Here is a 115,343-nt window from a genome sequence, read left to right on the forward strand (position 1 = left end):
ACCTCGTCCGCCGGCTGCAGGCCGCTCTCAGCGACCTCCCCCCACGCGTGGTCCGGGGACGGTTCGAGATCCTCGGCCCCATGACCCTGGGGGTCTGCGCCGAGCACGAGGCGCGCGTCCACGACGGGACCCCGCCGGCCTGGACCGGGGTCGGCTACTTCCTGATCGACGCGAGCGCGGGCATGCTCGCGGCGCCCGTCACGCACCCCGACGACTACCTCACGGTCCCCAGCACGCCGTTCCTCCTGTGAGGCGGCAGGTCGCCCCGACCGTCCCGACGCGCTCTCTCACCCCTGCGCGTCCAGCCACGCCCGGACGTCCTCGAGCTGCGTCAGGATCGTGGTCAGGTCCTGCGTGAGGTGCTGGCCTCGCGCCACGGCGACGCACCGGTCAACCTCGTCGAGCATGCGCCGCGCCGTCCCGGCGTCGTCGAGCCGCACGGCGAGCTCGGCCCGGTAGGCCTGGGCCTCGACCCGGTCACGCGCCGACGCGCCGGCGTCCCCGAGGGCCTCGTCACGCCGCAGTGCGCCGTCGAGGATCTTCGCGGCCTGCTCGACGTCGCCGCGCGAGTCCGCCTGGACCACCGCGTTCGAGACGGCTCGCAGCAGGCGGGACTCACCTACCAAGGCCTCGCCGATCCCTGCCGCATCGACGTCGCCGGCCGGCACCTCGGGCACCGGGCCGGCCGCCCTGTCGGCCGCGACCCCCGCCGGTTCGCTCGCGGCCCTCCGCACGACGCGGATCCAGTTGCCCGCGGGGTCCACCAGGCTGAAGCCGCTCAGACCGTCCGCGTTCGCCCGACGGCGAGGCCGGGTGATCCGGGGGAACCCGCTCAGCGGGAGCCTCCCGTGGACCGCGCGCAGGCCCGCAGCCCACGCCTCGTACAACGGCTCGGTGTCGTCGACCACGACCAGGCACGAGCCGTACGAGTCCTCCGGACGGAAGCCGTCGATGCCGAAGTAATGCAGGTCGATCCCCTCCCGCCGGAGCGCGAGGTACGGGTTCGGTCGGGTCTGCCGGAAGGTGACCTCGAACCCGAGGGCCGCGGCGAAGTCACCGATCTCGTCGATCGAAGCGCACGGCAGCAAGGGGACCATCGACTCGTTCGCCATGTCCCCATCCCACCACCGGTCGCAGGAGACGACCACCGCCCAGGCGCCGGACGACGCGACCGGAGCGCGCGGTGACACGGCTGCGCGCGGAGGGGACGTCGTCGGGCAGAGTCTGCCCTGGGTGGCGGGGACTCCCGCGGCTCAGGCCGCAGCCGCTGCCCCTTTTCAGGCCGCAACCGCCTGAGCCACCCGCACCAGGTTGCCCGACGGGTCCCTGAACGCGCAGTCGCGCGGGCCCCAGTCCTGGTCCATGGGCTCCTGGAGGACCTCGGCACCCGAGGCCCGGACGGTCTCGAAGAGCGCGTCGACGTCGTCGGTCTCGAACACGAGGATCGGCAGGACGCCCTTGATCATGAGCTCCTGGAGCGCGTCCCCGTCGGCCTGCGACCGGCCCGCGTGCGGGGCCGAGAGCACGATCCCGAGCCCCGGCTGCACGTCGGACCCGAGCGTGACCCAGCGGAACCCGCCGGCGCCCACGTCGTTGTGCACCTTGAGGCCGAGCGCGTCGCCGTAGAAGGTGATCGACTCGTCGACGTCGTTGACGGTGATGTTGCAGAACTTCAGCGAGATGGTCATGTCGGCGACTCTAGGACGAGGCCCGTGCGCTCGCTTCTCCGATCCTGCTCGATGCTCCGGCCGCACCTGCGGACGCGCCCGTCCCTCCGCGGGCCGGGCGCGTGAGGACCTGCGCGACGCACGGCGGCATGGCCTTCACGGCAGCGTGCTCCCGGCTCCGGTACACCGACGGGGGCTCGCCCACGATCTCCGCGAACTTCGCGCTGAACGAACCGAGCGACGTACACCCCACGGCCATGCACGCGTCCGTGACGCTCGCGCCGCCGCGCAGCAGGGCCATGGCGCGCTCGATCCGGCGCGTCATGAGGTAGCAGTAGGGCGTCTCGCCGTAGGCAGCGCGGAACCGGCGCGAGAAGTGCGCCGGAGACATGAGGGCCTTGCGCGCCATGGTCGGGACGTCGAGCGGCGCCGCGTACTCCCGGTCCATCAGGTCCCGGGCGCGGCGCAGCAGGACGAGCTCCTCGAGCTCCTGCGGGGTCATGCTCCGAACGTAGCACCGGGCTCCCCCGCCAGACAGGGCGGGCGTCGGGGAGCGGTACGGGCCGCCCGTCGGCCACGCCTCGGCCCCCGGCCCAGGTCCTGACGACCCGAGGCCGGGTCCTGGTCCGCCGTCAGACCGACGGCGACCCCGGACCCGGCCTCGGGTGTCAGGAGCGCGCGGGCGTCAGCCCTGCGCGAGCCTCGTGAGCAGCAGCGCCTCGGCCAGGACGACCTTCTCGAGCTCGCCCAGGTGGACGGACTCGTTGGCTCCGTGCGCCCGCGAGTCCGGGTCCTCGACGCCCGTGACGAGGATCGACGCGTCCGGGAAGACGTCGAGCAGGTCGGCGATGAAGGGGATCGACCCGCCGATGCCGATGTCGACCGGAGCCGTGCCCCACGACGTCTCGAAGGCCCAGCGCGCGGCCTGCATCGCCACGGAGTCGGTCGGCGCCTGGAACGGCTTGCCGAGCTCGCCGTCACGGACCGTGACCTGCGCTCCGAAGGGAGCGTTCGCCTCGAGGTGCGTCCGCAGCGCGGCGAGCGCGGCGACGGGGTCCTGGCCGGGCGCGATGCGCAGCGAGAGCTTGGCGGTCGCACGCGGGGTCAGCGTGTTGGACGCGTGCGCGACGCTCGGGGCGTCGATCCCGATGACCGACAGCGCGGGCTTGGTCCACAACCGGCCGGACAGGGCACCCTCCCCCGCGAGACGGACCCCGTCGAGGACCGAGGAGTCGGCGCGGAAGTCCGCCTCCTCGTAGTCGACGCTCGGGTCCGGCGCGGACACCAGCCCGTCGACCGCGACGTTGCCCTGGTCGTCGTGGAGCGTCGTGATCAGGCGCGCGAGCAGCGTGAGCGCGTCGAGCACCGGGCCGCCGAACATGCCCGAGTGCACCGCGTGGCCCAGCACGGCGACCTCGACCTCGCAGTCGACCAGCCCGCGCAGGCTCGTCGTGAGCCCCGGGACCCCGACCTTCCAGTTCGAGGAGTCCGCGACGACGATCACGTCGGCCGCGAGCAGGTCCTGGTACTGGTGCAGGAAGGGCAGGAAGCTCGGCGAGCCGACCTCCTCCTCGCCCTCGACGAAGACCGTGACGCCGATCGGCAGGTCCTCCCCGAGCGCGGCGAGAGCCCGCAGCGCACCGACGTGCGCGACGATCCCGGCCTTGTCGTCGGCCGCACCACGACCGAACAGGCGACCGTCGACCTCGGTCGGGACGAACGGGTCGGTGTCCCACGCGGCGGCGTCGCCCGGGGGCTGGACGTCGTGGTGCGCGTAGAGCAGGACCGTGGGCGCGCCCTCGGGGGCCGGGCGGCGCGCGACGACCGCGGGCGCGCCGAGCGGGCCCGCGACCCCGGTCGCCTGCAGGATCTGCACCTCGGGCAGACCGGCCCCGCGCAGGAGCTCGGCCACGGCCTCGGCGCTCGCCGCGACGTGGGCCTGGTCGAACGCCGAGTTGGACACGGACGGGATGCGCACGAGCGCCTCGAGGTCCTCGCGCAGGGCGGGGAAGAGCTCGGCGACCCGGGCGCGCAGGTGAGCGACGTCGTCGGGCTCGGAAGGAGTACTGGTTCCAGGTGTGCTGTTCACCCGGCCAACGCTACCCGTCGGTACGTTCTCGCTCCGGCCCACGCGCGTGACGAGGCAGCCCCCGTCCTCGACTACGCTGGACCTGTGTTCTCACGCAACAAGTCCTCCGCGCCCTCGTCGAACGACGCCCCCGATCCCGTTGCCGCTGCAGCCGAGATCGAGAAGGCCGGCGGCAAGGGCAGGCCGACGCCCAAGCGCAAGGTCGCCGAGGCCGCCAACAAGCGCCCGCTCGTGCCCTCGGACCGCAAGTCCGCGGCCAAGACGGCGCGCCAGCAGCAGCGTGACGCACGCGACCGCCAGTTCCAGGCCATGCAGACGGGCGACGAGCGCTACATGCCCGCCCGCGACAAGGGCCCGGTCAAGCGCTACGTGCGCGACTACGTGGACGCCCGCTGGAACCTGGGCGAGTTCTTCCTGCCCGTGGCTCTGGTGTTCATCGTCCTGACGTTCGTGTTCAACCAGAACCTGAACATGGCGACGATCATCATCTTCGTCCTCTACGGGATCGTGCTCATCACGATCATCGACGCGTTCATCATGTGGCGTTCGCTCAAGAAGCGCCTGATCGCCAAGTTCGGGCCGTCCGCCCCCAAGGGCAACGCCATGTACGCCGTGATGCGCGCGTTCCAGCTGCGTCGCGCGCGCCTGCCCAAGCCCATGCACAAGAAGCACGGCACCTTCCCCGAATAGCCGCCCGCCGGTCCGCCGGACGGGCCGGAGTTGCACCGAGGTGCCCCGGGCAACCTAGTGTTGTCCCCATGCCCAACTATCGCTTCCTCGGCAACTCCGGTCTCAAGATCTCCGAGATCACCTACGGCAACTGGCTCACCCACGGCTCGCAGGTCGAGAACGACGTCGCCACCCAGTGCGTCCACGCCGCCCTCGACGCCGGCATCACCACGTTCGACACCGCGGACGTCTACGCGAACACCAAGGCCGAGCAGGTCCTCGGCGACGCCCTCAAGGGCCAGCGCCGCGAGTCGCTCGAGATCTTCACCAAGGTCTACTGGCCCACGGGCCCCGGTGGGGCCAACGACTCGGGCCTGTCGCGCAAGCACGTCATGGAGTCCATCGACGGCTCGCTCCAGCGCCTCGGCACCGACTACGTCGACCTTTACCAGGCGCACCGGTTCGACCAGTCGACCCCGCTCGAGGAGACGATGCAGGCGTTCGCCGACATCGTCCGCCAGGGCAAGGCCCTCTACATCGGCGTGAGCGAGTGGACCGCGGACCAGATCCGTGCGGGCCACGCCCTGTCGAAGGAGCTCGGCTTCCAGCTCATCTCGTCCCAGCCGCAGTACTCGATGCTGTGGCGCGTCATCGAGGACGAGGTCGTCCCGACCTCGCGTGAGCTGGGCCTGTCCCAGATCGTCTGGTCCCCCGTCGCCCAGGGCGTCCTGTCCGGCAAGTACCTGCCCGGCCAGCCCGCCCCGGCGGGTTCGCGTGCCACGGACGCCAACGGCTCGCGCTTCATCCAGCAGTTCATGACCGAGGACGTGCTCACGCGCGTCCAGCAGCTCAAGGCCGTCGCCGACGAGCTGGGCCTGACCCAGGCACAGCTCGCGGTCGCGTGGGTCCTGCAGAACGACAACGTCGCTGCCGCCCTGATCGGCGCCTCGCGCCCCGAGCAGGTCGCCGAGAACGTCAAGGCCTCGGGCGTGGTCATCCCCGCCGAGCTCATGACGAAGATCGACGAGATCCTCGGCGACGTCGTCGAGCGCGACGCGGGCAAGACCGCCGCCGGAGCCCCCGGACCGCGCTGACGCTGTTCGCTGTTCGCTGTTCGCAGGACCTGAGCGAGTTGTCAGAAGTGCACCGGGGAATACCCCGGTGCACTTCTGACGACTGAGCGCGGGCCTCCGCCCGCACCCCCGCCGGACCCCGCCAACCGGAGCGCGCCGGTTGGCCGGTGCGCGGTACACCCTGGCCCCACAGCACCCCCTCCCCCGACCTACGGTGTGAGGGTGTCCTCACCTTGCTTCCCGGCCCGCGTCGTCACGGCGACGCGCATCACGCCGCACATGGTCCGTGTCCACCTCGAGGCCGTCGGCGACTGGCGGTGGACGACCGACGGGCAGGGCGACGAGCGCATCGACCTCGCCTTCCCCGTCCCGGGCGAGACCGTCGCCGAGATCGACTTCTTCAACCAGGACGACTACGGCGTCGTGCCCGTCGAGGGCACCGAGCCCCCGTGGCGCCACTACACGGCCCGCCGCGTGCACGACGAGGGCCGGACGATCGTGGTCGACCTCGCGGTGCACGACGGCGGCCTCGCGTCCGACTGGGCCGTCCGCGCCGAGCCGGGCCACGTGCTCGGCGTGTTCGCGGGGGGCGACTCGCGCAGCTACTACGACGCCCCGGCCGACGCCGGCTGGCGCCTGCTCGTCGCCGACCCGACGGGGCTGCCGGGGCTGGGGCGGATCGTCGAGGAGCTCGCGCCGGGTGCCGTCGCGCACGCGGTCGTCGAGGTGCCCACGCTCGAGGACCGCCAGGAGCTCGAGACCCGGGGCGACGTGACCTACACCTGGCTCGTCACGGCCGAGGGCGCCCGCACGGGCGCCGCACTCGTCGAGGCCGTGCGCGACCTGCCCGTCCTGGAGACCCCGGGCTACGCGTGGGTCGCGTGCGAGAGTGCCGCGAGCCGCGACATCCGCCGCACCCTGCGCACCGCGTGGGGCATGCCGCGCGACCGGCACCAGGTCGTCGGGTACTGGACCGCGGGAGCGGTCAACGTGCGGGCCGACCGCGACGACGAGGACGCGCCTCCGCACGACCACGAGCACGACCACCCCGAGCCCGCCCACCAGCACTAGGCCCCGTCGGGCGCCCTGACGGCGTCCCGGCTACCTGACTGCCCGACGACGGAGCGCACCCGCGCGCCCGGGTGCGCTCCGTCGTCGGGCTTCCCCCTCGTGGGGGGACCCGTTGTCAGAAGTGCACCGGGGTATCCCCCGGTGCACTTCTGACAGCTGATCGCGTAGCCGCGGCGAGCCGGACCTAGGCCGCGTGGGGCTCGGGCTCTCCCGGCACGCCCTCCGGGGCGACGTCCCCCGGGAGGTGCGCGACGCCGTCGAACACCTCGACCGGCACGACCGCCGGACGCAGGTGCGGTGCGAGCCACCTCGCGGCGACCTGGACGACAGGTCCCACGCCCAGCGCGTAGAGGACCGTCGCCCACCCGAGCGTCCCGCCCAGCGCGAACCCGATCGCGACCACGAGGACCTCGATCGCGGTCTTGACGCGGCGCACGGGCCAGCCCGTGCGGGCGACCAGGCCCGTCATGAGGCCGTCGCGCGGGCCGGGGCCGAGTCGCGCACCGAGGTAGGCGGCGGTCGCGATCCCGTTGAGCACCACGCCCGCGACCGCGAGCGCCACCCGTCCGGCCGTCGTGGGCTCGGGGTCGATGCGCTCGAGCAGCAGCAGGAACGGGTCGAGGGTCGCGCCGATCACGACGATGTTGGCGATCGTGCCGATCCCTGGGCGTTGGCGCAGCGGGATCCACAGCAGCATGACCACGACGCTCGCGGCCACGACGACCACACCGAGCGGGAGCCCCGTGCGCAGCGCGACCCCCTGGTGGAAGACGTCCCACGGCATGGCGCCCATGCCCGAGTGGAGGAGCAGGGCCATGGTCAGCGAGAAGCCGAAGAGCCCGAGCACGAGCTGGACGGTGCGGCGGAGGGGGCCGAAGCCCTGGTTGATCGACACTCCCCCACTGTGAGGCACGAATGGACTGGTAATCCATAGCCAATTCGGCGAGAGTGGCCCCATGCCCACCTCGCTCGCCGCGCCCGCCCCCACGCTCCCCCCGGTGCACCGCCGGCTCTCGGCGCCCGCGCTCGGCGCGCTCATCGCCGGGTGGCAGACCGAGGGGCCCGCATACGTCGCGCTCGCCGACGCGGTCCGTGGCGCCGTCCTGTCCGGCACCGTCGCCCCGCACACGCGCCTGCCGAGCGAGCGCGACCTGGCCGGGGCCCTGGGCGTCTCGCGGACCACCACGGCCGCGGCGTACGCGGCGCTGCGCGAACGAGGGTTCGTCACGAGCCGCACGGGCGTCGGGACCGTCGCGGTCCTGCCGCGCCCCACGCGCCGCGCCCAGCCCCGCTGGTGCGGCGGTGACGCCCCGGTCCCCGTGGGTGTCGAGCCGCCCGACGACCTCGTCGACCTGGGCCAGGCCGCCCCCGCCGCCCCGCCCCAGCTCCACGCGGCCTACGGACGGGCTCTCGAGGCCCTGCCCGACTACCTGTCCGGCCGCGGGTACGAGCCGCTGGGCCTGCAGCCTCTGCGCGAGGCGATCGCGCACCGGCTCACCGAGCGCGGCACCCCCACGACCCCCGACCAGGTCCTCGTCACCACGGGAGCCCAGCACGCGATCTCGACCATCGCGCAGTCGGTGCTCGGCCCGCGCGACCGGGTCGTGGTCCAGTCGCCCACCTACGCGCACGGCATCGAGGCCATGGTCGGGCGCGGGGCGCGCGTCGTCGGCTTCCCGGTGGGCGCGGGGCTGCCGGGCGACGGTCCGGGCTTCGACGTCGCACTGTTCGAGTCGACGGTCCGCGCGGCCACGCCACGGCTCGCCTACCTGATCCCGGACTTCCACAACCCCACGGGGTACAGCCTCACGCCCGACGAGCGCGCCGAGGTCCGCCGCATCGCGCTGCGCCACCGCGTGACCGTGATCGGCGACGAGACGCTCACCGACATCGTGCTCGACGGGCCCACGCCCGAGCCGCTCGCGGGCGACGGGTCGGCGACGAGCCACCTGCTCACCGTGGGCTCGGCGTCCAAGACCTTCTGGGGCGGGCTGCGCGTGGGGTGGGTCAGGGCGCACCCCGACGTCGTCGCGCACCTCGCCCGGACCCGCGCGGCGAGCGACATCGCGACCTCCGTCCTCGAGCAGCTCGCGGTGACCGAGCTGCTCGCCCTGCGCGAGGAGGTCCTCGCCGAGCGGCTTCCCCTGCTGCGGTCCCAGCGGGACCTGCTGCGCTCGGCCGTCACGGCCGCGGTGCCGTCGTGGCGCGTGGCGTCGCCCGCGGGCGGCCTGTCGCTGTGGATCGACCTGGGGCGCCCGCTCGCGCACGCCCTGACCGCGGCGGCGGCCGTGCGCGGCGTGGTGATCAACCCGGGTCCGTCCCTCACGCCCGACGGCGGAGCCTCCTCGCGCGTCCGGCTCACCTTCGCGCCGGACGCCGAGGCGATCGGACGGGCCGTGCCCCGGCTGGCGGCCGCGTGGGAGCACGTCGCGGGGTAGGCGGGGTGGAGCCGGCAGGCCGGGGTCTCGGTGCCCGGGTCTCGGTGCCGAGCATGCGGTTGTCGTCGCGAGTCGCCTCCTGCGCGACGACAACCGCATGCTCGACCAGAGGCAACCGCATGCTCGGCGGGACCGAGGAAGGTTCGGGCGCCGCCTCGTGCGCGGCCGCTAGGGTGACCCGATGCCGACCGCCGCGACCTTCCGCGCCCCGACCGACCTCGACCGCGGGTCTGCCGAGTACCTCGGGCTCCTCGAGTCGGCCAGCGGCCATACCGGCGCCGCGTTGCAGAGCCTCGCGGCCGAGGTGCAGGACCACCTGACGACGGTCGTCGCGCTCGTCGACGGCCGACTGGTGGGCCTCGCGGCGTACGAGACGGGCCGCACGAGCACGGTCCTGCGCTACCTCGCGGTCGAGGGCACCCGCCGGGAGGACGGGCTCGGTCGCGCGCTCGTGTCGGCGGTGCAGGCCGCCGCGCCGGATGCGCCGGTGGTCGCCGAGACGGACGACGACGCCGTCGGCTTCTACCGCCGGACCGGCTTCGCCGTCACGGCGTTGCCGCGCGATCCGCGCCGGACCGACGTCCAGCGATACAGGTGCCTTCTCGCTGCGGGCGGGCGCTGACCCGCTCTGGGGCGGCGGCTGGGCAGGATGGCAGCCCGGCCATGCTCAGCCCGGTCGATCGAGGCCTTGCCCCACGAATCGCCCGCCCTCGAGCACCGGGATCAGGTGCGAGACGTCAACCTCTGCCGCGATCTCGACGTCCGATCCGAATCCCTGGGTGATGAGCTCGCGCCCGCTCACGCATCGGCTGAGCCGCTCGTGCAGCGTGCCGGGTCCCCGGTCGCGCGCCGACCGATAGGCCGCTGCCGCCATCTCCGCCTCCGGGGACGCCTCGTCGTCGTGCCCCACGATCGCGTCGGCGACCGCTCCCGCTCCCCAGAGGTCCTCGACCGCCGGGCGGAGCGACCCGTCGGGACGACGCTCACCGCCCGCGACGATCGCCACGGCACGCCCTGGTGCGCGGTCGAGGAAACGCCTGGCGAACTCACCGACGGCCCGCGCGTTGCGCAGGCAGGCCGTGACCACCGTCCCGCCCGACTCCGCGAGCGAGAGGGCGATCGTCGAGCCGTTGGGCGAGGGGAGGACGACGCGTTCGAGGCCGGGCGCGTTCTGCAACGACGTCGGGGACAGGCTCACGTCACGCTCCGACCGCGCACGCGCGAGGACCGCCTGGTGCCGTCGAGCGTGCTCGGCTGCCCGATCGTCGCGCCAGGGGAACGGGAGGACCTCGATCCCTCGCTCGGCCGCGACGCTGACCGCGGTCGAGAAGGAGAGCACGTCGACCACGACGAACAGGACGCGTCCCTGGTCTGCACCGGGGCTCGCCATGGCCCGCGCTCCCGCCAGCCCCCAGTCGAGGCGGAGTCGCGAGGAGTGCTGCCCGAACACGTCGTCGTCCATGGTCCGCGAGTCTAGGGAACCGGACGCGAGATCCGTCGGCCCGAGCGCGGACACCCCTCTGCCTGCACCGGCGTCCGGTGGCCGGTCGTAGCGCGCGACGAAGACGACCGGGCGTCGCGTTCGACGCCTGACCGGCTCACGCCGTGCGCAGCTCCACGGTGGCCGTGGCCTGGGCGCCGTCGTTCAGGAGGCGCGCCGCGGTCGCTCCCTGTGCCGCGAGGTCGCGCCAGCTCTCGCCGAGCCACTGCTCGGCGTCGAACTGGTTGGTGAACGCCGGGCTGACGGGCGTCGCGAGCGCGCGCCCGTCCGCGTCGTCGAGCTCCCACACCCACTGGGGTCGGATCATCGTGCGCCTCCACCTCGGGTTCCTCGGACCGCGTCGCGGACCAGGGACCGGTTGATGCTCGCGGCCCAGAACGGGCCGTTGTAGATCATGCCGGTGTAACCCTGCACGAGGTCGGCACCGGCCGCCAGGTAGGCGCGCGCGTCGTCGGCCGTCGAGATGCCGCCCACGCCGACGATCGCGACGTCCGGGCCGAGCCGGCCGCGGAGGCGAGCGACGACGTCGAGCCCGCGCTCGAGCAGCGGGGGCCCCGAGAGCCCACCGGGGCCCAGGTCGTGCCCGATCGTCGTGTTGACCGCGATGACGCCGTCGAGGCCCAGCTCGAGCGCGAGGTCGGCGACCGCGTCGACGTCCTCGTCCGCGAGGTCCGGGGCGATCTTGACGAGCAGCGGGATGCGGCGCGCCCCGGCGGCACGCGTCGCGTCGTCGGCCGCCTCGCGAACCGCCTGGAGGATGGGTCGCAGCGCCTCGGTCGACTGCAGGTCGCGCAGGCCCGGGGTGTTGGGCGAGGACACGTTGACGACCAGGTAGTCGGCGTGGGGCGCGAGGAGCGCGGCGCTCGTCGCGTAGTCGCCCGCGGCGTCCTCGGCCGGGGTGACCTTGGTCTTGCCGATGTTCGCGCCGATCATGACGGCCCGCCCGGACGCCGAGCGCCGCAAGGACTCGAGGCGCTGGGCCGCGGCCGCCGCGCCCTCGTTGTTGAAGCCCATCCGGTTGCGGATGCCGCGCAGCGACAGCTCGCGCCACATGCGCGGCTTCTCGTTGCCGGGCTGCGCGTGCGCGGTCACGGTGCCGATCTCGATGAACGCGAAGCCCAGCATGGTCAGGCCGCGGATCGCCTTGGCGTTCTTGTCGAACCCGCCTGCGAGACCGAACGGCGCGGGGAACGAGCGGCCGAGCGCCTGGACGCTGCCGGGGCCGTTCGCGCCGCGACCCAGGTAGGGGGCCGCGGCCCCCTGGATCACGTCGCCCACGACGGGCGTGCGTCCCGCGAGGGAGATGACCGGGAACACCACCTCGTGCGCCTTCTCGGGGTCCATGTGCCTGAAGACGCCGTTGAAGAGGAGGGAGTACAGCCGGCTCATGCGGGATCCTTCGGTTCGGTGGTGGAGTTCTGGGGCGGGCGCGTGCGCCACAGCCAGGTGAGGCCCACGACCGGCAGGACCAGCGGCACGAACCCGTACCCGATCCCGAAGTCGGACCACACCGTGGGCTCGGGGAACGCGGCCGGGTCCAGCAGGGACCACGCGCCGACGGCGAGCACGCCCACGAGCTCGACGCTCACCGCGGCCCAGGCGACGGTCCGCGAGGTGCGCGACCCGCGCGCGAGCGCGACGGTCGCGACGATGTACACCACGGCCGCGAGCGCCGACAGGACGTACGCGACAGGCGCCTCGTGCCAGTCGCGCAGGAGCTGGACGGAGGCGCGTGCGGTCGCGGCGACTGCGAAGATCCCGTAGACGAGGACCAGGACGCGGCCGAAGCCGCTGCCCGTGGTGCGCGGCGTGTCCGGGGAGCGGGTGGTCCGGGACGGCCCCGGGCCCGACGACGTCGCCGGGGTCGCGGGGTCGGGTGCGGTCTCGGGGTTCTCGGGGTGCGTCACGCCATCTCTCCTCAGGCGGTCCAGATCTGCCACAAGCGCCACTCGAGGAACGCGACCGTGATCGCGGCGACCGCGAGCACGACCGAGCTCCAGCGGGTGCGTTCGGCGAACGCCCACACGGCGGCGACGGGCAGGATGAACAGGGCGGTGATCAGGTAGCCCCAGAGCTTCACGGGGTCGCTCGCCGTGCTCCCGGTCGCCGCGAGGACGCCCGCGACGATCATCTGCACGACGATCACGCCCTCGATGACGGCACCGCCCCACAGCTGCTTGAGGATCACGGCGCGGTCGCGGGCGACGAACCACCCTGCCCAACCGGTGAGGGCCGCGCACAGCGCGACGGCGAGGAGGACGAGGGGGAGGACCACGACGCCGAGCCTACCGGCGAGCGGCCCACGGGCAGGAATCGCCCGTCCGTGCTCGCCCCGCACGGCCTGCCGTGCCGGGTGCGTCGGGGCGCGCTCGTCCCGCCGGTGGCCCGCGGCCCGGCAGCGGCTAGCATCGAGGCGTGGCTGAACTCACTCTCTCCAGCAAGAACCCGACCGGCGTGAAGGTCGACGCGCTCGTCGTCGGGACCCAGACGACGTCAGACGGCGTGGCCGTCGTGGGGGACGACCTCCCCCGCGACGTCGTCGCCGAGCTCGAGGCCCTCGCTCCGGCGCTGGGCATCACGGGCGCGCGCGACGAGGTCCGCACGGTGCCCGCGGGCGCCCACCTCAAGGCGGGCGTGCTCGTCCTGACCGGTCTCGGCGCCCGGGACGGCTCGGGCTCGTTCCCGGCCGAGACCCTGCGTCGCGCGGCCGGCGCGGCCGTCCGCGAGCTGACCGGGGCGTCGTCCGTCGCGGTCGCGCTGCCCGCGGCCGACGAGGCCGAGGTCGCGGCGATCGCCGAGGGCGCGCTCCTCGGGGCGTACTCGTTCACGCGCTACCGGGACGCGGCGGGCGCCGCCTCGACCAAGACTGCCGGCGGCGTCTCGACGATCGAGGTCCTCACCTCGCTCGCCCGCGGGGCCAAGGCCAAGGCCGCGGTCGAGCGCGCCGCGACGATCGCCGCGGCGGTCCACGCGACGCGCGACCTGGTCAACACCGCCCCGAACGACCTGTTCCCGGCGGCCTTCGCCGACATCGCCAAGGCCGCGGCCAAGGGCACGGGCGTCAAGGTGACCGTTCTCGACGAGAAGGCCCTCGCGGCCGGCGGCTACGGCGGCATCCTCGCCGTCGGGCAGGGGTCCTCGCGCGGCCCGCGCCTCGTGAAGGTCTCCTACTCCCCCTCGCGCCCGCACGCCAAGGTCGCGCTCGTGGGCAAGGGCATCACGTTCGACTCGGGCGGCATCTCGATCAAGCCCGCCAAGGGCATGGAGGCCATGAAGTCGGACATGGCCGGTGCGGCCGCCGTCCTGCACACCGTGCTCGCGGCCTCGAGGCTCGGCCTGCCGGTCGCCGTGACGGGGTGGCTCTGCCTCGCGGAGAACATGCCGTCCGGCACGGCCCAGCGCCCCTCGGACGTCATCACGATCCGTGGCGGCAAGACCGTGGAGGTCCTCAACACCGACGCCGAGGGCCGCCTGGTCATGGCCGACGGCCTGGTCGCCGCGATCGAGGAGAACCCGGACGTCGTGCTCGACGTCGCGACGCTCACCGGGGCTCAGATGGTCGCCCTCGGTACCCGCGTCTCGGCCGTCATGGGCACCGAGTCCGTCCGCAGCGAGGTCGTCGCCGCGGCAGAGTCCGCAGGCGAGCAGTTCTGGCCCATGCCCCTGCCCGAGGAGCTCGCCGCCTCCATGAAGTCGAAGGTCGCGGACATCGCGAACATCGGCGACCGGTTCGGCGGCATGCTCGTGGCCGGCCTGTTCCTGCAGGAGTTCGTCGGGTCCACGCCGTGGGCCCACCTGGACATCGCGGGCCCCTCGTTCAACGAGGGCTCGGCGTTCGGCTACACGCCGGTCGGCGGCACGGGTGTCGCGGTGCGCACCCTCGTCGAGCTGCTCGAGGCCCGCGCCGCGAAGTAGGCCTTCCGGTGCACGACAGGGCGGGCACGACCTCGAGGTCGTGCCCGCCCTGTCGTGCACCCGGGACCGGTTGGGCGAGAGGCCCGCTCGGAGCGCTCAGCGTCGTCGTTGCTTGGAGTTCCAGTCGCGCATGCGCTGCGGGTAGCCCGTGAAGTTCACGTCGTAGACCGGCAGCTCGAGCTGCTCGGCGAGCTTGCGCGCGGTCCTGGCGTCGGGGACCCGGCGCCGCGTCCACTCCCCCGTGGTCGCGATCAGCATCAGGGTCGTGGGCGTGTCGTTCGTAGGCGGCTCGATGTACGCCTCGACCCCGACCCGGGTGCGCGCGAACTCGGCCAGGTGCTCGACCGTCGCCCGTCGCTGGTCGGCGGCGGACGGCGAGCCGGCGCCCCCGGGCGACGCGGGACCGTTCGCGGGCTTGCGGGAGAAGAGCTGGGACAGCCTGGACATGGAGGCAGAGTACTTGCTCCGCCTGGAGCGGGCCTGAGATCGCCCGCCCTCCGGTCCGTGTCGTGGTCGGGCGGGGTCGCCCGCGCCGGCCGGTGCGCTCAGCCGGCTCGCGCGGCGAACCATCGAGAGACCGGGCACCCGACGGCGCGCCCGGGCCCTGGCTGTTCCCTGCCTCACCTGTCTTGAGCATCACACCGCCGACCGTGCGTTCCGATTGGGGTACGGGTGCCCAAAGTGCCAAGATGTCACAAGAACTTTGCTCTCCCTCTTTTCGTATGCCCCTAAGGAGCTGCACGTGGCCGAGACCGGCACACCTTTCGACGTCGTCGTCCTGGGCGGAGGCAGCGGCGGTTACGCCACGGCGCTGCGCGCCGCCGAGCTCGGCCTCGACGTCGCCCTCGTCGAGGCGCACAAGCTCGGCGGGACCTGCCTGCACAACGGCTGCATCCCCACGAAGGCCCTGCTGCACGCGGCCGAGCTCGCCGACAACGCCCGCGAGGGCAGCGCGTACGGCGTCCTGAGCCAGCTGCAGGGCATCGACATGAACGGCGTGAACTCGTACAAGGACGGCGTCATCGCCGGGCTGTACAAGGGCCTGCAGGGCCTGATCAAGTCGCGCAAGATCACGGTGATCGAGGGCCACGGCACGCTCGTCGCCGCGGACACGGTCGAGGTCGCGGGCCAGCGCTACACGGGCAAGAACGTCGTGCTCGCCACGGGCTCCTACGCTCGCTCGCTCCCGGGCCTCGAGATCGGCGGCCGGGTCATCACGTCCGACCAGGCGCTGAACCTGGACTACATGCCCAAGAGCGCGATCGTCCTGGGCGGCGGCGTGATCGGCGTCGAGTTCGCGAGCGTCTGGAAGTCGTTCGGCGCCGACGTGCAGATCATCGAGGCGCTCCCGCACCTCGTCCCCAACGAGGACGAGTCGCTGTCGAAGGCCCTCGAGCGCGCGTTCCGCAAGCGCAGCATCGGCTTCACGCTGGGCGACCGGTTCTCGGGCGTGACCCAGGACGACTCGGGCGTGCACGTGACCCTCGAGTCCGGCAAGACGTTCGACGCGGACCTCCTCCTGGTCGCCGTCGGCCGCGGTCCCCGCACCGCGGACCTGGGCTACGAGGCGCAGGGCATCACCATGGACCGCGGCTTCGTGATCGTCGACGAGCGCCTCCACACGGGCGTCGGCAACATCTACGCGGCCGGCGACATCGTCCCCGGGCTCCAGCTCGCGCACCGCGGGTTCGCTCAGGGCATCTTCGTGGCCGAGCAGATCGCGGGCCTGAGCCCGACGCCGATCGTCGAGTCGGGCATCCCCCGCGTGACGTACTGCGAGCCCGAGGTCGCCTCGGTCGGCCTGACCGAGGCCAAGGCCAAGGAGCTGCACGGCGCCGACGGCGTCGAGACGCTCGAGTACAACCTTGCCGGCAACGGCAAGAGCAAGATCCTCGGGACCACGGGCTTCGTCAAGCTCGTCCGCCAGAAGGACGGCCCCGTCGTCGGCGTGCACATGGTCGGCGCCCGCGTCGGCGAGCTCATCGGCGAAGGCCAGCTCATCGTGAACTGGGAGGCGTACCCCGAGGACGTCGCCGCCCTGGTCCACGCGCACCCCACGCAGAACGAGGCTCTCGGAGAGGCCCACCTGGCCCTCGCCGGCAAGCCGCTGCACGCCCACAACTGACCCAACGATCGAAGGAGACCCGAGAGGTCATGTCTGACAACGTGCAGATGCCCGCACTGGGCGAGTCCGTCACCGAGGGAACCGTCACCCGCTGGCTCAAGGCCGTCGGCGAGAGCGTCGAGATCGACGAGCCCCTGCTCGAGGTCTCGACCGACAAGGTCGACACCGAGATCCCCTCGCCGTTCGCCGGCGTGCTCGAGCAGATCCTCGTCCAGGAGGACGAGACCGTCGAGGTCGGCACCGACCTCGCCGTGATCGGTTCCGGCGCGGGTGCAGCCCCCGCTGCCCCCGAGGCGCCGGCTGCTCCCGCCGCCGAGGCCCCGGCACCGGCCGCTGCTCCGGCAGCTCCCGAGGCCCCCGCCGCCGAGGCCCCGGCACCGGCAGCCCCCGCCGCAGAGGCGCCTGCCACCGAGGCGCCCGCCGCCTCGGGCGGCGAGGAGATCAAGCTCCCCGCGCTCGGCGAGTCCGTGACCGAGGGCACCGTGACCCGCTGGCTCAAGGCCGTCGGCGAGACCGTCGAGATCGACGAGCCCCTGCTCGAGGTCTCGACCGACAAGGTCGACACCGAGGTCCCGTCCCCCGTGGCCGGTACCGTCCAGCAGATCCTCGTCCAGGAGGACGAGACGGTCGAGGTCGGCACCGTGCTCGCGATCGTCGGCTCGGGCGCCGCGGCTCCCGCACCGGCCGCAGCAGCACCGGCACCCGCCGCTGCCCCCGCCCCCGCGGCACCCGCAGCGCCGGCGCCGGCACCGGCTCCTGCCCCTGCTCCGGCACCGGCCGCTACCCCCGCCCCGGCTCCGGCTCCCGCCGCAGCCCCGGCCTCCGCCGCTGCAGCCCCGGCCGCTCCGGCGGCCCCGGCCTCGCGTGCCACCTCGGGCGCGACCGGTGGCTCCTACCTGACCCCGCTCGTGCGCAAGCTCGCCGCGGAGAAGGGTGTCGACGTCGCGTCCCTCACGGGCACGGGCGTCGGTGGCCGCATCCGCAAGGAGGACGTCCTCGAGGCGGCCGCCCAGGCGGAGGCAGCCAAGGCGACTCCTGCACCTGCCGCTGCTGCGCCGTCGGGCACCGCGCCCAAGGCCCCCAGCGTCCCGGCCGTCTCGCCGCTGCGCGGGACCACCGAGAAGATGTCGCGCCTGCGCAAGCTCGTCGCGACGCGCATGGTCGAGGCCCTGCAGACCCAGGCCCAGCTCACCACGGTGGTCGAGGTCGACGTGACCAAGGTCGCCAAGCTGCGCGCCAAGGCCAAGAACGACTTCAAGGCTCGCGAGGGCGCCAACCTCACGTTCCTGCCGTTCTTCACGCTCGCCGCGGTCGAGGCCCTCAAGGCCTACCCGAAGATCAACGCGAGCATCGACGGCGACTCGGTCGTCTACCACCCGCAGGAGAACGTCGGCATCGCGGTCGACACCGAGCGCGGCCTGGTCGTGCCGGTCATCAAGGACGCCGGTGACCTCAACCTCGCCGGGATCGCCCGCAAGATCGCCGACCTCGCCGGCCGCACCCGCATCAACAAGATCGGGCCGGACGAGCTGGGCGGCGCGACGTTCACGATCACGAACACCGGATCCGGTGGCGCGCTGATCGACACGCCCATCGTCCCCGGCGGCCAGGTCGCGATCCTGGGCACGGGCACGATCGTCAAGCGCCCTGTCGTCGTGACCGACGCCGACGGCAACGAGTCGATCGCGATCCGTTCGATGAGCTACATCTTCCTGTCCTACGACCACCGCCTGGTCGACGGCGCGGATGCAGCCCGCTTCCTGGGTGCGATCAAGAACCGCATCGAGGAGGGCGCCTTCGAGTCCGAGGTCGGTCTCTGACCCTCGGAGCTCGCTGAGCCCACCACGACGGCGGCCCCTCGACCCTCACGGGTCGGGGGGCCGCCGTCGTGCTCGGGGACCTCAGGCACCGGACACGCCGGACGACGCGTGGCCTGAGCGGCGCAGGCAGGCCGCGTGGGCCGTACCGTGGTCGCATGGACATCGTCGTGGCCGGCTCGCACGGCCTGATCGGGACCGAGCTGCTCGAACGCCTGCGCGAGCGCGGGGACACCGTGCGCCGCCTGGTGCGCCGTCCTCCCCAGGCCGCGCACGAGGTCTTCTGGGACCCCGACGAGGACGCGCTGGACCCGCACGCGCTCGAGGGCGCGGACGCCGTGGTCAACTTCGCGGGCGCGGGGGTCGGCGACCATCGGTGGACGACCGAGTACAAGCGCACCATCCTCGAGTCCCGGACCAGGACCGCAGGACTGCTCGCGCGTACGCTCGCGCACCTCGACGCTCCCCCGCCCGTGCTCCTGCAGGGCACCGCGGTGGGCTACTACGGGGACCGGGGTGCAGAGGTCCTGACCGAGACCTCGGGCCCGGGCACGACGTTCCTCGCGCGCGTCGTCACCGAGTGGGAGGCTGCCACGGCGCCCGCGCAGGACGCGGGGGTGCGTGTGGCGCACCTGCGCACGGGGATCGTGCTCTCGCCCGACGGCGGCGCCCTCGCGCGCATGCTGCCCCTGCTGCGGCTCGGCGTCGGGGGGAGGCTCGGGAGCGGCACCCAGTACTGGAGCTGGATCACGCTGCGCGACCACGTGTCGGCGGTGCTGCACCTGCTCGACGCCGACGTGCACGGTCCCGTGAACCTCACGGGACCCGCCCCGGCGACGAACGCCGAGGTCACGCGCGCGCTCGCCCAGGCGCTGCACCGACCCGCGGCGCTGCCCGTGCCGTCCGTGGCGCTCAAGGTGGTCCTGGGCGAGTTCGCGTCCGACGTCCTGGGGTCTCAGCGCGCCCTGCCACGCGTCCTGGAGGCGAGCGGCTTCACGTTCGAGCACGACGACCTGGAGTCGGCCGCCCGATGGGTCACGAGCGGCTGAGCGCCCTCACCCGACCTCCCCGACGCGCCACGCGCCGTCGGTCCAGCGCAGCGTGAGCACCGCGACCTCGGGCTCCTCAGCGGGGACCTCGATCACCGTGCCGTCCGCGGCGCGTTGCGTGTGGGCGCCGACGACGTAGGTCACCTCGACGCTCGCCTGGTCCGGGCTGCCAGCGTCCGCGCTCACCGCGTCCAGCCCGCCGGTGGCGATGTTCCGGGCGTCGAGGACCTCCGCTCGGGCGCCCTCGACGACGACACCCGTGTCGGCGATGCGCTCGAGCAGCTCGGCGTCGGCCTGCTCCGCGGGTGAGCCCGGCACCACGACCTCGGCGAGAGCTCGGTCTCCCGACAACAGCTCGACCCTGCGCTCGGTGAGCTCGACCGCCGCGGCGAGCGGGTCGTCGTGGTGACGCGTCGGGTCGTCGCCCGAGGCGTCCTGGCCGCCCGTGCGGGGTCCGGCGAACGCGGGGTCCTGGGCGTCGGACGTGTCCCCGGCCCAGGACCGCAGAGCCAGGCCCCCTCCCGCGAGTGCCGCGCAGACCGTGAGCACGAGCGCAACGACGAGGGCGGGATGGCGCGGCCCGCGCGACCGGCCACCGCCTCCCCGGCGGCCGCTGCGGCCTTCGGGTCGACGCGCGGTCGGCACGGCCCGACCGGACGGCTCCCCACCGCGACGGGGCCGCTCGGGGGCCCTCGCCCGCGTCGCGGCACGGGTGGCCGGCGCGGGCGCTCCGCCGTCGCGGACGCGCGCCGGACGGACGACCGCACCGCCGGCCTCGGCCTCGTTCCGCGGCGGAAGGCCGGAAGCCTCCCCGACGACCGCTCGGCCCGCAACCGGTCCTCGGGGGCCCGAACGTTCCGCGATGGCCGCGGCCGCGAGGCGCGCAGGGTCTGGGAGGACGAGCGGAAGAGGCGGGGCGGCCTCGTAGCAGAGCGCCGCGAAGGTCCCGGCCTCTGGGCGCCCGCGGGGGTCGGCGCGCTGGGCGGCGGCGAGCTCGGCGTGCAGCGCGGCGAGCGCCGCCTCGTCGTTCCCTTCCCCCGGCCCGACGGCGCCGCGAACGCCCGGGTGGAGCGTCGCCGGGGGCGGCACGAGCCCCGTGACGAGCGCGGCGAGCGCCCGGACGTCCTCCGCGGGGCTCGCGGTCGAGGCGACGAGCGGTGCGCGCAGCACCGCACGGCCGTCGGGACCGACCGTCACGTCCCTGCGCCCGAGCGCGCCGTACGTCTGGCCCGCCTGGTGGAGCGCGGCGAGCGCCTGCGCGAGCGGGACAAGGAGCGTCGCCGCCTCGCCGGCGCTCAAGGGGCCACGGCACCTCAGGAGAAGATCCAGCCCGGTCCCGTGGGGACGTCGGGTCAGTATCCCGAGGTACCCCGGGTCCACCTCGACGATCTCGTCGATCGCGGCGAGGTGCTCGTGGTCGAGCGCCCGCAGCACGCCGAGGCGCTCGACGACCAGCGCGCGCTCGCGGTGCTCGGCGGGCACGGGCACGAGCGTCAGGTCGTCCTGGTGCCCGGCGCGGTCGACGACGACCCACCCCTGACCGCCGGCGCCGCCGCCCGGCGCTTCGCGCGACGTCTCTCGGTCGACGATCCTCCAGCCGCGGCTCACGAGCTGTTCAGCGAAGGCAGGAGGGAGCACCGGTCCGTCCGGTTCGTTCCGCCTCCCCGGTCGCCGGGGAGGTGACTCGCGGACGGGGCGTGCACTCGACATGTCCCCATCCCACCAGGGCGCAGCGGCCGTCCCGGCTTGTCCACAGGCCGGGCGTGTGCGCCGGCCTCGGGCTCAGACGTCGAGACGGCGCCCGCTGCGCGCGCTCTCGCGCGCGACGTCCAGCACGTGTGCCGTCCGCACGGAGTCGGCCGGGTCGACGGGTGCCGGCCCGCCCGCGAGCCACGCGGCCACCGCGCGGTAGAAGTCGGCGTGCCCCCCGGGGGCGCGCGGCACGGGCGTCCTCTCGCGTCCGCGGGTGATCCACCCCTCCGTGCCCTCGGGAGCCGCGTCGTCGAAGACCTCGAACGGGGAGGCGTCGTTCTCGAACGTGGTCACGACGTACGCGCCCGCGGTGCCGAGGACGCGCGTGCGCGGGCCGGGCGCCCCCACGACCGAGGCCGCCCAGAGCCGGCTGACGACCTCCCGCCCCTGGTGGCCCTCGTGGTGGAGGGTCAGGAAGACGTCGTCCTCGGTCGGGGTCGTCAGGGCGCGCAGCTCGGCGTAGACCGAGCGGACGGGTCCGAAGAGCTGGGTCGCGGAGTCCACGAGGTGCGGGCCGAGGTCGAGCAGGAGCCCGCCCCCGACGGGGTCGTTCTCCTTCCAGCGTTGTTGGGGTACGGGTCGCCACCGCTCCCACCGGCGCTCGAACGTGTGCACCTCGCCGAGCTCGCCCGACGCCAGGACGGCCTCGAGCGTGAGCTGCTCGGGGTCCCACCGACGGTTCTGGAAGACCGTGAAGGGAGTCCCCGCAGCCGCTGCGACCGCGACCACCTCGGCCGCCTGCGTGCCGTCGAGCGCGATGGGCTTGTCGAGCACGAACGGGACGCCCGCTGCGGAGACCTGCGCGGCGTGCTCGGCATGGAGCGCCGACGGGCTCGCGACGACCACCACGTCGTAGGTGCCCCGGTCCGCCAGCAGGCCGGCGAGGTCGTCGTGCAGATGCACCCCCGGCCAGTCCTGCTCGGCCTCGGCGCGACGTCCCGGGTCGCGCGCGACCACCGCGGTGACCTGGAGCCCCGCCTCGCGCGCGAGGCGGGCGTGGATGCCTCGGCCCGCGCCGCCGTACCCGACCAGCCCGACGCGCGCGACCTGTCCCTGCGTGCTGCTTCCGCTCATGGCGACCAATCTAGCGGCCGTCCCGGAGCACTCCCGAAGACTGGCAGAATGTACCGAATCCTCCTGGAACTGTCGTTCTCGGCATGTGCCCGAGTTCGGGAAGGTCGTCCGTTGAGCACCAAGAGCTCGAAGAGCCAGAAGAGTCACAAGAGTGCGCGCCTGCGCCGCGCCGTACGCATCACCCTCATCGCCCTGGCGCTGGGCGTCGTCATCGCCAACGCCGTGAACCAGCAGACGATCGAGGCGCACGAGGCACCCGCCTCGGGGACCGCGCTCGCGGCCCTCGCGACGCTCGACGTCAAGGGACCCGCGGCATCGACCGGGTACGAGCGCGAGAACTTCGGCTCGGCCTGGGCGGACGTGGACGGCAACGGGTGCGACACGCGCAACGACATCCTCGCGCGCGACCTCACCGATCTCACGTACTCGACGCGCGACAAGGCGTGCGAGGTCCGGACGGGCACGTTCGACGACCCGTACACGGGCCAGGTCATCAGCTTCGTGCGGGGCAACAAGACCAGTGCGGCGGTCCAGATCGATCACGTGATCCCGCTCATGGACGCCTGGCGCAAGGGCGCACAGTCGTGGGACGCGCAGACGCGCCTGCGCTTCGCGAACGACCCGCTCAACCTGCTCGCGTCGGACGGCTCGGCGAACCAGTCGAAGGGGGCACGCGACGCATCGGCCTGGCTGCCGCCCAACAACGCGTTCCGCTGCACGTACATCGCCCGCCAGATCGCGGTCAAGGTGACCTACGACCTGTGGGTGACCCCCGCCGAGCACGACGCCATGGCCACGGTCCTGGACGGGTGCCCGTCGGAGCCCCTGCCCGTCGCCTCCTGAGCCCTCGGATCGCGGGTCCCGCCGCGCTCCTCTGGGCGCGCCGCCGCCGGGCGCCCGATCGACGCCCCGATCGACGTCCCAGGCACCGCCCACGTCCCCCGAGCAGGTCCCGGGCGAGCCGCCTGACGCGAGGCGGCCCGTCCGGGCCTGCGGCTCAGGGCGCGGCGCGGCGGAGCGAGCCCGGCCACCAGACGACGCGTCCGACGTCGTGCACCAGGGCCGGGACGAGCAGGCTCCGGACGATCAGGGTGTCCACCAGGACGCCGAACGCGACGATGAACGCGAGCTGTGCGAGGAAGAGCAGCGGGATCACCCCGAGCGCAGCGAAGGTCGCGGCCAGGACCACGCCCGCCGACGTGATGACCGAGCCCGTGACCGCGAGCGCCCGCAGCGTGCCGCGGCGCGTGCCGATGATCCCGGACTCCTCCCGGACCCTCGTCATGAGGAAGATCGAGTAGTCGACGCCCAGCGCGACGAGGAAGCAGAACGCGTAGAGCGGGACGGTGGGGTCGGCGCCCGGGAAGTCGAGCACGTGGTTGAACACCAGGGCCGCGACGCCCAGGGCCGCACCGAACGAGAGCACGTTGGCCGCCATGAGCAGGACGGGCGCGAGGATCGAGCGCAGGAGCAGCATCAGGATCAGGAGGATCACGACGAGCACGACCGGGACGATGACCCGCAGGTCGTGGTCGCCCGCGATCTGGGTGTCGAGCCGCTCGGCGCTCGCCCCGCCCACGAGGGCATCGGGCGAGACCTCGTGCACCGCGTCGCGCAGCGCGGCGACGGTCTGGGTCGCGGCGTTGGTGTCGCTCGGGTCCTCGGTCACGACGTCGACGCGGACGTCACCGTCGACCACGAGGGGCGGGCCCTGCGCGGGGGCTCCCGGCGCCCCGCCCGTGCCGGCCTCGGTCACCGCGGCGGCCGACGCGACGCCGTCCGTCCCGGTCGCAGCCTGCAGCACGGCGTCGAGGTCCTCCTGGGGGGCGATCACGATCGCGGGCTGGACGCCCACTCCCCCGAAGTGCTCCTCGAGCGCCTGCTCCCCGTCGACCGAGTCGACCTGGGTGAGGAAGACGTCGGAGTCGCTCGTGCCCTCGGCCTGGAACGTGGGGACGAACGCCGCGCATCCCGCGAGCACGAGTGCCGTGACGATCCACACCGCCCGGTCGCGGCGCCCCACGAAGCTCGCGACGCGGGACCAGATCCCGTGCCCCGCGACGTGCACCTCGACGTCGTGGCTCGCGGCGAGCGCGAGGTCGCGCGCGCCCTCGCCGGCGGCCTGCGAGCTCGGGTCCGCGGCCACGGGCGCGGGGGTCGCGCCCTCGTCCGCTGCGGCGGGGTCGTAGGTGGGCTTCTGCGGCCAGAAGATCCCGCGCGAACGCCTGCCACCGAGCACGAGCATCGCAGGCAGGAGCGTCAGTGCGGCCAGGAAGGCTGCCGCGATGCCGATCGCCCCGACGGGGCCGAGGCTCCGGTTGGACCCGAGGTCGGACAGCAGGAGGCACAGCAGGCCCGCGATGACGGTCCCGGCCGAGGCCGCGACGGGTTCGATCGAGGCGCGCAGGGCCCGGCGGACCGCGGTGTACGGGCTCTGCACGACGCGCAGCTCCTCGCGGTAGCGGGCCACGACGAGCAGCGAGTAGTCGACCGCGGCGCCGACGACGAGGATCGACAGGATGCCCTGCGCCTGACCGTTGAGCGTCAGGACGCCGGCGTCGGCCAGGAGGTAGACGACCAGGCCGGCGAGGCACAGCGCGAAGACCGCGGTGAGGATCACGATGAAGGGCAGGATCGGCGAGCGGTAGACGATCGCGAGGATGATGAGCACGGCACCGAGCGCGACGAGCAGGAGGACCGTGTCGATCCCGCCGAACGCGTTGACCAGGTCGGCGACGAACCCGGCGGGCCCGGTGACCCAGGCCTGCAGGCCCGAGTCGGCCAGGGCGGTCTCGAGCTCGGCCCGCACCTCGGCCACCACGACGTTGTTGACGCGCTCGTCGTCGGCCATGAGGTTCGAGGCCTGCGACGCGTCGAGCGAGGCGACGATCATGGCCGCCTCCCCGTCCTGCGAAGGCACGACGACGGGGTCCCCCGTGAGCGCGTCCCCGACGGTCTGGGGGTCGTCGGGTCCGGCGCCGGGAAGGGGCAGGCCGGGCAGGTCGGCAGCGACGTCCTGGAGGAGCTGGAGCTGCTCGGGCGTGACCGCTCCCCCGGCGGTCGGCACCGCGACGACGAGCGCGGGCAGGCTCTCGTCGGACACGAACGCCTGCGCCTTCTCGGCGGCTCGGGTCGACTCGGCGCTCGAGGGCAGGAAGGCCGCGGAGTCGTTGGTCTGGACCGTGCTGAGCTTGCCCTGCGCCTGCCCCCCGATCGCGCCGATGGCCAGCCAGACACCGAGTACTGCGACAATGACCAGGCCTCGGAGCACACCACTCCAGCGATTACTCAGCATGCTGAGTACTATTGACGACGGAGGTCTCAGAAGCAAGTGGACGCCAACCCCGTGAGCAGGGAACCGAAGGACTGGCCGACCGGCCGGCTCCTGTCGGCGGTGACCCGGCGGATCGAGCGTGAGTGGAACCATCACCTCGACGGCTGGGACCTCAACCACGCCTCGATGCCCGTCCTGCTGCACCTCCTCGCCGGCCCGCGGACCCAGCGCCAGCTCGCGGCAGAGTCGCACATCACCGAGCAGACCATGAGCCGCGTCCTGGCACGCCTCGAGCGGTCCGGGTACATCACGCGCGAGGACGACCCGTCCGACCGCCGACGACGCGCCGTGGCCATCACCCCGCCGGGACGCCAGGTCGCGCTCGCGGCCGCGAGCCCCCGGCCTGCCGAGGAGCTCAGCACCCGCGGCCTGAGCGACGACCAGATCGCCACGCTGCGTGAGATCCTCATCACCATGGTCGAGGCCCACCCGCGCCCGGGCGAGGACTAGCCTGACCGCATGCACTTCCGCACCGAGGGGCCCGGTCTGACCGACTACCAGGACGCCTGGGACCTGCAGCGCCAGGTCCACCAGGAGGTCGTGGACGGCATCGCGCCGGACACCGTGATCCTCGTGGAGCACCCGAGCGTCTACACCGCGGGCCGGCGCACCAACAGGGCGGAGCGGCCCGACGACGGCACGCCCGTGGTCGACGTCGACCGCGGCGGGAAGATCACCTGGCACGGTCCGGGCCAGCTCGTGGCCTACCCGATCGTCCGTCTCGCCGAGCCCGTCGACGTGGTCGCCTACGTGCGCGCCCTCGAGGGCGCGGTCATGGACGTGTGCACGAGCCTGGGCGTCGAGACCTTCCGGGTCGAGGGGCGCAGCGGCGTGTGGCTCGCCGCGACCCCGACCCGGCGAGAGCGCAAGGTGTGCGCGATCGGGGTACGCGTCGCACGCGGCGTGACCATGCACGGGCTCGCGCTCAACTGCTGCCCGGACCTCGGTGAGTTCTCCCGGATCGTGCCGTGCGGCATCGCCGACGCCGACGTCACCTCGCTCTCGCTCGAGACCGGCCGCCATGTCACGCTCGACGAGGTCTCCCCGCTGCTCGTCGCCGCACTGCGCACGCACCTGGCGCCCCTGCTCGCGGAGCACGAGGCGGCCCCTCTCCCCTTCTGAGGCGTTCGCCGCTAGAATGGGCCTCACCTCAAGGGAATCCTTGCGCAACCGGAGTACGGGTGGGTCGGTGCGCGGATCGGTTGACCCCTGAAGGACCCTCATGACCCGCACTCCCAGCCCCCTCGCGCCCGCTCGGCGCGACGTCGGGCCTGCCGCGACCGACACCCTCGGCTCCCCCGCTCCGGCTCCTGACGACGTCGAGCCCCGGCGCGGGACACTCGCCACGTACGGAGAGCTGCCTCGCCTGGCCGGCAAGGCCTTCCTCCCCATCGCCTTCCTGGCGCGGCTCCCGTTCTCGATGATCACGATCGGCACGCTGCTGCTGGTCAGCACGACCACGGGGTCGCTCGCGCTCGGCGGGCTCGCGAGCGCGGCCGCCGCCGTCGGGACGGCGCTCGGTGGCCCCACCCAGGGGACCCTCGCGGACCGCATCGGGCAGCGCACGGTGCTGCTCGTCGTCGTGCCCCTCAACGTCCTGGCCGTCCTGGGGCTCGTCCAGGCCGCGAGCGCCGGGGCCTCCTCGGCCGTCATCCTCGGAACCGCCGCGCTCGTGGGAGCGTTCGCCCCGCAGGTCGGACCGCTCGCGCGCGTGCGCTGGATCGCCATGACCCAGCACCGCCCCCGGACCCTGCTCGCCGCGATGGGCTACGAGTCCACGGCCGACGAGATCGGGTTCGTGCTCGGGCCGGCGCTCGTGGGCATCCTCGCGAGCGTCTGGTCGCCCCAGGCGGCGATGCTCTTCGCCGCGGGCGTGTGCGCGGTGTTCGGCCTGGCGTTCGCGCTGCACCCCACCGCGACCCCCGGCGCCCCCAAGCCGTCCCCGGAGGCCTCGGCCGCCGCCGGGCAGGACGCCCACGGCTCGTTCGCAGGGCTCCTGCGCCGGGTCCTGGTGCCCGTGCTCGGCATGCTCGCCATGGGCATGCTCTTCGGCAGCACCCAGACGGCCGTCACGTCGTTCATGCGCGACGCGGGGTCCGAGTCGCAGGCGGGCCTCGTCTACGCCGTGCTGGGCTTCGGTTCGGCGATCACGGCCCTGGCCGTCGTGGCGCTGCCGGCCCGCTTCGGTGCGCGCTCGCGCTGGGTGGCCTTCGCGTCGGGCCTGACCGTCGCGGCCGTCCTGACGTTCGTCGCAGGCGGCAGCGGGTCCCTCGGCACCCTCATCGGCGCTCTCGCGCTCCTGGGCCTGTTCGTGGGTCCCGTCATGGTCACGATCTTCACGGTCGGCGGAGACCTGAGCCCCACGAGCCGCAGCGGGGCCGCCATGACGATGCTCGCGAGCGCGAACGTCGTCGGTGTGGCCGTCGGCGCGAGCGTCGGCGGCCAGGTCGCCGAGGGGGTCGGGACCGCAGCCGCGTTCGCGCTGCCCGCGATCGCCGCCGCGCTGCTCGTGGTCACGGGACTGTCGCTCAGGTCACGTCCGGCACCGGTGGACGCTCCGGCACCCTCCGCGGCTCCTGGCGTACGCTGACTTTCACCCGATACCGGGCACGACTCCAGGGGGCCACCGCCCACCACGGACTGGGAGAGACCGCGTGACGATCGCACCTGAAGGGCGGCGCATGCTGCGGGTCGAGGCCCGCAACGCTGCGACACCCATCGAGAAGAAGCCCGAGTGGATCAAGACCCGGGCGACCATGGGACCCGAGTACACCGAGCTCAAGGGCCTCGTGCGCAAGGAGGGCCTGCACACGGTCTGCGAGGAGGCGGGCTGTCCCAACATCTTCGAGTGCTGGGAGGACCGCGAGGCCACGTTCCTCATCGGCGGTGACCAGTGCACGCGTCGCTGCGACTTCTGCCAGATCGACACGGGCAAGCCCGCCGACTTCGACGCGGACGAGCCGCGCCGCGTCGCCGAGTCGGTCCAGGCCATGGGTCTGCGCTACTCGACCATCACGGGCGTGGCCCGCGACGACCTGGCCGACGGCGGCGCGTGGCTCTACGCGGAGACCGTCCGCCAGATCCACGCGCTCAACCCCGGTACGGGCGTCGAGCTGCTCATCCCGGACTTCAACGCGATCCCCGAGCTGCTCGACGCGGTCAACGAGTCCCGCCCCGAGGTGCTCGCGCACAACGTGGAGACCGTGCCGCGCATCTTCAAGGAGATCCGCCCGGGCTTCCGGTACGACCGCTCGCTGTCCGTCATCACGCGGGCCCGCGAGGCCGGCCTCGTGACCAAGTCGAACATCATCCTCGGCATGGGCGAGACGATCGACGAGGCCAAGGAGGCCCTGCAGGACCTCCACGACGCGGGCTGCGACCTCATCACCATCACGCAGTACCTGCGCCCGTCGCTGCGCCACCACCCGGTCGCGCGCTGGGTCAAGCCCGAGGAGTTCGTCGAGCTCTCCGACGAGGCAGAGCGCATCGGTTTCCTCGGCGTCATGTCCGGTCCGCTCGTGCGGTCGTCGTACCGTGCAGGCCGGCTGTGGGGCCAGGCCATGAAGCGTCGTGGCATGGAGATCCCCGCCGCGCTCGCCCACCTGGCCGAGCCGCGCACCTCCCGTCAGGAGGCAGCGAGCCTGCTGGCCCGCTGATCCCCCGCAGGACCGTTCGACACCGCTCGTCCCCGGGCCGGTCCCCGCTCCCGTCCTCCCGCCGTCGTGCGAGAGAATCGTGGGGCGGGGTCCGGCTCGCCGCCGTCCTCGCCCCTTCACCGGAGCACTCTCCGCCACCACTAGACTGAGGCACCATGGCCCGCAACAAGAGCACCGACCCCTCGACCGGGGTCGACGGCACCAAGCCGAAGAAGCAGAAGAAGCAGCGCTGGTATCACCAGGTCTGGGACGCGTACAAGATGACGCGCACCGAGGACCCGGCGGTCACGTGGATCATGCTCGCCGTGTTCGTCGGCATCCTCGCCGTCGCGATCGGGATCGGGCTGGCGTGGGGCCCCTGGGTCTACACGCTCATCGTGGGTCTGCCGTTCGCGTTCCTCGGCTCGCTGTTCGTCCTGACCCGTCGCGCCGAGACGGCTGCCTACAGCCGCATCGACGGCCAGCCCGGCGCGGCCCGCGCCGCGCTCGGCACGATCCGCCGCGGCTGGACGTTCGACGACGAGCCCGTCGCCCTGAACCCCCAGCAGGACCTCGTCTTCCGTGGCATCGGCCGCGCCGGCGTGGTCCTCGTCGGCGAGGGCCCCTCGCACCGTGTGAGCAAGCTGCTCGACGCCGAGAAGCGTCGCATCACGCGCGTGCTGCCGAACGTCCCGGTCACCACGATCCAGTGCGGCAACGGCGAGGACCAGGTGCCGCTCAAGAAGCTCGCGCGCCAGGTCCAGAAGCTGCGCCCGACGCTCACCAAGCCGGAGGTGGCGGAGGTCAGCAAGCGCCTGCGGGCGCTGGGTGGCGCCAAGCTCCCCATCCCCAAGGGGATCGACCCCACGCGTGCACGCCCCGACCGCAAGGGCATGCGCGGGCGCTGAGCCCGCGCGCACCGCACCCGCAGCCCGTCGACAGCCCGTCTGTCGGCGGGCTGTCCGCGTTGCCGAACCATCGCCGACACCCTGCGCCGACGACGCCGGAGGAGCACCGTGAGCGACCCGTTCTGGAACCACAGCACCCACTACCACCCCGACCTCACACGCCTCGTGGGCCCCGGGACGCGCACGGCCCTGGACGTCGGGTGCGGTGAGGGGCTCCTGACCCGTCGCCTGCGGGCGGCCGGTGCGAGGCGTGTCCTGGGGATCGACCTCGACCAGGACCAGGTCGAGCGTGCGCGGGCAGCGGCGGGCGGACCGCCCGAGGCGACCGGGCTCGACTACGTCGCGGGCGACGTCCTCTCCCCGCTGCCCGGCCTCGCCGAGCCGTTCGACCTCGTCACGACGGTCGCGACCCTGCACCACCTCCCGCTCGACGAGGGGCTGCGGAGGCTGCGCGCGCTGGTCGCGCCGGGAGGCACGCTCGCGGTCGTGGGCCTCACCCGGCCCCGCACGGCGTGGGACCACGCGGTCAGCGCAGCCGCGATCCCTGCGGCCGGCATCGCCCGACGGCGTCGCGGCGAGTGGGAGCACGGGTCACCGATCGCCGCGGTCACCACGAGCCACGCCGAGCTGCGCGCGGCAGCCCGCGAGATCCTGCCGGGGGCACGCCTGCGACGGCGCCTCTACTGGCGGTACACGCTCGTGTGGCGCGCGCCCGCGGCGAGCGGGGACCAGGGCGAGCGGGTACGCCAGGGGTCGTGACGGCGTCGGGCCACGGTGACGTTGGACCGGGAGCCTCCCGGGCGTCACCAGCGGCGCACGGGGCGCCCTGGGGCCGGGAGACGGGCCGGGTCAGGCGCGGACGATGACCGTGCCCGCTGCCTTGTCGTGCATGCCGCGCCCGTCGCCGTCCCACACCACGGCCGGGACGACCAGGCACAGCAGGACCGTGCGCACGAACCCGCGCCACAGACCGACCATGCGCCCCTCGCCGCCCAGGACCCTCACCTGCAGGCCCAGGACCCGGTGCCCGACCGTGTAGCCGAGCGTGCTCACCAGGAGCAGGTTCTCGACCGCGAACACACCGAGCGTCGCCATCGAGTTCGCGTCGAACACCAGGTAGCTGATGAGCATGCTGAGCAGCCAGTCGATGCACAGCGCGACGACCCTGCGCCCGACCGTCGCCATCGAGCCGGGACCGTCGGGCGGCAGGCCGAGGCGGCCGCCTCGGCCGTCCTCCCCACCGGTCGGCGTACCCTCGAGCCAGGAACCCACATCTTCACGCGACACCACGGCCCCAGCCTACGTGTCGGCGAGCGAGGTTCCGGCGCCTGACCGGCTTGTCCTGGTTCGGGGTCCCCCACCACGCACCGTCGCGCCGATGTCACACGACAGGACGCTGTGTAACACGGACGAAACACTCGGTACACGGTGGGGAAATCCCCGGGGCCTAGGTTCGAGGCGCCACTGGAGGTACGGCCAGAGGACCCACTACCAAGGAGTTACGGATGTTCAAGAACGCGGAGGAGGCAATCGCCTTCACCCGGAACGAGGGCGTCGAGTTCGTCGACGTCCGGTTCTGCGACCTGCCGGGCGTCATGCAGCACTTCAACATCCCGATCTCGCAGTTCGCCGAGTCCGCCTTCACGGACGGCATGATGTTCGACGGGTCCTCGATCCGCGGCTTCCAGGCGATCCACGAGTCGGACATGAAGCTCATCCCTGACGTCACGACCGCCTACATCGACCCGTTCCGCAAGCGCAAGACGCTCATCGTGAACTTCTCGATCGTGGACCCCTTCACCGACGAGGCGTACTCCCGCGACCCGCGCAACGTGGCCTTCAAGGCCGAGGCGTACCTGCGCAGCACCGGCATCGCCGACACCGCGTTCTTCGCCCCCGAGGCCGAGTTCTACATCTTCGACGACGTCCGGTTCAAGACGAGCCAGAACGAGTCGTACTACCACCTCGACTCCAAGGAAGCGGCCTGGAACACCGGCCGCGCCGAGGAGGGTGGCAACCTCGGCTACAAGACCCGCTACAAGGGTGGCTACTTCCCCGTCTCCCCCAACGACCAGATGGCCGACCTGCGCGACGAGATGTGCGCAGTCCTCGACCAGGTCGGCCTGGACGTCGAGCGCGCGCACCACGAGGTGGGCACCGCCGGACAGCAGGAGATCAACTACCGCTTCTCGACGCTCACCGCAGCGGCCGACGACCTGATGAAGTTCAAGTACGTCATCAAGAACGTCGCCTGGGAGGCCGGCAAGTCCGCGACCTTCATGCCGAAGCCGATCTTCGGTGACAACGGCTCGGGCATGCACTCGCACCAGTCGCTCTGGAAGGACGGCGAGCCCCTCTTCTACGACGAGAAGGGCTACGGCGGCCTGTCCGACCTCGCTCGCTGGTACATCGGCGGCCTCCTCAAGCACGCGCCCGCGCTGCTCGCGTTCACCAACCCGTCGGTCAACTCCTACCGTCGCCTGGTGCCCGGCTACGAGGCCCCCGTCAACCTGGTCTACTCGGCACGCAACCGCTCCGCGTGCATCCGTATCCCCGTGACGGGCAACAACCCCAAAGCGAAGCGCGTCGAGTTCCGCGTCCCGGACCCGACGGCCAACCCCTACCTGGCGTTCGCGGCGCAGCTGCTCGCGGGCATCGACGGCATCAAGAACCGTATCGAGCCGCCGGAGCCGGTCGACAAGGACCTGTACGAGCTGCCCCCCGAGGAGCACGCCGCGATCCAGCAGGTGCCCGCGTCGCTCGAGGAGGCTCTCGACGCCCTCGAGGCCGACCACGACTTCCTGACCGTCGGGGATGTCTTCACGCCCGACCTCATCGAGACGTGGATCGCCTACAAGCGCGAGCACGAGGTGGACCCGATCCGTCTGCGCCCGCACCCGCACGAGTTCGAGCTCTACTACGACCTCTGATCGGTCCCGCTCACCGCACCCGCGCTGAGCTGCTGAATCGATGCGCCGGCACCCCGGCCGCCCTCGTGGCGGTCGGGGTGCCGTGCTGTTTCTGCGCGACGAGGTGGCACGCGAGCCGGGCCCGACGACTCGGCCCGCGGGCTACGCCTCGCGGCGACGCGCCACGACCAGAGCGGTCGTACCGAGCACGAGCAGGATCGCGACCAAGGCTCCGGCCCGGGCCAGGTCGATACCGGTCGCGGACAGCGCACCGTCGGTGGCCGAACCGTCGCAGCCCGCCGCGACCGCCACCTCGGCGGGCGAGAGGACCGTCGTCAAGGCGCCGCCGACCACCATCCCGCCACCCATGCCGCCCGCCGTGCCACCGCTCGTCGGCGACCACGTGTTGACGACCTCGACAGGTTCACAGACGTCGGGTCCCACGGGAAGGGCGAACTCGACCGACTCCGGGACGGCCGCCGCCGGGTCCGTGAGCGTGCTCTCGCCGTCGACGACGATCTGGACCGTGTCCGCGCTGCCCGCGTCCGTCTCGGTCACGACGCAAGCGGCTCCCTGGGGCAGGTCCTCGTACACCGCGACCCAGTCGTCGGACGCCGAGAGGGTGCGCGTCGGACCGCCGGGGATCTCGACGTCGACGGGGACGCCGTCGACGTCCCGGGTGCACGTGAGCGAGACGGTGAAGACGTCCCCACGGTGCTCGGCGGCGTCGGCGCCGGACAGCGTCTTGACGACCCGGACCTCGCCGACGTCGAACGTGTTGGTCACGGTCACGCTGCCGGCGTCGCCCGTCGGGACGACGACGGAGCCCGGCTCACCCTCTCCGACGGAGGAGAGCGTCGAGACGGTCGCACCGCCCGTCGCCGTCTCGGCGACCTCGCACAGCGCACCGACGGGCAGGCCGTCGTACGTCACGGGGTCGCCGGGCACGAGCTCGCGCGCGGCGCCGCCGGGGATCTCGATCGCCTCCCCCTCGAAGGCGCACGTGAGCGACACCTCGAACGGACCGGCCCCGTAGAGCGCGGCCCCCTCGCCGCCGACGACCTTGTCGACCACGAGCGCACCGAGGTCGAAGGTGTTCGTCGCGACGACTCCCACCGTGGTGGGCACCCCCTGGGCGTCGACGGGCGTCACGACGACGTCGGCCGAGGGACCGTCGGTCTCGACGGGCTCGCCGCCGTCGACCGTGACGGTCATGGTCGACGCGGACGCACCGCCGTCCTCGGTCTCTGTGACCTTGCAGGCCGCACCGACGGGCAGGTCGTCGTAGACGACCGGCGTCCCCGGCACGAGCACGCGCGTCGGACCGCCGGGGACGGCCAGCGGCTCGCCGTCGGCGCTGCACGCGAGAGTCACGGTGAACGGGCCTGCGCCGTAGAGCTCGGCGCCCTCGCCGTCGACGACCTTGTCCACCATGACGGCGCCGACGTCGAACGTGTTGGTCGCCGTGACCGTCACGGTGGCTCCTGCAGCCACGGTGACCGGGCTGGGGTCGATCGACGTCGACGTCGCGCCGCCGTCGTCGGGCTCGGTCACGTCGCACACCGCGCCCGCGGGCAGGTTGGCGACCTGCGCCTCGAGGGGCGCCCCCGCGCCGAGCACGACCGTGTCGTCGTAGACGACGCGCGGGGCGCCCGGCCCCGTGCCGTCGTCGTCGAACGTGCAGCGCACCGCGAGGGTGAACGGCCCGGCCCCGTAGGTGGGCGCGCCCTGGCCATCGACGACCTTGAGGAGGTCGAGCCCGCCGACGTCGTAGGTGTTGGTGAGCACGACGTCGTTGGTGCTCTCCCCCGCGTCGGTGTCGGCGCCGAGCGTGAGCGTCGTGGACGCTCCGGGCGTGGTCACGGGCGGGCTCGCCTGCTGCGTCACCGTGATGGTGACGGACGAGGCGTTGCCCGTCCCGGTCTCCTCGACCGTGCAGACGGCCCCCACGGGCAGCCCGTCGAGCTCGACCGTCTGGCCGTCCTCGATCTCGACGACCATGGGGTCGTCGGGTCCGTAGCCGGTCGCGTACACCGGCTCGCCGAGGAAGCTGCAGTCGACCGTGACCTCGAACGGACCGAACGGCACCGCCTGACCGTCCTGGTCCTCCGCGTCCGTCACGACGTCCTTGGACACCTCGATGCTTGCGAGGTCGTAGCGGTTGAGCGCGGTGATCGTGGTGACGTCCGGCGACTCGCCGATCGTCACGGTGTCGACGATCAGCTCGGTCTGGCCGTTGGAGCCGTCCTCGGTGAGGGTGCACTCGGCCCCGTACGGCAAGTTCGACACGGTGAACGGCGTGTCACGAGCCACCGTGATCGGGATCGGGTCCAGCACCGTCTCCACCGGCGTGCCCGGTGCCGACGTGCACTGGACGAACAGGTCGAACGTAGCCGGGGCGTTCGCCGCTCCTGCTCCGGCGACCCGCTTGATCACCTCGAGCGACCCGGTCGCCGTGGCCACACCGACCTTGGTGCCCTCGGTGGGCAGCAGGTTGAGGCTGCCCTGCGGCGTCACGACGACGGCGGAGGCCGCGGCGGAGTTCCACGCGATCGACCGGTCGCCGGCCTCGGGCGCAAGGGCCGGGGTCAGTGTCGTGCCCTCGATCGCGATGTACTCCCCTGGCTGGAAGGGGTCGGCTTCAGGGAAGGTGATGACGAACTTCAGCGCCGTGACCGTCGCGAGCAGCGCCGCGTCCTCGGTCCCCGTCAGCAGGACCCAGCCAGTCGCCGGGTCGTCCGTCGGGCAGACCGGCTCGGCCAGCGGGTCCGTGAGATCGTCCATGCAGTAGTCCACGGCCGTCGTGTAGTAGAACGACGCGGTGCTGCCTTCCGGAGCGTTGACGAGCTGGGGCGGCGGGTCGTTCGTGAGGATGGGCGTCCACTGCGACCCGCGCGGCGACGTCGACGAGGAGGACCCGGTGTCCCCGACTGCTGGGAGCCGGTCGTAGGTCACGATCTTGTCCATCGGCAGGTTGCCGACGTTGTCGATGCGTACGTGCCACGTCTCCTCGTGCCCTGGCGCGATGACCGGCGTGCACGGGTAGGCATAGAGCCCCGTCGGGAACGGCGTGCACTCGACCGGCGGGCCCGTGTACGCAGGGTCCACGATGACGTCGAGCGCGTCGTCGTTCGTCGCCCGCACGAGCTTGGACTGCGCGAGGACGCCCGCGGGGATCGGCGTCACGTCGGCGTCCGCCTCGCACGCGCCCGTCTGCGCGTCGAGCCGGGCCTGACACTGGTCCCACGGCCTGTCTGCCGTCGCGCCCGCGGTGTTCGTCACCAGGGTCTGCGGGGCGAGCCCCACACGGAACTGCACCAGGACGGTGATCGTGTAGGTCTGACCGACCCCGAGCACCGTCCCCTCGGGGAAGGCGAACCGGAGCCCGAGGAGGTCACCGGTCTGGGTGACCGTCACCTCGTCGGGTTCGGTGGGCAGGGGGTCGCCTTCCGCTGGGGCCGGCGGCGGACCGGTCAGCAGGTAGGAGTAGGGATCGTCCACGTCGGCCAGCCGGAGCTGGGCGCCCTGGGCGTCGGTCGGCATCGGGGCGTCGTCGACCACGAGCTCGCCGATCGCCCGGTTGCCGGTGTTCGTCACGGCGATGCTCATCGGGAAGGTCCCGTCGGGCGGCTGGGTCCCGCCGGAGACGACGCCCTCGAACGCCTTGACCACCGTGACCCCGTTGGTGGCGTGCGCGTAGACGAGCGGTTCCGTGTCGTCGTCGGTCGCCGAGACGGGGACCAGGTCGCCGGACCCCGGGTCCACGACGAGGTCCGCCCCCGTCACGGTGCCGTCCACGGTGTTGGTCGCGACGCCGGGGGCGCTCTCGCCCGGGGCCGGCGCGTTGGCCGCGAGGTCCGTCAGGACCGGCCCCCCCGTGCGCATCTGGTCCCGACGTTCGACCGAGACCGGGACGGTCTGCGTCGGGTTCGCGGGGTTCTCCCAGATCGACCCGTCGGTCCGGCTGAACGTGAACCGCAGGCCCTGCACGTCGGCCGGGGACACGCCGTCGGGCAGCGCGAACGTTGCGACCTCGTCGCCCAGGACCCAGGAGCCACCGTTCACCACGACGCCACCGGGTCCCGTCACGAACTCGCCACCGGTGAAGGCGTCGACGCGCACCTGCTGGATGGGCGCGGTGAGCGCGGCGCCCGCGAACGCGTCGAAGTCGTACTGGTTCCAGAACCGGGGGTCGTCGTCGACGAGGACCATCTCGACCGCGCGCGACGGCCCGAGGGGCTGTCCGCTGAGTGTCATCGTCACCGGGCCGGTGCCCGGCTCGACGATCTGCGTCGGGTCGAAGGTCTTGCCGACGTCGAGCGCGATCCCCGCGTCCTGCAGGACCATGCTCGCGTCGTCGTACGCGAGCCGGACGTCCTGGTCGGTACCGCCCGGGTCGGCGATCGTCGCGACCGCCCCGTCCGGCACCGGGCTGTACCCGGCGACCGTGACGGGCGCCTGGGTGTAGCGGTCGTTCTCGCGCAGCTGCAGCGTGAGGTCCATGCTGCCGGTCGCGCCGGGCGCCACGAGGCCGTCGAACGAGGTCACGACGCCGACGACGTCGGCCAGGTCGCCCGTGCCGAGCGCCTCCGCCTCTGCCTCGGTGAAGCTCGCGGTCGAGCCCCCCAGGTAGGTGAGCGTGACGGTCGTCGTCTCCGCGCCCTCCGGGGGCTCCAGGGTGATCGCCCGCAGGGTGAACGCGTCGAACGGCTTGGTCCCGGGCGCCGTCTGCACGTCGCCCGAGGTCGCGATGCCCGGCTCGACCAGCCGGAGCTGGCTCACCTTCGCGGCCGAGGCGTTGGTCCCCGCGATGGTCACGTCGGTCGTCGGGTAGAACTGCGCCGGGGTGTCCGACGGCGGCACCGAGATGGGACCGCCGGTCCAGTCCTTGGCGATGGTCACGTTGAGGGGCTGGTCGATGATCAGCACGTCGGCCGTGTCGGTGTCCGTGTACTGGTTCGTGTCGAACGTCCCCGTGGCGCGCACGGTGTCCAGGACGATCCCGGGGTCCGTCGAGTTGTAGAGCGTGCCGTGGGTCGAGCCCAGCACCGGGGCGCTCGGGTCGGAGCGCTTGTCGTCCCGCACCTGGAAGGTCAGGTCGAGGTGACGACCGTCCGCGAGCGTCGATCGCGCCACGCCGTCACCGGGCTGCGGAGCGGTCGGGTCCCCGGTCGTGGTGCGGTCGGGCGACTCCTCGTAGGTCAGGCGCACCGACGTCGCCGACGCCTGCTCCTCGGGAGACAGGGTGTACCCCGGGAACGACCCCACGCACGGGCACGGGTCGCCGCTCGCGGGAACCCACGTACCCCCGATGAAGAGCTCGACGCCCGTCACCTGGTCGTAGGAGATCAGCGGGTCGGTCGCGGTGTCGATCGCCTCGACCCGCACGAGGTCGAACGCGTCGTAGAACGAGCCCGCGATCGGGGTGCTCTGCGGGTCGGCGATGTCCGAGATCACCATCGGGTCGACGCCCGAGAAGCCGTTGGTCGACCAGGTGATCTGCGCCGTGACCTGGTCGTCCGAGCGGGCGAGCACGCTGGGCGGGGTGCCGCCGAGGAAGTCCTTGGTGACGAACTCGAGAGCACCCGGCCCGTCCACGGGGAAGGGGTCGACCGAGGCGCAGCCCTGCGCGGGCGGGGTCGGGGCCACCGTGCCCGACGACGCGCTCGACGCGCCGCAGTTCTCGATCGGGGTGTCACGGTCGGCCGGGCCCGTGTAGTCGGCCGTGAAGTTGGGCTGGAACTGCGTGCCGGGCGGGAAGCCGTCGCCGGTCGAGTCGTAGACGAACTGGACGCCCTGGGCGCCTGCGGGAAGCTCGCAGCTCACGGTCGCCGGGCCCGTGTACGGCCCGCACGCCGGCGCGGGCACCCAGGCGCTGCCGTTCCAGTAGTTGACCGTCAGGGTCGAGCCGGCGGGCACGTCTGTCGTGCGCACCGCGGTCGCGGTGAAGTTCGACCAGAACTCACCGGGGTTCGCCGGGTCGGTCGGGTCCTGGACGACGACCTGGTCCGCGTTCGCCGTCGACCCGTCCGGTCCGAACGGCAGGAGCTGGCTCGGGAGCTGCACGATCACGGACTGCCCCGGGACCGCGGGGATCGTCGACGGCGACATGAGCTTGTCCGTGCTCGTCGCCAACCGGTCGACCAGGGTCACGAGGTCTGCGGGGGCCGTGGCCGGGTCGGCGCTCGGCACCGTGGCCTCGATGGTGTTGGTGTGCGTGACGTCGTCGGTCGTCTGGTCGGGGTCCGTGTCGGCCGTGAACGGGATCGAGGCGGCGGCCCCGGTCGGCAGGTCGCCCGTGAAGACCACGGTGAAGCCGACCACGACGCACCCGTCCGGGGGGTTCGGGAGCGTGTTCGGGGCGGTCGCGTCGACCTCGGGGGTCGAACCGTCGACGCACGTGAACGTCACGGTCGCGCCGTTCGCGCCCGAGGGCCACTGCACTCCCGTGCCGTCCCCCGTCGGCCCGAACCCGGTGAAGGTCAAGGGGTCGTCGCCCTCGAACGGGTTGTCGGTCCCGGGGGCGGGCTCGGTGATCGTCAGAGAGTCGACGGCGGTCCCCGTGCTGGTGGCCCCGATCGTGACGGTCGTCGGGTCGCCCGCGGACACGGTCGTCGGCGAGAAGCTCTTGGACGCCGTGACGCTGTTGTCCGGCGGGGTGATGACGTACGTGTCGCTCGCCGTGGTGGCGGTGGACTGCCCGCCCGTGTGCGTGACGTACGACGACGTGTCGTTGGTGATCGTGGTGGCGTCCGTGAGGTCGTCGACCGAGTCCCTCTGCTGCACCTGCACGGGCACGCTCGCGGTCGCACCAGGCTGGATGTCGCCGCTGAACGTGTAGCGCACGCCCTGCACGGTCGCGGGGTCGACCGAGTCGTCGAGCGTCTCCCACGAGTCGCCGTCCCAGTACTGCGTGGTCACGGTGTCGGCGTTCGGAGGGAGCTCGACCGCGCCCGTCCCCGTGTACTCGAGGTACGTGAACGGGTTCGGGCTGGCCGTGGGGTCGACGGGGTCCTGGAGGACCAGGGTGTCGACGGGGTCGTTCGAGGTGTTGGTCGCGCCGATCGTCATGGTCGCGGTGGTCCCCGGGGCCGCGAGCGCCCCCGGCGGGTCGATCGACTTGGTCGTCGTCGAGGCGAGCACGAGTGGCACGACCGGGGTGATCGCGTCGGAGGCCTGCTGCTGCCCCGCGTTGTCGGCCACGACGGTCGCGGTGTTGGTGATCGGCACGCCGTCAGCGCTGTACGGCAGGTCTGGGGACACCCGGGCGTTGACGATGATCTGCGCCTGTGCGCCGTTGGAGACCTGGGGGTTCGTGTAGGTGACCGTGTTCGTACCGGTGTCGGCGTCGATCTCGCCGCCCGCCGGGCCGGACTGGATCGACGCGGAGACGAGGTCGATGCCGTCGGGCAGCGGGTCGGTGAGCACCGCGTTGTTGCACGGGTCGGCGTTGGGGTCCGAGCAGGAGACCGTGATGATCCACTGGACGTCGTCGCCGGGCTCGTAGGGGCCTTGCGAGACCTCCTGCTTGCTGATGCCCCAGTCGGCGGCGGCCGCAGGGATCGCGGGGACGAGGGCCAACGGCAGGGCCAGCAGGACGGCACCGGTGGCCGCCCAGGCCCGGCGGGCCCGCACGGACCACCGCTGCCCGGCCCGACCGGTCCGACGATGCCTCGATCGCTCGTTCCCCATCCCGATGCCTCCGCTCCCCATCCCGATGCCTCCGCTCGTCCGTCGGACGCTTGTCCTCGTGCCTCGCTCGAACCTGTCGTGCCGACAGCACCTCTGCCCCGTGCATCGCTCTGTCGGCTCCGAGGAGCCGGAAGGTCCGTACCGGCTGTCGGGGCGGCGACCTGCACGGACCATCCGACCGTCAGGGAGTGACGATCGCGAAGTCCTCGTCCCCCGGGTCCAGGACCACAGCGAGCCGACCGAGCGTCGAGCATCTCGGCATGTGCCGGCCGAGGAGCCCGCGGCTGGTGTCGTCGAAGTCCTGGGAGCCAGGGAAGGGCAGACTGTCTCGCAAGACCTGCTGCCGGACGTTGGCGGGGAAGGCTGGCTTGGCTCGCGACATGTCTCGGAGCATTTCAGCCGTTCTCGACTCGCGCATCCGGAGCAGCGGAACGGGCTGCTTGCACCGTCGGAGCGGGACCGGCCCGGACGTGTCCGGATCCCTGGCGGCACGCGACGAGCTCTGCTCGCCGGGGTGACCGGCGGTGGGGCACCGCGTCGACACCCGGACCTCAGCGATCGTTTCCGATCACGAGGACGACGAAGGGCCGGACATCCGTCCGGCCCTTCGTCGCATCGACTCTCGCGCCGTGCGCGCGCCCAGCCCCTCAGAGACGACGCTCCCGACGGAACAGCGAGCGCGCCCACACGTACCCGGCGACGCCGATCACGACGCACCATGCCACGGCCTGCACCGCGGTCGAGCCCTCGAGCCCCGCACCGCCCGCGAGCAGGCCGCGCACGGTGTCGATGATGGGCGTGAACGGCTGGTGCTCGGCGAACCAGCGCACGGCGGTCGGCATGGTCTCGACGGGCACGAACCCGCTGCCGAGGAACGGCAGGAGCAGCAGGATCATGGGTGTGTTGCTCGCGGTCTCGACGCTGCGCGCGTTGAGCCCCATGGCGACGCACAGCCAGTTGAGGGCGATCCCGAGCAGGACGAACAGGCCCAGCAGCGCGAGCCAGTCGAGCGCGTCGGCCTCGGGGCGGTAGCCCATCGCGACCGCGGCGCCCAGCACGAGCACGAGCGCGATCAGGGCCTGGACGACGAACCCGAGCACGTGGCCCGACAGCACCGACCCGGGCGAGATCGCCATGGTCTTGAACCGGGCCATGATGCCGCTCGCGGCGTCCATGGCGGCGCTCACGGCGACCGACGTCGCTCCCCCGACCACGGTGATGACCAGGAGCGTGGGCGTGATGTAGTCCAGGTACGCGGCACGTCCGTCGGCTCCGGGCGTGACCCCGGGGGCGACGCCCGCGCCGAACGCCCCGCCGAACACGTGCACGAACAGCAGGAGCATGACCAGGGGGCCGGCGACGATGAAGACCGTCAGTCCCGGGTAGCGCACCGCGCGCAGCAGGCTGCGGCGCAGCATCGTCAGGACGTCGGCGAGCGGTCGAGGTCGCGCGACGGTGGTGGGGGCGGTGGTGGCGATGGCGGTCATCGGACGTTCTCCTTGTCCTGTGTCGTTCCGGTCTCTTCGTCGGTGGTCGGTTCGGTCAGCGCGAGGAACACCTCGTCGAGCGATCCGGCGTCGTGCACGGCCTTGAGCTCGTCGGGCGTGCCCTCGGCCACGACGCGCCCGCCGTGCAGGACGGCCACCGAGTCGGCGAGCCGGTCGGCCTCCTCGAGGTACTGCGTGGTGAGCAGGATCGTGGTGCCGCCAGCGACGAGCGTGCGCACCTCGTCCCACAGGGTGATGCGGCTGCGTGGGTCGAGGCCCGTGGTCGGTTCGTCGAGGAACACGACCGACGGCGTCCCGACGAGCGTCATCGCGAGGTCGAGCTTGCGCTTCATGCCGCCCGAGTAGGTCGCCACGGGCTTGCCCGCGGCCTCGGCGAGACCGAACTGCTCGAGCAGCTCGGCCGTCCGGCGCCGCCCGGCCGTCCGGCCCAGGTGGTTCAGGTCGGCCATGAGGCGCAGGTTCTCGGTGCCCGTGAGGAGCTCGTCGACCGCGGTGATCTGGCCGGTCACTCCGATCGAGGCGCGCACCGCGTCGGGCTCGCGGGCCACGTCGTGACCGGCGACCCGCACCGTGCCGGCATCGGCCGCCAGGAGGGTGGACAGGACGCCGACCGTGGTGGTCTTGCCCGACCCGTTGGGGCCGAGGAGCGCGGTCACGGTCCCGGCGGGGACCACGAGGTCGACCCCGTCGAGCACGAGCTGCTTGCCGGACTTCGACGCGTAGGACTTGCGCAGGCCGGCGACCTCGATCGCGGGTCCGCGGGTTGGGGTGGTCATGTGCTTCTCCTTCGATGGTGGTGGACGTGCGGGTGGAGCGACGATCAGGTGGGGCACGGAGTGCAGGAGGTCGACGAGACGATCAGGCGTGCGGCCGACGGACGACGACGTCGCCGTAGCTGGTGCCGGCACGGACCTCGACGGTCAGGTCGCTCTCGTCGGGTCCTGCTGCGTCCTGGAGGAGGTTGCGGACCTGGCCGTGCTGCGACGTCGCGTCGAGCCAGGCAGCCGTGCCCTCGGGCACGCCGACCTCGATCGAGCCGTACGAGCTCTCGAGCTGGACACGACCGTTCACGGCCTGCTCGACGCGGATACCGCCGTGCGCGCACCGGACCACCGTGTCGCCGTGCGACCGGTCGATCGCGATGTCCCCGTGCGCACCGTTGACCCGCAGGCTCCCCGTGGTCCGGCCGATCTCGGTCGTGCCGTTGGGGACCTTGACGACGGCGTCGCCGTCGAGCTCGCGGACCCGCAGCCCGCCCGCCGTGACCACCGCGTCGACAGGGCCGGAGACCCGGCCGACGCTGAGCGAGCCTGCCGAGACCTTGATGTCGAGGCGGTCGACGTCGTCGAGCCGGGCGTTGCCGCCGTTGAGGTTCAGGTCGACGGACCCGAGCCTGCCCTCCGCGTACAAGGACCCTGCCTTGCCGCGCAGGTCCGACCCGGCCGGGAGCTCGATGGTGACCTTGGCGCCACCGGACGCGAACGGCAGGACGTACTGCTTCCAGGAGCTGGGGTAGACGACGGAGATCGCGTCGCCGTCGCGTTCGACGCGCGTCTCCTCGGCGGCGCGGACCGAGCCGGACTTGGTCGGGTCGGCCGGCAGGACGGTCACGACGACGTCGTCCCGCTCTCCGGCGACGACGTACAGGTTGCCGAACGGGACGTCGATGACGACCGGGACGGGCGTGGGAGCAGCGAAAGTGGGCATGACGGATCCTCCAGAGGGGTGTACGTGTCCGCCCCGTGACGGCGGGGCGCCGGATGTGGTGTCGAGTGGTGGTCAGCGCACCCAGCCGGTCACACGACCGGAGGTGCTCGTGGCCCGTGCGGCCGGGCGGGACGTGGCGGTGGGTGCGAGCGCCGCGGCGACCGCGCGCACGAGCCACGTGTTGACGGACATGCCCTCGCGGGCTGCCGCCTCCTCGACCTGCGCCTTGAGCTGGTCGGGCAGTCGGAGCGTCGTGCGGGACGTGCTCACGTCGTCGGGGTCCAGGACCGCCGGGCGGGCGGGCTCCGCCGCCGGGGCGGCAGCTCCGTCGAAGGCCGGGCTCGGGGCCGGGGTCACGACGAACTCCGGGTCACGACCACGGAGCCGGACGTCCACCGCCCCCGGGGCGAGCTCGGCCGTGATCTCGTTGGCCGCGGTCGAGAGCGCCTCGAGCAGGACGAGGCGGACGGCTGCGTCGAGCGGGGCCGTCAGACGACCTGCGAGCTCACGTGCCTCGTCCCCGCCTGCGGCGGCCGCGGTGGCGAGCTGGTGCTGCAGCTCGTCGACATATCTCGTCAGTTCCATGACGCCACTATGACACCACTAATGGTGTCACCGCAAGAGATGTGGCGTCACTTCTTCGAAGTGGTGGTGTCATCGAGACGTCATGTCAGCGTCTTGGCAGGTCAGGGCGCTGCCGTCGCGATGCTCTTCACGACGTGCGCGCCTTCTTGACCGCCCCGAAGATGACCTGGATGCCGAGGCCGAGGATCACGAGGTCGAGCAGCACCTGTGCTGCCACGAGCAGCCTGACCGGTTCCGAGCGAGGGGCGATGTCACCGAATCCCACGGTCGCGAACGTCGTGATCGTGAAGTAGAGCGCGTCGGACCGGGTGAGCGGCTCGCTGAACGTGGTCGGGTCCTGGAACGCGATCATGAAGTACGTCGCCGCGAAGACGAGCAGGAACAACGGCACGGTCGTCGCCAAGGCCTGGGTCGCCCGGATCCCGGGGAACCTGGCGCGGACGATCGCGCGGACCTCCCAGTACATCGTGGTCACGAGCACCAGGAGGCAGAGGACGAGGGCGACGACCAACGACGACGGCGACGGGCGGTCGAGCGGCACCAGGTAGTAGAGCGCGACCAGCAGGATCGCGATCCCGCTCGCCCGGAGCAGTCCGAGCGCGATCAACGTCCATCGTCGCCGGGTCGAGAGGCCGCTCATCGGCCCCTGACCCGCCTCGCCGCCGTCGTCGTCGGGCATGCCCTCGACGGGTGCGTGCGCTGTCACGACGTCCTCCTTGCCATCTCGGACGCCCCCTGGGCGTCTCGTCTACTGGAGCATCCGTCGCACGACGGGCTCGGCCGTCGTGACGACGTGGTCGAAGAAGCCGTGACGACGCAGGCGGGAGACGCCCTCGGTGGCTACCGCCCAGGCCGGGACGGCGAGGATCAGACCGACGATCCCGCCCACGACCCCACCGAGCGCCGTCACGACCAGCACGACCAGCGGATGGATGTCGAGCGTGCGGCCCATGACCCGCGGCTCGACGAAGTTCTCGAGCAGCAGGTTCGACGCGACCACGACGACGAGCATGATCACGGCCGGGGCGATCCCCCCGTCGCCCAGCGCCACGACCACGGCCAGACCGCCCCCCAGGAACGCTCCGATGTACGGGATGTACCCACCGATGAAGTTCACCACCACGATCGTGAAGATCAGGGGAAGGCCCAGGAGGAGCGCGGCGACCCCGATGACCACGGCGACGACGACCGACATGGTCGTCCGGCCACGCCCGTAGTCGCGCAGCGTCCGGCACGAGTCCCCGATGAAGCCGTCGACCTCGGGCTGCGCCCCGGCCGTGAGCTGGGCCACGACCGCGCCCCTCAGCCTGGCGCCGTCCTTGACGAGGTAGTACATGATCAGCGCGCCGAGGATCAGCCCGCTCGCGATGCCCACGAGCGCGCCGATCCCGCTCACGAGCCCGGTCAGGAACCCACCGGTCACGGTCGGGGCGGAGTCCTCCAGGGTCTGCCGCGCGACCTCGAGCGACTCCTGGTCGACGCCGAGCTGCGCCACGAGCTGGTCCGTCGCCGCGTCGACCGAGGCCCCGATCTCGTCGGTCTGCTGGACGATGCCGCGCACAGCCGCGACCGCGACCACGGTCGCGAGGGCGATGAGCCCGAGGACGACCAGGCCCGCGGCCAGGCTGCTCCCGACACCGTGCCGACGCAGCCATCCAGCGAGCGGCTTGAAGCACACCGCGAGTACGGCCGCGAAAGTCAGCGGCAGCACGATCTCGCTCACGGCCGCGAGCGCCAGCACGACGAGGACGACGGCCACGACGGTGCCGACGAAGCTCCACGCCCAGAGGCCGACCTTCGGGCCCCAGGAGAGCGTGGCGGCCCGGCCGGCACGCTCTGCTGGGCGCAAGTCCGCGGCGGGAGGTGGCTGATCGGCATCGGGGATCACACGCCTACGCCTCGTTCTGCTCCGCGATGTCGGCGACCGCGACAGCGATCTCGAACGCGAGCGACTCCGCGATGCCTGCAGACGCCGCGACCACGCGAGGAGTGCCGACGATGGGCGCGACCGCCGCGAGGACGCCCGCGACCATGTCCGCGTCGATCCCGGCCTCCATCCCGGCCTCCAGGTTCATCAGGTACGACACCGGGGGCGCGTCGACCGCCACGAGCGCCGCGAGCCGCACCAGCATCACGGTCTGGATGTCGAGGCTCGACGCCTCGACCGAGTCCGCCGTCATCTCCACCAGCAGGTCGAGCACGGGGGTGCCCTCGGTCTGTTCGCTCATGATGGATCCTCTCCGTCCCGGACCGACCATGGTCCGGCGTGCCAGGGCTGCTCGGGCCGTGCGAGACGTCGGACCGTCCTCAGGTGACCCCTCGGCACGGCGAGGTCGACGTCGGGCCTCGCGCAGGGCGCGGTTGCGCGCCTCTCCCATTGAGCGCCCCGGGCACGCGGCGGCGCGTCATGCAGTTCGTGTGAACCTGCGCCTTGTCGCACCCTTGAGCCGACCGGCCGGTCGAGCAGGAATCGAGAAGCCCGGCGTCGGTGGACCCCGCTAGCGTGTCCTGCAGGTCCTGCCGCACGCACCTCAACCCTGCGTGCGGAGCGAGGCCGAGCGTCCGACGATGGACGGACACGTCCGGCGACCCGGCGGGGGCCCGCGCGCCCGCCCACCAGGAGGAGACAGATGAGCACCGCCACGAGCACGGGCACTGCCGCGCCCGCACCCCACGTCGCCGACACCCACGACATGATCCGCGTGCAGGGCGCCCGGGAGAACAACCTCCAGGACATCAGCGTCGAGATCCCCAAGCGTCGCCTCACGGTGTTCACCGGGGTCTCCGGCTCGGGCAAGAGCTCGCTCGTCTTCAGCACCATCGCTGCCGAGTCCCAGCGCATGATCAACGAGACGTACAGCGCGTTCCTCCAGGGCTTCATGCCCTCGCTCGCGCGCCCCGACGTCGACCTGCTGGACGGGCTGACGACCGCGATCATCGTCGACCAGGAACGCATGGGGGCCAACCCGCGCTCCACGGTGGGCACCGTGACCGACGCGAACGCGATGCTGCGCATCCTCTTCAGCCGCCTCGGGCAGCCGCACATCGGCTCACCGCAGGCGTACTCGTTCAACGTCCCCTCGGTCTCGGGCAGCGGCGCGATCACGATCGAGCGCGGCGGCAAGACGCAGGCGGAGAAGGCCTCGTTCCACCAGCTCGGCGGCATGTGCCCGCGCTGCGAGGGCAAGGGCAGCGTGACCGACTTCGACCTCACGGCGCTGTACGACGACAGCAAGTCGCTCGACGAGGGCGCGCTGACGATCCCGGGCTACTCGATGGACGGCTGGTACGGGCGCATCTACCGGGGCAGCGGCTTCTTCGACGCGGCCAAGCCGATCAGCAGGTTCACCCAGCGCGAGCTGCACGACCTCCTCTACAAGGAGCCGACCAAGATCAAGGTCGAGGGCATCAACCTGACGTACGAGGGCCTGATCCCCAAGATCCAGAAGTCCTTCCTGTCCAAGGACGTCGACGCGATGCAGCCGCACATCCGGGCGTTCGTCGAGAAGGCCGTGACGTTCCAGACGTGCCCGGAGTGCGACGGCACGCGCCTGAGCCCCGAGGCACGCTCGTCGAAGATCGGCGACAAGAGCATCGCGGACGTGTGCACGATGCAGATCAGCGACCTCGCCGAGTGGGTCCGCGGTCTCGACGAGCCCTCGATGGCACCGCTCCTCAAGGGCCTCCAGCACCTGCTCGACTCGTTCGCGGAGATCGGCCTGGGCTACCTCTCGCTCGACCGCCCCTCGGGCACGCTGTCAGGCGGCGAGGCGCAGCGCACCAAGATGATCCGCCACCTGGGCTCCTCGCTCACCGACGTCACCTATGTGTTCGACGAGCCGACCATCGGGCTGCACCCGCACGACATCCAGCGCATGAACACGCTGCTGCTCCAGCTGCGGGACAAGGGCAACACGGTCCTCGTCGTGGAGCACAAGCCCGAGGCGATCACGATCGCGGACCACGTCGTCGACATCGGCCCGGGAGCCGGGCGGCACGGGGGCACCATCTGCTTCGAGGGCACGGTCGAGGGGCTGCGCGCGAGCGACACCACGACCGGCCGCCACCTCGACGACCGCTCGACGGTCAAGGCGAGCGTGCGCGCCCCCCGGGGCGCGCTCGAGATCCGTGGCGCGACCGAGCACAACCTGCAGGGAGTCGACGTCGACGTCCCCCTCGGGGTCCTGTGCGTCGTGACGGGGGTCGCCGGGTCGGGCAAGAGCTCCTTGATCCACGGCTCGGTCGCGGGCCGCGAGGGGGTCGTCGTGATCGACCAGAGCGCGATCCGCGGATCGCGCCGGAGCAACCCGGCGACCTACACGGGCCTGCTCGACCCGATCCGCAAGGCGTTCGCCAAGGCCAACGGGGTCAAGCCCGCGCTGTTCAGCGCCAACTCCGAGGGTGCCTGCCCCGTGTGCAACGGTGCGGGCGTCATCTACACCGACCTCGGTGTCATGGCCACGGTCGAGACGCCGTGCGAGGAGTGCGGGGGCAAGCGCTTCCAGGCCTCGGTGCTCGAGTACACGCTGGGTGGGAAGAACATCGCCGAGGTGCTCGCGATGTCCGTCACCGAGGCGGAGGAGTTCTTCGCGGCGGGCGAGTCGCGCATCGCGGCCGCCCACTCGATCCTCACGCGCCTCGTCGACGTGGGCCTGGGCTACCTGAGCCTCGGCCAGCCCCTCACGACGCTGTCGGGGGGCGAGCGCCAGCGGATCAAGCTCGCGACGCAGATGGGTGCCAAGGGCGGCGTCTACGTGCTCGACGAGCCCACGACGGGCCTGCACCTGGCCGACGTCGAACAGCTGCTCGGCCTGCTCGACCGGCTCGTCGAGTCGGGCAAGTCGGTCGTCGTGATCGAGCACCACCAGGCGGTCATGGCGCACGCCGACTGGATCATCGACCTCGGCCCGGGCGCCGGGCACGACGGCGGCCGGGTCGTCTTCGAGGGCACGCCGGCCGACCTGGTGGCCGACCGCTCGACGCTCACGGGCCAGCACCTCGCGGCGTACGTCGCCTCCTGACGGGAGCACTGCCCGGTACGGGACGTGCCCGTGCCCGACGGCGCCGCTCACCCGCGCGGTGAGCGGCGCCGTCGGGCACGGGCCGGCAGGGCAACGCGGCGCGCACCGCGGCACAGCGCCGCGGCCTCACCACTCCCCCGGTGCTCCCCTCACTGCCTTGCCATGGCGATGCGCAGGCGCTCGTCGGGGTCGATGAAGTGGTCGTGGTCGTCGGTCCCCACGTCGATCTGGACCCAGTGGATCCTGCCCGAGAACCGGCTCGACCGCGGCGAGTAGTCCGAGCTGACCGGTGTCCCCGACTCGTACCCGACGTCCGTCGTCTCGTCGGCGGAGAAGACCATGGCCTGGGTCGCGCCGACCCGGCCGGTGCCCACGGGGGTGCCGTCGTGGAAGAGCGTCACGTCGCCTCCCTTGGCGAGCCCTCCGCCGTCGTACGCGAACTCCATGCGGACCTGGTGCGTGCCCTCCGGGACCGTGGCCTGTGCCTCGGTCGCGAACTCCTGGATGCCCAGGACGTTGTAGACGAACTTCAGCCTGCCCTCCTTGGCGTACAGGCTCCAGCCGCCGAACCTCCCGCCCTGCGCGATGATCACACCGTCCGCACCGGAGGCCGGGACCTCGATCTCCGCGGTCACGGAGAACGACTTGTTCTTGATGTTCACGACACTGTTCTCCGAGAGCCGCCCCATCCCGGCGAACAGCAGCTGGCTGTTCCCGTGGACGAGGGTCGGGCGCCCGGCGGTCTCGGGGTTCAACCGGTCCGCGGTCCGGTCGTCGAGCGGGAGCACGTCGTACTTGACCGCCTCGATGAGCCACAGGCGCTGGAGGGAGTGCAGCCGTTCGGGCTGCTCGGCGGACAGGTCGTGCGCCTGGCTGTAGTCGGTGCTGCCGTCGTAGAGCTCCCAGACGTCGTCGTCGAACGCGATGGCCGACCCGCCGACCATGTCCCACGGCGTGCGGTGCTTGGTGACCGCGCTCCACCCCTTGTGGTAGATCCCCCGGTTGCCGAACATCTCGAAGTACTGGAGGTCGTGGCGCTCGGGCGCGTCTGCGTCGTCGAACGCGTAGAGCATGCTCGTGCCCTCCATGGGTGACTGGAGCACGCCGTTGACCTGGGTGGGCTCGGGCAGGCCCGCGGCCTCGAGGATCGTGGGGGCCACGTCGATGCAGTGCGTGAACTGCGAGCGCAGCCCGCCGGAGTCCGTGATGCGCCGGGGCCAGTGCACGACGGTCCCGTTGCGCGTCCCTCCCCAGTGCGAGGCGACCTGCTTGGTCCACTGGAAGGGGGTGTCCATGGCCCAGGCCCAACCCACGGCGTAGTGGTTGTACGACGACGGCGAGCCGAGCTCGGCCAGCTTGGACGCCATGAACTCGGGTGTCTCGAGCGCCGCCATGCCGTTGAAGTTCGCCATCTCGTTGAACGCGCCGTTGATCGTGCCCTCGGCCGAGGCGCCGTTGTCCCCGATCACGTAGTAGATGAGGGTGTCGTCGAGCACCCCCAGGTCCTCGATCGCGTCGACGACCCGGCCCACGTGGTGGTCGGCGTGCTCGAGGAAGCCCGCGTACACCTCCATCTCCCGCTCGAGCACGGGCCTGAGGTCGTCCGGCATGTCGTCCCACGCCGGGATCTCGGCGTGGCGCGGCGTGAGCTCGGCCTCGGGCGGGATCACACCGAGCTCCTTCTGACGCGCGAACGTGCGCTCGCGCTGGACGTCCCAGCCGTCCGCGAACCGGCCCGCGTACCGGTCGGCCCACTCCTGCGGGACGTGGTGCGGGGCGTGCGTCGCGCCCGGGGCGAAGTAGGCGAAGAAGGGCTTGTCCGGCATGAGCGCCTTCTGCGTCCGGATCCAGCTGATCGCCCGGTCGGCGAGGTCCTCGGTCAGGTGGTACCCCTCCTCGGCGGTCCTCGGGGGTTCGACGGGCGTCGTGCCCTCGTAGAGCGCCGGCTCCCACTGGTTGTTCTCGCCGCCGATGAAGCCGTAGAACGTCTCGAACCCTCCGCCGACGGACGGCCAGGCATCGAACGGCCCCATGGGCGAGGACTGCCAGACCGGGACCTCGTGGCACTTGCCGAACTGCGCCGTCGAGTAGCCGTTGAGCTTGAGCGTCATCGCGAGCGGCGCCTTGGTGTTGGGCTTGAGCGAGCTGTTCCCGGGCGCCGACGTCGCGGTCTCGGTGATGCTGCCCATGCCGACCGAGTGGTGGTTTCTCCCGCTGAGCATCGCGGCCCGGGTGGGGGCGCACAGCGCCGTGGTGTGGAAGCGGTTGAACGTCAGCCCGCCGGCCGCCAGCCGCTCCGCAGTCGGAGTGTGGCACGGCCCCCCGAACGCGCTCGACGCACCGAAGCCCACGTCGTCGAGCAGGACGATCAGCACGTTCGGTGCGCCCTCGGGCGGGCGCAGCGGCTCGATCGGCGGGTAGGACGTGTCGGGGTCCTTGGCGTCGTACGTCGTCAATCCCGGCCGGGGGCGGTCCGGGATGGGCAGCATGGTGCGGGCGTGCTGGTCGGGACGCATGAGAGCTCCGCTCGGTCGGGCACGAGGACACGGATGCGTCCCACGGTAGGAACCGGCGCTCGCACGCGCATCCCCCAGACCGCGTGATCACCGGCGCCACGGGTGCTGCCCGCCCACCCCCCACGGGTCGGTTCCGTCGGAGATCCAGTCCGGAGGACACGCAGCAGACGTCCGGCGCTGCGACGACCCGCGCCCTATGGTGTGAAGGTGAGCGACGAGCAGGGGACGGCGCGTGCGGACGAGGAGCTCGACGGGCTGCTCCTCGAGGCCAAGTTCAGCGTGCCCCGGCGGCACGCGCCGGTCGTGAGCCGGGCCGACCTGATCGACGCGACCCGCGCGAGCGGACGGCGCGTGGTCGGGGTCACGGCGCCCCCCGGCTACGGGAAGTCGACCCTGCTGGCCGAGTGGGCCGAGCGTGACCCTCGTCCCGTCGCGTGGGTCACGCTCGACCGGCTCGACGACGACCCGGCGAGACTGCTCGTCGTGCTCGCCTCGGCCTTCGCGCGCCTGGGTGCGGGGCGCCCCGACCTCGTGGCGGACATGGTCGGAGCCGACACCTCGCTCCTGGGCCGAGCCGCCCCGCGCCTGGCGTCGGCCCTGCGCTCGAGCCCCGAGCCGTTCGTCCTGGCGCTCGACGACCTGCACGAGGTGCGGTCGGCGGCCTGCCACGACGTGCTGGGCATCGTGCTCGCGGGGATCCCCGAGGGGTCCCAGCTGGTCGCGGCGAGCCGGGACGAGCAACCCCACCTCGCGCGCCTGCGCGCGGCCGGCGAGTCGGTCGAGATCGACGCGCAGGACCTGGCCCTCGACGTCTCCGGCACCGAGCAGGTCTTCGCCGCCTCGCAGGTCCGGGTCACGCACGAGATCGCGACCACCGTGACCGAGCGGACCGAGGGCTGGCCCGTCGGCGTGTACCTCGCCTCGCTCGTAGCCGCCGGAGACGGCTCCGGCCCCGAGACCGTGACCGGCACGGACCGCTACGTCGCGGACTACCTCCAGCGCGAGTCGTTCCGCCGGCTGTCCGCCGAGACCCAGCTGTTCCTGCGACGGACCGCGGTGCTCGACGAGCTCAGCGCACCGCTGTGCGACGCACTGCTCGGCGTCCGCTCCTCGACCCGGATCCTGCGCGCGATCGAGGCCTCGCACCTCTTCCTCGTCCCGGTCGACCGGCACAGGCAGTGGTTCCGCTACCACGCGCTGTTCCGCGAGTTCCTCCTCGACGAGCTCCTCGCGACCGAGCCCGAGCTCGCCGACGACCTGCGGACGCGGGCAGCCGACTGGTACGAGGAGAACGGCTCGCCCGAGCGCGCGATCGAGATGCTGCTCGCGACTCCCGAGATCGAGCGGACCTCCCGGCTCGTCGCACGCGTCGTGATGCCCCACGTCCAGGCCGGACGGGTCACGACGATCGACCGGTGGCTGGCCGCGCTCGGCGACGAGTCGATCACGAAGTACCCGCCGCTCGCGGTGCTCGCGGGCCTCGTCGCCGTGCACGAGGGGCACGCGGCCACGGCCGAGCGGTGGGGGGCCGTGGCAGACACCTCCTCGTTCGACGGCAAGCCGGTCGACGGGACGGCCTCGTTCGAGTCGGCCCGCGCCATGTTCCGGGCGCTGCGCTGCCCGGACGGCCCCGAGCAGATGCTCGACGACGTCGGGACCGCCCTCGACTCCGAACCGGCGTGGAGCACGTGGCGGGACACGGTGTTCATGCTGCGCGGCGACGCCCTGCGCCTGGTCGGTGACGACGACGCGGCGACCGAGTACCTGGAGCGCGCCACCGAGGCGGCCGGAGAGCTCGATCATGCGAGCACGCTCGTGCTCGCCGAGGCGCAGCTCGCGCAGCTCGACATGGATCACGACCGGTGGGCGCGCGCAGGCGACCGGGTCCGCAGGCTCCTCGACGCGATCGACGCACGCCGCATGCACGACTACCCGACGAGCGGCCTCGGGTTCGCGCTGGCCGCACGCTACCGCCACCATGCCGGCGACCTCGCGGGCACGCGCGCGCTGCTCACCCGGGCGATGCGTGCTCGCACGTTCAGCACGTACGCGTTCCCGACGCTCGCGGTCCGCACCCGCCTCCAGCTCGCCCGGACGAGCTGGGCGACGTCGGACGCCTCGACCGTCAACCACCTCCTGCGGGAGATCGACGACGTGCTGCTGCGTCGCCCAGCGCTCGGAGTGCTCGCCGAGGAGGCGGTCGAGCTGCGCACGGCGTTCGACGCCGCCTCGCGTACGGCGGCCCTGCCGACGTCGAGCACTCCCCTCACCCCTGCCGAGCTGCGCCTCCTGCCGTACCTGCAGACCCACCTGACGATCCGCGAGATCGGAGAGCGGCTCTTCGTGTCCCGGAACACGGCCAGCTCGGAGATCGGGTCGATCTATCGCAAGCTCGGGGTCTCGAGCCGGAGCGACGCCGTGCGCACGGCGATCGGCATGGGACTGCTGGGCGCCTGACCGCTCACCCGGGTTCTCTCACGTCGAACGGGTCGAACCCGAGCGCGAGGGCGAGCTTGGGGGCTGCCGCCACGACGCTCGGCAGCCCGACGATCGGGATGGTCGCCGACAGGACGTCGACGATCTCGGCGGTGGTCGCCCCTGCGTTCACGGCGTCGTCGACCTCGCTGCCGTAGGTCGGCTCGGCTCCGCCGACCGCGACGAGTGCCGCCAGGCGGACGAGGGCGAGGGTCTTGGGGTCGAGCATCACCTCCTCGGCCTCCAGGTCTTCCTCGAGCCGTGCGTCGTTGGCGGCGAAGCGCCGTAGTCGGTCGGTGTAGTCCACGTCGTGCCCTTCGATCCTGTCGCCGGGTCCTGTCCCCCCATTGCCGCACGCCGGCCGACCGCCGCGCATCACCACGATCACATGATTCGCCGGGACGTCGGGTGTGCGGTCCCTGACCCGAACTTCATGCGGTCTGCATGACGACCACCACGCTCCTGCGGAGCAGTCTGGTCCCAGGCAGGGCGGTGTGCGCGCCCCGTGCAACCGGGCCCAGCCCCCGAAGGAAAGGACGACCGACCCATGACACAGGAGCCGACCGACCTGCAGGAGTCGGGACCCATCGACTACCTGATCGTCGAGTTCCCGTCGGAGGCCATGACCGGCGAGGCGTTCCCCCTGCTCGTCGACCTGGTCGACCGAGGGATCGTCAGGGTGCTCGACCTGCTCGTGCTCCGCAAGGAGGACGACGGGACCGTGACCGGCCTCGAGCTCGACGAGCTCGCCGACGGCACGACCGGGCTCGAGATCTTCGCAGGGGCCGTGTCCGGTCTCCTGGGCCACGAGGACCTGGCCGAGGCGGCGGAGGCCGTCGAGCCTGGCCGGACAGCCGCCGTGCTCGTCTACGAGAACGTCTGGGCCGCCCCTTTCGCGACCGCACTACGGCGAGGCGGCGCCCAGCTCGTGGCCGGGGGGCGCATCCCTGTGCAGGCCGTGCTCGCCGCGCTCGAGGCCGACGAATCCACCGACTGATCCCGGACCGACCTAGGAGGCCCACACCATGCCCGGACTCATCCGAGGAGTCGCACGCACCGCCGTCGTGGCCGGGACGGCGACCGCCGTCTCCAACCGCGTCTCGCGACGACAGGCGGGGCGCTGGGCGTCCCAGGAAGCCCCGCCACCGCAGCAGCCGGCACCCCAGCCGACCTACGCCCCCGCGCCGCCGGCACCCGCACCGGCGCCGGTCGACATGGACGCCCGGATCGCGCAGCTCACCCAGCTCGCCGCTCTGCGCGACCAGGGCATCCTGAGCCCCGCAGAGTTCGAGGCCCAGAAGTCTCAGATCCTTGCCGGTTGACCGGCACCCGTACGAGGAGGACGTCGCATGGACAGCTTCATGGACTGGTTCTGGTTGATGATCTGGTGGTTCTTCTTCTTCATGTACCTCATGATCCTGTTCAGGATCCTGGCCGACCTCTTCCGGGACCACGAGCTCAGCGGCTGGTGGAAGGCGCTGTGGATCGTCGCGCTGGTCCTCGTCCCGTTCCTCACGGCGCTGATCTACATCATCGCCAGAGGGCGCGGCATGGCCGAACGGCAGATGCAGGACGTCTCGCAGGCCAAGGCCCAGACCGACGCGTACATCCGGGGGGTCGCGAAGTCCGAGTCCTCCGCGGCGACCCAGATCAGCGACGCCAAGGCCCTGCTCGACGCCGGCGTGATCGACGAGAACGAGTTCGCCACGCTCAAGGCCAAGGCACTCGCCTAGTCGGACGAGCGCGCACAGGATCGACGTGACCGACCACGGGAGCCCCAGCCCCCGTGGTCGGTCCACGCCTGGGGCCATCAACCCGTCGACCGGTCCGGGCGGCCCGGCCGCACCGGGCGGCCCCGCCGCTGCGGTCCACCGGCACCTCGAACTCGTCGCGGCTGTCCTGCTCGCGATCGCGACTGTCATGACGGCCTGGTCCGCGTTCCAGAGCGCGCAGTGGGGTGGTGAGATGGCGACGTCGTACAGCGCGGCCGGTGCCGCACGCACCGAGAGCAACCGCGCCTCGACGCTCGCGGGGCAGCAGACCATCATCGACGTCCAGCTCTTCACCGACTGGCTGAGCGCGCTCGACGAGGAGCAGGGACGTGTGGGCCCGGCTCCCGGCTACGTCCCCGACCCCGCGACGTACTCGGGGTTCCTCTACGCACGGTTCCGCGAGGAGTTCGAGCCCGCGGTCCAGGCGTGGGTCGCACTGGACCCGTCGACCAACGCCGACGCGCCGCCCAGCCCGTTCGCGATGGACGAGTACGTGCTCTCCGCGACCCAGGAGTCGCAGCGGCTCGAGAAGAAGGCCGACGCTGCCGCCGCGCGGGCGCACCACGCCAACGGGGTCAAGGACAACTACGTGCTCGCCACGGTGCTGTGCGCGTCGGTGCTGTTCTTCGGCGGCATCGGGGCGAAGCTCTCGTCACCGCGGCTGCGCCTCGCGATGGTCGGGATCGGCGGTGTCGCGCTCCTCGCGACGCTGGGCGTCCTGATCTCCTACCCGGTGCAGGTGTGAGGCCGTGAACATCCTGATCGCGGCTCTCGTCACGTTCGGCGCCACGGCCGTGACGGTCACGGCCATGCTGCTCGTGCGCGCGCGGGCACCCGAGGGCAGCCGCTTCCGCGACGGGGACCGCGCCTCGGGCGTGTTCGGGGTCCTCGCCACGGGCTTCTCGGTGCTCCTGGGCTTCATCATCTTCCTGGCCTTCGAGTCCTACGACGAGGCGCGCAGCGGCGCCGAGGAGGAGGCGCAGGTCGTCGCGCAGCAGATCCAGACGGCGCAGTTCCTTCCCGCTGACGCCGGGGCCGAGCTGTCGGGCCAGCTCGTCTGCTACGCGCGCTCGGTCGCGACGACCGAGTGGGAGGCCATGGCCGACGCGCGGCTCGGCGACGCCGTCAACCCCTGGGGCGTCGAGATGTTCCGCACCATCCGCGGGGTCGAGCCCGCCTCGGACACCGAGCAGTCGGCCTACGACCGGTGGATGGACCAGACCGCCGACCGGGAGCAGGCGCGCCAGGCCCGCGTGCACGGCGCCGAGGGACTGATCCCGCTCCCCCTGTGGCTCGTCCTGTTCGCCATCTCCGCGACGATCTTCGTGTTCATGCTCTTCTTCGCCGACTCGGCCGAGGGCGCCGTCACGCAGTCGGTGCTCATGGGCAGCGTCACGCTCGTCATCTCGCTCATGCTCTGCCTGCTCGTCTTCTTCGACCATCCGCACGGGCACCAGGTCGGCAAGCTGCAACCCGTCGCGATGGAGCGCACGCTCGTCCTCGTCGAGACCCAGCTCGACGCGGTCGGCATCTCCGTGACCCCGCCGTGCGACGAGGACGGCCGCGCGCAGTAGGCGCGAGGGTGGCCGGGTGTGGGAGCGTGCGACGAGCCCACGCCGACGCCACGGACCACGTCGACCGGGCCACCGGCTCGACGAGGAGCGGGACGCTCAGTCCTCGCCGTAGAACACGCGCTCCATGACGGCACGCGCCCGCCGGGCCGTGCGCAGGTAGCGATCCTCGAGCTCGGCCCCCGACTCCTCACCGATCACGCGCGCCAGGCCCGCGAGCGCCCGGACCTCGTGCGGCAGGACGTCGGCCGAGGGGCCCCCGGTGCGCCCGGACCAGAGCACGAGCGCGCTGCGCAACCGCGACGCGAGGTGCCACGACTCCCCCAGGGTCGCGGCGTCGTCGGGCGTGACGATGCCCGCGTCCGCGGCCGCCTCGAGGGCGTCGACCGTCGACGTCGTCCGCAGGCCCGGGACCTCGTGCGCGTGCTGGAGCTGGAGGAGCTGGACGGTCCACTCGACGTCGGAGACCCCGCCGCGGCCCAGCTTGAGGTGGCGCGACGGATCGACGCCGCGGGGCAGCCGCTCGGCCTCGACGCGCGCCTTGATGCGCCGGAGCTCGCGCTCCGTCGCGGGCTCGACCCCGCCCGCCGGGTAGCGCACGGGGTCGACGAGCCCGACGAAGCGCTCGCCGAGCCCCGGGTCTCCTGCGACGGGCCGTGCGCGCAGCAGGGCCTGGCTCTCCCACGCGGCCGACCAGCGGTCGTAGTACTCGGCGTAGGACTCGAACGAGCGCACGAGCGGGCCGTTGCGGCCCTCGGGGCGCAGGTCGGCGTCCACGGGCAGCCCCGGCTCGGGTCCCATGTCCCCGAGCAGCGAGCGCAGACGGGTCGCGACGAGGAGCGCGAACGCCTGGGCGTCGCGGTCGGCGGCCCCCTCGACGGGCTCGTACACGAAGAGCACGTCGGCGTCCGAGCCGTAGCCCATCTCCCGGCCACCCAGGCGTCCCATCGCGACGACCTGCAGGCGGGCGGGATCGTCGGCAGGGCCCGCGATCCCGAGCTCCTGGCGCGCCACGAACTGCGCGACCCGCAGTCCGCCCACGAGCAGCAGGTCAGCGGCGTCGGAGATCGCGCGCGCCGCGTCGACCGCGTCCACGACGCCCAGGATCTCCGCGGCCCCCGTGCGTGCGAGCTCGCGACGGCGCACCGCCCGCAGGGCCTTGGCCGCAGGACCGGCCACGTCGGCACGGGTCAGGATCGCGTCGGCCTCGACCGCCAGCCGGGCCGCTCCGCGCGGGGCCAGCTCGGCGTCGTCCGCGAGCCAGGCGACGGACTCGGGCGAGCGCGAGAGGGCGTCGGCCATGTAGCGCGAGCTCGACAGGAGCGTCGCGAGACGGTGCGCGGCCGACCCCGAGTCGCGCAGCAGCTTGAGGTACCAGTGGGTCGAGCCGAGCTCCTCGGACAGCGTGCGGAAGTTCAGGAGCCCCGCGTCGGGGTCCGCGCCCTCGGCGAACCAGCCGAGCATCACGGGCAGGAGCTGACGCTGGATCGCCGCGCGGCGGCTCACGCCCTCGGTCAGCGCGACGACGTGGCGCATGGCACCCGCGGGGTCGCGGTAGCCGATCGCCTGGAAGCGCGCCTTGGCCGCCTCCGGTGCGAGGCTCGCCTCCTCGGTCGAGAGCTGCGCGGTCGCCGGGAGCAGCGGCCGGTAGAACAGCTCCTCGTGCAGCGCGCGCACCTCGCGGCGCGTCGCGCGCCACCGTTCCATGAGCCCTTCGGCGCCCTCGGAGCGCATGCCCACCGACCGGGCCAGACGGCGCAGGTCGTCCTCCCCGGTCGGGATGAGGTGGGTGCGGCGCAGGCGGAAGAGCTGGATGCGATGCTCGAGCGAGCGCAGGAACCGGTAGCAGGCGGCCAGGCGGGCGGCGTGCTCGCGGCCGACGTAGCCACCCGCCGCCAGCGCGGCGAGCGCCGTGAGGGTGCTGGGGCTGCGGATCGAGTCGTCGGCCCGGCCGTGCACGAGCTGCAGGAGCTGGACCGTGAACTCGACGTCGCGCAGTCCCCCCTTGCCGAGCTTGAGCTGGCGGTCCGCCTCGGCGGCCGGCACGTGGTCCTCGACCCGGCGGCGCATGGCCTGGGAGTCCTCGACGAAGTTCTCCCGCGCCACGGCCGTCCACACGAACGGGTTGATCGCGTCGTGGTAGGCCGCCGCGAGCTCGGCGTCCCCCGCGACCAGCCGCGCCTTGAGCAACGCCTGGAACTCCCAGGTCTTGGCCCAGCGCTCGTAGTACGCGAGGTGGCTCGCGAGGCTCCGCACGAGCGGCCCGTTCTTGCCCTCGGGGCGCAGCGCGGCGTCGACGGGCCACAACGGCGGTTCCGAGGACGTGCCCGAGCAGACCCGGGCGAGCCCCGTCGCGAGGCGTGCCCCGACGCTCGTGGCGTAGGCCTCGTCGTACCCGTCGGCGGGCTCGGCGACGTAGATCACGTCGACGTCGGACACGTAGTTGAGCTCGCGCCCCCCGCACTTGCCCATGCCCATGACCGCGAGCCGGACGCCCCCGCCGTGGTCGTCGAGCTCGGAGCGGGCGACCGCGAGCGCGGCCTCGAGCGCGGCCGCAGCCAGGTCCGCGAGCGCCGCGGCCACGGCGGGCATCGCGGTCAGGGGGTCGAGCGCGGTGAGGTCGGTCGCCGCGATCCGCAGGATGCGCGCACGGTAGGCCCGGCGCATCGCGTCGGTGGCCGCACCGACGGGGACGGCCGCGACCGGCTGCCCCGCGTCGGGCTCCGCGTCCACGGCGCGCAGCAGCTCGGCGCGCACGGCCTCCGCAGGCACCCCGGTCCCCGGCGTCGGGTCGGCGACGACGTGCAGCAGCTCGGGGTGGGAGACCAGGTCGTCGCCGAGCGCGACCGAGGCGCCGAGCACCGCCAGGAGGCGGTCACGACCGGTCGGGACGGGGCCGTGCGGTGCCGTTGCACCCTCCGTGGAGCCCGCGGGACCGGGACCGAGGTCGCCGGCACCCTCGCCGGCCGCATCCCCCGCGTCCGCCGACCGCTCGTCGGCGGCGGCCTCGCCCGCCGCCGCGCCCGAGAGCACGTCCCTGAGCAGCGTGCACGACGCCTCGTCCCCGGCCACCGCGGACGACAGCCGGGCGAGCTGGAGCAGCGCAAGGTCAGGGTCCGCGGTCGCGCCGACCGCGGCGAGCAGCTCCTCGGACAGAGGCCCGAGGACCCCCACGAGGTCCTTGTCGTCGAGCAGCGACAACGAGCGGGTGACGTCGGCGAACCCGAGCCTGCGCAGGCGCGAGGTCGGGGTGGTGCGCCGCGACCCCGCGGGCGCGCCGAAGCTGCTGAGGGGAGCGCCGCCGTCGGGCCCCGGGGTCATCGCGACCACCAAGGCCCGACGGGCCCGCGCGAGGACGGGCTCACAGGACCTGCAGGAACCGCTTCAGCTCGAACGGCGTGACCTGCGAGCGGTACGCGTCCCACTCCTGGCGCTTGTTGCGCAGCACGAAGTCGAACACGTGCTCGCCCAGGGTCTCGGCGACGAGCTCGGACGTCTCCATGATCTGGATCGCGGCGTCGAGCGACTGCGGCAGCGGCTTGATCCCGAGCGCACGGCGCTCGGAGTCCGTCAGCTCCCACACGTCGTCCTCGGTCTCCTCGGGGAGCTCGTAGCCCTCCTCGATGCCCTTGAGGCCCGCCGCGAGGATGACCGCGTACGCGAGGTACGGGTTGGTCGCGGAGTCCAGCGCGCGGTACTCGATGCGGCTCGAGTTGCCCTTGCCCGGCTTGTACATGGGCACGCGCACGAGCGCCGAGCGGTTGTTGTGGCCCCAGCAGACGTAGCTCGGGGCCTCCGACCCGCCCCACAGGCGCTTGTACGAGTTGACGTACTGGTTGGTGATCGCGGTGATCTCCGCGGCGTGGACCAGCAGGCCCGCGATGAACGAGCGCGCCGTCTTGGACAGCTCGAACTGCGCACCGGGCTCGTGGAACGCGTTGCGGTCGCCCTCGAACAGCGACAGGTGCGTGTGCATGCCCGAACCCGGCTGGTCGGCCATGGGCTTCGGCATGAACGACGCGAAGACCCCCTGCTCGAGCGCGACCTCCTTGACGACCGTGCGGAACGTCATGAGGTTGTCGGCCGTGGTCAGGGCGTCGGCGTAGCGCAGGTCGATCTCGTTCTGGCCGGGGCCGGCCTCGTGGTGGGAGAACTCCACCGAGATGCCCATCGACTCGAGCATCGTGATCGCCGCGCGACGGAAGTCGTGCGTCGATCCGCGGGCCAGGTGGTCGAAGTACCCGCCCTGGTCGACCGGGACGAGCGGCGACGAGGCGTCGGCCGGGTGGTTGAAGAGGTAGAACTCGACCTCGGGGTGCGTGTAGAACGTGAAGCCCTTGTCGCTCGCCTTGGCCAGCGCACGCTTGAGCACGTTGCGCGAGTCCGCGAGCGAGGGCTCGCCGTCGGGCGTGAGGATGTCGCAGAACATCCTGGCCGTCCCGTGGCGGTCGCCGCGCCACGGCAGCACCTGGAACGTGGTCGGGTCGGGGCGCGCGATCATGTCCGCCTCGTACACGCGCGTGAGGCCCTCGATCGAGCTGCCGTCGAAGCCGATGCCCTCCGAGAAGGCCGACTCGAGCTCGGCGGGCGCGATCGCGACCGACTTGAGCATCCCCAGCACGTCGGTGAACCAGAGACGGATGAAGCGGATGTCGCGCTCCTCGACCGTGCGGAGCACGAACTCCTGCTGCCTGTCCATGGCTACATCCTGCCTGATGAGTGTGTCGAGCGGGTTACGACGCGTCCTGACGGCGCGACGTGTCGCCAGCGTGCCACGGCCGCGCGCCGAACGGTACCGATGGGCACCTGACCGGCGGGTTCGCATAGGCTGGCGAGCATGGCAGAACTGCGCATCGCCCTCGCACAGATCGACACGTGCGTCGGAGCGATCGACCAGAACACGGCGAAGATCCTCGAGTGGACCCGGCGCGCGGCGGGCGAGGGCGCCCACGTCGTCGCGTTCCCCGAGATGACGCTCACGGGCTACCCGATCGAGGACCTGGCGCTGCGCGCCTCGTTCCGTCGCGCCGCATGGGCCGCAGCGGCCGACGTCGCCGCGCAGCTCGAGCGCGAGGGCCTGGGCGGCGTCACGGTCGTCCTGGGCACCGTGGGGACCGCCGGGACGCCGGACACGCCCGAGCGCGCGGCCTCGGGGGCGCCGGCCGACCTGCCGACCAACCGCGCGGTCGTCATCCAGCACGGCGAGGTCCTCGCCGCCTACGACAAGCACCACCTGCCGAACTACGGCGTGTTCGACGAGTTCCGCATCTTCGCGCCCGGGACCGAGCCGCTCGTCGTCGAGATCGAGGGCCGCGCGGTCGGCATCGTCATCTGCGAGGACATCTGGCAGGACGGCGGGCCGATCACCACGCTGGGCGGTCTCGACGAGGCCGGCCACGGGATCGACCTGCTGCTCGTGCTCAACGGCTCTCCGTATGAGGAGGGCAAGGGGCACGTCCGCACGGACCTTGCCGCGCGCCGCGCCGCGGAGGTCGACGCCCCCGTCGCGTACGTCAACATGGTCGGCGGGCAGGACGACCTGGTGTTCGACGGCGGGTCGTTCGTCGTGGGCCCGGACGGCTCGGTGCTCACGTCCTCGCCGCAGTTCGTCGAGGACCTGCTGGTCTGGGACCTGCCCGCGCGGACGTCCTCCGCCGACCTGACGGGCACCGCGCCGGCGACCGTCTACCCCACGGGGCGCATCGCTGCCCCGCTGCACCCCGACGAGGAGGTGTACCGGGCCTGCGTCACGGGCCTGGCCGGGTACGTCCGCAAGAACGGCTTCCGGTCGATCGTCCTGGGCCTGTCCGGCGGGATCGACTCGGCGCTCTCCGCGACCCTCGCGGCCGACGCGATCGGCGGGCAGAACGTCGTGGGCGTCTCGATGCCCTCGTCGTACTCGTCAGAGCACAGCAAGGACGACGCCGCCGACCTCGCCAAGCGCCTCGGCGCCGACTACCGGGTGCAGCCCATCGCGCCCATGGTCGAGGCCTTCCAGGGCGAGCTCGCGCTCGAGGGCGTCGCCGAGGAGAACCTCCAGGCGCGCGTGCGCGGCGTTGTCCTCATGGCGATCTCGAACCGCGAGGGCCACCTCGTCATCGCGCCGGGCAACAAGTCCGAGCTCGCGGTGGGCTACGCGACCATCTACGACGCGGGCAGCATCGGCGGCTACGCGCCGCTCAAGGACGTCGACAAGTCGCGCGTGTGGGCCCTCGCGCGCTGGCGCAACGACGCCGCGCTCGACGCGGGCGAGATCCCCCCGATCCCCGAGTCCTCGATCACCAAGCCGCCGTCGGCCGAGCTGCGACCCGGCCAGACCGACCAGGACTCGCTGCCGCCCTATGACCTGCTCGACGAGGTCCTCGACGCGTACATCGAGCACGCCGAGGGGCGCGCCGAGCTGCTCGCACGCGGGTTCGACCCCGAGGTCGTGGACAAGGTCGTGACCCTCGTGGACCGCGCCGAGTGGAAGCGGCGCCAGTACCCGCTCGGTCCCAAGGTCACCTCGCTCGCGTTCGGCCGCGACCGCCGCCTGCCCGTCACGTCCCGCTGGCGCGAGCCGGCCGAGTAGTCGGGCTCACCGCCAGGGCCGCACGCCCCACCTGCTTCCCGAACGACCGGCCCACCGACCACCGGCGGGCCGCACGACCTGGAGAGACGAGAGCATGTCCGCACACACCCAGCCCGGCCAGACTCCGGCCACGCCCGTCAAGCGCTTCCGCGTCCACCACCTCGCGGAGGCCAAGGCGCGGCACGAGAAGCTCACGATGCTCACCGCGTACGACGCGGTGACCGCCCGCATCTTCGACGAGGCGGGCATCGACATGCTCCTCGTCGGCGACTCGATCGGGAACACCATGCACGGGCACCGGACCACGCTGCCCGTCACGGTCGACGACATGATCCCCGCCGCGCGCGGCGTCGCACGGGCCGCGCAGCGTGCGCTCGTGATCGTGGACCTGCCGTTCGGCTCGTACGAGGCCGGGCCGGAGCAGGCCCTCGCGACGAGCGTGCGCATCATGAAGGAGACCGGCGCGCACGCGGTCAAGCTCGAGGGCGGGCGTCGCTCGGCCGCGCAGATCCGGGCGCTGACCGACGCGGGCATCCCCGTCGTCGCGCACCTGGGATTCACGCCGCAGTCGGAGAACATCCTGGGCGGGCCGCGCGTGCAGGGCCGCGGGGACGACGCCGCCGAGCGCCTGTGCGAGGACGCCGTCGCCGTGACCGACGCGGGCGCGGTCGCCGTGGTCCTCGAGATGGTCCCGGTCGAGGTCGCGGCCCGCGTGACGGAGATCGTGCGCATCCCGACCATCGGGATCGGCGCGGGTCCCGAGTGCGACGGCCAGGTCCTCGTCTGGACGGACCTCGCCGGGATGACCGAGTGGTCGCCGCGCTTCGCCAAGCGGTTCGCGGAGATCGGTGCGGCCCTGGGCCGGGCCGCGCAGGACTACGCGGAAGAGGTCAAGGGCGGCACGTTCCCGGACGCGGCGCACAGCTTCGAGAAGTAGCCCCTCCCCGCCCGACGGCGTCGCTCCCCAGGGTGCACTGGTGCGCCCGGGGTGCGTGGCGCCGTCGGGCGTCGCCGTGCCCGGGCCTCTTGCCTCGGGGCGGGGACGCTCGCCGGCCTGCGGTTGCTCCGGGGAGAGGGGGCTACCCCGCCCAGGCGACCACGCCTGCGGCGATCGCGTCGGCGTAGCGCTGGCGTCCCTCCTCGGAGGACGCCAGCGCTGCCTCGTCCGGGTTGCGCATCTCGGCGAGCTCGAGCAGCACCGCGGGGCGCGCGGCGAGGTTGAGCGTCGCGAGGTCGCCGCGCCGCGAGATCGCGCCGGCGACGCTGCCCGACGGCGTGAAGCCGGCGGATGCCAGGGCTCCGACCATGGCCGTCGCGAGACGCTCGCTCGACGCCGCGTCGTCGGCCCGCGGCGGGCCGTCGATCTCGACGACCGGCGGCGGGTCCGCGACGATGACGAAGAACCCCTTCGCCGCGCAGTCGTCGCTGCCGTTGGCGTGGACCGAGACGAGCACGTCCGCCCCCACCGCCTGGGCGAAGCCTCCCCGGACGTCGACGCACGGCCCGACCCCTTCGTCGTCCACGCGCGTCACGACGACCCGTGCACCGAGGTCCTCGAGCGCCGTGGTGGCCCGCGAGGCGACGTCCCACGTGAACGCGTGCTCGGGGTAGCCCGCGTCGGTCGACGTGCCGACCGTGTTGCAGGCCTTTGCGCCCCCTCGGCCGTCCGGCACGAGCGCACCGGCCTGGTCCGGGTGCTGGGCGTTCGCGCCGTTGTGCCCCGGGTCGAGCGCGACCGTCAGCCCGGTCAGCGGGAGCGACGCAGGGTCCGGTGGGGACGATTTGCCGGAGCCGGCGACGTCTGCGAAGCCGGGCGCGTCGTCGGCGTCGGCCGCACCCGAGGTGAGCTCCGTCGTCGGGCTCGGGGAGGGCGCCGGGCGCTCGTCGCCCGCGCCGCTGCCGAACGCGAGCCAGGACACCCATCCCACCGCGAGGCCCGCGAGCAGCACCGCGAGCGCCACGGTCCACCGGCCCGCCCGACCGGCAGGATCCGTCACTTGTCGCGCTCGCGCTCCCGTTCCTCCTCGTCCCAGGCCTCGGAGCGGGCACGGGCCAGCTCGAGCGCCTGGGCCGCGGCCTCACGCGTCGGGTACGGGCCCATGCGCGAGGACCACGTCGACTGCGGGCCCTTCGAGACCTCCCCCGTGCGCGTGTCGAAGTAGTACTGGTCCTCGGAGACCGGGTCGCCGTCGTCGGAGAATCGTTCCTTCGTCATAGGACGATCCTGCCTCACCCGCGCGCACGGCGTCGGCCGTACGCACCGGGCCACGGGCACTCCGTAGACTGGCGGCATGCCCGATTCCTCCGTCCTGACCGCCCCACGCGGACCGTTGGTCCCGGGGTCGGTCTCTCCCCTGCGCGTCGTGCCACGCTCGATCGCACGGCCCGAGTACGTGGGGCAGCCCGGCCCGCAGCCCTTCACGGGCGACGACGTCGTGGACCCCGAGACCCTCGACCGGATCCGGGTCGCGAGCCGCATCGCGGCCCAGGCGCTCGCCGAGGTCGGGATGCACGTCGCCCCCGGTGTGAGCACCGACGAGCTCGACCGGATCGGGCACGAGTTCCTCCTGGACCACGGCGCCTACCCGTCGACGCTCGGCTACCGCGGCTTCCCCAAGTCGCTGTGCACCTCGCTCAACGAGGTCGTGTGCCACGGGATCCCGGACTCGACCGAGATGGTCGAGGGCGACATCGTCAACGTCGACATCACCGCGTTCATCGGCGGCGTGCACGGCGACAACAACGCCACGTTCGCGGTCGGTGAGATCAGCGAGGAGGCCGCGCTGCTCGTGCAGCGCACGCGCGAGTCGCTCGACCGGGCCATCAAGGCCGTGCGACCCGGGCGCGAGGTCAACGTCCTGGGCCGCGTGATCGAGAAGTACGCGCACCGGTTCGGCTACGGCGTGGTGCGCGAGTACACGGGCCACGGCGTCGGCGAGTCGTTCCACTCAGGGCTCGTGATCCCGCACTACGACGCGGCCCCCGACCACGACACGGTCATGGAGCCGGGCATGGTCTTCACGATCGAGCCCATGCTGACGCTCGGCGGCCCCGAGTGGCGCATGTGGGACGACGGGTGGACCGTAGTCACCGCGGACAGGTCGCTGACCGCGCAGTTCGAGCACACCCTGGTCGTCACCGAAGACGGAGCGGAGATCCTGACCCTGCCATGAGCAAGCACTCACACCACCACCACGGGCTGGCCTTCGGGATCGACGTCGGCGGCAGCGGCATCAAGGGCGCACCGGTCGACCTCACCACGGGCGAGTTCGCCCAGGAGCGTCACCGCATCCCGACGCCGCAGCCCTCCACGCCCGAGGCCGTCGCCAAGGTCATCGCCGAGCTCGTCGACGAGTACGACCTGCCGCACGACGTCCCGATCGGCGTGGCCTTCCCCGGCCCCATCCACCACGGCGTGATCGGGTTCATCGCGAACCTCGACAAGTCCTGGAAGGGCGTCGACCTGCCCGCGCTGATCAAGAAGGAGACCGGGCGGCACGTCGTCGCGGTCAACGACGCGGACGCCGCGGGGATCGGCGAGGTCCGCTACGGCGCGGCCAAGGACACCAAGGGCGTGGTCCTGCTCGCGACCCTGGGCACGGGCATCGGCAGCGCCCTGGTCGTCGACGGGATCCTCGTGCCCAACACCGAGCTGGGCCACCTCGAGATCGACGGGTTCGACGCCGAGTCACGGGCCGCGGAGTCGGCGCGCGGCCGGGAGGACCTCTCGTGGGAGGAGTGGGCCGCTCGGCTCCAGCGCTACTTCGAGGTCGTCGAGATGCTCTTCTCGCCCGACCTGATCGTGGTCGGCGGCGGGATCTCCAAGCACCACGAAAACTTCCTGCCGCTGCTGCACCTCAAGGCGCCCATCATCCCGGCCGAGCTGCGCAACGCCGCGGGCATCGTGGGCGCGGCCGCGCTGGCAGCCGAGGGAGCCGGGCTGGCCTGATCGGCGGTCGGCCTGACGGCAGGCCGACCCGGCCGACTTGTCCGGCCGCGCTCGGACGGGTGCGCCCGGCGCTTGTTCGGGCCGGACACCGACGGACGTGGTCCGTCCCGCTCCGCCGGGCGTGGTCCGGCCCGCCGCGAGGTGGGTCAGACCGCGCTCTGGTGCTGTGGTTCGTCGTGCTCGACATGGTGCGTCGGCAGCCCCGGGAAGATGTCGATCACGCCCAGCATCTCCAGGACGTCCGTGACGACCGTCGGAGGGTTGCGCAGGCTGACCTGCAGTCCCTCCTCGCTGCCGATCGTGTAGAACTGCACGAGGAACGCGATGCCCGTGGAGTCCATGAACGTCACCTTCGAGGTGTCGATCACGACGGGCACGTCCCGGTCCAGTGCGTTCGCCAGTGCCGCGCTCGCCTCGCTGCGCAGCGCCACGTCGATCTCGCCCCACATGTCCACGACACTCGATTCCGGCTGCTCGAGGAGAGTGATACCGCCGGTGGTCGTCGTCTTGCTCGGAGTCATGAGTCCAGAGCCCCCGCTCGTCGTGTTCTCGGCACCCGACGTCTAGAGCGCCGTCAACAGAGCCAGGGTACCCCCAAGTGGCACCGGCATGACAGCATTCTGGGGAGCGCTTTACCTGGGACGCCGTCGGCGTGCGTTTTTGGGCGAATCCTCCTCCTGGTCGTCTTCGCCGCTCTTGACCTGCTCTGGCCCGGTGCCACGTGCCGAGCAAGTGCTGCGGGGTCGTCGTACGGTCGAGAGACCTGTTCATCGAGACCTCGAGAGGTGATCCTGTGCCCAGGCGAGACCCCGGTCCTTCGGTCAAGGACAAGGAGCTGTACGAGACCCTGCGCGACGAGGGGAACTCCAAGGAGAAGTCCGCGCGCATCGCCAACGCCGCGGCGGCGTCGTCCCGCAGCGCGGTCGGAAAGAAGGGTGGGTCGTCGCCCGCCTACGAGGAATGGACCGTGGGCGAGCTGCGCACGAGGGCTCGCGAGATCGGGATCGAGGGCCGCTCGACCATGCGCAAGAGCGAGCTCGTGTCGGCTCTCCGGAACCACTGACGAGTCCGGGATGGACACGGGCGGCGGGGGTGGCCGGGGGCCCGCGAGCGATCGGGCTGGCGGCCCGGGGGCCGGCGGCCCAGATCCCCGGCACTCGCGGTCGTCCGGGAACGACGTGGCCGGCGCTGCCGACTCGCGCCACGAGTCGGCCGAGGAGCGCGCCGACCGCAACTGGGCCGAGCTCCTGCAGGAGCTGCGCGTCACGCAGATGGGCGTGCAGATCCTCACGGGCTTCCTGCTGACCCTGCCGTTCCAGCAGCGGTTCGGCGAGCTCGACCACACCCAGCGCACGATCTACCTGTGCCTCGTGGTGCTCTCGGTGCTCGCGACCGGACTGCTCGTCGCGCCCGTGTCGTTGCACCGCCTGCTGTTCCGCAAGCACCTCAAGATGCGGCTCGTGACGTCGGCCGACCGGTTGGCGCGCGTGGGGCTCGTGGTGCTCGCGCTCGTCGTGGCCGGGACCGTGCTGCTGATCTTCGACGTGGTCGTGGGGCCGGCCGCCGCGGTGATCGCGGCCGTGGGGGCGCTCGTGCTGTTCGCGCTGCTCTGGGTGGCGCTGCCGCTCGAGCTCATGCGGCGAGCGCGGTCAGCCGACAGGTGACGGGTGACGGGTGACGGCTCAGACGCGGTGGTCGTAGACCGCCTCGACCGCCTCGTAGGGCGCCTCGCCGGGTACCAGGTTGAGCATGGTCATGCGTCCGCCACCGCCCTCGACCGGAGCGACGAAGATCTGCCAGCCCCAGTCCGGCCCCTCCGGTGCGGCATAGCTCCCGGTCAGCCGGACGACGCCGTCCTCGCCGACCGTGCCGGCGAACAGCATCCAGGCGGGCGACGAGTGCCACGAGTCGAGCCAGACCGCGGAGACCCCCTCTGGTCCGGAGCCGCCGCTCAGAAGGAGCAGCCCCTCCTGGGGAGCGTCGCCGTCGGACCACGTGTAGGCGAGCGAGACGTACTCACGCGCCGTGACCGTCACGGACGCCGTGGCGTCCGACGCGACGAACTCGTCGGTGGGCAGGAGCCGCTGACGGTGGACGCCCTGCCACTGCCCCAGCACCGGGGCCAAGCACTCGACGATCCTCATCCAGCCAGCGTACGCAGGGGGCGGTGCGGGCGACAGGGCCAGAGACGTTCTCCTGTCATGCCCTCCCTGTACGGTCCGACCCATGGAAATCAACTGGGACTTGCTGATCAAGGTGCTGGCAGTACTGCCGGTCCTCATACCTCTCATTCTCGCGGCGATCCGCGAGGACCCTGAGGACCAGAAGATCGAACGAGACGTTGATCTCATCGCGAAATTGCCAGATTCCGCTGCAAGGGCGGCACTTCTGAAGCGACTCGACACAAGGATCCGAGAGCAGGACTCCGCGCCAGCCCGATCTCGGAACATTCCATCCCTCGCGGGTGCGATTCTTGGAACCCTTGGACTGACCTGGGCTGCGGCCGCACTGCTCTCCATTGGAGCGTGGTGGGCATACCTTGCGATCGCGCCGGTCGTGATCTTGCTCAGCGTACTCGTCTACGGAATCTTCGAGAGTTCTCAGAAGGTCCCCCGTGACGAGAAGGGAAAGCGTCTTGTTACCTAGGGCGCAGGGACGTGCCATGGACAACTGCGCCCCAACAAATCGACGGGCAACTTCTTGGACCATGGCGTAAGTCAGCGAGGTGACGGCGGATGAGTCGGTCGGTACGCCGGGTTCTGTCCCCGCGCGCGGTTGCCCCCGCACGGGTGACGGCCATCCATCTACGACGTACGTTGCCGCACGCCTCCAGCGGTCTACCCGGAAGCTCGGGCGAGCAGCCCTCGAACGCTTCCTGTCTGACCTTGCTCCAGGTGGGGTTTACCTAGCCGGACCAGTCACCTGGCCCGCTGGTGGTCTCTTACACCACCGTTTCACCCTTACCGCCCACGGCCGAGGCCGTGGGAGGCGGTCTGTTCTCTGTGGCACTGTCCCGCGGGTCACCCCGGGTGGGCGTTACCCACCACCTTGCCCTGTGGAGCCCGGACGTTCCTCGGCGGTGCCACGAGGGCACCGACGCGGCCGTCTGACCGACTCATCCGCTCCCGCAGCCTACACGTCCACGCGGTAGCCCAGCGCGAGCTCGTCGCCGCTCCTGCCGCGGATCCCCCAGCTCTCGGGCGGGCTCTCGAGGATGACGACCTCGAGGTCGTCCGCCGCCAGCCCCAGGAAGGGCGCGACGTCGTCGAACATCGCGGCGATGAGCGCCCGCTTGGCCTCGCGCGAGCGACCCGTGAAGCACACGACCTCGACGACGAGGTAGGCGTCGCTGCGCTGCGGCGCGATCAGGTCGCCGTCCTCCATGAGCAGGAAGCGGTGGAACCGCTTCTCCTCGGGCAGCCCCCAGGCGCCGACGACCGCCCGGTGGATCGCGTCGGAGATGTCCTCGCGCTTCATCTCCCAGACCGTGCGGGTGCCGTAGACCTTGACCTGAACCATGCGGCACAACCTAGTGCCGGGGCGAGCGGTCCGCCACGGGTGACCATCGCCACGCCCCGCCGCGGTCCGTGGCCGTCCGCGACCGCCCTAGAGTGGCGGTGTGCTTCTGCTCCTGCCGCCCTCCGAGGGAAAGTCCGTGCCCGACGACGGAGCTCCCGTCGATCTCTCGGCCCTCAGCTCGCCGTCGCTCACCCGGCACCGCAAGGCCGTGCTCCGCGCGCTCGTCGCCGCGAGCAAGCGGCGCGACGCGCTCGGCGTGCTGGGCGTGAGCAGCGGGCTGGCCGACGAGGTCGCGCGCAACGTGTCGCTGCCCACCGCGCCCGCGGCTCCGGCCGCACGGGTGTACAGCGGCGTCCTGTACGCCGCGGCCGGCCTGGCCGACCTGCCGCCCGCCGCGGCGGCGCGGGCCGAGGAGTCGGTACGGATCGTCTCGGCACTGTGGGGCGCGGTCTCCCCCGCCGACCGCATCCCCGCCTACCGGTTGTCGATGGGGACCAGGCTTCCGCCCCTCGGCGCGCTGGCTCCGACCTGGCGCCCGCACCTCGCCGGGGCGCTCGACGCGCGGGCTGCGGGAGACGTCGTGATCGACTGCCGGTCGGCGCCGTACGCGGCTGCGTGGAAGGTGCCCGCGGACGCCGAGCACGTCGCCGTCCGGGTGCTGCGCGAGCTCGACGGCCGGCGCAGCGTCGTCTCGCACAACGCCAAGCACACGCGCGGCGTCCTCACGGGGCACCTGCTGACCCGTGCCGAGCCCGTGCACTCGGGCGAGGAGTTGCTCAAGGCCGCGTACGAGCTGGTCGGGACGGAGCTGCTCGACGCGACCCTGCTTCCTGGGGCGCGCGGCGCCTCGACGCTGGAGCTCGTGGTCTCCTGAGCTGTTCTGCGGCGCGAGCTGCCCTGCGGCACGCGAGCGGTCGCCGCTTCCCTCACCGACTGTTCGCCGAGTCCGGGTGTTCGAGGCGTGCGGGTGCCGAGAACGAGGTTCCGCGCGGTCGAGCACGAGGTTGAGAACGCTGAGGACCTCAGAACGACCGCAACCTCGTGCTCGGCACCGTGCGGGAGCGGGGCGCTGCGGGACGGCCTAGGGCTCGCTCGGGCACCCGACCACGGTGAGCTCGGTCGCGCCGTCGGCCCACAGCCGCAGGATGCTGACCGATCCCGGCGGCACCCGGAAGCCGGCCCACCGCGAGGGCGGCGCCTCGATCGCGCGGCCGATCGCGGCACGCACCTGCACCGCATGCCCCACCACGACCACGGTCCGGCCCGTGCCGCGGGCCAGCAGGTCCTGCAGACCGGCCCAGACCCGGTCGCCGACGTCCGCCATGGACTCCCCGCCCGGCGCGACCTCGGTGCCCGATGCGAGCCACCTCGCCGGATGCCCGTCCCACCGCTCGGCGATCTGCGGGGCGGTCAGTCCCTCCCACTCACCGAAGTGGACCTCGGCGAAGCGGTCGTCGGACCCGACGTGCAACCCGAGACGGCGCCCGACGGCCCGCGCGGTCTCCTGCGCACGCACCATGGGCGAGGCGACGATCGCTGTCGGTCGGGGCAGGTCGGTCCAGCGGTCGCGACCGATGCGGTAGACCAGGTCGGCGGCCTGCGCGGCCTGCACCCGGCCCCGCGCGGTCAGCGACGGGCCCGGGACCGAGGAACCCGAGTAGGCGCCGGCGACCGTGAGCGGGGTCTGACCGTGGCGGACCAGGACGACGGTGAGCGGCTCGGCGCCGTCGAACCGTGCGCGGGCCCCGGAAGGGCGTGACGGCGTGTCGAACGCCGCGGCGTCGTCGGTGGCCGGACGGGCAGAGTCCGTGGCCGGACGGGCAGAGCTGTCGACCGCACCTGAGGTCTCTTCGGCGCGTCGTCCCTGGTCCTCGCCCCTGCTCTGGTCGTCGTGCGCTTCGCCGACGGCGGGGTCCGGGTAGTCGCGCGCGATCTGGCCGCCCGTGTCCATGGCCTCGTTGGCAAGCTTGTCGGCTGCGGAGTTGTCGGCGCGCGGCACCCACTCGTACGAGACCTGGGACGGCGGGAGGACGAGCGCGGCCTCGGCAGCGAGGCGTCGCATGTCGTCGTGCTTGATCTTCCAGCGGCCCGACATCTGCTCGACGACGAGCTTGGAGTCCATGCGCACGAGCACGCGGGCCTCGGGGTCGATGCCCCGCGCTGCCTCGAGCCCCGCGACGAGTCCCGAGTACTCGGCGACGTTGTTCGAGACGACGCCGAGGTAGCGCGCACGCTCGGCCAGCACTGTTCCCGTCGTGGCGTCCCGGACGAGCGCGCCGTAGCCCGCCGGTCCGGGGTTCCCGCGCGACCCGCCGTCCGCCTCGACGATCAACGACCTACCCATGCTGTTCCTCCACGTCTCGCCTCGTCCATCCGGCCCCGGATCGCTCGGCCGCCTCTGCGTGCTCGGCCGCCTCGGTCAGCGAAGGCCGGGGCTTCGCGCGCCCGGCCGCCGCGGCCGGACCGTGTAGCGGCGCCGAGGTGTGCCACCCGGCCACCTCAGTGTTCCTGGTGCTGGTCGTGGCGTCGAACAGGGGCGATGCGGGCGTGTCTCGTCGAGGTCAGTCGAGCGGGTCGGTGACCAGGCGCGAGCGTGCCTCGTAGATGGTCAGGGGTGGGGCCGTGGCGGTGGTGTGCGCGGTGCCCGTGATGGGGGTCCAGCTCGAGGTGCCGGTGATCTGGAAGCGTCCTTCCCAGGTGGTGCCGAGGGTGATGGTGGCGGTGCCCTCGTCCGAGTAGGTGTGGAAGACGCTCTGGTCGGGGTAGGGGGCGCCGGGGTCGGTGGTCTGGGTCGGGGTGGTGCCGTCGTCGTAGTCCCAGGTGTACGTCGCGGGCGTGGCCTCGATCGTGACCGGGATGCCGAGCAGCGTCGTGGCGAACGTCTGCGGGGTGGGGCTGGTGTAGGTGATGGTCTCGATGTTGACCAGCGTCCAGCCGTCCGGAGGCTGAACCGTGACGGGCGACGGGGCGATCGTCAGGCGTTGGAACTCGACCTCGGCCAACGGTGCGAGGTCGACCGCGGTCAGGCAGTCGCCGTCGTTGAGCAGGGTCCAACCGGTCAGGCCGCTGATGGTTCCGTCCGGGTTGTTGGTCCAGGTCTGCACGAAGACTGGCTCCAGTGCGATCTCACCCTCGGGGCACGAGACCTGGAACTCCCCCTCGACGTCACCGTCTGCACAGGACCCGATCTGGCCCTTGGTCGTGGTGAGGTCCGCGTTGTGGCACAACGCGGCGGGCATCCGCCGGTACTCGGAGGAGGCGGGGGTACCGTCGGAGTTCTTCGGACGATGGGCGGAACCGTCTGCGGAGACGTCGGTGGCGACGATGTCAACCGAATCGTTCTTTGCCTTACCGTCGAAGTCGATCGATCCCGTTGACACCATCGCGGCCAGCGCCCCCAGCACAGCAGCGCTCGTTAGCACAGTCACGAGACCGGCATGTCTGAAGAGACCGTAAGAACACGCCAGAGCGTGCCGTCGTGAAGGACTTCGACGCGATATGGCTTGGACTGCGAAGCTTGACGATCCACCTCGAGGCCAGAACTGTTGATGAGCACCGCATCGCTGATGGCGACATTGACGTCCAGCGGATAGCCACCGACAAGGTCGTCCAGCGGGTAGCCCTTGATAACTACGGCATCAATTTCTCCGCCTCGGTACGTATCACCATCATTAGCGATCTCCTGAGCCTGATCTCGGACCGATGTGCAGAATCCACACAGTTCCGCGAACGTCATCGCTTCCCACTCCTCGAGGTCCCCCGTCGCCATCACGTACGGGTAGAGCTCCAAGAAGTAGGTCGCCGCGGCCGCCGCCCCCACCTCGTCCGTGCGGTCCATGTCCGCCGGTCGCTCGGGCTTGACCGGGCCGGTCGGAACAGGCGTCGGCGTGGACGTGGGGCTCGGAGCCTCGCTCACGACCGACGGTGTCTTCTCCACCTCCGGCGCAGGCGTCGAGCAGCCGCCCAGGACCACGCCGATCCCGACCACCAGCGCCACCGCGCCCAACGACCACGACCGCCCCCAGTCACCGCGCTCGTGTCGACGCCCAGCGCCCGACACACCTCTGCGCGCATGCGCGGCAGCCCTGTGCAACCCCTGCGAACCCATCCCTGCCCCCTCGGTAGGTACCGGCACAGGGCCACACCGCCCCCTACCTCCCCAGGAACCTAACGGGTCAAACCGCCACACCACCACCCCCCGTCCCAGGCTGTGGACAACTAGGCTTCACGACCTCGGGCAGCACCGACCCCGACGATCGGCTGCCACCGCCGGGCGGCCGCAACTGACCCGAGGCCACCGCCCGCCCATCCCGCAAGCCCCCCTCACCGCGACCATGCGGTTGACGTCCCACGAGCATGCGTTTGCCGTCGCTCTGAGCCCGAAACTCGACGGCAACCGCATGCTCGGCACCACGGGCGACGTCAACCCACCGAACACGACGTTGCGCGCATACGAGCACGAGGTTGCGGTCGTGAATTCCGTCAGAACGACCGCAACCTCGTGCTCGGCACCGGAACCCCCGGACACAGCACGACCCCGCCCCACGAGGGACGGGGTCGTGTCGACCGTTCCGACCGCAAGACCGGCCAGCACGACCGGCCCGCAGAACCAGCAGCACCAGCAGGTCCCGTGAGCAGAACCAGCAGCACCGGCAGGTCCCGTCAGCTCCACCCAGCGGCAGCGCCAGCAGTATCAGCAGCGCCTCAGGCGTCGAGACGCACCAGGATGCGCGAGCACTCCTCGCAGCGCGCGACCTGGTCGGGGCTCTTGGCCTTGATGATCTCGACGTCGGACGGGTTGAGCTCGAGGCGGCACCCCTCGCACCGGCGCCCGCTGAGCACGGCAGCCCCCAGGCCGCCGAGCTGTGCGCGGAGCCGGTCGTAGAGCGTGACGAGCCCGGTGTCGAGCCCCTCGACGGCCTGGGCGCGCGCGGCGGTCACGGTCGCGACCTCGGCGTCGATCTGCGCGAGCTCGGCGTCGCGCTCGACCACGACGGCGGCCTTCGCGGCGAGCAGCTCGTCGTTCGCGGCGTCGAGCTTGGCGAGCGCGTCCTCGTGCGCCTCGAGGCGCTCCATGACACCGAGCTCGACCTCCTCGAGGACCTCCTGGCGGCGGGCGAGCGAGGCGAGCTCCCCCACGAGCGCCTGGGCGTCCTTGGCGCCGACCTGGCCCGAGTCGAGGCGGGTCTGGTCGCGGGCGGCACGCGTGCGGACCTGCTCCACGTCACCCTCTGCCTTGGTGAGCTCGCGCTTGAGGTCGCTCACGGCCGTGCGGGAGGCGACGAGCGAGGTGCTCAGGTCGGAGATCTGCGCGTCGAGCTCCGCGATGCGGGCGATCGAGGGCAGCGAGGTGCGCTTGTGCGCGAGCTGCTGCAGGCGGGTGTCGAGCGCCTGGACCTCCAGCAGTCGTCGCTGGTCCTCGGGGGGTGCAGTGGTCACAGGGTGCGTTCCTTTCGATGCAGTTGTGGGGCGCCGTCTCAGGCGCGGGGCGCGGAGCCGATCCGGGCGGTCCAGGGGTCGGTCCGTCGGACGCTCACGCGGGTCTCCACCGTACCCGCATCTGCAAGCCGTTCCGTCAGGTCGGCGGCGGCGTAGCGCAGCCAGGGCCACTCGCTCGCGAAGTGCGCGACGTCCACCAGGAACGGACCGCCCGCCGCGCCGCCCTCGAACTCGGCGCGCTCGCGCAGCTCGGACGCCGGGTGGTGGCGCAGGTCCGCGGTGACGTACACGTCGGCCCCCGCGCTGCGGACGGCGTCGAACAGCGAGTCGCCCGAGCCCCCGACGACAGCCACGGTGCTCACGGCCGCGTCCAGGTCGCCCGCGACGCGCACGCCCTGCTCGGTCGCGGGCAGTGCGGCGGCGACGCGCTGTGCGAAGGCGCGCAACGTCGTCGGCTCCTCGAGGCGTCCCACGCGACCGATGCCGGTCTCGACGGGGTACGCGCCGCCGTCGGGCGCAGAGGGCGCCGGGACGAGCGGCGACCGGTCCACCAGACCGATCGCGTCCGCGAGCGCGTCCGCGACCCCGCGCGGCGCGGCGTCGGCGTTGGTGTGCGCGACGTACAGCCCGACCCCGGCCCGCACCAGCCGGTGCACGAGCGAGCCCTTGAACGTGGTCGCCGCGATCGAGTGCACGGGCCGCAGGAAGAGCGGGTGGTGGGTCACGATCAGGTCCGCGCCCCACTCGATCGCCTCGTCGGCGACCGTCGCGACGGGGTCCACCGCGAAGAGGATCTTGCGGACCGGCTGGGCAGGGTCGCCCGTCACGAGCCCGACGGCGTCCCACCCCTCGGCGGTCGACGGCAGGTAGAGCGCCTCGAGGGTCCGGACGACGTGGGCGAGCGTGGGATGTGCGGTCACGGGCACCAGGCTATCGGCCGCACGCCGTCGGACGGCTGTCACGAATCCTCCTGGGAGCGCTCCCTAGGTGTGTCCGGCAGGGGAGCCGGACCTCGCGACGACGCCCCGGCGTCCACCGGCACCGGACAGACCCGTGCCCACGGTGCGCACCGCACCGCATGTCACCCGCACCTCCCGTACCGGCGAGCGCCGGGTTCACCAGGCCGTCCAACGACGACAGTCCTGCCCGCAGCGCCGCCCAGACCACGGGCGCCCGACGTCGACGTCCCGCGCCCGAGGAGAGAACCGATGATCAGGAAGACCAAGAGCATCAGACGGCCGCGCACCACGCGCGGACCGCAGCGGACCGGCACGATCGGGGTCGCGCTCGCCCTCGTCGGCGCGCTCGCGCTGGGCGCGACCCCCGCCCAGGCGCACGACGACCGGCACGGCCACGGCGGAGGCGGAGGCGGCCTGCCGACCCCCGGCACCCCGCAGACCCTCGCGACCGGGCTCCTCGGCCCGCTCTCGCTGGGTGTGGGCGACGACGGCTCGTTATACGCCTCGCAGAACTTCGGCGGCTCCGTCACCGAGGTGAACCGCCGTGGGCAGCAGAACGTCTACGCGGCCGCCGTCCCCGGCTCGGAGATCAGCGCTGTCTCGACCGACGGGCGCCGCGTCCTGTTCACCGAGGGCACCCCCGACGGGTCGAGCGTGCTCCTCCAGGAGCGCGACAAGCGTGGGAAGATCCGCACGGTCGCCGACATCGGCGCGCACGAGCAGGCCACCAACCCCGACGGCGGCGTGATCTACGGCTTCCGCGACCTCGCGCCCGACTGCGCGGCCCAGGTGCCGCCCGAGGTCGGCGGCGCGAGCCACCACGGCGAGGTCTACTCGCACCCGTACGCCTCCACGACGATCGACGGCACGACCTACGTCGCCGACGCCGGGGCGAACGCCATCTGGTCGGTCGACCGGCGCGGGACGGTCCGCACCGTCGCGGTCCTGCCCGCCCAGCCGCTCGCGGTGACCGCAGAGGTCGCCGCGGCGACCGGGATGCCCGAGTGCACGATCGGCCACACGTACTACAACGAGCCGGTCCCGACCGACGTCGAGCGCGGCCCCGACGGACGCCTGTTCGTCTCGCTCCTGCCCGGCGGGCCCGAGGACCCCTCGCTCGGAGCCCGTGGAGCGGTCTACACCGTGAGCCAGCGCGGGAAGGTCTCCTTCTACGCCGGTGGTCTGCTCACGGCGACCAACCTCGCGGTCTCGCCGCGCGGCGACGTGTACGTGGCCGAGCTCTTCGCGAGCCGCATCTCGGTGATCCGCAAGGGCACCACGACCCCCGTGCCGTTCGCCGAGGTCGTCATGCCCGGCGCGCTCGAGTGGACCTCGTCCGCGCTGTACGTGACCTCGGACGTGCTCGCCGGCCTGCCGACCGGACCCGAGGAGCCCGGCGAACCGGGCGGGGCGAGCATGCTCTCGCCGACCGACTCCGCGAGGCACCGCCCCACGCCCACGCCGACCCCCGAGCCGGTCCCGGGCGGGACGCTCGTCAAGATCCCGCTCAAGGGCGGGCGGTAGCGCGATCCGTCACGACGGGCGCCGGTCGCAGGGATCCTCCTGCGGCCGGCGCCCACCGCCATGTCACCTACCCCGGGCCGGTCAGCCACCGGCCGGGGCACGGACCGCGGCGCCGCCTTCTGGGACGTCCTACGGTGGAGGGATGAGCCAGCACTACGTGCGCTCCTCGCCGACCGGTCCCCTGGCGTCCGCGGTCGGTTCGATGCTGGGCTACGAGATCGCCGACGACGCCCCGTCGGTCCACCGCGGACTGCCCTCCCCCTGGCTGACGCTCGTCATCAGCCTCGACGGGCCGGTCCCGACGGCGACCGGCCCCGGCGCGGACGCACCGCTGCACCGCTTCGAGTCGCTCGTCGGCGGCCTGCACACCACTCCCGCCTACATCCATCAGCCTGCGCACCAGGCCGGCGTCCAGCTCGCGCTCGACCCGCTCGCCGCCCGCACGCTGCTCGGGGTGCCCGCCGGAGAGCTCGGCATCGTCACGGACGCCGACGACGTGCTCGGGCGCGCCTCGCGCGCGCTCCGGGAACGGCTCGGCGAGGCCGGCTCGTGGGCCGAGCGGCTGGCCCTCGTGGAGGATGCCCTGCGGCGCGCGGCGGCCTCCCGGCGTCCTGCGCTCGGCCCGGTGCGGGCCGAGATCGCCGAGGCCTGGCAGCTCATGGTGCGTCGGGGCGGGCGGGTCCGGGTGCCCGAGGTCGCCGCGCACGTGTGGCTCAGCACCCGCCAGCTCTCGTCGCTGTTCACGGCCGAGCTCGGCCTGAGCCCGGGAGCCGCCTGCCGCCTGGTCCGCTTCGACGCTGCCCGGGACGCCGTCCGCGCGAGGTCCCTGGCGCCGTCGGGCCCGAACCTCACGGCGATCGCCGTGCGCACCGGCTACGCCGACCACTCCCACCTGGTGCGGGACTTCCACGCGTTCGCGGGCCTGAGCCCCACGGCGTGGTTGGTCGAGGAACGCGCAAACATCCAAGCCGGGGGCGGTGCCCCGCGCGCAGGATGAAGGCATGGACACCGACAGAACACCTCAGGCACAGGTCTGGCCCACGCTCCAGGCGCACGACGCGCCCGCGCTGATCGATTTCCTCGTCGACGTCGTGGGCTTCCGGCGCAACACCGTCATGACCGACGAGGACGGGCGGGTCGCGCACGCGCAGCTCGACTGGCCACCCGGCGGGGGGATCATGCTGGGGTCTCACAAGCCCGACGGCGAGTGGTCCCGTCAGCCCGGCACGTTCGGGGGGTACGTGGTCGCCGGGGACTCCGGGAGCGGCGTCGGGGTCGAGGAGATCGAGGACCGGGCGACGCGCGCCGGGGCCACGATCCTCGCCCCGCTCCGTGAGACCGACTACGGCAGCCGCGAGCTGGTCCTCGCCGACCCCGAGGGCAACCTCTGGTCCATCGGGACGTACCGCGGCGAACCGCGCGCCGACCTCTGACCGGTCGTCCGCCAGGTCCTGGGACGTCCGAGAGCGCCCGCCGCCTACTTGGCCTGCGAGTAGTCGTCGACGATCGCGACCGTCAGCGGGAAGTCGACCGGGAAGTCGCCGAAGAGCAGCTTCCCGGCCTCGGTGCCCGCGGCCCGGATCTCGTCCGCGACCTGCTCGGCGAGCTCGGCAGGGGCATGCACGATGATCTCGTCGTGCAGGAAGAAGACCATGTGCGGCTGCTCGGTGAAGGGAGCCGGAGCCCGGCCCGGGGTCCGGGCCTGCGGCATCGCGGCGAGCCGTCCCCGCAGCGAGGCCATCCAGCACAGCGCCCACTCCGCTGCGGTTCCCTGCACGACGAAGTTCCGGGTGAAGCGGCCCCAGGCGCGGGTCTGGCTGCGGGCGCGGGACTGGGCGTCGCTCGACGCGGACTCGTCGTACGCGCTGCCCTGCGTCTCCTCCCAGCCCGACCCCGGCGGGGGCGAGCTCCGCCCCAGGCGCGTGGTCACGATCTCGCCGCGCTCGCCCGCGCGCGCGGCCTGCTCGACGAGCTCCAGGGCCCGGGGGAACGCCTTGGCCAGGCGCGGCAGCATGAGTCCGCTCTCCCCCGTGGTGCCCCCGTACATGGCGCCGAGCATCCCGATCTTGGCCTGCGCGCGCGTCTCCACCGCGCCCGCGTCGACGATGCCCTGGTACATGTCGCCGCCGCGCCCGGCCTCTGCCATGACGAGGTCTCCCGAGAGCCCCGCGAGGACGCGGGGCTCGAGCTGAGCCGCGTCGGCCACGACGAGCTTCCAGCCCGGGTCCGCGACCACGGCCGACCTGACCTGGTGCGGGAGCTGGAGCGCTCCCCCGCCGTTCGCGGCCCAGCGCCCCGTGACGACTCCCCCGACGACGTACTCGGGCCGGAACCTCCCGCCGCGCACCCAGGTGTCGAGCCAGTTCCAGCCGTTGGCCGTGAGCAGGCGGCTGAGCTTCTTGTACTCGAGCAACGGGGCCACGACCGGGTGGTCCACCCGTTCGAGGTCCCACTTGCGGGTCGACTTCACGCCCACCCCGGCGTACTCGAGGGCCTTGAGGAGCTCGGGTCCCGAGTCGGGGTTGAGGGCCGGCGCGTCGAGCGCGGTCCGGACCTGCTCGGCGAGCGCCTCGAGGCGGGCCGGGCGCAGGCCCAGCGGCGGACGTGTCCCCAGGACTCCCGTGAGCATCGCGTCGTGGAGGTCCTCACGCCACGGCAGCCCGGCATGGCTCATCTCGGCGGCGACCAGGGCGCCCGCGGACTCCGCGGCGAGCAGCAGCCGCAGCCGCCCCGCGCCCGACGACGTCGCGACGGCCTCGAGCTGTCTGTGCAGCTCCCCGACCGGGTCGGGTGGGGAGACGGCGCGCCGGTCGCCGAGGTCGAAGAGCGCGTCGGGGCGGTCGAGCCCCGGGACGGGGGCGGTGGGCACGGGGTGCATCTGGTCCCACGCGTCGCGCGGCGCCCGTGCGAGCGGCGTGCCGACCGTGAGCGTCGAGCGGCGCAGGATCGCGCGGGACAGCCGCAGGTCATGCGCGCGCTCGATCCGTCGGCCCGCTGCGAGGGCTGCCGGGTACCAGAGGTTGGTGTCGTCCCAGACCCAGCGGGTCACCGGGGCCGGGGAAGGCTCGCCGCTCCGACCGTTCGGCTCGCGCGCGAGCAGCCCCGGCCAGGGCGCGTGGGTGCGCGGCGGGCCGAGAGGCTCGCCGCGGGCGTCGAGGTCCTGGACGTCGACGAGGCCCGGGTCGGCGGGCGACGTGCGGAGCGGGACCGAGTACACGACGCAGAGTCTGCCGTGCGGGTCTGACACTCCTCGTCGCACCGTCCGCGGGCCCCGTCGCTCGCCCGGGCCGACGAGCGCACCCCTGACCCGGGTCCGTCATCCCGTGAGCGCGAGCGCCCGCCCGAGCACGAACCGTGCCCGCAGCACGTTCTCCGTCGTGGGGTCGGCGAGCAGGTCCGTGAGGGACCGTCCGACGGTCGCCATCCCGAGGTCCCCCGCGAGACGCTGACGGGCGGTGAGCGCCTCGTGCTGCCATCCCGTGAGGCGGCGACGGCCCGTCGCCCCGAGCGAGTCGACGACCTCGAGCGCGGGTTGGCAGACGCGCACCACGGGCCCCCGGTCGACCGGCTCCGCGACGTGCGTGGTCGACCCCTTGCGCAGCGCGGCGATCCGCGCCGTGAGGCGACGCATCGCGGTCCAGCCCGGCGCGGTGCGGTACACGGGCGACATCGAGGGTGAGAAGAGCTCGATCCCCCCGGTGCCGTCGCGCAGGAAGATGCCTACCGGCTCGTCCGCTCCCCCGCCCGGCTCGCGCTCGACGAGGACCGCGACCACCGGTCGGCGCGACGCCACGACCGACAGCAGCGCCTCGACGCTCCGTTCCTGGTCGACCGCGACGCGCAGGACCTGCGTGCCGCCGTCGGCCGCCGTGACGGGCCAGGTGACCTCGCGCCGCACCTCCTCGACCCCGATCGCTCCCGTCTCGCGCACCATGACCAGGCGCACCCGGCGGGCCGCGCGACCGAAGCCCACCGTCCCGGTCGTCGCCGAGTCCCGGAGCCGGTCGGCGACGGTGCGCAGCTCCTCGACGTCGAACCTCCCGTCGCCCACGCGACGCGTGCGCGAGGAGACGCTCAGGGTCCCGTCGGGGCGGGTCTCAGGGGCGTCGAGCGTGAACGGTCCTGCGCAGACGCTCGCGACCGAGGACCCCCACAGCATCGGCAGTTCCACGTCCCGGCGGAAGGCCGGGTCTGCCCCCGAGGGGCGTGCGGCCGTCGCCGTGCGCACCACGCCGTGCTCCTGGTCCCAGGCCGTGAGGGTCATGCCGCGCGCCCCGCTCGCTGCCCGCCACCACCGCACCCCGAGCGGCACGAGGCGTCCGGGGCGTTCCTCGCCCTCGTCGTCCGCCGCGCCGCGGGCGCGCCGGGCCGGGGCGCCGACCAGGTCCGGCAGGGCCCCGGCAGGGGCGTCGCGGAGCGCGGCCGCGAGCGCCCAGGCCTCGGCGAGCGCGCCCAGCGCGTCGGCCTCGGTCACGTCGTCGTCGCGCGATGCGAGGCCGTCGACGAGCCCTGCGGCGACGAGCAGGAGCCGGTGGAGGAGGAGCAGGCCCACGAGCCGGGCACGTCCGGCCGCGCCACGCAGCGTGTCGGCGGCATCGGCCCCGAGGTGGGACAGTCCGGCATCGACCACGTGCCCGACGACGGCGCTCGCCTCCTCGATCCCCGCCCGCTGGGCGGTGGTCAGCTCGCCCGAGCGCTCGACCTCGATCTCGTGGGGCCACGACCACGAGCGTCCCTCGCGGGCGAAGGCCCGGACGACCGCCTCGAGCCGGGCGGCGGCCTGGTCGGCGGCGGTCGACTTCCCTGCGACGACCATGCCGCCGTAACCCGCGGGGGCGACGAACACGACGACGTTCGACGGCCCGGCCGGTACCGTGGCACGGCCCTCGGGCGCGGGGTCACCGGTGGCCGGGCGGGCCAGGCCGGCGATCGGCCACGAGATCGTGAGCCGTGCGCCGTCGACCGCGAGGTCGCACGCCTCGGTGATGCCGTTCCCCTCCGCCGCGACTCCGGCGAGGAGCGCGCTCGGCAGACGCTCGACGACCCGGCGCACGGCCACCTTGCCCGCAGCCCGGCACACCTCGGCCGGGCTCAGGGAGAGGAGAGCAGCCAGAGGGCTGGCAGCCTCGTCAGTCGTGGCAGGTCCGGGGCCGGGGCCCGTGGGGTCGCCACCACCGCCGTCCGTTCCACCGTCCGTCGCCGCAGCCCCAGGACCGGCGTCGTCCACGCCGGGTTCAGGCGTCGAGCCCGCCGGGTGCTCGCGAGCCCAGAGGCACGCGGCCACGACGTGCTGGCACACGCCCGCCGTCGGGCACGAGCACGACGCCGCGACCGGACCCTTCGGCCCGAGCCGGACCACCGCGGACCCGCAGGCGACCACGACCTCGTCCGGGGACTCGGACGCGAGCGACACCTCGCCCCCGACGAGGTCCTTGCGGGCGCGCCGCAGGAGGCCCGCGTTGCCGAGCGCGATCAGCGCTGCGTCGTCGTACCCCGCGAACACGGCCAACCACGCGGGCGTCATACGAGCACCTCCCCGAGCCACTCGGCGAACCGCTCGGGCGTGAGCGCGGCGACGTGCATGCCGCTCTCGGCCAGACGACGCGCCGTGCCCTGGTCGTAGACAGGCTCGGCGGACTCGTCGAGCGCCGCGAGGCCGAGCAGCCGGACGCCCGACTCCGCGAGCCGCCGGACCGACGCGAGGAGCTGGGCCACCGACCCGCCCTCCTCGAAGTCGCTCACGAGCACCACGACCGTGCGGCTCGGGTTCGTCACCTGCTGCTCGGCGTAGCGCATGGCCTTGGCGATGTCGGTGCCCCCTCCGAGCTGGGCCGTGAGCAGGACCGCGACCGGGTCGTGCACGAGGTGCGACAGGTCGACGACGCTGGTGTCGAACACCGCGAGCCGCACCGAGATCCCGGGCAGGGCCGACATGATCCCCGCGCAGACCGCACTGTAGAGCAGCGAGGCCGCCATGGAGCCCGACTGGTCGACGAGCAGCACGACCTCCCACGTCAGGGTCCGTCGCGCCCTCGACACGAACCGCACGTCCTGGACGATCAACCGGCCGGACTCGGGGTCGTAGCGCGAGAGGTTGGCCTGCAGCGTGCGCTTGCCGTCGAAGTTCTGGCTGACCTTGTGCATCGAGCGGCGCGACCGGTCCTTGCGGCCGCTCAGGGCGGTCGCGAACTGGGGGCGCAGGCGTCGCACGATGTCCTCGACCACGCGAGCGATCACGGTGCGGAGCCCGGCCGCGGCGCGATCGTCGAGCCGGCCACGGACCTGCAGCAGCGCGGTCGCGAGCTCACGGCTGGGCTCGAGGGCCTCGGCGGCCGCTGGGTCGGCGAGCAGCTCCGTGAGCCGGTAGCGGCTGACCGCGTCGACCTGCATGCGCTCGAACGTCTCGCGCGGGAAGAGCGTGCGTGCCTGGCCGAGCCAGTCGAGCGCCTTGAGCGCCGAGGGGTCGAGGCTCCCTCCGCCGCCGCGAGCGCCCGGCTGCTTGCCCAGACGGTGACCACGCTCGACGTACTCACGGTCGTAGAGGTACTGCAGTGCGCGCTCGATCCCTGCGTCGCCCGGCCCCTGCTGGAGCTCCTGGGCGGCGTAGCGGCCCAGGACGAGCCGCCAGCGACGAGCGGCCTCCTGGTCGGTCACCTGGCTGGTCGCCGCGCCTCCCGCACGATCGGTCACGGGAGCGAGGGCGCCTCGGCCCAGGTGGGCGTCGGCATCGCGGCCGAGCTGCGGGTCGGTCACGGGTGGTTCTCCTGGAGGTCGTGGCGGTCGCCCTGGTCGTCGAGCACCTGGTCGGCGGGCGAGCCGGTGGGGCCGAAAGGGCCGTCGAGGCCTGCTGCACCCGCCGCGGCCGGTGCTCCGACGGGCTCGCGGCGCGTCCCGCCGCCCCAGGCACCGAGGCCGTCGCGGTCGAGCATCGCGGTGAGCTCGCGCTCGAGCGCGAGGCCCACCTCGAGGTCCCGCTCGGTCGCCGTCAGGTGCACGTCGATCCGCTCGGCGCGCGTACCGGTGCGATCGGCCACCTGCTGGGCGAGGTGGTGCGTCTCGGCGGGCTTGAGCCACGTGAAGGCGCGGCGCAGGTCCGGCAGGACGGCCAGGAACGCCGGCTCGTCGAGGTCGCGCAGCCCGGCGTGGACCGCGTCGAACAGCTCGGGGGTGTGCAGCAGGAGGTCGGGGGCCGCGCGCAGCAGCCCGCCGAGGAAGCGGACCGCGGCGACCGGGTCCGCGCCGGGACTGAGCTGGGCGCGGACCTCGGCGACCAGGACGTCGTCGCCGAGCGAGTCGTCGACCGACGCGAGCGCGACGAGCGCTCCCCGCACCCCGGGCGCCGTCGCGCGATCCTCGCGCAGGCGGGTCAGCTCGCGGCGCACGGGCACGGGGCCGCCTGCCCCGGGACGGGTCGGCGCACCGCCTGCCGCGGACGAGGCCGGTGCGCCGCCCGCCTCGGGCGCGTCCGCGAGAGGCCGCGCGACGCCGTCGGGCACGGTGCTGAGCGCACCCGCACGGTGCACCTCGCGCAGGAGGTCGCGCAGCGAGACGAGCGTCCCGACGGCCGCAGGCTCCGCGTCCGCGTCGACCTTCCCGAGGCCGGGGACCAGGTAGGCGGCCGTCGCCAGACCGTGGTCCACCAGGTCGAGCAGCTCGGGCGCGTGCCCGTCCAGGCCGAGCTCGACGCGCGCGTCCCACAGGTCGACGAGGCGGTGCAGCCCGCCCACGACCGACTCGAGCGACGGGTCGACGTCGAGCGTCGACCGCAGCAGCGCGACGAGCCGGTCGAGATGGTCGGTGAGGCCCAGGACGACGGCCTGCGCCACGAGTCGCGCGACCCCGAGGGCCGAGCGGCCGGTCGTCGCGAGCTCGTGCTCGAGCCGGTGCAGACGGTGCACCGCGACGGCCTCGAGCGTCGCGCCGTGGTGCGAGAGCTCGACCAGGGAGGCCTCGACGAGCGGCGTCCAGGCGTACTCCCACTCCTCGACCAGCAGGCCGAGGCCGCGACCCGAGACGTGGTCGGGACCCGAGACCCGGTGCGCGAAACCGCTCCCCACGAAGTCCATGAGGGCCAGGAACGCCCGGCGTTCGCGGTGCCGGGGCGTGCGCCGCGCGTCGAGCCTCGTGCGGCGCGGCGTCGAGTCGGTCACGACGAGCCGCAGCGCCTCGGCCCGCTCCCGGGCGCGCTGGACGAGCGGGGGCGACGCGAGACCCGGCGGGACCTCACCCAGTGCCCGACCTCCGAACACCTCGGCGACCGCCTGCCCCAGGGGACGCCCCAGGCCCAGGTCGAGCCCGCCGTCGTCCTTGACGAAGCACGAGGTGAGGGCGTCGAGCAGGTCGGTGCGCCCCGGCCACGGTCGCTCGCGCAGGTCCGCGAGACGACGCGCCTGCTCGGCCGCCGACGCGACCTCGGCGAAGCTCACCTGCGCGCCACGGGTCGTGGCGGCGGCCGCGACGTCGACGAGCAGCGCGGTGCTGAGCGCCGCAGGCCCGGCGGGGTCGCGATGGGCGGCCCAGAGGCGCTCGTAGTAGCCGGGCGAGGGCATGCCGGCCCCGTACCCTCGCAGGCCGTCGAGCCGTTCGTGGTCGTAGCGGATCAGCCAGGCGTCGGCCGCAGCCGGGTCGCCGTAGCCGCCCGCCGGCCGCCGGTCCACGACCGCCCCGCCCTCGGGCGCCCCGGTGAGGGCCTCGACGAGCGCGAGCGTGTGGAACGCGCCGGTCACGACGACCACGGGCCCCTCGACCCGCGCCCGGTGCTCGGCGACGCGGGCGGACATGAGGGCCTCGCGCGCGAGCGACCCGTCGGCGTCGAGCACCTCCTCCTCGTAGTCCAGGCGCGCGAGCGCGGCCCACGCGAAGACGTCGTCGAAGAGCTCGCGCCAGTCCGTGAGCTGCTCGCGCGTGCGCGCCTCGAACAGGTGGTCCCACACCTCGTCGTGGTCGCGGCACCCGAGCCGCTCCGCGATGGCCGCGACCGTCCGCGAGTGCGCGAGGTTCCGCTCGGACTGCAGGGTCCGGGCGAACGCGTCGTCCTCGGCATCGCCTGGTGCGTCGGGCGCGCCCGACGCGCCCGGCGCGACGGACGCCTCGCGCGCGGCCCAGGACCGGTCGACGAACGCGACCTCGGCTCCCAGCCGGTCGGCCGTGCGCAGCGCGACCCACTCGGGCGAGAACTCGGCGAGGGGGTAGAACCCCGCCCCCTTGCCGTCGGTCCCGAGGCTCAGCACGGCGACGGGCGGGCGCGTGCGGGGGTCGAGCAGCACGGGCAGGAGCCGGCCGTACTCCTCGGGCCCTTCGACGAGCACGACGGCGGGGCGGACCTCGTCGAGGAGCGCCTCGACCGCGAGCACGCAGGCCGGGCTGTGGTGCCGCACCGGGGCGAGGTAGATGCCCTCGGCACGCAGCTGCTCGACGCCGGCGACCGCACGCTGCATCCGCTCGGGTGCGAGCCCCCAGGCCGCCCGCACCGGCCCGGGTGCTACTGCCACAGGGACTCCGCCGCCGAGAGGAACGACTTCCAGCGCGGGTCGCGCCGCGCCCGCTCGCGCACGACGTTGTCGACGTAGTGCCGCAGCCGACGGGCGTCCTCCTCGTCGCCCTTCGAGGCCACGCCCGCGAGCTGGCGTGCGACCTCGGCAGGGGTCACGGTGCCGTCGCCGAGGTACCGGGCCTCGAGCGAGGCCGCGACCGCGACGTTGACGGCCTCGGCCGTCGACATCACGGTCTCGGGCCGCTTGACGGGTGCTCCGTTGCTCGTGGCGCCGGTCCGCAGGTCCTGGAACGCCGTGACGAGCACGTCCAGGACGTCGCGCGAGAGCGGAGGGCGGTCGGCGGGCGCACCGAGCTCGGCGGTCAGCTGCGCCTCGATGAGGTCGATCTCGAACTGGCGGTCCGTCAGCGGCTTGATGGTCTCGAAGTTGAACCGTCGCTTGAGCGCGGCCGACATCTCGTGGACGCCCCGGTCCTTGAGGTTCGCGGTCGCGAGCACGTTGAACCCCGGCCGGGCCGAGACCCTCGCCTCGCTCCCGAGCTCGGGGATCATGAGCTGCTTCTCGGAGAGGATCGAGACCAGGGTGTCCTGGATCTCCGGGGCGCAGCGCGTGATCTCCTCGAACCGGACGATCTTCCCGGCGCTCATGGCCTGCTGGACGGCCGACGGCACGAGCGAGCGCTCGCTGGGCCCCTCGGCGATGAGCAGCGCGTAGTTCCACGAGTACCGGATGTGGTCCTCCGTGGTGCCGGCCGTGCCCTGGACCGTGAGGTTCGACGTGCCGCTCACCGCGGCGGCGAGCAGCTCGGACAGCATCGACTTCGCGGTGCCGGGCTCGCCCACGAGCATGAGGCCCTGGCGTCCCAGCAGGGACACGACAGCACGGTCCACGAGCGGGTCGTCGCCGTAGAACTTCCGGCGCACCCCGAGCTCGGCGTCGCCCACGACGAAGGCGCGCACGGCCCGCGGGCTGAGCCGCCAGCCGGGCGGCAGCTCTGCGCCACGCGCCCGGTCGGCCGCTTCGAGGGCCGCGAGCTCGTGCGCGAACCGCACCTCGGCGGGCGGGCGGATCTCCTGCGCCGCCTCGCGGTCGAGGACCGGGGGCGTGCCGCTCGGTGCGGCGGTCGGTGTGGTCACCATGCGCTCTTCTTCTCCCACTCGGCGTCGAAGCTGCCGGCGGCAGCGACGGTCAGGTAGTCGCGGTAGGACTCCGCGACCAGGACGGGCGGCAGGTCCGCCAGGCGCGCCTCGGCGCTCTGGCCGTAGGCCCGCGTCGTGCGCCGGAAGACCAGCTGGGTGAGGGCCGCGGGGATGTTCTCCTCGGGCAGGAACGCGCCCGTGAACTCGATGATCGCGGTGATCCCGACGCTCGGGTACGCCTTCTCGTAGCCCGAGAACCATCCGCCGTCCTCTGCTTGGCTGCGCGAGTACCCGAGCTTGGTCGCCCGGCCGCGCACCGTGAAGCTGTCGGTGAGCCAGCCCTTGCGGTCCGCGATCGACGTCGCCTTCTGGTCGGTGACGGGGACCGCGACCGCGAGCTGGTCGAACAGCGGCTTGATCTCGTAGTCGGCGAGGTGCTCACGCCAGCGACCGGCCTGGTCCTCGCCGAGGAGCACGCCGTGCGCGACCGACACCGTCGCGCCGTCGGCGAGGGTCACGTCCTCGTCGTCGACGTCGATCAGCACTCCCCCGTCGCCCGGGCGGAACGCTCGCTGGTCGGGGCCGGGGTTCTCGAGCCAGACGAGACCGGCCGCGAGCCGCGACATGATCGGGTGCCCCAGCACGAACTCCTGCCAGTCGGCGGCGGGCCACTCACGTCCGGTGCACATGGCCTCGTACAGCCGCTGGGTCTGCAGCGCGACGACGGCCTTGAGCTCCTTGCGGCTCGCGGAGAGCTGCGACTTGGCGGCCTTGACCTGCTCGGCGTCGTCGTCCACCCGTGCCGCGGGCAGGGCCTTGACGACCTTGCCCGCCTCGTTGGTGAGCTCGAGCGTGAACGTGGGCGTGATGCGTCCCGTGTACTCGCGCGCCCCGAGGTGCAGGTGCAGGATCCCGTCGTCCTCGAAGCCCGCGGTCTGCACCGTGCGGTCCGCGAGCTCCTCGGCGGACCAGCCCCGCCGCTCGGCCAGGTCCTGGGCGAGCGCCTGGGCGGTCGCCTGCACGGTCGCCTGCCGGTGGCGGCGCGCGACCGACAGCAGGAGCTGGATGGCCGCCGGGTCTCCGTTGGCCGCGAGCGCACGGACGAGCGCCTCGATCTGCGCGCGTCGGGTGATGTGCGCCTTGAGGTACTGCTGGGCGGCACGGGACAGGTCCGTACCCGGCATGCCGACGGTCAGGGCGAGCAGCCCCTTGTCGCTGATGGCCGACCCCAGGTAGTTGGCCTGGTGCTCGCGGAACGCGTCCTGGTGGTGCTGGTCGACCGTCCTGGACGCCTCGGCCTCGTAGTACTGCGGGTGCTGCTTGTACCAGTGCTGGTAGCGGTCGTAGCGCTGCTGGGCCTCGCGGTCGGCATAGGCGCGGCTCTCCTCCGCGGAGGGGCCCCGCGTGTCCTGACCGATCCACGCGTCGAGCACGAACCGGCCGAGCGCCGCGCGGCTCTGTTCGTCGAGCAGCGAGACGTAGCGGGCGATCAGGCCGAGCCCGCTGGGGTCCTTGAGCTTGACCGCGAGCACGACCCACCACCGCACGACCTCGGCCGGCACCGGCTGGGCGTCCGCGGCCCACCGCAGCTGCGGCAGCCCGTCCACGGGGAACCAGGCCATGCTCGCAGGAGCCTTGCCCTTGAGCCCCTTGGTGGCCTCGGCGAGCAGGGTCGTGGGAGCGATCTCTTTGGAGATGTCGTCGCCGAGCGCCTCGAGCGCACCGAGGAGCGCCGCTCGGGCCACCTCGCGGCGTTCCTTGGCGAGCGCGGCACGCAGCGCCGGGATCGCGGCCGGGTCGCCCAGGCGCTGGAGCCAGACGGCGGCCGTGACCCGGATCTCTGTCTTGCCGTCACGCAGCCCCTGCTCGGCGAGGTCTCGCGCACCGGCGTGCGACTCGAGCACCTTCTGCGCGGCGACGCGGTGCGTCTTGCCCTCTCCGAGCGCCAGCTCGGCCAGGCGTGGGAGGTAGCGGTTCGGGAGCGTGGGGAAGCCGCCGAGGATCGTGAGCGCGACCTCGAGCCGCTCGGAGCGGCTGTAGCTGTCCACCTTGGTCGGGGGACGCAGGCCGAGGTGGGTCTCGAGCGCTGCCGGGTGCTCGGCGTAGTAGGGCCACAGGTGCTCGGGCGCGAAGGTCTCCCGGGCGAACCAGGAGTCGAACACGAGCTCCGCGACGGCGACCTCGGAGTCCTGGACGCCCGCGCGCTCGACGCCGTCGGCCAGGATCCGCACGTCCATCGCGAGGTCGGCCGTGGCGTTGAGCTGGTACCAGGGGTACCGCTGCCGGCCCCCGCCGTGCGAGCGTGCGAAGCGGATGTCGTGGAGCATGGTCAGGCCCTCGAGGCGGTTGCGGATCGCGGGGGCCCGGAGCTCGACGAGCACCGTGCGCGGGGGCACCTTGGTCAGGGCGCCGGAGAGGTACTGCGCGACCTGACGGAGGTGGTCGTCGGTGATGGCCGACAGGTCCTTGACCGCGCCCCGGGCGTGCGTGAGGCGCCAGCCCTGGGCCTCCGCCTTGGGCAGGGCCTCGAGGTCCTCGAGCTCCTTGCGGGCCGCGGCGAGGCGACGGTCGACCGCGTCGCGCGCCGAGCGCACGAACGGCTCCCCGAGCTCGGCGTCGGGCAGGGGCGTGAAGGGAGGGAGGACGAGGGGCTCGTCGGCGACCACGGTCTCGACATCGAGGGCCGTGGCCCGCTCGAGCGCGTTCGAGAGCAGCGTCCCCCGTGCCCCGCGGCCGTCGGCGGCGTGCGCGCGCCGCAGCGCGTCGATGCCGCCCTCGACGCCCACCAGGTGGGTCACGAGGCCCCCGAGGCGGCCCGCGGGCATCGTGGTGAGCAGCGGCTCGAGGAGCTCGACCTGACGCGCCGCGGGCAGGGCCGCGAGGTTGCCTGCGGCCTCCTCGCGCACCGACTTCGCGCTGTCCGTCGCGAGCTGGGCGACGAGCCCGACGAACTCGTCACGCGCCGCGGGCTGGGCGCGCAGGAACTGGAGGAGCTCGACCTTGCCGGTCGCGCGCAGCAGCGGAGCGAGAGAGACGACCTCGGCGTGATGGGCGACCAGGTAGTCCTCGACGCCGGGCTGCGCCGCGAACACCGCGAGGGGGTCGCCGTAGTAGTCGGCCGTGACAGGACGGTCGAAGATCGCCGCCACGACGGCGGCCGGGATGCTCGCCTCGGCGACGCCGCCGTCGCGCAGGATCGCGACCAGCAGCTCGGGGGTCCATGCGCTGCGGATACCGGGCTTGCCCCCCTTGCCCCGGGTGCGACGGTCGCCGCACGTCTTGGCGACGTCGGTCAGCAGGGCCGCGAACCAGGCAGGAAGCCGGTCCGAGGCGCGCGAGACGTCGGGCGAGACGGCCGCGAGGAGCCGTCCGAGCCGGACGAGCGCGTCGATCGCGACGGGTTCGGTGAGCGTGTAGAGGTTGCCGCGAGCCGTCGTGCTCTTGTCCACGTTCCAGCCGGGCACGTGCTCCTTGATGGCCTTGTCCTGGGCCTGGCTCGTGTAGGTCCACACGCCCAGCGTCGCGGGCCGGTTGAGCAGACGGTCCGTCGAGTCGTCGCCACGCTGCGAGAGCTCGGTCACGAGCTCCGGTCCCTCACCGGTGTGGACGTAGGCGACGGCACGGGCCGCGAGACCCGGGGTGTCCGCGTCCAGGATCTTCAGTCCGTCGATCAGCCGAGCGGAAGGCTTCGTGTGCCGCGCATCTTGTGCTCGGTCGACCCCGAGCGACGTCCCGCCGCCCTCGACCGCACCGTCGTGGTCTCCCTGGAGCCAACCCTTGATCTTCTCGAACACGTGTCCCCGCCGTCTCGTCCAGGCCGCCGGACCGGGTCCGGAGGCCGCCGCGCTCCGTCGGCGCGGCGTCGGACGTCACAGTAGGAGAAGCCACCGACACGCACCGTTGCTGTCAGTGGAGAACGGACGCGGCAGCCGGCTCGCCGGTGTCCCGGGACCGGCGGTACCCGTCGGCGGCACGCTCGCCGCTCGACCGCGGGAGCTCCCATGGCACTGCGGGTCGAGGGCGCACGGCGCGGGAGGGCGCGTCAGGCCGAGGAAGGGGACCGCGACAGATCGGCCTGGATCTCGCGGATGGTCGTGGCGAGCACTCCTGACGCCAGCAACCCGGAACCCAGCGGTCCGGACGCGTCCTCCCCGAGCGCGGGCAGGCGCGCCAGGGCGGCGCGGACGTCCGTGGTCAGGTGAGCCAGCTGCCAGCGGACCTCTTCACGGCGGCCGGCTTCCTGGTCGGGCGCGGCGAGGGCAGCGGCCTTCGCCGCATAGGCGGCCGCTCCGAGAGCATGTGCCCCCATGTGCGCGACCCCCGAGGCCTGGCCGGCCGCCCGCGCGGCCAAGTGCACGCGCGCTTGGTGTCCACGAACGACCTTCGCGTTGAGTGCGAACGTTAGATCTCCGACTCCAGGCCTCAGGGCTCCTCGGGCTCGTCGCCGTCAAGTGCTGAGCCTTCAATGGCTTCCAGACTTGCTTGGAGGTCAATCGCATGTTTGCCAATGAAGCGAATGCGCTGATCCGTCCCCGCCAGGCTCACGTCGACACTGATGCTCTTCTGTGTACCCACCTCCTGCGTCAACAGATCGTCGCGTAGATCGCCGGGCGTCGTCGAGATCGCATGCCGGTACTTCGCAGCACATGTCGGGCACAGCGCGAGCCGATTCTCCCGTAGGTCTCGTCGCGCTTCTCGGACAAACTGCACGGCCTCGAAGTAGTCCTCGTCATTGATCCTGAACGGCATGGCTGTCGAGCAGATCTGACAAACCATCACTCCGTCGGCGTTCGTGTAGTGGCGGCGGAGGTATCCGCGCGCCGCGCTGACGTGTCCAGGTTCCTGCACGTAGACGGACCGCACGCGATCCTCGTACCTGCGAGGGGATCCGGCAGCAGCGCCCTCCGCCGCTCGTCCGGCTCGCCGTTCAGGTGCCAGCGAGGCGCCCTCCGGGAGCTTGAGCCGTGCCTCCAGTTGTTCTAGGAGCTCGGCGAACCGTGTGGGACTGCACTTGCGAAGCTCTCCCAATCGCTCCAGTTCTTCGGAAGAGTCGAAGCCCAACCTTCTCGCGGTATCGTCAGCCTCGGCTCGTGCAGTCTCGTCGGCAACAGCCTTTCGGCCAAAGCCAGACCGCGAGAGCAGAGGCGCATCGGCAGGTACTGCGAGAGTCTCGTCGAGGTCAGCCAGCGTCATGTCCTCAGGAAGAGCGCGGTTCCCGTACCGATCGAGCACCCATGGGACCGTCGTGAGCTTCTGCACCAGCTGGGAGTTCATCTGGTGCAATTTCCGCGACGCATTGGACTGGTAGAACGCGACGGCACGGCTCGAGGGCGCACCGGCTACCACGTTCCAGAGCGCGCGAAGGAGTGATTCGTCGTCGGTGGCGACGATGGCGTCGAAATCGACGATGGTCCAGTCGCTGTTCACTTTCAGGTGCGACTCGTTACGGTCCCACGTCCAGACAAACTCCACGTTGCTCTTCGCAGTGACGCTGGTGATCTCGACCGAGTCCTTAGCGCCGAGAGTTCGGGCGAGGCTGGCGATATCCCAGGGCCATCGGAAATACTCATCAGAGAGACGGTGCGGACGAACCCTCCCCGCAAACGCGTCTGACTCGTACAGGGCACCGAGTCCTATCGAGTCGTAGGGTTCGTCGAGATATATTCGAGCTGGCGCCCGCCAGGCGACATTACCCTCCTCGTCTATCGCCCGGAGGATCGGGCGCTTTGAATAGGTGCCGATCGAAACGGCCTTCTCGTCAAGGAGCCGTGCAAGTTCGGCAAGGTCATTGACGTGATCTTCGAGGGCGGTCTCAGCGGGATTGTCGTACGTGGCGAGGCGTGCGTCCAGGCGAGCCGCGGCGTTCCATTCTTTAGTCCCAGCGTGCGAGAAGAAGTGGCGAAGAGCAAGGTTGTCCTGCCTCTCCGCCTTAGTCTCGCCGTCGCCGAACGCGACAAGCGTGTCGAGAACGAGGCCGTCTGTCACAAGCCCGGGATCTGTCGGAAGGAAGGCCTGGTCACCCGGGACATGCTGGACGCCGCCTCCAAGGCGTACGCGAACGATCGGGGCCAAGTCGAGGCTATCAGGAAAGCGATCGAGCGGGTCATGGCTCTGCTCTGCAACGCGCCCGAGTGCAGCATAGAAAGATCTCAGCCACAGGTCGTCCTTGCCGGAGATCCACTCCCCCCAGGTACGCATATCACTATGGTCAGCTTCGTCGATGACTTCGTCCGCCTCGTCGCCCCAGGAAGCGAACTCACCGATGATCGAATTGACACGTTCAAAGACGTCCGCCAACTCGCTCCCTGCGAAGCCGATCGCATCAAGTGAATCGAGGAAGGCTCCCGGACGCCCCGACAGTTCCGGCAGCCAGCCTGCGGACGGATTGCCATCGACTCCAACCGAAATCTCGCGTAGCACGTCGACGTCCTTAGGCGTCAGCGTCGCGCGAAGAGCACTCACGGACCTGATGAGAGTCTTCGATGGCCTGTACCCAACTCCCCCGACCGCCGGCGTCAACGGGTTCGTCTTGAACGCGCCAATCACTCGGTCACGCACCACGCGGTACCGCTCCTCGAGCACATCCTTGTGGTTCGGCAGGGCGGACAGAAGGCCGTCGTCGACAAGACCCGCATCACACAGGGCGGGCATCGCGTCAGAGACGAGTTGCGCGATACCTGCGACGAGCCGATCGTTCCCCTTATCGTCCCGGACGCTGTCGCGCGCGACCGTCGACGCGAACGGTGCATGGATGTGGAACCTGAGCCCGGACGTCTCCTTGACGGCCGGAAAGTAGATGAATACCTGGCCATCCGTCGGCCGCACGACAAACTCAGACTGGGGCGTTCTGCGCTTCCGCGGAGAGCCGGTTGAATTTGGCTCGCTGGATCCACTCGATGAAGAGGCATCCGATCGCTTCTCGAGCGCGAAGGCGGCCGCGATTTGGAAGGTCTTGTCGTCGATAGCGACGTCCCCGGTGATGCGGTACCAGTAGTTCGGTCCGTCGTCCTCGTGTGCGCTCTCGATCGCGACGACATGGTCATCCACGTCTCGACGCTCGAGCAACCTCTCGTCGCCGTCCGGGAAGTAGCAAGCGATCCCTTTGATCGTGTTCAGGAAGAGCAATGTTGAGCGTGCGACGTCTCGGAGTGCGCTCGCCACCTCTGCGACGGCACGTTCGGCGGGCTTGTCAGGGCGGTCGAACGGGAACCAGAACCTGGTCATCCCTGGTCGCGCCTCCGACTTCACGCGTTCCGGTACGAAGAGGTCGACGATTTCGAAGGAGTGCTCGCCCGAGTGGATGACGGGTCTCTGCGTGTATGCAAAGACAGACTTGAAGCCAACTCCGAACTTGCCGATACTCGTCGCGTCGTCGGCCTTCGTCGACTTGCCGATCCCCGTAATAGAGACGATGTCTGCAAGAGCGAACAGTCGCGTACCGTCATGCTCGACGCGCAGGCCATCGGACCTGAGATCGAACGTCACCTCTCGCGCACCAGCGTCTTCGGCGTTCTGCAGAAGTTCGTAGATGAAGTGGGCATTGTCGGGGTAGAGATCCGCGAGGAGGTCTCTGAAGCCGCCCTCCCAGCCGTTCGCCCGCAACCCGTCGACACCCTTGCGTCGCAGCGGAGCCAGATCCTCGAAGGACTCGATGGTGGCCTCGTCGCGAAAGGTCATTGCGCCACCACCTCCAGTAGCACGTTGGCGAGGTGGCGTGCGGTCAGCTCGGCTCGTCCGGCCGCCTGTCTTTGGCCATCCAGCAAGCGATCAAACGCCGCTTCGGCCGCCCGGAGCTCACCCGCTTTCATCGAAGCAATGTCTGCGTGCGTCGTGGCGTCGAGCTGGCGCCGGATCGCATCAAGCCGTCTGCGCTTTTGGGCGGTGAGTGCGGCAAAGCGGCGCTCGACGGTTGCCGCCTGAACGTCGCGGTGCCCGGTACGGGCCTCGGCCCACAGTGCCGCGTGGCGCTGATCCAGTGCCAAGGAGTCCGACATCGCAAGCAACGGTGAACTATCGCGGTCGTGCGCAGCCGCAAGTAGCGCTGACGCGGAGTCTTCGACGTCGCGATTGCTGGAGACGAATCGCAGGGTGAGTGCGTCCCGCGAGCCGAACCGGGTCCACGCATAGATGCCGACCGGGTAGCACCCAGGTGCGACAAGATCTGAGACGACCCTGAGCCCGGCGTGAACGGGATCCGCTTGCTGCGCCGTCCTGGCCGCGACGCGTACGAGCGGGTGTGTCGGCCCGAGCAGCTCCGTAGCTTCGTCGTCCTCGGCAAGGGTGGGGTCGGTTGTCATGCTGAGAACGACCTTTCCGCCACGTAGTCGCCTTTTGAGCCGATGGGCGACCTCGCCGTATGAGTCGAGGTCGTCGACGATCCGTGCCACGCTCTCAGCGCCGAGCGGTACACGAGCGACGCGGCCCGATCTCAGCGCGATGCTCCGTCCAGGTTGAAGGGTCTCGAAGTAGGCCTTGACAAGGTTCGCGACCTTCGTGTCTTCCAGCCAGGCACTCGATGCCTCGGCGACGTTGTCCTCGAACGACCTCCCGGTGAAACCGAGAAGGTCTGCCCGCTGATCCTCGAGCCGCTGCTCTTCCTCGATTCGGGCGATCTCGTTGTCGGCGAGTTGCTTGAGGGCGGCCACACGCTCGTGCGGAGCCATCGTCAGGTTCGTCGCGATGTCTACGACCGCGTTCGTGACATCACCCAGGATCTTCTCGCTGCCACCGAGAGCGTGGTGAAACACGCCGATCCGCGACAGGCAGCGCCAGTAGATCTCCGCCTCGATCGTGCCGCGAGTGAGCAGGTTGATGATGGCGACGGTCTCACTGGCCTGGCCGCGGCGATCGATGCGGCCAATGCGCTGCTCGATCCTCATCGGATTCCAGGGGATGTCGTAGTTCACCAAGGTGTTGCAGAACTGGTAGTCAAGGCCCTCAGTTCCGACTTCGGAGCACAGCATCACGTCGAACGCGTCCGGGTCCGTCTGGGGAAGCTTGAAGCGCCGGCGGATCGACTTGCGGTCGTCGTCCGGCACGCCACCATGCATGACTCCGACGCGTAGACCCCATTCGTCGCATCTGCGCTCGAGGTACTCGATCGTGTGGCGGAACGTGCTGAAGACCAGGACCTTGTTGTTCGCACCAGCCTTGTCATCGACGATTCGTCGCAGCAGGTCCACCTTGGGGTCGGGTGCGCCGTCTAGGCGCTGCGCCATGCTCTGAATCGCCCGGGCCTCGGCCCGAAACGCGTCGACTTGTTCCGGCGCAAGAGTCAAGTCTTCATTCTCGCCAGACATCTCTGCACCCCGCAGCCTGTTCTCGAACAGGTCCTCGATCATCGGTGCCAGCCCGGTGATCGAGCTCGCAGCCTGGCGGTAGAGGGTGGACATCAGGAACTTCACCGGAATCCCCCGCGCCCGGGTGACCGCGATCTTCTCCCCTAGGATTGTCACGGCGTCGTAAACGTCCTGCTGGGCGTCGGTGAAGTCGACCTCGTGGGCAGCCGGCTTGCGCGTTGTGAATTCACCGATGTCTCGACGCCGCGTCCGTGTGACGATCTCGGAGAAGGTGTTGAGCTCTTCGATACCTCGGATGACACGAACTCGGACGCGGTCGTCGTCAGGGTCGCCAGTGAGATGCCCACGGAGCTGAGCGGTCCGTGGGTCGAGTGCCATGACAGTTCGTCCCCACTCGGTCTCCAGGGCTTGGCCGAGACACTCCGCGACCGCGGCCTGCCACCCTTCGGTAGCGGAGCGCGCCGCCTGCGAAGCGTTGTACAGGTGCTCGTTAGGTTCCAGCATCACCTGGTAGTCGGACCAGTCGAGCACGAGGTCATCTCGCAGCAGATTGACGAGGGTGAACAGGTCCTGGCTGTGGGTCTGGATCGGCGTGGCAGAGAGCATGAGGACGGCGTCCGCGGCATCGACGAACCGCTGGACACACTGATACGCCTTCGTCTCACGGTTCCTGATGTGGTGGGCCTCGTCGATGATCACGAGATCGAACTTGAGCTCACCTGCCAAGGAATCGAGGCTGGCGACCCTCGTCCTGGACTTTGGTCGCTGACCCGTGAGCAGAGTCTCGTCCAGGAGGGAATACGGAAGGATGGCTTTGCGGTAGCGCGTCGGCCACACTCCCTCGCGGAGCGTCTCCTCAAGACACCACCGAAGCGTCCTGCTATCGAGATGAGCAAAATCCTCATCGAAACGCTTGAGCTCGTTGCGCCACTTGTCATCGACGACGAGCGGGCGCGGGCAGATCACGAGCACCGACTCTGCCTTCTTCCGCGCTTGGAGCTCCTTCAAGACCAGGCATGCCTCGATCGTCTTGCCGACACCGACGTCGTCGGCGACGAGGATCCTGGGACGATCGGACTGGACGAGCTTGAGCACGGGCCGGTACTGGTAGGGCTCGAAGTCCACGCGCCCAGCGTTGCGTGTGTGCAGATAGTCGCTGTTTTTGTCGAGAAGCAGGGCTGCTGTCAGGCTCGCGTGCAGGCCGGCAGAAGAGACCTGGATCGGCTCGGCCCCGGTAGGGACACCTTCAACCTGAGACGCGAAGTACGGGTTCACCGTCCCGTCGTGGAACACCCCATAGCGAGTCTCCGCACCTACGACGTCAATCGACACGACAGCGCCGCTCACCTCGGGGCGCCCAGTCAGCCGCACCACGGTTCCGGGCGCGATCGGTTCAGACATGCCTACTCCCTCGCAGATTCCACACCAACCTAGGCCATGCGCACAGGGCAAGCATTCCATCCCCTGAGCCTCAGGTTTACCGGATTTGGGCACCGACTGGGTGATTTCGTTCGCGCTGCCACCTGTGCGGTTCGGTGCGGCGGGTTGATCCCCAGGGGCGGCTTCGATTCCAGGTCGCGCCCGTCCACAGTCTCAGCGGTGCCCACCGCGCATGGCCAGCGACCTTCGTACTGTGGCTTTTGTGAATGCAAGCCGCTATGACGACGTTCCGTGTTCCGAAGCACCAGGACACGTCGGCCACCTGGGGACACGCCTACCCTTCCTTGCCGAGGGCGGACTAGGCACCGAGGGCGTGTTCGTGGGGCAGTACCTGAACTCGGGTCGTCGTACGTCCACGACCCTGTGGGTGCTCACTAGCGCGAACTGATCACCGCGCAGAACGTCGCCGGTACCAGCCCGCGGCCGCGACGCGAGCAGACGAGGAGTCGATCAGGCCAACCTCCACCGCCGCCTTGAACACGCCAGAGAGGAGTCTGTTGCTCGTCTTGCTGCGCCCGGCCTCAAGGTCTCCGACTCCACGCTTCTTGGTCATCGTCGTCACTTCCTTCCACGAGAAGGTGCGCGAGCAGAACCGCCACCCCCGCGCGGGCTCTACCGGGAGTAGGCAATGCCGGATGGTGGCATCTGGGTCCAGCACAGTCCACGAAACTGGCCAGTCAACGTACGAGTGTGGGAACGCGCCCCTGATGGTGGGCCCGGAGGGACTCGAACCCCCGACATCCACGGTGTAAGCGTGGCGCTCTAACCAACTGAGCTACAGGCCCCAGAACAGCGGTGCACAGCCTACCGGGTCGCCGGCCGTGCCTCGCACATCAGCCGCAGATCGGGCATCGCCCGCCCGACGACGCACGGCCACCGCAGGCCGGTAACGCCGGCGTACCCGTCGAACCCGGTCCGTGGGACCGGTCGCCCGTCGCACCCGGTCGTTCGTCCCACCGGTCACGCGACGCACCGGTCACCCGACGCGCGAACGGGCGCACCGCGGCTCAGGGCCGCGGCACGCCCGTCGAGGGGGGTGCGCGTCAGAGCTCCGCGAGCGCCGCCTGGTACCCCGCGAGGTCCCGGCGCTGCCCGCGCGGGTTCACGACGGACCACCGGACGACGCCGTCCGCGTCGATCAGGAAGCTGCCGCGGATCGCGAGGCCGCGTTCGTCGTCGAACACCCCGTACTGCCGCGAGACCTCGCCGTGCGGCCAGAAGTCGGACAGGAGCCCGAACGTGTAGCCCTCCTGCGCGGCCCAGGCCTTGAGCGAGAACACGGGGTCGCACGAGATCGCGAAGAGCGTGACGCCCGCAGTCTCGAAGTCCTCGATGTTGTCGCGGAGCTCGCACAGCTCGCTCGTGCACGTCCCCGAGAAGGCGAACGGCACGAACACGAGCAGGACGGGGCCGCCGCGCAGGTCCGAGAGACGGACCGGGGTGCCGTGCGTGTCGGTCAGCGTGAAGTCCGGGGCGACGTCGCCGGTCCGGACCGTGAGCTCGGGCGCCTCAGCGCCCACGGCCACGCGTCCCGAGCTTCGTCGCGGACCAGTCCGGCGCGATCGCGAACGTGCTGGTCGCGTGCAGGCCGGCCGTCGTCGCGGCCTCCTGGAGGTCGTTGTGGCCCACGTGGCCGTCGCGGCCCGCCTTGGGCGTGAAGATCCAGATGAGGCCACCGTCGTCGAGCACGGTCTGGACGTCCACGAGCATGTCGGCCAGGTCGCCGTCGTCCTCGCGCCACCAGACGACGACACCGTCGGTCACGTCGCCGTAGTCCTCGTCCACCAGCTCGGAGCCGACGAGCTCCTCGATCTCGGCGCGCAGGTCGTCGTCGACGTCCTCGCCCCAACCGAACTCCTGCACCACATGGCCAGAGAGGAACCCCAGGCGTCCTGCACCCTGGGGGTCCGTCGTCGCTCCCACTTGTGTCTCTTTCCCTTCTTCGTACTGCTTGATGATCAGTGCCCTGCTTGGCAAAGGTAGCCCACGGCACTCCCGCATGCCTCAGCAGGACGGGCGTTTCGTGCGGCGTGTCCACCAGCGCAGAAGCCCAGTGTTGCGGGGAACCGCACTCGGCACAACGTCAGAGCGCGCGCGAACGTGCCTCGACCGACCGGGCCGGGCTCCGCCGTCGGGCCCACGAGGGGCTCCCGGAGCACCGCCGCACCCCGCTCGATCCCCTCCTCCGCACCGTCTGCACCCGACCCACACCCTCCTGTGTCGTGAGGATCACGCTCCCTTGACCCCCTTGTGGTGTGACTTCCGGGCTGCGGGGTAACAGAATGGTTCGACCACCCGAGAGTGTGGAGGGCACAGTCGCCACCAGCGACTGCTCTCGCTGCGCAGGAGTGGCTGGAGGAGAGCGGGCACGGTGTACCGCGCCGTGATTCAATCCGAATACCGCTCCGAACGAGATATGAGGTTGCTGGTGGCTTCGTTTGACGAGACAGGACCGCTGATCAACGGTCTGCTCAGCCAAGTACCGGACATCGACCCCGCTGAGACGAGCGAGTGGGTCGAGTCCCTGGACGGACTGATCGACGACCGTGGCGGCCCTCGCGCGCGCTACGTCCTGCTCAACATGCTCAAGCGAGCACGCGAGCGCAACGTCGCGATCCCCACGTCCATCAACACGCCCTACGTCAACACCATCGGTGTGCACGAGGAGCCGTACTTCCCCGGCGACGAGGCCATGGAGCGTCGTTACCGCAGCTGGAACCGCTGGAACGCGGCCGTCATGGTCACGCGCGCCCAGCGCCCCGGGATCGGGGTCGGTGGACACATCTCGTCCTACGCGTCGGTCGCGACGCTGTACGAGGTGGGCCTGAACCACTTCTTCCGCGGCAAGGACCACCCGGGCGGCGGTGACCAGGTCTACTTCCAGGGTCACGCGAGCCCCGGCGTCTACGCCCGCGCGTTCCTCGAGGGTCGCCTCTCGGCCGACCAGCTCGACGGGTTCCGCCAGGAGAAGTCGCACGCGGGCGGCGGCCTGCCGTCCTACCCGCACCCGCGCCTCATGCCGGACTTCTGGGAGTTCCCCACGGTCTCGATGGGCCTCGGCCCGGCCTCGGCCATCTACCAGGCGTGGACCAACCGCTACCTGCACAACCGCGGCATCAAGGACACGAGCCAGCAGAACGTCTGGGCCTTCCTCGGTGACGGCGAGATGGACGAGCCGGAGAGCCGCGGCATGCTGCAGCTCGCCGCGCAGCAGGGCCTGGACAACCTGAACTTCGTGGTCAACTGCAACCTGCAGCGCCTCGACGGCCCGGTCCGCGGCAACGGCAAGATCATCCAGGAGCTCGAGGCGCAGTTCCGCGGCGCCGGCTGGAACGTCATCAAGGTCATCTGGGGCCGCGAGTGGGACACCCTGCTCAACGCCGACAAGGACCGTGCGCTCGTCAACCTGATGAACGTCACGCCCGACGGCGACTACCAGACCTACCGTGCGGAGAGCGGCGCGTTCATCCGCGAGCACTTCTTCGGGCGCGACCCGCGCACCAAGCAGCTCGTCGAGAACATGTCGGACGACGACATCTGGGCCCTCAAGCGTGGCGGCCACGACTACCGCAAGCTCTACGCGGCGTACGCGGCGGCTACCGCCCACACGGGCCAGCCCACGGTCATCCTGGCCCACACGGTCAAGGGCTACGGCCTGGGCTCGGGCTTCGCGGGGCGCAACTCGACGCACCAGATGAAGAAGGTCGGCCTGGCCGACCTCAAGACGCTGCGCGACTCGCTGCGCATCCCGATCACGGACGAGGAGCTCGACGCCAACCCGTACGAGCCCCCGTACTACCACCCGGGTGCCGACGCGCCGGAGATCCAGTACATGCAGCAGCGTCGCAACCAGCTGGGCGGCTACGTGCCGGAGCGTCGCTCCGCGCCGGCCCCCGTCACGCTGCCGGGCGACAAGACGTACGAGATCCTCAAGAAGGGCTCGGGCAACCAGGAGATCGCCTCCACCATGGCGTTCGTCCGTCTGCTCAAGGACCTCATCAAGGACAAGGAGATCGGCAAGCGCATCGTGCCGATCATCCCGGACGAGGCCCGGACCTTCGGTCTGGACTCGATCTTCCCGTCCGCGAAGATCTTCAACACGCAGGGCCAGAACTACCTCGCCGTGGACCGCGAGCTCATGCTGAGCTACAAGGAGTCCGAGGCCGGGCAGATCATGCACACCGGCATCAACGAGGCCGGTTCCGCGGCCGCGTTCCAGTCGGTCGGCACCTCGTACGCCACGCAGGGCGAGGTGATGATCCCGTTCTACATCTTCTACTCGATGTTCGGGTTCCAGCGCACGGGCGACCAGTTCTGGGCCGCCGGCGACCAGCTGACCCGCGGGTTCATCATCGGCGCGACGGCCGGGCGCACGACGCTCACCGGTGAGGGCCTCCAGCACGCGGACGGCCACTCGCCGCTGCTGGCCGGCACCAACTCGGCGATCGTCCAGTACGACCCGGTCTACGGCTACGAGATCCGCCACATCGTGCGCGACGGCATCGAGCGCATGTACGGCGACGGCTCGGACGGGCGCGACCAGAACGTCATGTACTACGTGACGGTCTACAACGAGCCCATGCAGCAGCCGGTCGAGCCGGAGGACGTCGACGTCGAGGGCATCCTGCGCGGCATCCACCGCATCAAGGTCTCCGAGGCGTCGGGACCCAAGGCGCAGATCCTCGCCTCGGGCGTGGGCGTGCCGTGGGCCCTGGAGGCGCAGGAGCTCCTCGAGCAGGACTGGGGCGTCTCCGCGGACGTCTGGAGCGTCACGAGCTGGAACGAGCTGCGCCGCGACGGCCTGGCCGCCGAGCAGGACGCGTTCCTCAACCCGGCCGCCACGCCGCGCGTGCCGTACCTGACGGCCAAGCTGCAGGGTGCCGAGGGCCCGTTCGTCGCGACGAGCGACTACGACCACCTGGTCCCCGACCAGGTGCGCCAGTGGGTCCCGGGCGACTACGCGGTGCTCGGTGCGGACGGCTTCGGCTTCTCCGACACCCGCGCCGCGGCCCGTCGTCACTTCAAGATCGACGGTCCCTCGGTCGTGGTCCGCGTGCTCCAGCAGCTCGCGAAGCAGGGCAAGGTCCCGGCCGAGGCCTCGGCCCAGGCGATCGAGAAGTACCGTCTGATGGACGTCACGGCCGGTACGTCCGGCAACGCGGGCGGCGACTCCTGATCGCTCCTGCCCCGCGCCCGGCGCCGGTCTGACCGGCACCAGGACCGCAGTGCCCGACGGCGCCGCTCACCTCGCGAGAGGTGGCGGCGCCGTCGGTGCGTCCGGAGGTGGGAGACGCCTGGGCGCGCCGCACGCCGGGGGCGCAGGGCGCCCGGCCGACGCGACGTCGTCGGGCCTAGGTGCCCGAGCGGTGCTGCTCGGCGTGCGCGATCGCGAGCGTGAGCTCGTGCCGGATCGGGGCGACGACCGCCGCGTCCGGGTACAGCGCGAGGGCCTCGAGGTGGTGCTTGGCCTCGAAGATGCGGTCCGCGTCGATCGCGGCCAGGACGAGCTGGCGCCCGGCCTCGGGCGTGTGCTCGCGCGCTCGCCAGTGCCCCACCCCCAGGCCCAGGGCCTCGACCGGCAGGTGCGCCTCGCGCAGGATCTCCATGCTCTCGGCGAGCGCGAGCCCCGACGGGTCGCGCTCGGCCGCGGTCGCGAACCGCCGCAGCGCCGCCTCCTGGTCGTCCTCGAGCGAGAGCCGGCCCAGCTCCACGAGCGGGTACCAGCCGCGCGGGTGCCCCGCGAGCTCCTCCGCGAGGGCCCAGACCGCGAGGTCCGCGGCCTGCTGCTTCTCGCTCTCGTCCGCGGGGGCCGCGAGCGGGTCCGCGGACACGTGGGACTCGGCCGCCCGCCGCCGGACGATCTCGGCGAGCGCCTGGAAGGCCCGCTCGTCGTTGGGGTCGTCGACGAGCATGGCGCGCAGCGCGTCCTCGTGCACGGTGTCTCCTCGCCTGTCGGCGCTGGTGGGGCGACGAGCACCCACGGTCGACGCCGAGGACTGGCGTCGCATGAGCTGTCGTAGTCGGGGCATCAGTGCCATGGATCGACCCTAGCGGCTCCCGTCCGCCTCGCCGCGTGAGGACCGCATGTCATGGTTCCCCGTTTTGTGGACTCCCCACAACCACGCCGTATGCTCGGGGCGTGCCGATCACGGGGAACTCCGACAACCTGCAGCGACTTCGCGACGGCAGCGGGCTGCTCGCCGCGGCCGCCCTCCGACGCCTCGACGAGGACCTCCCCTGGTACCGCGCGCTGCCTGCCGACGACCGCTCGTACGTGGGGCTGGTCGCGCAGTCGGGCATCACGGCGTTCGTGACCTGGTACGCCAACCCGGCCTCTCCCCCGCACGGCGTGAGCGAGATCTTCGCGGCCGCCCCCTCCGAGCTCACCCGGTCCATCTCGCTCCAGCACACGCTGCAGCTCGTGCGGATCGTGGTCGAGGTCGTCGAGGCGTACTCCGACCAGCTCGCGATCCCCGGCGGCGAGCGCGACCTGCGCGAGGCCGTGCTGCGCTACTCGCGCGAGGTCGCGTTCTCGGCCGCGGAGGTCTACGCGCGCGCCGCAGAGGTCCGCGGCGCGTGGGACGCGCGCCTCGAGGCGCTCATCGTCGACGCGCTCATCCGCGGCGACGGCGACGACTCGCTGCGCTCGCGCGTCTCGGCGCTCGGCTGGGGCGGCCACGGGTCGGTCCTGGTCATGGTGGGCACCGCGACCGCGCCGCTCGACGAGCTGCGCACGGCCGAGCTGCGGCGCGCGACGCGCCGTGCCGCGGGCGACGCGCTCGTGGGCATCCACGGCGACCGCCTGGTCCTCGTCCTGGGCGGTGAGGGCGACCTGCAGGCCGCGGCGGCCTCGCTGCTCCCCCGCTTCGGCCCGGGCCCCGTGGTGATCGGCCCCACGGTCCCCTCGCTCGACGACGCCGCGCGCTCGGCGCAGGCCGCGCTCGCGGGCCTGGCCGCGGCCCCCGCCTGGCCCCAGGCCCCGCGGCCCGTGCTGGCCGACGACCTGCTGCCCGAGCGCGTCCTGACGGGCGACACCACGGCCCGCCGCACCCTGGTGGTCCAGGCGTACCGCCCCCTGCTCGAGAGCACGGGCGCGATCCTCGAAACGCTGTCCGCCTACCTGGGCACCGGACGCTCGCTCGAGGCCGCCTCGCGCAGCCTGTACGTGCACCCCAACACCGTCCGCTACCGCCTGCGCAAGGTCGCCGAGATCACGGGCTGGGACCCGCTCGACGCGCGCGAGTCGTTCGTGCTGCAGATCGCGCTCGCGCTCGGCCAGCTCTCGGGCGACCCGGCGGGGCGCTGAACCGCGCACCTCTGGTGCGGGGCGGCGCCGTCGGCGACGCCGCCATCCCGCGCCTCTTGTAGGTTCGGCACAAACGGCCCGGACAAGGTTGGTGCGGGTCGTGACGTCCCGGCGGCGTGCCGGGTTGGCACAGTTGACGAGTGCTAGCCGTCTTGTGCCCTGGACAGGGCTCCCAGTCCCCCGGAATGCTCGCCCCCTGGCTCGAGCTGCCCGGGGTCCCCGCGCAGCTCGACGCGTTCTCCGCCGCGTCCGGCCTCGACCTGCGTGCCCACGGCACCGAGTCGGACGCCGACACCATCCGTGACACCGCGGTGGCCCAACCGCTCATCGTGTCGGCCTCGCTGATCGCTCTGCGCGCGATCCTCGACGGCCGCGACACGTGCGAGGTCGTCGACGTGACCGCGGGCCACTCGGTCGGCGAGTTCGCAGCCGCAGCCGTCGCGGGCGTGTTCGAGGACGCCGCCGCGGTGGGCCTCGTGACGGCCCGCGCCCGCTTCATGGCCGAGGCAGCCGCCGCGACGCCCACCGGTATGGCCGCGGTCGTGGGCGGCGACGCCGAGGAGGTCCTCGCCGCGATCGAGGCCGCGGGCCTGTGGCCCGCGAACGTCAACGGCGGCGGGCAGGTCGTGGCCGCGGGCTCGCTCGAGGGCATCACGACGCTCGGGGCCAACCCGCCGGCCAAGGCCCGGGTCATCCCGCTCCAGGTCGCGGGCGCGTTCCACACGCCCTTCATGCAGTCCGCGCTCGACGCGTTCGCCCCGGTCGCCGCGGGCTGGGACGCGACGGACCCGCGCCTGCCCTTCCTCTCGAACGCCGACGGCGCCTCGTACGCGAGCGTCTCGGGTGCGGAGTCCGGTGGCTTGTTCGGCCTCGAGCAGGACGTGCTCTCGCGCCTCACGGCCCAGATCGCGGCCCCGGTCCGCTGGGACCTCTGCCAGGAGACGCTCGCGTCGCTCGGTGTGACCGCGATCCTCGAGCTCGCGCCGGGCGGGGTCCTCACGGGCCTCGCGCGCCGCACGCTCCCAGGAGTCGAGACGGTCGCGGTCAAGTCGACCGCGGACATCGACAAGGCTCGTGACCTCATTGCGCGCCACAGCGACGCGGCCGGCTCCTCGGCCGCCGGCGAGACTCCGCCCGCCGACGGGGCCACCGCGTGAGCGCGCTGACGATCCGCCAGGCTGCGGGCGCCGAGTACTCGCGCGTCCTGGGCATCGGCGGGGTCCGCGGCGAGAACGTCGTCTCGAACGACGACCTCGCGGGACCGATCGACTCCTCGGACGAGTGGATCCGCCAGCGCACGGGCATCGTCACGCGCCGACGTGCGGGCGCCGACGTCGACGTCGTCGACCTCGCGGAGGGCGCTGCGCGCAAGGCGATCGCCGCGGCGGGCCTGACCGGCGGCGACGTCGACGCGGTCCTGTTCGCGACCACGACCTACTTCCACCAGACGCCCTCGGCCGCCGCGGTGCTCGCGGACCGGCTCGGCGCCACCCCGGCGGCCGCGTACGACCTCTCGGCGGCCTGCGCCGGGTACACGTACGGGATCGCCCAGGCGGACGCCCTGGTGCGGTCGGGCGCGGCGCAGCACGTCCTCGTGGTCGGCGCGGAGAAGATGAGCGACTTCGTCGACCCGACCGACCGCACCATCTCGTTCCTGCTCGGTGACGGCGCGGGCGCCGCGGTGGTCGGCCCGTCCGACACCCCCGGCATCGGCCCCACGATCTGGGGGTCGGACGGCGGCAAGGCCCCGGCGATCCGACAGACGCACGCATGGTCGGACCTGCGCGAGAACCCCGAGCTCGGCTGGCCGACGCTGCGCCAGGACGGGCAGACGGTCTTCAAGTGGGCCGCCTTCCAGATGGCCCCGGTCGCCGAGAAGGCGCTCGCCGCCGCAGGCGTCACCGCGCAGGACGTCCAGGCGTTCATCCCTCACCAGGCCAACATGCGCATCATCGACCAGATGATCAAGCAGCTCGGCCTGCCGGAGTCGGTGGCCGTCGCGCGCGACATCGCGGAGACCGGCAACACGTCGGCCGCCTCGATCCCGCTCGCGACCGACCGGCTCCTGTCCGAGGGCCTGGCGACGTCGGGCGACCTCGCGCTGCAGATCGGCTTCGGCGCGGGCCTCGTCTACGCGGCGCAGGTGATCGTCCTCCCGTAGGGGAGAATCATCCTGTCTGTCCCCGGTCCGCGTCCGCGCGGGGCACGGGACGGGCACGTACGACCTTTCCACAGTTCCACTGCAGGTTCCCGGTGCCGGACGGCCCCGGCACCCATCACAAGGAGAAACCCATGGCTTACACCGAGCAGGAAGTCCTCGCTGGTCTCGCGGAGATCGTCAGCGAAGAGACCGGCCTCCCCACGGACGCCGTCCTCGCCGAGAAGTCCTTCACGGACGACCTCGACATCGACTCGCTGTCGATGATGACGATCGTGACGCACGCCGAGGACAAGTTCGGCGTCCGCATCCCCGACGAGGAGGTCAAGAACCTCTCGACCGTCGGCGACGCAGTGTCCTTCATCACGGGCGCACAGGCCTGACCAGCTGCTCGACAGCTGATCGGCGCCGGGCCCTCGCGGCCCAGCCGGTGCGGGCCGGCGGTCGACGACCGCCGGCCTGCCCGCCCCCCTTCCTCCCCCTCACTCACCTGGAGCTGCCATGACCTCCGTCCGTGAAGTCGTCGTCACCGGTCTCGGTGCCACCACGCCGCTCGGCGGGGACGTGGCCTCCACCTGGGCCGCGGCGCTCGCCGGGCAGTCCGGCGCACGCACCCTCGAGAACGACTGGGCCGAGCGCTACGAGATCCCCGTCACGTTCGCCGCGCAGATCAAGGTCAAGCCCGAGGACGTCCTCGCGCGCCCCGAGATCAAGCGCATGGACCCGTCCACGCAGTACGCGATGATCGCGACGCGCGAGGCCTGGGCCGACGCCGGCAGCCCGGAGATCGACGGCGACCGCCTCGGCGCGGTCGTCTCGTCGGGCATCGGCGGCATCTGGACCACGCTCGACGGCTGGGACACGCTCAAGGAGCGCGGCGCGCGGCGCATGCTGCCCATGACCGTGCCCATGCTCATGCCGAACTCGGCCGTGGCCTACGTCTCGCTCGAGATCGGCGCCCGTGCCGGTGCGCACGCGCTCGTCTCGGCCTGCGCCTCGGGCGCCGAGGCCATCGGGTACGGCGTCGACATGATCCGTGCCGGTCGCGCGGACATCGTCGTGGCCGGCGGCACCGAGGCCACGATCCACCCCATGCCCATCGCCGCGTTCGCGGCCTCGCGCACCCTGTCGCTGCGCAACGACGACCCGCAGGGCGCCTCGCGGCCCTACGACGTCGACCGCGACGGGTTCGTGATCGGCGAGGGCGCGGGCATCGTGGTCCTCGAGAGCGCCGAGCACGCAGCGGCCCGCGGTGCGCGCGTGTACGCCCGCATCGGCGGCGTGGGCCTGTCCTCGGACGCGTACCACATCACCTCCCCGGACCCGGAGGGTCGCGGGCAGGTCGCCGCGATGACCCGTGCCCTCGGGGAGGCCGGTGCGCAGGCGCGCGACGTCGTGCACGTCAACGCCCACGCGACCTCGACCAAGGTCGGCGACCTCACCGAGACGCGCTCGATCCGTACGGTCCTGGGCGACGACGCGGACCACGTCCTGCTCTCGGCCACCAAGTCGATGACCGGGCACCTGCTCGGCGGCGCAGGCGCCCTGGAGACCATCTTCACGGTCAAGGCCGTGCACGAGCGCCTGGCTCCCCCGACCATCAACGTCGCCCAGCCCGACCCCGAGCTCCAGGTCCCCCTGGTGCGCGACGTCCCGGCCGAGCTGCCCGCAGGCGACATCGCCGCGATCAACAACTCGTTCGGGTTCGGCGGCCACAACGTCGCCCTCGTGGTGACGAACGCCTGACCCACGTCGTCGGCGCAGTCCTCCTGCGCCCCGATGCATCGACGCCCGGTGGGCGCGAGGACCTTCGCCCTCGCCCCCACCGGGCGTCCGTGCGTCCGGGGTGTGCGCGCAGGGCTTCCTTGAATCGTTAGGACTGGTTAGTATTCTGCGCAACGCGGTCGCCAGGGCCGTCCTCGACGTGGAGGTACACGGGTGAGCACCGCACGCTCCCGCACGGTCGTGCAGCGCGCGACCATGGTCGTCGTCCTGGCGGTGGTCTCGTTCCACATGCTCTCGACGTTCCTGTACGCCGCGCCCAGCTCGTCCCTCAGCCAGGAGGCCGCGCCCGTCACGACCGCGCACATGCGGCCCCTGTTCGGGCAGAACTGGCAGATCTTCGCCCCGGACCCGCAGTCGGTCGACCTGCGCGTCTGGGTGCGTGCCTCGACCCGCGACACCCAGGGCACCGAGTCGGTGACCGAGTGGGTCAACCTCGGCGACGTCTTCAACGAGCAGGTGCGGCACCAGATCCTGCCCACGCGCACGTGGCGCATCCCCGTGAGCGTCAACCGCTTCTACACCTCGGCCTACGGCGCGCTCGTGGGGCAGCAGCAGGCCGTGGTCCAGTCGGACCACGTCGCCTCCACGGAGGGCGGCCAGGGACGCCAGGACCTCACCAAGGCACTCCTGGGCACAGGAGCGAGCGTGAGCGGCATCGACTCGTACCTGCTCGCCGAGGACGCCCTGTACCTGTTCGGCACGCAGGCTGCACTCGACCTGTGGCCGGACACCGAGCTCGTCGCGATCCAGATGAGCACCTCGACGCAGGGCGTCGTCCCGTTCGAGCAACGCCTCGTCCCGGGTGTGCAACGACCCGAGGAGCAGTTCACCCGGCTCGGCTGGCGCGACCCGTCGCCCGTCACCCCCGAGGCCCGTGCAGGCTTCAGCAGCGTCTTCGGAGGGTGGGTCTCATGAGCGGGCTGGTGACGAGCGCGACCACCTGGCTCCGCACGACGTACGCGGCCGGTGAGTCCTGGATGCTCGACTCGCGCAAGGCCTCCTACGGGACGGCCGTGCTGCGCATCGGCTTCGGCCTGATCCTGGTCGTCCAGCTCGTGGCGGGCTGGGGCGACCGGAGCCTGGCGTGGGGAGCCGGGCGCAGCTTCGCCCAGGGGCGCGTCGACGTCGACGAGTTCCCGGCCTTCCTCGACCTGTTCTTCAACGGTTCCGCGCCGGCGTGGGCGTTCGACCTCCAGTACCTGGCGCTCGTCGCGCTCTCGGTGCTGCTGGTCCTGGGCTGGCGCTCGCGGATCGTGATCCCGGTGCTGCTCGTGCTGTACATCGCGCTGTTCCGGACCAACCCGTTCATCGGCGACGGCGGCATCCAGCTCATGCGGATGGTGCTCGTGTACATGCTCTTCGCGGACACGTCGGGCAGGTGGTCCCTCGATGCCCGACGGCGCCGCGCGGCCCAGGCGTCCGGCACGCCCTCGCGGTTCGCGTCGTGGGCCTGGCTGGGGACACTGCTGCACAACGGCGCGGTCCTCCTCATCGCCTTCCAGATCTTCGTCGTCTACGTCGCCTCCGCGATGTACAAGATCCAGGGCGGCATGTGGCAGCACGGCACGGCGATCTACTACGTGTTCCAGCTCGACGAGTTCTCGACGTGGCCGCAGGTCACCGAGCTGATCGGCCGCTCCGGGGTGCTGGTCGCGATCCTGAGCTACAGCGCGGTGTTCGTGCAGCTCTTCTTCCCGTTCCTGCTGCTGCGACGCCCCACCCGCATCCTGGCCCTGATCGCCATCACGGGCATGCACCTGGGGATCGGGGTGCTCATGGGGCTCATGTACTTCTCGATGACCATGATCGCGATCGACGCGATCTTCATCCGTGACGTGACCTACGAGGGGGTGCAGCGCCGTCTGGCCCCCGTCCTCCGACGCACGTGGGACGGCATCCGACGACGTCCCACCGTCCCGCCCGCGGCCCCGGAGGAGCTGGCCGCCGACGGACCGGACCCTGCTCGTGAGGCCACGCCCCGGGAGGACGGGGACCTCGTTCCCGCGGGGGCCGCTGCCCCTTCCAGCCCGATGGCAGGGGACGTCGAGGGCTCCGGCGCACCGGAGCGGGATGCAGCGATGCCCGCCGGTTCCTAGTAGCCGGCGGGCATCGGGCGACCGTGGTCGCTGGGGTCGGTGAAGCGGGTCAGCCCACCCGGTGGAGCCATCGCACGTTGGATCCCTCGCCCGCGTAGCGGAAGGGCTCGAGCTCGTCGTCCCACGCCTTGCCCAGCGCGAGGTGAAGGGCCTCGCGCATGGCCCGGTTGTCGTGCGAGACCTCGAGCGCCGCACGGACCCGGTCCTCGGGGATCACGACGTTGCCGTGCACGTCGGTCACCGCGTGGAAGATGCCCAGGTCAGGGGTGTGCGACCAGCGGGCGCCGTCGGCACCGTGGCTCGCGTCCTCGGTGACCTCGTAGCGCAGGTGCGACCAGCCGCGCAGCGCCGAGGCCAGGCGCGCGCCCGTGCCCTGCGCGCCCTGCCAGGCGTACTCCGCCCGGTACAGGTCGCGCGCAGCAGGCTGCTCGGTCCAGTCCAGCGTGACGCGCACGCCAAGAACGTTCCCGGCAGCCCACTCCAGGTGCGGGCTCAGCGCCCGGGGCGCCGAGTGCACGAAAAGAACACCGCGTGTGATGGCACCAGTCATGTCGTCCTCCCTAGGTCGAGGTTTCGTCTTCCCCAACGTCCTCACCCAGGGTGAATCATCATGCAGGGTCGTCCAGCGGTATACCAGGCATATCTTGCCCGAGACCTCGGCGGATCGCGAGGGGAGAACTCCCCATCGCAGATTTCACCCGCTCCGGGTAGGACCGCGCGCGGTCCGCACCGGCTGCGCATACGCCGCCGCGATCCCCGGCCGCAGGGGTTCCCAGGGGCCGGGGATCGCGT

The 115,343-nt window shown here is 72.1% G+C and carries 95 protein-coding genes, 1 tRNA gene and 1 other RNA gene (1 of these 97 cut by a window edge); 44 read left to right on the top strand and 53 right to left on the bottom strand.

What is annotated here, in order from left to right; translation table 11 throughout:
- Positions 1-251, top strand: partial view of a TetR/AcrR family transcriptional regulator gene (locus ACIPWA_RS10600; RefSeq protein WP_068627442.1) — the end only. 409 nt of this gene lie to the left of the window's left edge; 251 of the gene's 660 nt are visible here — the last part of the coding sequence; its start codon lies off the left edge, out of view; it ends in the stop codon at positions 249-251.
- A gap of 36 nt (positions 252-287) precedes the next feature.
- Here the strand turns inward: ACIPWA_RS10600 and ACIPWA_RS10605 are convergent, their stop codons facing one another.
- From ACIPWA_RS10605 to ACIPWA_RS10620, 4 genes are all read right to left on the bottom strand, one after another.
- Positions 288-1,112, bottom strand: coding sequence for a VOC family protein (locus ACIPWA_RS10605; protein ID WP_400290022.1), 825 nt, complete (start codon positions 1,110-1,112; stop codon positions 288-290).
- Positions 1,113-1,277: 165 nt separating this feature from the next.
- A complete protein-coding gene (locus ACIPWA_RS10610; protein WP_400290024.1) occupies positions 1,278-1,688 on the bottom strand; it encodes a VOC family protein in 411 nt (136 codons plus the stop codon).
- A 10-nt stretch (positions 1,689-1,698) separates the two neighbouring features.
- A complete protein-coding gene (locus ACIPWA_RS10615) occupies positions 1,699-2,169 on the bottom strand; it encodes a helix-turn-helix transcriptional regulator (protein ID WP_400290027.1) in 471 nt (156 codons plus the stop codon).
- A 183-nt stretch (positions 2,170-2,352) separates the two neighbouring features.
- Positions 2,353-3,756 carry a dipeptidase gene (locus ACIPWA_RS10620; protein WP_400290029.1) on the bottom strand — a complete coding sequence of 468 codons (1,404 nt, stop codon included), beginning with the start codon at positions 3,754-3,756 and terminating at the stop codon, positions 2,353-2,355.
- A gap of 84 nt (positions 3,757-3,840) precedes the next feature.
- Between ACIPWA_RS10620 and ACIPWA_RS10625 the strand changes: the two genes are divergently transcribed.
- The 3 genes from ACIPWA_RS10625 (at position 3,841) to ACIPWA_RS10635 (ending at position 6,569) form a co-directional block, all read left to right on the top strand.
- Entirely contained in the window at positions 3,841-4,446 is a 606-nt protein-coding gene (locus tag ACIPWA_RS10625) for a DUF3043 domain-containing protein (RefSeq protein ID WP_056651232.1), read from the top strand.
- Between the two features lie 68 nt (positions 4,447-4,514).
- Positions 4,515-5,519, top strand: coding sequence for an aldo/keto reductase family protein (locus tag ACIPWA_RS10630; protein ID WP_068627444.1), 1,005 nt, complete (start codon positions 4,515-4,517; stop codon positions 5,517-5,519).
- Positions 5,520-5,720: 201 nt separating this feature from the next.
- On the top strand, positions 5,721-6,569 hold the full coding sequence (locus ACIPWA_RS10635; RefSeq protein WP_400290033.1) for a siderophore-interacting protein: 849 nt from the start codon (positions 5,721-5,723) through the stop codon (positions 6,567-6,569).
- A 184-nt stretch (positions 6,570-6,753) separates the two neighbouring features.
- On the opposite strand, the gene yczE is transcribed toward ACIPWA_RS10635, so the two are convergent.
- Entirely contained in the window at positions 6,754-7,464 is a 711-nt protein-coding gene (gene yczE, locus ACIPWA_RS10640) for a membrane protein YczE (RefSeq protein ID WP_449870749.1), read from the bottom strand.
- 61 nt (positions 7,465-7,525) lie between these two features.
- Here yczE and yczR point away from each other — a divergent pair, with 61 nt between their 5' ends.
- Together yczR and ACIPWA_RS10650 are read left to right on the top strand one after the other, a co-directional pair.
- Positions 7,526-9,007, top strand: coding sequence for a MocR-like transcription factor YczR (yczR, locus tag ACIPWA_RS10645; RefSeq protein WP_400290036.1), 1,482 nt, complete (start codon positions 7,526-7,528; stop codon positions 9,005-9,007).
- 181 nt (positions 9,008-9,188) lie between these two features.
- The gene (locus tag ACIPWA_RS10650; RefSeq protein ID WP_068706788.1) at positions 9,189-9,629 is read left to right on the top strand and encodes a GNAT family N-acetyltransferase; all 441 of its coding nucleotides are present in this window, start codon (positions 9,189-9,191) and stop codon (positions 9,627-9,629) included.
- Between the two features lie 45 nt (positions 9,630-9,674).
- Here the strand turns inward: ACIPWA_RS10650 and ACIPWA_RS10655 are convergent, their stop codons facing one another.
- The 5 genes from ACIPWA_RS10655 to ACIPWA_RS10675 all read right to left on the bottom strand — a co-directional run bounded on the left by ACIPWA_RS10655 (position 9,675) and on the right by ACIPWA_RS10675 (position 12,783).
- Positions 9,675-10,469 (bottom strand): 2-phosphosulfolactate phosphatase, encoded by a 795-nt coding sequence (locus tag ACIPWA_RS10655; RefSeq protein ID WP_056763504.1) that lies wholly within the window; start codon positions 10,467-10,469, stop codon positions 9,675-9,677.
- 136 nt (positions 10,470-10,605) lie between these two features.
- A complete protein-coding gene (locus ACIPWA_RS10660) occupies positions 10,606-10,815 on the bottom strand; it encodes a hypothetical protein (protein ID WP_400290038.1) in 210 nt (69 codons plus the stop codon).
- Positions 10,812-11,897, bottom strand: a complete 1,086-nt coding sequence (locus ACIPWA_RS10665; RefSeq protein WP_068627449.1) for a quinone-dependent dihydroorotate dehydrogenase — start codon at positions 11,895-11,897, stop codon at positions 10,812-10,814. The genes ACIPWA_RS10660 and ACIPWA_RS10665 overlap by 4 nt, the downstream gene beginning before the upstream one ends.
- Positions 11,894-12,415 (bottom strand): hypothetical protein, encoded by a 522-nt coding sequence (locus ACIPWA_RS10670; protein ID WP_400290041.1) that lies wholly within the window; start codon positions 12,413-12,415, stop codon positions 11,894-11,896. Before ACIPWA_RS10670 ends, ACIPWA_RS10665 begins: the two co-directional genes overlap by 4 nt.
- An 11-nt stretch (positions 12,416-12,426) precedes the next feature.
- Positions 12,427-12,783 (bottom strand): hypothetical protein, encoded by a 357-nt coding sequence (locus tag ACIPWA_RS10675; protein ID WP_056651213.1) that lies wholly within the window; start codon positions 12,781-12,783, stop codon positions 12,427-12,429.
- Between the two features lie 140 nt (positions 12,784-12,923).
- Between ACIPWA_RS10675 and ACIPWA_RS10680 the strand changes: the two genes are divergently transcribed.
- Positions 12,924-14,423 carry a leucyl aminopeptidase gene (locus tag ACIPWA_RS10680; RefSeq protein ID WP_400290043.1) on the top strand — a complete coding sequence of 500 codons (1,500 nt, stop codon included), beginning with the start codon at positions 12,924-12,926 and terminating at the stop codon, positions 14,421-14,423.
- A gap of 96 nt (positions 14,424-14,519) precedes the next feature.
- Here ACIPWA_RS10680 and ACIPWA_RS10685 read toward each other — a convergent pair whose 3' ends face one another.
- A complete protein-coding gene (locus ACIPWA_RS10685; protein WP_068627450.1) occupies positions 14,520-14,870 on the bottom strand; it encodes an oxidoreductase in 351 nt (116 codons plus the stop codon).
- 295 nt (positions 14,871-15,165) lie between these two features.
- Here ACIPWA_RS10685 and lpdA point away from each other — a divergent pair, with 295 nt between their 5' ends.
- The 3 genes from lpdA to ACIPWA_RS10700 all read left to right on the top strand — a co-directional run bounded on the left by lpdA (position 15,166) and on the right by ACIPWA_RS10700 (position 19,414).
- Positions 15,166-16,548 carry a dihydrolipoyl dehydrogenase gene (lpdA, locus tag ACIPWA_RS10690; RefSeq protein ID WP_400290046.1) on the top strand — a complete coding sequence of 461 codons (1,383 nt, stop codon included), beginning with the start codon at positions 15,166-15,168 and terminating at the stop codon, positions 16,546-16,548.
- A gap of 29 nt (positions 16,549-16,577) precedes the next feature.
- On the top strand, positions 16,578-18,368 hold the full coding sequence (gene sucB / locus ACIPWA_RS10695; protein ID WP_400290048.1) for a 2-oxoglutarate dehydrogenase, E2 component, dihydrolipoamide succinyltransferase: 1,791 nt from the start codon (positions 16,578-16,580) through the stop codon (positions 18,366-18,368).
- A 155-nt stretch (positions 18,369-18,523) separates the two neighbouring features.
- Entirely contained in the window at positions 18,524-19,414 is an 891-nt protein-coding gene (locus tag ACIPWA_RS10700; RefSeq protein ID WP_068625912.1) for a TIGR01777 family oxidoreductase, read from the top strand.
- A 6-nt stretch (positions 19,415-19,420) separates the two neighbouring features.
- Here the strand turns inward: ACIPWA_RS10700 and ACIPWA_RS10705 are convergent, their stop codons facing one another.
- Both ACIPWA_RS10705 and ACIPWA_RS10710 read right to left on the bottom strand, forming a co-directional pair.
- Positions 19,421-21,052 carry a hypothetical protein gene (locus ACIPWA_RS10705; protein ID WP_400290050.1) on the bottom strand — a complete coding sequence of 544 codons (1,632 nt, stop codon included), beginning with the start codon at positions 21,050-21,052 and terminating at the stop codon, positions 19,421-19,423.
- Positions 21,053-21,196: 144 nt separating this feature from the next.
- Positions 21,197-22,240 carry a Gfo/Idh/MocA family protein gene (locus tag ACIPWA_RS10710; protein ID WP_400290051.1) on the bottom strand — a complete coding sequence of 348 codons (1,044 nt, stop codon included), beginning with the start codon at positions 22,238-22,240 and terminating at the stop codon, positions 21,197-21,199.
- Between the two features lie 111 nt (positions 22,241-22,351).
- On the opposite strand from ACIPWA_RS10710, the gene ACIPWA_RS10715 reads away from it, so the two are divergent.
- Positions 22,352-23,083 (top strand): HNH endonuclease family protein, encoded by a 732-nt coding sequence (locus tag ACIPWA_RS10715; RefSeq protein ID WP_400290054.1) that lies wholly within the window; start codon positions 22,352-22,354, stop codon positions 23,081-23,083.
- Positions 23,084-23,237: 154 nt separating this feature from the next.
- Here the strand turns inward: ACIPWA_RS10715 and ACIPWA_RS10720 are convergent, their stop codons facing one another.
- Positions 23,238-25,535: an MMPL family transporter gene (locus tag ACIPWA_RS10720; protein ID WP_400290057.1), complete on the bottom strand. Its 2,298-nt coding sequence runs from the start codon at positions 25,533-25,535 to the stop codon at positions 23,238-23,240.
- A 51-nt stretch (positions 25,536-25,586) separates the two neighbouring features.
- Between ACIPWA_RS10720 and ACIPWA_RS10725 the strand changes: the two genes are divergently transcribed.
- From ACIPWA_RS10725 to ACIPWA_RS10750, 6 genes are all read left to right on the top strand, one after another.
- A complete protein-coding gene (locus ACIPWA_RS10725) occupies positions 25,587-26,024 on the top strand; it encodes a MarR family winged helix-turn-helix transcriptional regulator (protein ID WP_400290059.1) in 438 nt (145 codons plus the stop codon).
- Positions 26,025-26,033: 9 nt separating this feature from the next.
- Entirely contained in the window at positions 26,034-26,696 is a 663-nt protein-coding gene (gene lipB / locus ACIPWA_RS10730) for a lipoyl(octanoyl) transferase LipB (protein ID WP_400290061.1), read from the top strand.
- A gap of 100 nt (positions 26,697-26,796) precedes the next feature.
- Positions 26,797-28,164 (top strand): MFS transporter, encoded by a 1,368-nt coding sequence (locus ACIPWA_RS10735; protein WP_400290063.1) that lies wholly within the window; start codon positions 26,797-26,799, stop codon positions 28,162-28,164.
- A 64-nt stretch (positions 28,165-28,228) separates the two neighbouring features.
- Complete coding sequence (lipA, locus tag ACIPWA_RS10740; RefSeq protein WP_056651175.1) at positions 28,229-29,230, top strand: lipoyl synthase; 1,002 nt, start codon at positions 28,229-28,231, stop codon at positions 29,228-29,230.
- A gap of 155 nt (positions 29,231-29,385) precedes the next feature.
- The gene (locus ACIPWA_RS10745; RefSeq protein ID WP_068625907.1) at positions 29,386-30,117 is read left to right on the top strand and encodes a DUF4191 domain-containing protein; all 732 of its coding nucleotides are present in this window, start codon (positions 29,386-29,388) and stop codon (positions 30,115-30,117) included.
- Positions 30,118-30,225: 108 nt separating this feature from the next.
- Complete coding sequence (locus ACIPWA_RS10750) at positions 30,226-30,876, top strand: class I SAM-dependent methyltransferase (RefSeq protein WP_400290065.1); 651 nt, start codon at positions 30,226-30,228, stop codon at positions 30,874-30,876.
- Positions 30,877-30,966: 90 nt separating this feature from the next.
- Here ACIPWA_RS10750 and ACIPWA_RS10755 read toward each other — a convergent pair whose 3' ends face one another.
- The gene (locus ACIPWA_RS10755) at positions 30,967-31,407 is read right to left on the bottom strand and encodes an RDD family protein (RefSeq protein ID WP_056763483.1); all 441 of its coding nucleotides are present in this window, start codon (positions 31,405-31,407) and stop codon (positions 30,967-30,969) included.
- Positions 31,408-31,622: 215 nt separating this feature from the next.
- Between ACIPWA_RS10755 and glnA the strand changes: the two genes are divergently transcribed.
- Positions 31,623-33,047, top strand: coding sequence for a type I glutamate--ammonia ligase (gene glnA, locus ACIPWA_RS10760; protein ID WP_068708775.1), 1,425 nt, complete (start codon positions 31,623-31,625; stop codon positions 33,045-33,047).
- 141 nt (positions 33,048-33,188) lie between these two features.
- On the opposite strand, the gene ACIPWA_RS10765 is transcribed toward glnA, so the two are convergent.
- From ACIPWA_RS10765 to ACIPWA_RS10805, 9 genes are all read right to left on the bottom strand, one after another.
- Positions 33,189-40,661 carry a DUF5979 domain-containing protein gene (locus ACIPWA_RS10765; RefSeq protein ID WP_400290068.1) on the bottom strand — a complete coding sequence of 2,491 codons (7,473 nt, stop codon included), beginning with the start codon at positions 40,659-40,661 and terminating at the stop codon, positions 33,189-33,191.
- Between the two features lie 238 nt (positions 40,662-40,899).
- A complete protein-coding gene (locus tag ACIPWA_RS10770; RefSeq protein ID WP_400290070.1) occupies positions 40,900-41,100 on the bottom strand; it encodes a hypothetical protein in 201 nt (66 codons plus the stop codon).
- A 265-nt stretch (positions 41,101-41,365) separates the two neighbouring features.
- The gene (locus tag ACIPWA_RS10775) at positions 41,366-42,205 is read right to left on the bottom strand and encodes an ABC transporter permease (protein WP_400290072.1); all 840 of its coding nucleotides are present in this window, start codon (positions 42,203-42,205) and stop codon (positions 41,366-41,368) included.
- The gene (locus ACIPWA_RS10780) at positions 42,202-43,002 is read right to left on the bottom strand and encodes an ABC transporter ATP-binding protein (protein WP_400290074.1); all 801 of its coding nucleotides are present in this window, start codon (positions 43,000-43,002) and stop codon (positions 42,202-42,204) included. Before ACIPWA_RS10780 ends, ACIPWA_RS10775 begins: the two co-directional genes overlap by 4 nt.
- Before the next feature lie 82 nt (positions 43,003-43,084).
- Entirely contained in the window at positions 43,085-43,933 is an 849-nt protein-coding gene (locus ACIPWA_RS10785; RefSeq protein ID WP_056651148.1) for a DUF4097 family beta strand repeat-containing protein, read from the bottom strand.
- A gap of 72 nt (positions 43,934-44,005) precedes the next feature.
- Positions 44,006-44,518, bottom strand: coding sequence for a ribbon-helix-helix protein, CopG family (locus ACIPWA_RS10790; RefSeq protein WP_056651146.1), 513 nt, complete (start codon positions 44,516-44,518; stop codon positions 44,006-44,008).
- A gap of 127 nt (positions 44,519-44,645) precedes the next feature.
- Positions 44,646-45,224, bottom strand: a complete 579-nt coding sequence (locus ACIPWA_RS10795; RefSeq protein ID WP_235535438.1) for a potassium channel family protein — start codon at positions 45,222-45,224, stop codon at positions 44,646-44,648.
- Positions 45,225-45,266: 42 nt separating this feature from the next.
- Positions 45,267-46,367: an AI-2E family transporter gene (locus ACIPWA_RS10800; protein WP_400290077.1), complete on the bottom strand. Its 1,101-nt coding sequence runs from the start codon at positions 46,365-46,367 to the stop codon at positions 45,267-45,269.
- A gap of 43 nt (positions 46,368-46,410) precedes the next feature.
- The gene (locus ACIPWA_RS10805; protein ID WP_056651141.1) at positions 46,411-46,746 is read right to left on the bottom strand and encodes a carboxymuconolactone decarboxylase family protein; all 336 of its coding nucleotides are present in this window, start codon (positions 46,744-46,746) and stop codon (positions 46,411-46,413) included.
- A 402-nt stretch (positions 46,747-47,148) separates the two neighbouring features.
- Between ACIPWA_RS10805 and ACIPWA_RS10810 the strand changes: the two genes are divergently transcribed.
- Positions 47,149-49,539, top strand: coding sequence for an ATP-binding cassette domain-containing protein (locus ACIPWA_RS10810; protein WP_400290079.1), 2,391 nt, complete (start codon positions 47,149-47,151; stop codon positions 49,537-49,539).
- A gap of 149 nt (positions 49,540-49,688) precedes the next feature.
- On the opposite strand, the gene ACIPWA_RS10815 is transcribed toward ACIPWA_RS10810, so the two are convergent.
- A complete protein-coding gene (locus ACIPWA_RS10815) occupies positions 49,689-52,055 on the bottom strand; it encodes a sulfatase-like hydrolase/transferase (protein WP_400290082.1) in 2,367 nt (788 codons plus the stop codon).
- Positions 52,056-52,262: 207 nt separating this feature from the next.
- On the opposite strand from ACIPWA_RS10815, the gene ACIPWA_RS10820 reads away from it, so the two are divergent.
- Positions 52,263-54,512: a winged helix-turn-helix domain-containing protein gene (locus ACIPWA_RS10820; RefSeq protein WP_400290084.1), complete on the top strand. Its 2,250-nt coding sequence runs from the start codon at positions 52,263-52,265 to the stop codon at positions 54,510-54,512.
- A gap of 4 nt (positions 54,513-54,516) precedes the next feature.
- Here ACIPWA_RS10820 and ACIPWA_RS10825 read toward each other — a convergent pair whose 3' ends face one another.
- Complete coding sequence (locus tag ACIPWA_RS10825; RefSeq protein ID WP_056651132.1) at positions 54,517-54,837, bottom strand: carboxymuconolactone decarboxylase family protein; 321 nt, start codon at positions 54,835-54,837, stop codon at positions 54,517-54,519.
- A 240-nt stretch (positions 54,838-55,077) separates the two neighbouring features.
- Between ACIPWA_RS10825 and ACIPWA_RS10830 the strand changes: the two genes are divergently transcribed.
- From ACIPWA_RS10830 to ACIPWA_RS10850, 5 genes are read left to right on the top strand one after another with little or no spacing between them, the layout of a single operon-like run.
- Positions 55,078-55,527, top strand: coding sequence for a DUF6325 family protein (locus ACIPWA_RS10830; RefSeq protein WP_056651130.1), 450 nt, complete (start codon positions 55,078-55,080; stop codon positions 55,525-55,527).
- 28 nt (positions 55,528-55,555) lie between these two features.
- Positions 55,556-55,852, top strand: a complete 297-nt coding sequence (locus ACIPWA_RS10835; protein WP_056763469.1) for an SHOCT domain-containing protein — start codon at positions 55,556-55,558, stop codon at positions 55,850-55,852.
- 27 nt (positions 55,853-55,879) lie between these two features.
- A complete protein-coding gene (locus ACIPWA_RS10840) occupies positions 55,880-56,263 on the top strand; it encodes an SHOCT domain-containing protein (RefSeq protein ID WP_400290088.1) in 384 nt (127 codons plus the stop codon).
- A gap of 25 nt (positions 56,264-56,288) precedes the next feature.
- Complete coding sequence (locus ACIPWA_RS10845) at positions 56,289-57,047, top strand: hypothetical protein (protein ID WP_400290091.1); 759 nt, start codon at positions 56,289-56,291, stop codon at positions 57,045-57,047.
- Between the two features lie 4 nt (positions 57,048-57,051).
- Positions 57,052-57,876: a bestrophin-like domain gene (locus ACIPWA_RS10850; RefSeq protein ID WP_056651118.1), complete on the top strand. Its 825-nt coding sequence runs from the start codon at positions 57,052-57,054 to the stop codon at positions 57,874-57,876.
- 96 nt (positions 57,877-57,972) lie between these two features.
- Here the strand turns inward: ACIPWA_RS10850 and ACIPWA_RS10855 are convergent, their stop codons facing one another.
- Complete coding sequence (locus tag ACIPWA_RS10855) at positions 57,973-61,194, bottom strand: bifunctional [glutamine synthetase] adenylyltransferase/[glutamine synthetase]-adenylyl-L-tyrosine phosphorylase (protein ID WP_400290095.1); 3,222 nt, start codon at positions 61,192-61,194, stop codon at positions 57,973-57,975.
- Between the two features lie 40 nt (positions 61,195-61,234).
- On the bottom strand, positions 61,235-62,572 hold the full coding sequence (locus tag ACIPWA_RS10860; protein ID WP_056651115.1) for a glutamine synthetase family protein: 1,338 nt from the start codon (positions 62,570-62,572) through the stop codon (positions 61,235-61,237).
- A 138-nt stretch (positions 62,573-62,710) separates the two neighbouring features.
- On the opposite strand from ACIPWA_RS10860, the gene ACIPWA_RS10865 reads away from it, so the two are divergent.
- Both ACIPWA_RS10865 and panB read left to right on the top strand, forming a co-directional pair.
- Positions 62,711-64,444 (top strand): NAD+ synthase, encoded by a 1,734-nt coding sequence (locus tag ACIPWA_RS10865; protein ID WP_400290097.1) that lies wholly within the window; start codon positions 62,711-62,713, stop codon positions 64,442-64,444.
- A gap of 94 nt (positions 64,445-64,538) precedes the next feature.
- Positions 64,539-65,381, top strand: coding sequence for a 3-methyl-2-oxobutanoate hydroxymethyltransferase (gene panB, locus ACIPWA_RS10870; protein WP_056763464.1), 843 nt, complete (start codon positions 64,539-64,541; stop codon positions 65,379-65,381).
- 142 nt (positions 65,382-65,523) lie between these two features.
- On the opposite strand, the gene ACIPWA_RS10875 is transcribed toward panB, so the two are convergent.
- Together ACIPWA_RS10875 and ACIPWA_RS10880 are read right to left on the bottom strand one after the other, a co-directional pair.
- The gene (locus ACIPWA_RS10875) at positions 65,524-66,441 is read right to left on the bottom strand and encodes an N-acetylmuramoyl-L-alanine amidase (RefSeq protein ID WP_400290099.1); all 918 of its coding nucleotides are present in this window, start codon (positions 66,439-66,441) and stop codon (positions 65,524-65,526) included.
- Positions 66,438-66,659, bottom strand: coding sequence for a hypothetical protein (locus ACIPWA_RS10880; protein WP_056651104.1), 222 nt, complete (start codon positions 66,657-66,659; stop codon positions 66,438-66,440). The genes ACIPWA_RS10875 and ACIPWA_RS10880 overlap by 4 nt, the downstream gene beginning before the upstream one ends.
- Positions 66,660-66,735: 76 nt before the next feature.
- Between ACIPWA_RS10880 and map the strand changes: the two genes are divergently transcribed.
- A complete protein-coding gene (gene map, locus ACIPWA_RS10885) occupies positions 66,736-67,617 on the top strand; it encodes a type I methionyl aminopeptidase (protein ID WP_056651102.1) in 882 nt (293 codons plus the stop codon).
- Positions 67,614-68,393: a polyphosphate--glucose phosphotransferase gene (ppgK, locus tag ACIPWA_RS10890; protein ID WP_400290102.1), complete on the top strand. Its 780-nt coding sequence runs from the start codon at positions 67,614-67,616 to the stop codon at positions 68,391-68,393. The genes map and ppgK overlap by 4 nt, the downstream gene beginning before the upstream one ends.
- A 146-nt stretch (positions 68,394-68,539) precedes the next feature.
- Here ppgK and ACIPWA_RS10895 read toward each other — a convergent pair whose 3' ends face one another.
- A complete protein-coding gene (locus ACIPWA_RS10895; RefSeq protein WP_068625897.1) occupies positions 68,540-68,914 on the bottom strand; it encodes an STAS domain-containing protein in 375 nt (124 codons plus the stop codon).
- Positions 68,915-69,186: 272 nt separating this feature from the next.
- On the opposite strand from ACIPWA_RS10895, the gene ACIPWA_RS10900 reads away from it, so the two are divergent.
- Both ACIPWA_RS10900 and ACIPWA_RS10905 read left to right on the top strand, forming a co-directional pair.
- The gene (locus ACIPWA_RS10900) at positions 69,187-69,456 is read left to right on the top strand and encodes a DUF7218 family protein (RefSeq protein ID WP_400290104.1); all 270 of its coding nucleotides are present in this window, start codon (positions 69,187-69,189) and stop codon (positions 69,454-69,456) included.
- A 115-nt stretch (positions 69,457-69,571) separates the two neighbouring features.
- A complete protein-coding gene (locus tag ACIPWA_RS10905; protein ID WP_400290106.1) occupies positions 69,572-70,057 on the top strand; it encodes a DUF6328 family protein in 486 nt (161 codons plus the stop codon).
- An 18-nt stretch (positions 70,058-70,075) separates the two neighbouring features.
- On the opposite strand, the gene ACIPWA_RS10910 is transcribed toward ACIPWA_RS10905, so the two are convergent.
- A complete protein-coding gene (locus ACIPWA_RS10910; RefSeq protein WP_354506627.1) occupies positions 70,076-70,537 on the bottom strand; it encodes a DUF1579 family protein in 462 nt (153 codons plus the stop codon).
- An 82-nt stretch (positions 70,538-70,619) separates the two neighbouring features.
- Here ACIPWA_RS10910 and ACIPWA_RS10915 point away from each other — a divergent pair, with 82 nt between their 5' ends.
- Complete coding sequence (locus tag ACIPWA_RS10915) at positions 70,620-71,039, top strand: hypothetical protein (RefSeq protein ID WP_400290108.1); 420 nt, start codon at positions 70,620-70,622, stop codon at positions 71,037-71,039.
- 86 nt (positions 71,040-71,125) lie between these two features.
- Here ACIPWA_RS10915 and rnpB read toward each other — a convergent pair.
- Together rnpB and ACIPWA_RS10925 are read right to left on the bottom strand one after the other, a co-directional pair.
- Positions 71,126-71,511: RNase P RNA component class A (gene rnpB, locus ACIPWA_RS10920), an RNA gene on the bottom strand.
- Positions 71,512-71,525: 14 nt separating this feature from the next.
- Positions 71,526-71,912: a tautomerase family protein gene (locus ACIPWA_RS10925; RefSeq protein ID WP_056763458.1), complete on the bottom strand. Its 387-nt coding sequence runs from the start codon at positions 71,910-71,912 to the stop codon at positions 71,526-71,528.
- Positions 71,913-72,012: 100 nt separating this feature from the next.
- Between ACIPWA_RS10925 and ACIPWA_RS10930 the strand changes: the two genes are divergently transcribed.
- Positions 72,013-72,786 carry a YaaA family protein gene (locus tag ACIPWA_RS10930; RefSeq protein ID WP_400290111.1) on the top strand — a complete coding sequence of 258 codons (774 nt, stop codon included), beginning with the start codon at positions 72,013-72,015 and terminating at the stop codon, positions 72,784-72,786.
- Between the two features lie 207 nt (positions 72,787-72,993).
- Here ACIPWA_RS10930 and ACIPWA_RS10935 read toward each other — a convergent pair whose 3' ends face one another.
- From ACIPWA_RS10935 to ACIPWA_RS10955, 5 genes are all read right to left on the bottom strand, one after another.
- Positions 72,994-74,256: a bifunctional RNase H/acid phosphatase gene (locus ACIPWA_RS10935; RefSeq protein WP_400290113.1), complete on the bottom strand. Its 1,263-nt coding sequence runs from the start codon at positions 74,254-74,256 to the stop codon at positions 72,994-72,996.
- Between the two features lie 217 nt (positions 74,257-74,473).
- Positions 74,474-75,151 carry a hypothetical protein gene (locus tag ACIPWA_RS10940; RefSeq protein ID WP_400290115.1) on the bottom strand — a complete coding sequence of 226 codons (678 nt, stop codon included), beginning with the start codon at positions 75,149-75,151 and terminating at the stop codon, positions 74,474-74,476.
- Positions 75,152-75,336: 185 nt separating this feature from the next.
- The gene (locus ACIPWA_RS10945) at positions 75,337-75,909 is read right to left on the bottom strand and encodes a DUF6318 family protein (RefSeq protein ID WP_400290117.1); all 573 of its coding nucleotides are present in this window, start codon (positions 75,907-75,909) and stop codon (positions 75,337-75,339) included.
- 707 nt (positions 75,910-76,616) lie between these two features.
- Entirely contained in the window at positions 76,617-77,351 is a 735-nt protein-coding gene (locus ACIPWA_RS10950; RefSeq protein ID WP_056651074.1) for a zinc ribbon domain-containing protein, read from the bottom strand.
- A gap of 38 nt (positions 77,352-77,389) precedes the next feature.
- A complete protein-coding gene (locus ACIPWA_RS10955) occupies positions 77,390-78,271 on the bottom strand; it encodes a Nif3-like dinuclear metal center hexameric protein (protein ID WP_400290119.1) in 882 nt (293 codons plus the stop codon).
- A gap of 288 nt (positions 78,272-78,559) precedes the next feature.
- Between ACIPWA_RS10955 and ACIPWA_RS10960 the strand changes: the two genes are divergently transcribed.
- From ACIPWA_RS10960 to ACIPWA_RS10970, 3 genes are all read left to right on the top strand, one after another.
- Complete coding sequence (locus tag ACIPWA_RS10960; protein WP_400290121.1) at positions 78,560-79,834, top strand: ScyD/ScyE family protein; 1,275 nt, start codon at positions 78,560-78,562, stop codon at positions 79,832-79,834.
- A 142-nt stretch (positions 79,835-79,976) separates the two neighbouring features.
- Positions 79,977-80,831: an AraC family transcriptional regulator gene (locus ACIPWA_RS10965; protein ID WP_068708740.1), complete on the top strand. Its 855-nt coding sequence runs from the start codon at positions 79,977-79,979 to the stop codon at positions 80,829-80,831.
- Between the two features lie 4 nt (positions 80,832-80,835).
- Positions 80,836-81,267 (top strand): VOC family protein, encoded by a 432-nt coding sequence (locus ACIPWA_RS10970; RefSeq protein WP_056651068.1) that lies wholly within the window; start codon positions 80,836-80,838, stop codon positions 81,265-81,267.
- 44 nt (positions 81,268-81,311) lie between these two features.
- Here the strand turns inward: ACIPWA_RS10970 and ACIPWA_RS10975 are convergent, their stop codons facing one another.
- The 12 genes from ACIPWA_RS10975 to ACIPWA_RS11030 all read right to left on the bottom strand — a co-directional run bounded on the left by ACIPWA_RS10975 (position 81,312) and on the right by ACIPWA_RS11030 (position 103,129).
- Positions 81,312-83,051 carry a bifunctional 3'-5' exonuclease/DNA polymerase gene (locus ACIPWA_RS10975; protein WP_400290123.1) on the bottom strand — a complete coding sequence of 580 codons (1,740 nt, stop codon included), beginning with the start codon at positions 83,049-83,051 and terminating at the stop codon, positions 81,312-81,314.
- A 99-nt stretch (positions 83,052-83,150) separates the two neighbouring features.
- Positions 83,151-85,358 (bottom strand): hypothetical protein, encoded by a 2,208-nt coding sequence (locus ACIPWA_RS10980; RefSeq protein ID WP_400290125.1) that lies wholly within the window; start codon positions 85,356-85,358, stop codon positions 83,151-83,153.
- On the bottom strand, positions 85,355-86,587 hold the full coding sequence (locus ACIPWA_RS10985; protein ID WP_400290127.1) for a VWA domain-containing protein: 1,233 nt from the start codon (positions 86,585-86,587) through the stop codon (positions 85,355-85,357). Before ACIPWA_RS10985 ends, ACIPWA_RS10980 begins: the two co-directional genes overlap by 4 nt.
- Positions 86,584-89,325: a DUF5682 family protein gene (locus tag ACIPWA_RS10990; protein ID WP_400290129.1), complete on the bottom strand. Its 2,742-nt coding sequence runs from the start codon at positions 89,323-89,325 to the stop codon at positions 86,584-86,586. The genes ACIPWA_RS10985 and ACIPWA_RS10990 overlap by 4 nt, the downstream gene beginning before the upstream one ends.
- On the bottom strand, positions 89,316-90,467 hold the full coding sequence (locus ACIPWA_RS10995; RefSeq protein WP_082618397.1) for an ATP-binding protein: 1,152 nt from the start codon (positions 90,465-90,467) through the stop codon (positions 89,316-89,318). Before ACIPWA_RS10995 ends, ACIPWA_RS10990 begins: the two co-directional genes overlap by 10 nt.
- A complete protein-coding gene (locus tag ACIPWA_RS11000) occupies positions 90,461-94,261 on the bottom strand; it encodes a DUF4132 domain-containing protein (RefSeq protein ID WP_400290131.1) in 3,801 nt (1,266 codons plus the stop codon). The genes ACIPWA_RS10995 and ACIPWA_RS11000 overlap by 7 nt, the downstream gene beginning before the upstream one ends.
- A gap of 248 nt (positions 94,262-94,509) precedes the next feature.
- Positions 94,510-94,824 carry a putative immunity protein gene (locus ACIPWA_RS11005; protein WP_400290133.1) on the bottom strand — a complete coding sequence of 105 codons (315 nt, stop codon included), beginning with the start codon at positions 94,822-94,824 and terminating at the stop codon, positions 94,510-94,512.
- 65 nt (positions 94,825-94,889) lie between these two features.
- Positions 94,890-98,144 (bottom strand): sacsin N-terminal ATP-binding-like domain-containing protein, encoded by a 3,255-nt coding sequence (locus ACIPWA_RS11010; RefSeq protein WP_400290135.1) that lies wholly within the window; start codon positions 98,142-98,144, stop codon positions 94,890-94,892.
- Positions 98,141-101,167, bottom strand: a complete 3,027-nt coding sequence (locus ACIPWA_RS11015; RefSeq protein WP_400290137.1) for a DEAD/DEAH box helicase — start codon at positions 101,165-101,167, stop codon at positions 98,141-98,143. Before ACIPWA_RS11015 ends, ACIPWA_RS11010 begins: the two co-directional genes overlap by 4 nt.
- Before the next feature lie 747 nt (positions 101,168-101,914).
- Positions 101,915-101,991 (bottom strand) — tRNA-Val (locus ACIPWA_RS11020).
- Positions 101,992-102,249: 258 nt separating this feature from the next.
- On the bottom strand, positions 102,250-102,726 hold the full coding sequence (locus ACIPWA_RS11025; RefSeq protein WP_056763783.1) for a peroxiredoxin: 477 nt from the start codon (positions 102,724-102,726) through the stop codon (positions 102,250-102,252).
- Positions 102,716-103,129: a DUF3052 domain-containing protein gene (locus ACIPWA_RS11030; protein ID WP_056651057.1), complete on the bottom strand. Its 414-nt coding sequence runs from the start codon at positions 103,127-103,129 to the stop codon at positions 102,716-102,718. Before ACIPWA_RS11030 ends, ACIPWA_RS11025 begins: the two co-directional genes overlap by 11 nt.
- 505 nt (positions 103,130-103,634) lie before the next feature.
- Between ACIPWA_RS11030 and aceE the strand changes: the two genes are divergently transcribed.
- On the top strand, positions 103,635-106,382 hold the full coding sequence (aceE, locus tag ACIPWA_RS11035; protein WP_400290140.1) for a pyruvate dehydrogenase (acetyl-transferring), homodimeric type: 2,748 nt from the start codon (positions 103,635-103,637) through the stop codon (positions 106,380-106,382).
- A 175-nt stretch (positions 106,383-106,557) separates the two neighbouring features.
- Here the strand turns inward: aceE and ACIPWA_RS11040 are convergent, their stop codons facing one another.
- On the bottom strand, positions 106,558-107,244 hold the full coding sequence (locus ACIPWA_RS11040; RefSeq protein ID WP_068626980.1) for a hypothetical protein: 687 nt from the start codon (positions 107,242-107,244) through the stop codon (positions 106,558-106,560).
- A gap of 101 nt (positions 107,245-107,345) precedes the next feature.
- On the opposite strand from ACIPWA_RS11040, the gene ACIPWA_RS11045 reads away from it, so the two are divergent.
- From ACIPWA_RS11045 to ACIPWA_RS11075, 7 genes are all read left to right on the top strand, one after another.
- A complete protein-coding gene (locus tag ACIPWA_RS11045) occupies positions 107,346-108,512 on the top strand; it encodes a PucR family transcriptional regulator (RefSeq protein WP_056651050.1) in 1,167 nt (388 codons plus the stop codon).
- 140 nt (positions 108,513-108,652) lie between these two features.
- The gene (locus ACIPWA_RS11050) at positions 108,653-109,669 is read left to right on the top strand and encodes an ACP S-malonyltransferase (protein WP_400290144.1); all 1,017 of its coding nucleotides are present in this window, start codon (positions 108,653-108,655) and stop codon (positions 109,667-109,669) included.
- The gene (locus ACIPWA_RS11055) at positions 109,666-110,673 is read left to right on the top strand and encodes a beta-ketoacyl-ACP synthase III (protein WP_068626976.1); all 1,008 of its coding nucleotides are present in this window, start codon (positions 109,666-109,668) and stop codon (positions 110,671-110,673) included. Before ACIPWA_RS11050 ends, ACIPWA_RS11055 begins: the two co-directional genes overlap by 4 nt.
- 131 nt (positions 110,674-110,804) lie before the next feature.
- On the top strand, positions 110,805-111,053 hold the full coding sequence (locus ACIPWA_RS11060; RefSeq protein ID WP_056651042.1) for an acyl carrier protein: 249 nt from the start codon (positions 110,805-110,807) through the stop codon (positions 111,051-111,053).
- A gap of 118 nt (positions 111,054-111,171) precedes the next feature.
- Positions 111,172-112,416: a beta-ketoacyl-[acyl-carrier-protein] synthase family protein gene (locus ACIPWA_RS11065; RefSeq protein ID WP_056651039.1), complete on the top strand. Its 1,245-nt coding sequence runs from the start codon at positions 111,172-111,174 to the stop codon at positions 112,414-112,416.
- Positions 112,417-112,608: 192 nt separating this feature from the next.
- Positions 112,609-113,370 carry a DUF5819 family protein gene (locus ACIPWA_RS11070; RefSeq protein WP_400290147.1) on the top strand — a complete coding sequence of 254 codons (762 nt, stop codon included), beginning with the start codon at positions 112,609-112,611 and terminating at the stop codon, positions 113,368-113,370.
- Positions 113,367-114,551: an HTTM domain-containing protein gene (locus tag ACIPWA_RS11075; RefSeq protein WP_400290150.1), complete on the top strand. Its 1,185-nt coding sequence runs from the start codon at positions 113,367-113,369 to the stop codon at positions 114,549-114,551. The genes ACIPWA_RS11070 and ACIPWA_RS11075 overlap by 4 nt, the downstream gene beginning before the upstream one ends.
- Before the next feature lie 49 nt (positions 114,552-114,600).
- Here the strand turns inward: ACIPWA_RS11075 and ACIPWA_RS11080 are convergent, their stop codons facing one another.
- Positions 114,601-115,101: a DUF3145 domain-containing protein gene (locus tag ACIPWA_RS11080; RefSeq protein ID WP_056651029.1), complete on the bottom strand. Its 501-nt coding sequence runs from the start codon at positions 115,099-115,101 to the stop codon at positions 114,601-114,603.
- Positions 115,102-115,343: the final 242 nt, after the last annotated feature.

The sequence above is a fragment of the Oerskovia enterophila genome (assembly GCF_044748475.1).
GTDB lineage: Bacteria > Actinomycetota > Actinomycetes > Actinomycetales > Cellulomonadaceae > Oerskovia > Oerskovia enterophila.

Excerpts from the sequence above, each read along its gene's own strand:
- ACIPWA_RS10610 (WP_400290024.1), bottom strand. The coding sequence starts at position 1,688 with ATGACCATCTCGCTGAAGTTCTGCAACATCACCGTCAACGACGTCGAC.
- ACIPWA_RS11060 (WP_056651042.1), top strand. The coding sequence starts at position 110,805 with ATGGCTTACACCGAGCAGGAAGTCCTCGCTGGTCTCGCGGAGATCGTC.
- ACIPWA_RS10910 (WP_354506627.1), bottom strand. The coding sequence starts at position 70,537 with ATGAGGATCGTCGAGTGCTTGGCCCCGGTGCTGGGGCAGTGGCAGGGC.
- ACIPWA_RS10630 (WP_068627444.1), top strand. The coding sequence starts at position 4,515 with ATGCCCAACTATCGCTTCCTCGGCAACTCCGGTCTCAAGATCTCCGAG.
- ACIPWA_RS10700 (WP_068625912.1), top strand. The coding sequence starts at position 18,524 with ATGGACATCGTCGTGGCCGGCTCGCACGGCCTGATCGGGACCGAGCTG.
- ACIPWA_RS10940 (WP_400290115.1), bottom strand. The coding sequence starts at position 75,151 with ATGCCCGCCGCGTTGTGCCACAACGCGGACCTCACCACGACCAAGGGC.
- ACIPWA_RS11065 (WP_056651039.1), top strand. The coding sequence starts at position 111,172 with ATGACCTCCGTCCGTGAAGTCGTCGTCACCGGTCTCGGTGCCACCACG.
- ACIPWA_RS11075 (WP_400290150.1), top strand. The coding sequence starts at position 113,367 with ATGAGCGGGCTGGTGACGAGCGCGACCACCTGGCTCCGCACGACGTAC.
- ppgK (WP_400290102.1), top strand. The coding sequence starts at position 67,614 with ATGAGCAAGCACTCACACCACCACCACGGGCTGGCCTTCGGGATCGAC.
- ACIPWA_RS10965 (WP_068708740.1), top strand. The coding sequence starts at position 79,977 with ATGAGCCAGCACTACGTGCGCTCCTCGCCGACCGGTCCCCTGGCGTCC.
- ACIPWA_RS10650 (WP_068706788.1), top strand. The coding sequence starts at position 9,189 with ATGCCGACCGCCGCGACCTTCCGCGCCCCGACCGACCTCGACCGCGGG.
- ACIPWA_RS10720 (WP_400290057.1), bottom strand. The coding sequence starts at position 25,535 with ATGCTGAGTAATCGCTGGAGTGGTGTGCTCCGAGGCCTGGTCATTGTC.
- yczR (WP_400290036.1), top strand. The coding sequence starts at position 7,526 with ATGCCCACCTCGCTCGCCGCGCCCGCCCCCACGCTCCCCCCGGTGCAC.
- ACIPWA_RS10980 (WP_400290125.1), bottom strand. The coding sequence starts at position 85,358 with ATGACGCCCGCGTGGTTGGCCGTGTTCGCGGGGTACGACGACGCAGCG.
- ACIPWA_RS10615 (WP_400290027.1), bottom strand. The coding sequence starts at position 2,169 with ATGACCCCGCAGGAGCTCGAGGAGCTCGTCCTGCTGCGCCGCGCCCGG.
- panB (WP_056763464.1), top strand. The coding sequence starts at position 64,539 with ATGTCCGCACACACCCAGCCCGGCCAGACTCCGGCCACGCCCGTCAAG.
- ACIPWA_RS10970 (WP_056651068.1), top strand. The coding sequence starts at position 80,836 with ATGGACACCGACAGAACACCTCAGGCACAGGTCTGGCCCACGCTCCAG.
- ACIPWA_RS10790 (WP_056651146.1), bottom strand. The coding sequence starts at position 44,518 with ATGGAACTGACGAGATATGTCGACGAGCTGCAGCACCAGCTCGCCACC.
- ACIPWA_RS10865 (WP_400290097.1), top strand. The coding sequence starts at position 62,711 with ATGGCAGAACTGCGCATCGCCCTCGCACAGATCGACACGTGCGTCGGA.
- sucB (WP_400290048.1), top strand. The coding sequence starts at position 16,578 with ATGTCTGACAACGTGCAGATGCCCGCACTGGGCGAGTCCGTCACCGAG.
- ACIPWA_RS10805 (WP_056651141.1), bottom strand. The coding sequence starts at position 46,746 with ATGAGCGAACAGACCGAGGGCACCCCCGTGCTCGACCTGCTGGTGGAG.
- map (WP_056651102.1), top strand. The coding sequence starts at position 66,736 with ATGCCCGATTCCTCCGTCCTGACCGCCCCACGCGGACCGTTGGTCCCG.
- lipB (WP_400290061.1), top strand. The coding sequence starts at position 26,034 with ATGCACTTCCGCACCGAGGGGCCCGGTCTGACCGACTACCAGGACGCC.
- ACIPWA_RS10835 (WP_056763469.1), top strand. The coding sequence starts at position 55,556 with ATGCCCGGACTCATCCGAGGAGTCGCACGCACCGCCGTCGTGGCCGGG.
- ACIPWA_RS11015 (WP_400290137.1), bottom strand. The coding sequence starts at position 101,167 with ATGTCTGAACCGATCGCGCCCGGAACCGTGGTGCGGCTGACTGGGCGC.
- ACIPWA_RS10830 (WP_056651130.1), top strand. The coding sequence starts at position 55,078 with ATGACACAGGAGCCGACCGACCTGCAGGAGTCGGGACCCATCGACTAC.
- ACIPWA_RS10895 (WP_068625897.1), bottom strand. The coding sequence starts at position 68,914 with ATGACTCCGAGCAAGACGACGACCACCGGCGGTATCACTCTCCTCGAG.
- ACIPWA_RS10665 (WP_068627449.1), bottom strand. The coding sequence starts at position 11,897 with ATGAGCCGGCTGTACTCCCTCCTCTTCAACGGCGTCTTCAGGCACATG.
- ACIPWA_RS10860 (WP_056651115.1), bottom strand. The coding sequence starts at position 62,572 with ATGGACAGGCAGCAGGAGTTCGTGCTCCGCACGGTCGAGGAGCGCGAC.
- ACIPWA_RS10960 (WP_400290121.1), top strand. The coding sequence starts at position 78,560 with ATGATCAGGAAGACCAAGAGCATCAGACGGCCGCGCACCACGCGCGGA.
- ACIPWA_RS10855 (WP_400290095.1), bottom strand. The coding sequence starts at position 61,194 with ATGACCCCGGGGCCCGACGGCGGCGCTCCCCTCAGCAGCTTCGGCGCG.
- ACIPWA_RS10840 (WP_400290088.1), top strand. The coding sequence starts at position 55,880 with ATGGACAGCTTCATGGACTGGTTCTGGTTGATGATCTGGTGGTTCTTC.
- ACIPWA_RS10810 (WP_400290079.1), top strand. The coding sequence starts at position 47,149 with ATGAGCACCGCCACGAGCACGGGCACTGCCGCGCCCGCACCCCACGTC.
- ACIPWA_RS10745 (WP_068625907.1), top strand. The coding sequence starts at position 29,386 with ATGGCCCGCAACAAGAGCACCGACCCCTCGACCGGGGTCGACGGCACC.
- ACIPWA_RS10780 (WP_400290074.1), bottom strand. The coding sequence starts at position 43,002 with ATGACCACCCCAACCCGCGGACCCGCGATCGAGGTCGCCGGCCTGCGC.
- ACIPWA_RS10710 (WP_400290051.1), bottom strand. The coding sequence starts at position 22,240 with ATGAGCGGAAGCAGCACGCAGGGACAGGTCGCGCGCGTCGGGCTGGTC.
- ACIPWA_RS10785 (WP_056651148.1), bottom strand. The coding sequence starts at position 43,933 with ATGCCCACTTTCGCTGCTCCCACGCCCGTCCCGGTCGTCATCGACGTC.
- ACIPWA_RS11080 (WP_056651029.1), bottom strand. The coding sequence starts at position 115,101 with ATGACTGGTGCCATCACACGCGGTGTTCTTTTCGTGCACTCGGCGCCC.
- ACIPWA_RS11040 (WP_068626980.1), bottom strand. The coding sequence starts at position 107,244 with ATGGCACTGATGCCCCGACTACGACAGCTCATGCGACGCCAGTCCTCG.
- ACIPWA_RS10925 (WP_056763458.1), bottom strand. The coding sequence starts at position 71,912 with ATGGTTCAGGTCAAGGTCTACGGCACCCGCACGGTCTGGGAGATGAAG.
- ACIPWA_RS10915 (WP_400290108.1), top strand. The coding sequence starts at position 70,620 with ATGGAAATCAACTGGGACTTGCTGATCAAGGTGCTGGCAGTACTGCCG.
- ACIPWA_RS10880 (WP_056651104.1), bottom strand. The coding sequence starts at position 66,659 with ATGACGAAGGAACGATTCTCCGACGACGGCGACCCGGTCTCCGAGGAC.
- ACIPWA_RS10815 (WP_400290082.1), bottom strand. The coding sequence starts at position 52,055 with ATGCGTCCCGACCAGCACGCCCGCACCATGCTGCCCATCCCGGACCGC.
- ACIPWA_RS10735 (WP_400290063.1), top strand. The coding sequence starts at position 26,797 with ATGACCCGCACTCCCAGCCCCCTCGCGCCCGCTCGGCGCGACGTCGGG.
- ACIPWA_RS10655 (WP_056763504.1), bottom strand. The coding sequence starts at position 10,469 with ATGGACGACGACGTGTTCGGGCAGCACTCCTCGCGACTCCGCCTCGAC.
- ACIPWA_RS11010 (WP_400290135.1), bottom strand. The coding sequence starts at position 98,144 with ATGACCTTTCGCGACGAGGCCACCATCGAGTCCTTCGAGGATCTGGCT.
- ACIPWA_RS10935 (WP_400290113.1), bottom strand. The coding sequence starts at position 74,256 with ATGGGTAGGTCGTTGATCGTCGAGGCGGACGGCGGGTCGCGCGGGAAC.
- ACIPWA_RS10770 (WP_400290070.1), bottom strand. The coding sequence starts at position 41,100 with ATGTCGCGAGCCAAGCCAGCCTTCCCCGCCAACGTCCGGCAGCAGGTC.
- glnA (WP_068708775.1), top strand. The coding sequence starts at position 31,623 with ATGTTCAAGAACGCGGAGGAGGCAATCGCCTTCACCCGGAACGAGGGC.
- ACIPWA_RS10660 (WP_400290038.1), bottom strand. The coding sequence starts at position 10,815 with ATGATCCGACCCCAGTGGGTGTGGGAGCTCGACGACGCGGACGGGCGC.
- ACIPWA_RS10685 (WP_068627450.1), bottom strand. The coding sequence starts at position 14,870 with ATGTCCAGGCTGTCCCAGCTCTTCTCCCGCAAGCCCGCGAACGGTCCC.
- ACIPWA_RS10605 (WP_400290022.1), bottom strand. The coding sequence starts at position 1,112 with ATGGCGAACGAGTCGATGGTCCCCTTGCTGCCGTGCGCTTCGATCGAC.
- ACIPWA_RS10775 (WP_400290072.1), bottom strand. The coding sequence starts at position 42,205 with ATGACCGCCATCGCCACCACCGCCCCCACCACCGTCGCGCGACCTCGA.
- ACIPWA_RS10995 (WP_082618397.1), bottom strand. The coding sequence starts at position 90,467 with ATGGTGACCACACCGACCGCCGCACCGAGCGGCACGCCCCCGGTCCTC.